Annotated in this window: 75 protein-coding genes, 2 tRNA genes and 4 pseudogenes; 27 read left to right on the plus strand and 54 right to left on the minus strand. The window is 61.1% G+C overall.

All coding sequences use genetic code 11. The features are described from left to right. A partial coding sequence (locus AWT75_RS08260) for an NAD(P)/FAD-dependent oxidoreductase (protein WP_204376905.1) occupies positions 1–298 on the minus strand: 298 nt, incomplete at its 3' end. Between the two features lie 420 nt (positions 299–718). Between AWT75_RS08260 and AWT75_RS08265 the strand changes: the two genes are divergently transcribed. The 3 genes and pseudogenes from AWT75_RS08265 (at position 719) to AWT75_RS08275 (ending at position 3,196) form a co-directional block, all read left to right on the plus strand. Beyond that, the gene (locus tag AWT75_RS08265; protein ID WP_239689514.1) at positions 719–1,477 is read left to right on the plus strand and encodes an amino acid ABC transporter substrate-binding protein; all 759 of its coding nucleotides are present in this window, start codon (positions 719–721) and stop codon (positions 1,475–1,477) included. Positions 1,478–1,756: 279 nt separating this feature from the next. Continuing rightward, positions 1,757–2,435 (plus strand): annotated as a pseudogene (locus AWT75_RS08270) (amino acid ABC transporter permease). After that, a complete protein-coding gene (locus AWT75_RS08275; RefSeq protein ID WP_045848233.1) occupies positions 2,432–3,196 on the plus strand; it encodes an amino acid ABC transporter ATP-binding protein in 765 nt (254 codons plus the stop codon). The pseudogene AWT75_RS08270 and the gene AWT75_RS08275 overlap by 4 nt, the downstream one beginning before the upstream one ends. A gap of 239 nt (positions 3,197–3,435) precedes the next feature. Here the strand turns inward: AWT75_RS08275 and AWT75_RS08280 are convergent, their stop codons facing one another. From AWT75_RS08280 to ssuD, 13 genes and pseudogenes are all read right to left on the minus strand, one after another. Further along, a complete protein-coding gene (locus AWT75_RS08280; protein WP_062788810.1) occupies positions 3,436–4,215 on the minus strand; it encodes a MetQ/NlpA family ABC transporter substrate-binding protein in 780 nt (259 codons plus the stop codon). After that, positions 4,212–5,273 (minus strand): isopenicillin N synthase family dioxygenase, encoded by a 1,062-nt coding sequence (locus tag AWT75_RS08285; protein ID WP_062788881.1) that lies wholly within the window; start codon positions 5,271–5,273, stop codon positions 4,212–4,214. The genes AWT75_RS08280 and AWT75_RS08285 overlap by 4 nt, the downstream gene beginning before the upstream one ends. Before the next feature lie 234 nt (positions 5,274–5,507). Then, a complete protein-coding gene (locus AWT75_RS08290; protein ID WP_045848236.1) occupies positions 5,508–6,263 on the minus strand; it encodes an ABC transporter ATP-binding protein in 756 nt (251 codons plus the stop codon). A gap of 83 nt (positions 6,264–6,346) precedes the next feature. Further along, positions 6,347–7,681, minus strand: a complete 1,335-nt coding sequence (locus AWT75_RS08295; RefSeq protein ID WP_045848237.1) for an ABC transporter substrate-binding protein — start codon at positions 7,679–7,681, stop codon at positions 6,347–6,349. Positions 7,682–7,743: 62 nt separating this feature from the next. Beyond that, the gene (locus tag AWT75_RS08300) at positions 7,744–8,811 is read right to left on the minus strand and encodes a branched-chain amino acid ABC transporter permease (RefSeq protein ID WP_045848238.1); all 1,068 of its coding nucleotides are present in this window, start codon (positions 8,809–8,811) and stop codon (positions 7,744–7,746) included. Positions 8,812–8,930: 119 nt separating this feature from the next. Beyond that, positions 8,931–9,800: a branched-chain amino acid ABC transporter permease gene (locus tag AWT75_RS08305; RefSeq protein ID WP_239689515.1), complete on the minus strand. Its 870-nt coding sequence runs from the start codon at positions 9,798–9,800 to the stop codon at positions 8,931–8,933. A gap of 108 nt (positions 9,801–9,908) precedes the next feature. Further along, on the minus strand, positions 9,909–10,691 hold the full coding sequence (locus tag AWT75_RS08310) for an ABC transporter ATP-binding protein (protein WP_045848240.1): 783 nt from the start codon (positions 10,689–10,691) through the stop codon (positions 9,909–9,911). 22 nt (positions 10,692–10,713) lie between these two features. Next, positions 10,714–11,889 carry an AMP-binding protein gene (locus AWT75_RS08315; protein WP_062788814.1) on the minus strand — a complete coding sequence of 392 codons (1,176 nt, stop codon included), beginning with the start codon at positions 11,887–11,889 and terminating at the stop codon, positions 10,714–10,716. Positions 11,890–11,903: 14 nt separating this feature from the next. Then, positions 11,904–13,007 carry a dimethylsulfone monooxygenase SfnG gene (gene sfnG / locus AWT75_RS08320; RefSeq protein WP_062788816.1) on the minus strand — a complete coding sequence of 368 codons (1,104 nt, stop codon included), beginning with the start codon at positions 13,005–13,007 and terminating at the stop codon, positions 11,904–11,906. Positions 13,008–13,061: 54 nt separating this feature from the next. After that, on the minus strand, positions 13,062–13,652 hold the full coding sequence (gene msuE / locus AWT75_RS08325; RefSeq protein ID WP_062788818.1) for an FMN reductase: 591 nt from the start codon (positions 13,650–13,652) through the stop codon (positions 13,062–13,064). Positions 13,653–13,954: 302 nt separating this feature from the next. Continuing rightward, positions 13,955–14,917, minus strand: coding sequence for a sulfonate ABC transporter substrate-binding protein (locus tag AWT75_RS08330; RefSeq protein WP_062788821.1), 963 nt, complete (start codon positions 14,915–14,917; stop codon positions 13,955–13,957). 49 nt (positions 14,918–14,966) lie between these two features. Next, positions 14,967–15,788 (minus strand): amidohydrolase family protein, encoded by an 822-nt coding sequence (locus AWT75_RS08335; protein ID WP_204376906.1) that lies wholly within the window; start codon positions 15,786–15,788, stop codon positions 14,967–14,969. 16 nt (positions 15,789–15,804) lie between these two features. Then, positions 15,805–16,982: pseudogene (gene ssuD / locus AWT75_RS08340) on the minus strand (FMNH2-dependent alkanesulfonate monooxygenase). A 185-nt stretch (positions 16,983–17,167) separates the two neighbouring features. Here ssuD and AWT75_RS08345 point away from each other — a divergent pair. From AWT75_RS08345 to AWT75_RS08355, 3 genes are all read left to right on the plus strand, one after another. Next, positions 17,168–17,896, plus strand: a complete 729-nt coding sequence (locus tag AWT75_RS08345; RefSeq protein WP_062788823.1) for a GntR family transcriptional regulator — start codon at positions 17,168–17,170, stop codon at positions 17,894–17,896. 172 nt (positions 17,897–18,068) lie between these two features. After that, on the plus strand, positions 18,069–19,325 hold the full coding sequence (locus tag AWT75_RS08350; protein ID WP_062788827.1) for an SfnB family sulfur acquisition oxidoreductase: 1,257 nt from the start codon (positions 18,069–18,071) through the stop codon (positions 19,323–19,325). Between the two features lie 59 nt (positions 19,326–19,384). Next, positions 19,385–20,617: an acyl-CoA dehydrogenase family protein gene (locus AWT75_RS08355; protein ID WP_062788830.1), complete on the plus strand. Its 1,233-nt coding sequence runs from the start codon at positions 19,385–19,387 to the stop codon at positions 20,615–20,617. Positions 20,618–20,729: 112 nt separating this feature from the next. Here the strand turns inward: AWT75_RS08355 and AWT75_RS08360 are convergent, their stop codons facing one another. From AWT75_RS08360 to AWT75_RS08370, 3 genes are all read right to left on the minus strand, one after another. Next, complete coding sequence (locus AWT75_RS08360; protein WP_045848249.1) at positions 20,730–22,142, minus strand: LLM class flavin-dependent oxidoreductase; 1,413 nt, start codon at positions 22,140–22,142, stop codon at positions 20,730–20,732. A gap of 339 nt (positions 22,143–22,481) precedes the next feature. Beyond that, positions 22,482–23,936, minus strand: a complete 1,455-nt coding sequence (locus AWT75_RS08365) for an APC family permease (protein WP_161937735.1) — start codon at positions 23,934–23,936, stop codon at positions 22,482–22,484. A 165-nt stretch (positions 23,937–24,101) separates the two neighbouring features. After that, positions 24,102–24,800, minus strand: coding sequence for an acyl-CoA dehydrogenase family protein (locus AWT75_RS08370; RefSeq protein ID WP_082696014.1), 699 nt, complete (start codon positions 24,798–24,800; stop codon positions 24,102–24,104). 538 nt (positions 24,801–25,338) lie between these two features. Between AWT75_RS08370 and AWT75_RS08375 the strand changes: the two genes are divergently transcribed. Next, positions 25,339–27,594 (plus strand): arginine/lysine/ornithine decarboxylase, encoded by a 2,256-nt coding sequence (locus tag AWT75_RS08375; protein ID WP_045846677.1) that lies wholly within the window; start codon positions 25,339–25,341, stop codon positions 27,592–27,594. A gap of 53 nt (positions 27,595–27,647) precedes the next feature. Here AWT75_RS08375 and AWT75_RS08380 read toward each other — a convergent pair whose 3' ends face one another. Then, a complete protein-coding gene (locus tag AWT75_RS08380) occupies positions 27,648–28,427 on the minus strand; it encodes a ferredoxin--NADP reductase (protein WP_062788833.1) in 780 nt (259 codons plus the stop codon). 101 nt (positions 28,428–28,528) lie between these two features. Further along, entirely contained in the window at positions 28,529–29,674 is a 1,146-nt protein-coding gene (locus AWT75_RS08385; protein WP_062788836.1) for a trans-sulfuration enzyme family protein, read from the minus strand. Positions 29,675–29,995: 321 nt separating this feature from the next. Between AWT75_RS08385 and AWT75_RS08390 the strand changes: the two genes are divergently transcribed. Further along, positions 29,996–31,651 (plus strand): AMP-dependent synthetase/ligase, encoded by a 1,656-nt coding sequence (locus tag AWT75_RS08390; protein WP_239689516.1) that lies wholly within the window; start codon positions 29,996–29,998, stop codon positions 31,649–31,651. Between the two features lie 62 nt (positions 31,652–31,713). Here AWT75_RS08390 and AWT75_RS08395 read toward each other — a convergent pair whose 3' ends face one another. From AWT75_RS08395 to AWT75_RS23455, 4 genes are all read right to left on the minus strand, one after another. Next, positions 31,714–32,373, minus strand: a complete 660-nt coding sequence (locus AWT75_RS08395; protein ID WP_062788883.1) for an amino acid ABC transporter permease — start codon at positions 32,371–32,373, stop codon at positions 31,714–31,716. A 113-nt stretch (positions 32,374–32,486) separates the two neighbouring features. Beyond that, on the minus strand, positions 32,487–33,269 hold the full coding sequence (locus AWT75_RS08400; protein WP_045846684.1) for a transporter substrate-binding domain-containing protein: 783 nt from the start codon (positions 33,267–33,269) through the stop codon (positions 32,487–32,489). Positions 33,270–33,370: 101 nt separating this feature from the next. After that, positions 33,371–33,721, minus strand: a complete 351-nt coding sequence (locus tag AWT75_RS23450) for a TSUP family transporter (protein WP_204376907.1) — start codon at positions 33,719–33,721, stop codon at positions 33,371–33,373. Then, positions 33,697–34,146 carry a TSUP family transporter gene (locus AWT75_RS23455; protein ID WP_204376908.1) on the minus strand — a complete coding sequence of 150 codons (450 nt, stop codon included), beginning with the start codon at positions 34,144–34,146 and terminating at the stop codon, positions 33,697–33,699. The genes AWT75_RS23450 and AWT75_RS23455 overlap by 25 nt, the downstream gene beginning before the upstream one ends. A 205-nt stretch (positions 34,147–34,351) precedes the next feature. On the opposite strand from AWT75_RS23455, the gene AWT75_RS08410 reads away from it, so the two are divergent. Further along, positions 34,352–36,010: a DUF945 family protein gene (locus tag AWT75_RS08410; RefSeq protein ID WP_161937736.1), complete on the plus strand. Its 1,659-nt coding sequence runs from the start codon at positions 34,352–34,354 to the stop codon at positions 36,008–36,010. A 71-nt stretch (positions 36,011–36,081) separates the two neighbouring features. Here AWT75_RS08410 and ychF read toward each other — a convergent pair whose 3' ends face one another. The 8 genes from ychF to AWT75_RS08450 form a co-directional block, all read right to left on the minus strand. Further along, a complete protein-coding gene (gene ychF, locus AWT75_RS08415) occupies positions 36,082–37,173 on the minus strand; it encodes a redox-regulated ATPase YchF (protein WP_062788843.1) in 1,092 nt (363 codons plus the stop codon). Positions 37,174–37,234: 61 nt separating this feature from the next. Continuing rightward, positions 37,235–37,819, minus strand: coding sequence for an aminoacyl-tRNA hydrolase (gene pth / locus AWT75_RS08420; RefSeq protein ID WP_197077171.1), 585 nt, complete (start codon positions 37,817–37,819; stop codon positions 37,235–37,237). Between the two features lie 74 nt (positions 37,820–37,893). After that, a complete protein-coding gene (locus AWT75_RS08425; RefSeq protein WP_062788845.1) occupies positions 37,894–38,454 on the minus strand; it encodes a 50S ribosomal protein L25/general stress protein Ctc in 561 nt (186 codons plus the stop codon). Positions 38,455–38,514: 60 nt separating this feature from the next. Further along, entirely contained in the window at positions 38,515–39,498 is a 984-nt protein-coding gene (locus tag AWT75_RS08430; protein ID WP_045846690.1) for a ribose-phosphate pyrophosphokinase, read from the minus strand. Between the two features lie 89 nt (positions 39,499–39,587). Then, a tRNA-Gln gene (locus AWT75_RS08435) sits at positions 39,588–39,662 on the minus strand. Positions 39,663–39,670: 8 nt separating this feature from the next. Continuing rightward, positions 39,671–40,522: a 4-(cytidine 5'-diphospho)-2-C-methyl-D-erythritol kinase gene (gene ispE / locus AWT75_RS08440; protein WP_062788847.1), complete on the minus strand. Its 852-nt coding sequence runs from the start codon at positions 40,520–40,522 to the stop codon at positions 39,671–39,673. Positions 40,523–40,564: 42 nt separating this feature from the next. Then, positions 40,565–41,116: a lipoprotein insertase outer membrane protein LolB gene (gene lolB / locus AWT75_RS08445; protein WP_062788850.1), complete on the minus strand. Its 552-nt coding sequence runs from the start codon at positions 41,114–41,116 to the stop codon at positions 40,565–40,567. Further along, positions 41,113–42,867 carry a tetratricopeptide repeat protein gene (locus tag AWT75_RS08450; RefSeq protein ID WP_239689517.1) on the minus strand — a complete coding sequence of 585 codons (1,755 nt, stop codon included), beginning with the start codon at positions 42,865–42,867 and terminating at the stop codon, positions 41,113–41,115. The genes lolB and AWT75_RS08450 overlap by 4 nt, the downstream gene beginning before the upstream one ends. 87 nt (positions 42,868–42,954) lie before the next feature. Between AWT75_RS08450 and mutM the strand changes: the two genes are divergently transcribed. Both mutM and AWT75_RS08460 read left to right on the plus strand, forming a co-directional pair. Next, positions 42,955–43,770, plus strand: coding sequence for a bifunctional DNA-formamidopyrimidine glycosylase/DNA-(apurinic or apyrimidinic site) lyase (mutM, locus tag AWT75_RS08455; RefSeq protein ID WP_062788855.1), 816 nt, complete (start codon positions 42,955–42,957; stop codon positions 43,768–43,770). A gap of 42 nt (positions 43,771–43,812) precedes the next feature. After that, a complete protein-coding gene (locus AWT75_RS08460; RefSeq protein ID WP_045846695.1) occupies positions 43,813–44,643 on the plus strand; it encodes a lysophospholipid acyltransferase family protein in 831 nt (276 codons plus the stop codon). Here the strand turns inward: AWT75_RS08460 and AWT75_RS08465 are convergent. Then, entirely contained in the window at positions 44,570–45,391 is an 822-nt protein-coding gene (locus AWT75_RS08465; RefSeq protein WP_045846696.1) for a symmetrical bis(5'-nucleosyl)-tetraphosphatase, read from the minus strand. The genes AWT75_RS08460 and AWT75_RS08465 overlap by 74 nt on opposite strands. Positions 45,392–45,541: 150 nt before the next feature. Between AWT75_RS08465 and AWT75_RS08470 the strand changes: the two are divergent. Further along, positions 45,542–47,556: pseudogene (locus AWT75_RS08470) on the plus strand (UvrD-helicase domain-containing protein). 71 nt (positions 47,557–47,627) lie between these two features. Here AWT75_RS08470 and AWT75_RS08475 read toward each other — a convergent pair. After that, the gene (locus AWT75_RS08475) at positions 47,628–48,368 is read right to left on the minus strand and encodes a c-type cytochrome (RefSeq protein WP_045846698.1); all 741 of its coding nucleotides are present in this window, start codon (positions 48,366–48,368) and stop codon (positions 47,628–47,630) included. Positions 48,369–48,508: 140 nt separating this feature from the next. On the opposite strand from AWT75_RS08475, the gene AWT75_RS08480 reads away from it, so the two are divergent. Continuing rightward, positions 48,509–48,585 (plus strand) — tRNA-Arg (locus AWT75_RS08480). A gap of 390 nt (positions 48,586–48,975) precedes the next feature. Here AWT75_RS08480 and bfr (AWT75_RS08485) read toward each other — a convergent pair. The 10 genes from bfr (AWT75_RS08485) to recC all read right to left on the minus strand — a co-directional run bounded on the left by bfr (AWT75_RS08485) (position 48,976) and on the right by recC (position 66,304). Continuing rightward, positions 48,976–49,449 (minus strand): bacterioferritin, encoded by a 474-nt coding sequence (bfr, locus tag AWT75_RS08485; protein WP_045846699.1) that lies wholly within the window; start codon positions 49,447–49,449, stop codon positions 48,976–48,978. An 8-nt stretch (positions 49,450–49,457) separates the two neighbouring features. Beyond that, a complete protein-coding gene (bfr, locus tag AWT75_RS08490; RefSeq protein ID WP_045846700.1) occupies positions 49,458–49,928 on the minus strand; it encodes a bacterioferritin in 471 nt (156 codons plus the stop codon). Between the two features lie 182 nt (positions 49,929–50,110). Beyond that, positions 50,111–53,797, minus strand: a complete 3,687-nt coding sequence (locus tag AWT75_RS08495; protein WP_082696016.1) for a transporter substrate-binding domain-containing protein — start codon at positions 53,795–53,797, stop codon at positions 50,111–50,113. A gap of 359 nt (positions 53,798–54,156) precedes the next feature. After that, a complete protein-coding gene (locus tag AWT75_RS08500) occupies positions 54,157–54,351 on the minus strand; it encodes a hypothetical protein (RefSeq protein ID WP_062788859.1) in 195 nt (64 codons plus the stop codon). 138 nt (positions 54,352–54,489) lie between these two features. Further along, positions 54,490–55,371 carry an NUDIX hydrolase gene (locus AWT75_RS08505; protein ID WP_062788861.1) on the minus strand — a complete coding sequence of 294 codons (882 nt, stop codon included), beginning with the start codon at positions 55,369–55,371 and terminating at the stop codon, positions 54,490–54,492. Between the two features lie 126 nt (positions 55,372–55,497). Then, complete coding sequence (recD, locus tag AWT75_RS08510) at positions 55,498–57,222, minus strand: exodeoxyribonuclease V subunit alpha (protein ID WP_062788863.1); 1,725 nt, start codon at positions 57,220–57,222, stop codon at positions 55,498–55,500. Next, the gene (locus tag AWT75_RS08515) at positions 57,219–57,947 is read right to left on the minus strand and encodes a substrate-binding periplasmic protein (RefSeq protein WP_045846705.1); all 729 of its coding nucleotides are present in this window, start codon (positions 57,945–57,947) and stop codon (positions 57,219–57,221) included. Before AWT75_RS08515 ends, recD begins: the two co-directional genes overlap by 4 nt. Beyond that, positions 57,940–59,424 (minus strand): polyphosphate:AMP phosphotransferase, encoded by a 1,485-nt coding sequence (gene pap, locus AWT75_RS08520; protein WP_045846706.1) that lies wholly within the window; start codon positions 59,422–59,424, stop codon positions 57,940–57,942. The genes AWT75_RS08515 and pap overlap by 8 nt, the downstream gene beginning before the upstream one ends. Before the next feature lie 122 nt (positions 59,425–59,546). After that, positions 59,547–63,113 (minus strand): exodeoxyribonuclease V subunit beta, encoded by a 3,567-nt coding sequence (gene recB / locus AWT75_RS08525; protein WP_062788865.1) that lies wholly within the window; start codon positions 63,111–63,113, stop codon positions 59,547–59,549. Further along, the gene (recC, locus tag AWT75_RS08530; protein WP_062788867.1) at positions 63,110–66,304 is read right to left on the minus strand and encodes an exodeoxyribonuclease V subunit gamma; all 3,195 of its coding nucleotides are present in this window, start codon (positions 66,302–66,304) and stop codon (positions 63,110–63,112) included. Before recC ends, recB begins: the two co-directional genes overlap by 4 nt. A 93-nt stretch (positions 66,305–66,397) precedes the next feature. On the opposite strand from recC, the gene AWT75_RS08535 reads away from it, so the two are divergent. The 4 genes from AWT75_RS08535 (at position 66,398) to ubiT (ending at position 69,346) form a co-directional block, all read left to right on the plus strand. Further along, complete coding sequence (locus AWT75_RS08535; protein ID WP_062788884.1) at positions 66,398–66,781, plus strand: SirB2 family protein; 384 nt, start codon at positions 66,398–66,400, stop codon at positions 66,779–66,781. 143 nt (positions 66,782–66,924) lie between these two features. After that, on the plus strand, positions 66,925–67,941 hold the full coding sequence (gene ubiU, locus AWT75_RS08540) for a ubiquinone anaerobic biosynthesis protein UbiU (protein ID WP_045846743.1): 1,017 nt from the start codon (positions 66,925–66,927) through the stop codon (positions 67,939–67,941). Between the two features lie 54 nt (positions 67,942–67,995). Continuing rightward, positions 67,996–68,925 (plus strand): U32 family peptidase, encoded by a 930-nt coding sequence (locus tag AWT75_RS08545; protein WP_045846709.1) that lies wholly within the window; start codon positions 67,996–67,998, stop codon positions 68,923–68,925. Then, entirely contained in the window at positions 68,912–69,346 is a 435-nt protein-coding gene (gene ubiT, locus AWT75_RS08550) for a ubiquinone anaerobic biosynthesis accessory factor UbiT (RefSeq protein ID WP_062788869.1), read from the plus strand. Before AWT75_RS08545 ends, ubiT begins: the two co-directional genes overlap by 14 nt. 276 nt (positions 69,347–69,622) lie before the next feature. Here the strand turns inward: ubiT and AWT75_RS08555 are convergent, their stop codons facing one another. Further along, positions 69,623–70,588: a LysR family transcriptional regulator gene (locus AWT75_RS08555; RefSeq protein ID WP_045846711.1), complete on the minus strand. Its 966-nt coding sequence runs from the start codon at positions 70,586–70,588 to the stop codon at positions 69,623–69,625. A 793-nt stretch (positions 70,589–71,381) separates the two neighbouring features. On the opposite strand from AWT75_RS08555, the gene AWT75_RS08560 reads away from it, so the two are divergent. The 6 genes and pseudogenes from AWT75_RS08560 (at position 71,382) to AWT75_RS08585 (ending at position 77,746) form a co-directional block, all read left to right on the plus strand. Continuing rightward, on the plus strand, positions 71,382–72,173 hold the full coding sequence (locus AWT75_RS08560) for a helix-turn-helix transcriptional regulator (protein WP_045846712.1): 792 nt from the start codon (positions 71,382–71,384) through the stop codon (positions 72,171–72,173). Positions 72,174–72,515: 342 nt separating this feature from the next. After that, positions 72,516–73,871: an aldehyde dehydrogenase family protein gene (locus AWT75_RS08565; protein WP_045846713.1), complete on the plus strand. Its 1,356-nt coding sequence runs from the start codon at positions 72,516–72,518 to the stop codon at positions 73,869–73,871. A 58-nt stretch (positions 73,872–73,929) separates the two neighbouring features. Further along, positions 73,930–74,148 carry a hypothetical protein gene (locus AWT75_RS08570; protein WP_153013274.1) on the plus strand — a complete coding sequence of 73 codons (219 nt, stop codon included), beginning with the start codon at positions 73,930–73,932 and terminating at the stop codon, positions 74,146–74,148. Then, entirely contained in the window at positions 74,145–75,668 is a 1,524-nt protein-coding gene (locus AWT75_RS08575; protein WP_082696017.1) for a sodium:solute symporter family transporter, read from the plus strand. Before AWT75_RS08570 ends, AWT75_RS08575 begins: the two co-directional genes overlap by 4 nt. A 36-nt stretch (positions 75,669–75,704) precedes the next feature. Beyond that, positions 75,705–76,328 carry a glutathione S-transferase family protein gene (locus AWT75_RS08580; protein ID WP_062788872.1) on the plus strand — a complete coding sequence of 208 codons (624 nt, stop codon included), beginning with the start codon at positions 75,705–75,707 and terminating at the stop codon, positions 76,326–76,328. Positions 76,329–76,343: 15 nt separating this feature from the next. Then, positions 76,344–77,746 (plus strand): annotated as a pseudogene (locus AWT75_RS08585) (FAD-binding oxidoreductase). A gap of 4 nt (positions 77,747–77,750) precedes the next feature. Here the strand turns inward: AWT75_RS08585 and AWT75_RS08590 are convergent. From AWT75_RS08590 to AWT75_RS22765, 6 genes are all read right to left on the minus strand, one after another. Beyond that, entirely contained in the window at positions 77,751–79,502 is a 1,752-nt protein-coding gene (locus AWT75_RS08590) for a tetratricopeptide repeat protein (RefSeq protein WP_062788873.1), read from the minus strand. Positions 79,503–79,566: 64 nt separating this feature from the next. Further along, positions 79,567–81,441 (minus strand): methyl-accepting chemotaxis protein, encoded by a 1,875-nt coding sequence (locus AWT75_RS08595; protein WP_062788874.1) that lies wholly within the window; start codon positions 81,439–81,441, stop codon positions 79,567–79,569. Positions 81,442–81,920: 479 nt separating this feature from the next. Further along, complete coding sequence (locus tag AWT75_RS08600; protein ID WP_062788875.1) at positions 81,921–83,543, minus strand: 3-(methylthio)propionyl-CoA ligase; 1,623 nt, start codon at positions 83,541–83,543, stop codon at positions 81,921–81,923. 317 nt (positions 83,544–83,860) lie between these two features. Then, the gene (locus AWT75_RS08605; RefSeq protein WP_062788876.1) at positions 83,861–84,388 is read right to left on the minus strand and encodes a response regulator transcription factor; all 528 of its coding nucleotides are present in this window, start codon (positions 84,386–84,388) and stop codon (positions 83,861–83,863) included. A 2-nt stretch (positions 84,389–84,390) separates the two neighbouring features. Next, the gene (locus AWT75_RS08610; protein WP_239689520.1) at positions 84,391–85,386 is read right to left on the minus strand and encodes a sensor histidine kinase; all 996 of its coding nucleotides are present in this window, start codon (positions 85,384–85,386) and stop codon (positions 84,391–84,393) included. Further along, positions 85,374–85,649, minus strand: coding sequence for a hypothetical protein (locus AWT75_RS22765; RefSeq protein WP_239689521.1), 276 nt, complete (start codon positions 85,647–85,649; stop codon positions 85,374–85,376). Before AWT75_RS22765 ends, AWT75_RS08610 begins: the two co-directional genes overlap by 13 nt. A 138-nt stretch (positions 85,650–85,787) precedes the next feature. Here AWT75_RS22765 and AWT75_RS08615 point away from each other — a divergent pair, with 138 nt between their 5' ends. Continuing rightward, entirely contained in the window at positions 85,788–86,177 is a 390-nt protein-coding gene (locus AWT75_RS08615; protein ID WP_153013275.1) for a hypothetical protein, read from the plus strand. Positions 86,178–86,333: 156 nt separating this feature from the next. Here AWT75_RS08615 and AWT75_RS08620 read toward each other — a convergent pair whose 3' ends face one another. Continuing rightward, a complete protein-coding gene (locus AWT75_RS08620; protein ID WP_062788878.1) occupies positions 86,334–87,695 on the minus strand; it encodes an ATP-binding protein in 1,362 nt (453 codons plus the stop codon). Beyond that, positions 87,692–88,354 (minus strand): response regulator, encoded by a 663-nt coding sequence (locus AWT75_RS08625; protein WP_045846724.1) that lies wholly within the window; start codon positions 88,352–88,354, stop codon positions 87,692–87,694. The genes AWT75_RS08620 and AWT75_RS08625 overlap by 4 nt, the downstream gene beginning before the upstream one ends. Positions 88,355–88,594: 240 nt before the next feature. On the opposite strand from AWT75_RS08625, the gene AWT75_RS08630 reads away from it, so the two are divergent. Then, the gene (locus AWT75_RS08630) at positions 88,595–89,530 is read left to right on the plus strand and encodes a UDP-2,3-diacylglucosamine diphosphatase (RefSeq protein ID WP_082696019.1); all 936 of its coding nucleotides are present in this window, start codon (positions 88,595–88,597) and stop codon (positions 89,528–89,530) included. Continuing rightward, complete coding sequence (locus tag AWT75_RS08635; RefSeq protein ID WP_062788879.1) at positions 89,518–90,555, plus strand: glycosyltransferase family 4 protein; 1,038 nt, start codon at positions 89,518–89,520, stop codon at positions 90,553–90,555. The genes AWT75_RS08630 and AWT75_RS08635 overlap by 13 nt, the downstream gene beginning before the upstream one ends. A gap of 666 nt (positions 90,556–91,221) precedes the next feature. Here the strand turns inward: AWT75_RS08635 and AWT75_RS08640 are convergent. Further along, on the minus strand, positions 91,222–92,232 hold the full coding sequence (locus AWT75_RS08640) for an isocitrate/isopropylmalate dehydrogenase family protein (protein ID WP_062788880.1): 1,011 nt from the start codon (positions 92,230–92,232) through the stop codon (positions 91,222–91,224). Between the two features lie 460 nt (positions 92,233–92,692). Between AWT75_RS08640 and AWT75_RS08645 the strand changes: the two genes are divergently transcribed. Continuing rightward, on the plus strand, positions 92,693–93,475 hold the full coding sequence (locus AWT75_RS08645; protein ID WP_045846727.1) for a ferredoxin--NADP reductase: 783 nt from the start codon (positions 92,693–92,695) through the stop codon (positions 93,473–93,475). Between the two features lie 155 nt (positions 93,476–93,630). On the opposite strand, the gene AWT75_RS21670 is transcribed toward AWT75_RS08645, so the two are convergent. Next, positions 93,631–93,857, minus strand: a 227-nt coding sequence (locus AWT75_RS21670) for a hypothetical protein (RefSeq protein WP_204376909.1), incomplete at its 5' end; no start/stop codon positions are given.

Consider the following 93,857-nt stretch of genomic DNA (forward strand, 5'->3'; position numbering starts at 1 on the left):
TCCACCCGGATGCCGCAGCGCGGCCATTGACCGCCCAGCGTTGCCAGCGCGCCAGCACGGCGGGGTCACGCGTCAGGCTGAGCAAGCCGGTGCGCCGGAAGCCCAGGTCGGTATCCAGCTGTTGCTGCCATGTGTCCCATAGCGACAGGCTGTGCACGATCAGGGGCAGCTCACGCCGGTCGCGCCCTTGCTGGCGCACCCAGCCCCAGTTGCGGCTGGATTGCTCGGCCGCCACCAGGCCCTTTTCCAGCAAGGCCACTTTCAGGCCACGCCGGACCAGATGCAGGGCTGCACTCACCCCCACCACACCGGCACGATGATGACTACATCGGCACTGGCGGGAAGCGGGTCGTTTTCTTCCACCCAGCTGAAAGGTTGGCGCAGGATGTCTGCAAAGGGTTGTGACTTCATGTTATCTGCCCCCTTGATTCGGTAATAAGGCGACCGGCCTGCATGTAGATGGCACGGTCGCATAATTGCTTTCATCATGCAGACCGCCATTTCAATCACCTTGCATCGCACACCCAGGCGTTCAGGCTGGTCCCGATAAAACACCTGAAACGGGCAGATATTACCCATGCAGTTCGCAAATCTTTATTCACTTTTCTGATAAACATTGAGGAAATTCTTGTTTATTGAGAATAAGCCCGGCTTGTTATAGTCCACCCATACCGCCGGATGGCGGGATGACAAACAAAACAACAGCCAGGAGTACATTGTGAAACGATTTGCCATTGCCGCCCTGCTCGCCTCCATTCTGCCGGGCCTTGCCGCCGCCGAAGACCTGGCTAAGATCAAATCCGCCGGTGTGATTCGTGTGGGTACCGAAGGCACTTACGCCCCGTTTACCTATCACGATGCCAGCGGCAAGCTGGTGGGTTTTGATGTGGAAATTGCCCAGGCCGTAGCCGCCAAGCTGGGCGTGAAAGCCGAATTCATCGAAGGCAAATGGGACGGCCTGATTGCCGGCCTGGATGCCAACCGTTACGACGCTGTGGCCAACGAAGTGTCGATTACCGAAGCCCGCAAGGCCAAGTACGACTTCTCCAACGCCTATATCGCCTCCAAGGCCGCGCTGATCGTGAATGGCAACAGCCCGATCAAGACCTTTGCCGACCTCAAGGGCAAGAAGTCCGCCAACACCCTGACCAGCAACTTCGGCAAGCTGGCACAATCCTTCGGTGCAGAAGTCGTGCCGGTACAAGGCTTTAACGATTCGCTGGAGCTGCTGGCTTCCGGCCGCGTGGATGCCACCATCAACGACAGCCTGTCCTTCCTGGATTACAAGAAGCACCAGCCCAACTCCAAACTGCGCATTGCCGCCACCGAAAAGGACGCTGACTTCTCCGGCATCATTTTCCGCAAGGGCAACCCGCAGCTGCAGGCCGCCATCAACAAGGCACTGGCTGACATCAAGGCCGATGGCAGCTATCAGAAAATTTCCTTCAAGTACTTTGGCGAAGACGTGTCGCACTAAGCGCATCCCGCCCCGGACTTGCCAGCTTGCCCCGTCCTGCGGGGCAGCAGGCTGCGGACAAAGTGATTAGGTACGGTTTCACTGGACCCGGCAAAGCCGGGCCTTTCGACCAAGTCATGACTTCCGCAGCTTTCCAGTCAATTCCCTATCCCCCGCCCTTTCCCTGAAAGGGAGCCTCGCCTTCCTTTCAGAAGGCGAGAGGGTTTTGTCAAAATCTGCCGCCCCGTTCTACGGGGCAATTTTGTTGGCACAACACGATAACAATAATGGAGTCGGCACATGCCTGAATGGTTGAAACTGATGGTGGAATCACTGCCGCCGCTGCTGTATGCAGGGCTGGTATTCACCGTACCGCTTACCCTGCTGTCCTTTGCCTTTGGCCTGTCACTGGGCTTTGTCACCGCGCTGGTGCGGCTGTATGGCCCCAGGCCACTGGCGGACGGCTTCCGCTTTTATGTGTGGCTGATCCGCGGCACGCCCTTGCTGGTGCAGCTGTTCCTGATTTTTTACGGCCTGCCCAAGGCCGCATCGTGTTCGACCCGCTGCCGGCAGCCGTCATCGGCTTTTCGCTGAATGTGGGGGCCTATACTTCGGAAGTCATCCGCGCGCCCTGCTGGCGGTACCGCGCGGCCAGTGGGAAGCCGCCTATTCCATCGGCCTGACCTGGGCCCAGGCCATGCGCCGCACCATTTTGCCGCAGGCCAGCCGCGTGGCCGTGCCGCCCCTGGCCAATACCTTTATTTCGCTGATCAAGGACACCTCGCTGGCTGCGGTGCTGACCGTGCCGGAAATCTTCCAGGCCGCGCAGCGCATTGCCTCGGTCACTTATGAACCGCTGATCCTGTATACCGAAACCGCGCTGATCTACCTGGTGTTCAGCTCCGTGCTATCCGCCGGCCAGCAAAAGCTGGAAGCCCGCTTTGGCCAGCACCTGCACCAGGCCCAGGAGACGAAATGATTCAACTGCACAATATCGACAAGCATTTTGGCAGCCAGCATGTGCTCAAGGATGTTTCGCTGCATGTGCCGCCCGGCCAGGTGACGGCGCTGATCGGCCCGTCCGGCAGCGGCAAGAGCACCCTGCTGCGCTGCATCAACCTGCTGGAAACCCCCAGCGCCGGGCAGATTACCCTGGGCGATGCCAGCCTGCAGTTTGGCCATGGCCATGCCCAGCCGGGCCGTCAGGACATTCATCGCCTGCGCCTGCAAACCGGCATGGTGTTCCAGAACTTCCAGCTGTTTCCGCACCGCACCGCGCTGGAAAACGTGATGGAAGGCCTGCTGGTGGTAAAGAAATGGCCGCGCGCCCAGGCCGAGGCCCGTGCCCGCGAACTGCTGCAACAAGTGGGCATGGCGCACAAGGCGGATGCCTGGCCCGGCACCCTGTCCGGCGGCCAGCAGCAACGGGTGGCCATCGCCCGCGCACTGGCCCAGTCCCCCGGCCTGCTGCTGTGTGACGAACCCACCTCGGCACTGGACCCGGAGCTGGCCAGCGAAGTGGTGGCCGTGCTGCGCGAACTGGCCGCCAACAAGATGACCATGCTGATTGCCACCCACGACCTGCGACTGGCAGCCACGCTGGCCGACACCGTGGTGTTTCTGGAAGATGGCCGCATCGTGGAGCAAGGCAGCAGCCGCCAGCTGTTTTTGCAACCGCAAAATCCGCGTACCGCCAGCTATGTGTCCACGCTGAAGGAAGGCCTGCCGGAAGACTGGTAAGACCTGGCACCGCAGGTAAACAAGACAAAGGCGTCCGCCATGAGGGGGGACGCCTTTCTTGCGGCTGACCAAGTGATTTGGTGCGCTTGCACTGGACCCGGCAAAGCCGGGCCTTTCGACTACGTTATTACTTCCGCAGCCTTCCCGTCTATTCCCTATCCCCCGCCCTTTCCCTGAAAGGGAGCCTCGCTTTCTGTCCAGAAAGCGAGAAGAGCCTGGCTGGCATCAGGACGCCGGGTTCAGAACACCGGCACCACCGCACCCTGATAACGCTGGTCGATGAACTGGCGCACATCGTCGGTGGACAGCGCCGCCACCAGTTTTTTCAGTGCCGGGCTGCTGCGGTTATCCTCGCGCGACACGATGATATTGGCGTAAGGCGACTGGCTGCCTTCGCTGAACAGCGCATCACGCTTGGGTTTCAGCCCGCCTTGCAGAGCGTAGTTGGTATTGATCAGCGCAATGTCCACCTGGTCCAGCACGCGTGGCAGGGTGGCGGCTTCCAGTTCCTTGATCTTGAAATGGTGCGGGTTGCTGCTGATGTCACGCGCCCCGGACAGGATATTGGCCGGGTCCTTCAGGCTGATCAGGCCCTGCTTGTGCAGCAGAAGCAAGGCGCGGCCGGTATTGGATGGGTCGTTGGGAATGGCGATGGTGGCACCGTCCGGCAGCTCGCTGGTCTTGTGGTACTTGTGCGAGTACGCGCCGAACGGCTCCACATGGATGGCCGCCACGCTGACCAGCCGGGTGCCCTTGGACTTGTTGAAGCTATCCAGGAAAGGCTGGTGCTGGAAGTAGTTGGCATCGATTTCCTTGCCAGCCACTGCCAGGTTTTCCTGCAGGCCATTGCTGAACACCTTGACCTTCAGATCAATGCCTTGCTTGGCCAGCGCCGGTTTTACATGCTCCAGGATCTCGGCGTGCGGTACGGCTTCGGCACCGATGGTCAGCACTTCAGCGTGTGCGGTGAGGCTGGTGGCCAGGCCGAACAGTGCCAGCCAGAGGGTTGCGCGTTTCATGCATATTCTCCTGCGGAGGTGGGAAGGGAAGCTGCCTGCAATGCTTGCGGGGAAAGCAGGTCGGCATGGTGCCGGACGGCTACCTTGGGATGGGAGCGCAGCCGTCCTTTGAGATAATTGTCACCAATACGGTAAAACAGCGGGTTGTCCGGGTCGGCTTCCGGGCCGCGTGCTTCGGCGGCCAGCGGTGCCGGCAATTGCAGCAGCGGAATGGTGGCATCCAGCCGCGGGCCGAGGAAAAAGGCCACCGACAAGCGGTCCTTGCCTTCTGGTGGGCTCAGCACGCGATGCACATTGGCCCGCAGATAGCCGTCGGACGCCATTTCCAGCGATTCACCGATATTGACGATGAAACTGCCCGGCAATGACGGCGCATCAATCCAGCCCTGCTCGGTTTCCACTTGCAGGCCGTCCTGGCTATCGTCTTGCAGCAACAGGGTGAGGAAGCCGCCGTCCTTGTGCGGCCCCACGCCCTGCCCGGCTGCGCCTTGCCGGCTGCCCGGATAACGGATGATTTTCAGATGCTCAACCGGAGCTTCGACAAAGGCATCGTCGAAAATGTCGACCGGCTGCTGCAGGGCTTCGGCAAAGGCACGCAACAGGCGGATGGAAAGGCGGGTGGTTTCCTGCTGCCAGTCCAGCAGCACCGGCTTGAGTTGCGGCAAGGCTATCGGCCATTGATTGGGGCCTTGCAGACGCCACCACGGGCCCTGTGCTGCGAGGTCGGACCGCGGGGGGCGCTCGGCGCCGATATCCAGTTGTTCGCGCCAGTCGGCAGCGCCGCGGGTGCGTTCTTCACCGGCACGGGTATAGCCACGGAAATGCGGCGAGTTTTCCATGTCGATGGCCAGCTTGTCGGCTTCCGGCAGGGTAAAGAATGCGCGAGCGGCCTGGCGCAGTGCCGTCACCTTGTCAGCGGCGATACCATGGCCGACCAGATAAAAGAAACCGTGGTCGCGTGCTGCGCCACGCAGTTGTTGCAGCAGTTGCTGGCGTTGTTCGGGACTGCCATCGAGCAGGCTGAAATCGATGACAGGCAAGGCAAGAGGGCTTGGCATGACAACTCCGTAAAGCGGCACGTCCGGGTGCCGGGAAGCTTCACGATATGTCATGCCAATGGTATTGCGAACCAAGAAAAACTGATTTGAATATCAAGCTGCCAGCGCAGCTGACAAGGGTGTTACCTGCCTGAAAAACGGCGTGCCGGTGCCGCCCGGACAAGCAGGAAAATGGTGGCGCAAGGCCGCAATGCGGTGTTGTCTGCGCCAAACCGTGACCGTGACAGCCTGCCCTCAGGCTGCCTCGACACTGCCGCCCAGATAGAACTGGTGTACGTCTTCACGCGCAGCCAGCTCGGCCGAACTACCCGACAATGCCACATGGCCGTTTTCCAGCAGATAGGCCTGATGGCTGTAGTGCAGGGCCAGGTTGGCGTTCTGTTCGGCCAGCAGGAAGCTCACCCCTTCCTGCCGGTTCAGCGCCTGCAGTATCTCGAAGATCTCCTCGACGATTTTCGGTGCCAGCCCCATGGAGGGCTCATCCAGCAACACCAGCCGTGGTGCGGCCATCAGTGCGCGGCCAATGGCCACCATCTGTTGCTCGCCACCCGAGGTATAGCCCGCTTGTGAGCGGCGGCGCTCTTTCAGCCGCGGGAAATACTGGTAAATGCGTTCCAGGTCCTGCTGCAAGGCAGCACGGCTGGGCTTGCGCACGAAGGCACCGGTCAGCAGGTTTTCTTCCACGCTCAGGTGGGCAAAGCAATGCCGCCCTTCCAGCACCTGCACCAGCCCGCGCTGCACCAGCTCATGCGGCGCAGTATGGCTGACATCCTGCCCGGCATAGACAATGCGCCCTTGCTGCAGGCAGCCGCGCTCGGCCGCTACCAGGCCGGCAATGGCCTTGAGGGTGCTGCTCTTGCCTGCCCCATTGGCACCCAGCAAGGCCACGATCTGCCCCTCGTCCACCTGCAAGGAAACACTGCCCACGGCCAGAATGGCCTGGTTGTACACCACCTGAATGCCTTCCACCTGTAGTAAGGGCTGGCTCATGATTCAACTCCGCAATCCGTCAAAAACCGGGTGACAAAAACCCGGTGCAGCAAGCCGCACCGGGCGTGGACGGGCTCAGGCCATCACGATTCCTTGCTGCAATCGCGCGGGGTGATGCCCTTTTCCTTGGCGTACTTGTGCGAGGAGTCCTCGATGATGGGGCGCAGCAGCTTGCGGTCGGCCTGTACCCACGGCGAAATCACCTTCCACTGCTGGCCGTCCCACTGCTGGAAGCGCACCGCACCGCCGCCTTCGTGGTCGGCGCAACTCAGTTGCAAGGGTTGCAACAAGCCCAGCGCGCCCACTTCCTTCAGCCGCTTGTCGTCAAAGTGCAGGTGCTCGAAGCCCCAGCGCACCTGCTCGCCGGTCAGCGGTTTCTTGCCGAACTTGGCCTGCGCCAGGCGCACGGCTTCCACGTTCAGGATGCCGTTGACCACACCCAGGTTGTAGTACACCGTGCCAAAGCGCTTGGCGTCCGCCAGATTGCCCTTGCCGGCATCCAGCACGGTTTTCTTGATGCCTTGCAGCACCGGGAACTGGGTGCCGGACGGGTGGGTGGTGATGGAGATGAAGCCCTTGGCGGCGGCACCGGCCGGGGCGGCGTCTTCTTCCGAGTTGCTCCAGATATTCCCGATGATGTGGTCAGCCGGATAACCGGTTTTCTGGGCGGTTTTCAGTGCCACCGGGTTCATCACGCCCCAGCCGCGCAGAATCACCCAGTCCGGTTTTTGCTGGCGGATGGTCAGCCATTGCGATTGCTGCTCGTTACCCGGATGCGGCACTTCCAGCGACACCAGCTGGAAGCCGTATTTCTTCGACAGCAGCTCCAGGATGGGGTTGGTTTCCTTGCCATAGGGCGAGCCGTGGTAGAGCACGGCAATCTTCTTGCCCTTCAGCTTGGCAAGGCCGCCGGATTTCTGGCCGATGTAGTTGATGATGGCCGACACCTCGGAATACGGGTTCAGCTGCAACGGGAATACATAGGGAAACACGCTGCCGTCGGTGGAGTCGGTACGGCCGTGGTTGATGGTGATCAGCGGCAGCTTGTCGGCGGTGGAGCGCTCCAGCGTGGCATAGGCAATGCCCACCGACAGCGGGTTGGTAGCAGCAGCCGGTGCGCCGTTCAGGCCTTTTTTCAGGCGCTCGTAGCACTCCACCCCTTTTTCCACCACGTATTCGGTTTCGCACTCGCTCCAGGTGAGCTTGACGCCGTTGACGCCGCCTTCCTTGAGATTCACGTACTGCAGGTAATCAATAAAGCCGCCGAAAAAGCCGGTGCCGCCAGCCGCATACGGCCCCACGCGGTAGCTTTGCAGCGGGAAATACTGCTCGCCGCCTGCCTGTGCCGTGGCCGATGCTGCCGCCAGGCCCAATGCCAGTACGACCGCCCCTTTCAGTGTGTGCAGATGATTTTTCATTATGGGTAAACTCCCTGGTTCAGTAGACAAAACTGCTAACGGAAACAACAAGACAAAAACGCTCAGAAACGCAGTGGCCACAGCCGGGCGCGGGCGCGCCAGCCTTGCCACAGCCGTGCCAGGCCGTCCGGTTCCTTGATCAGGAACAGGATGATCAGCACGCCAAAGATGATTTTTTGCAGGTTCTCCAGCTGGCCGGCGGGCAGCACCCCGCTGAGCAAGGTGCCGGACAGGATGGACAGCACGATGGGCAGCAGCACGATGAAGGCCGCGCCAAGGAAATTGCCCAGAATGCTGCCCATGCCGCCCAGGATGATGATGAACAGCACCTGAAACGAGCGGCTGAGATCAAAGCCATGCGGCTCCACCGTGCCCAGATAGGTAAATGCCCACAGGGAACCAGCCACCCCCAGGATGAAAGAGCTGATGGCAAAGGCCAGCAGTTTGGTGCGCAGGATGGGGATGCCGATGACAGCAGCAGCGGTATCCATGTCGCGCACTGCCATCCAGTTGCGGCCCAGGCTGCTGCGTACCAGATTGGCCGCCAGCACAAACAGCGGCAGCACCACGCTCAGGGTGAGCAGGTAACGCCCGGCCGGGCTGCCAAAATCGTGACCGGCCACCAGCAGCGGCGGCGCGGTGATGACGCCGGACTCGTTACCGTTGGAGAACCAGGCAAACTTGGTGAGCAGCCACTCGACAAAAAACTGTGCCGCCAGCGTGGACACCAGCAGATAAAAGCCCTTGATGCGCAGGCTGGGCAGGCCGAACACCACCCCCACTGCCGCGGCCACCACGCCACCGGCGACAAAGCTGAGCAAGAGCGGCAGGCCCGGCAGCAGGAATTGCAGCTTGTAACTGGCAAACGCCCCCACTGCCATGAAGGCGGCCGAACCCAGCGACAGCTGGCCGGCATAGCCGGTAAGCAGGTTCAGCCCCAGCCCGGCCAGCGACAACACCAGAAACGGAATCAGAATGGCGCTGAACCAGTAGTCATTGCCAATAAAGGGCAACAGGCCGAAGGCCAGCAGCAGCAAGGCCCACAGCGCGGCACGCTGCTGCCATAGCCGCAGTGCGCGGCCATCCTGCCGGTAGCGGGTGCTGAATTGCCCGGATTCCTGATAAAACATGCCTACTCTCCTTTTTAGAACTGCTAACAAAACCTCGTAGAGAACCCGAGCCAATGCGCGCCGACGCAGACAGTTCAAGCAGTACGGCAACACAGGCACGGGGGTTTTGTTCGCGGGTCTTACACCCGTTCGATGGCGCGTTCGCCAAACAAGCCCGCCGGACGCAGCAGCAGGAACAGCAGCGCCAGCACATAGGGAAACCAGTTTTCAATGCCGCCACTGAGCAGTGGCCCCAGATACACTTCCGCCAGTTTTTCGCTGGCGCCCACAATCAGCCCGCCGACAATGGCACCGCCTATCGAGGTGAAGCCGCCGATAATCAATACCGGCAAGGCCTTGAGCACGATCAGCGACAGGGAAAACTGCACGCCCAGCCGCGCGCCCCACAACAGTCCGGCCACCAGCCCCACCAGCCCGGCCACCGCCCATACCAGCACCCACATGCGTTGCAGGCGGATGCCCACTGCCAGCGCGGCCAGCTGGTCGTCAGCCACGGCGCGCAGCGACAGGCCGATGCGGGTCTTGTTGAACAGCAAGGACAGCAGCAGCACCAAGAGTCCGGCGCTGCCGGCGGCAAACAGGTCGAAGCGCGACAGCATCAGGCCGCCCAGCTCCAGCGGCGTGTCCTCGATGCCCAGGTCCAGCCCGTGCACCTGTGCGCCCCACAGCGCCTGGGCCACGCCTTCCACCACATAGCTCAGGCCCAGCGTGGCCATGAACAGGGTGATGGGCGGCCGGTTCACCAGATGGCGCAGCACCAGCCGCTCCAGCAACAGCGCCAGCAGCAGCATGGACAATAGGCTGATGACAAAAGACAGCCAGAACGGCAGGCCACGCTCCAGCAGGCTGACAAAGGTGAGCGCGGCAAACAGCACCATCGAACCCTGGGCAAAATTGAACACCCCGCTGGCCTTGTAGATCAGCACGAAGCCGATGGCCACCAGCGAGTACATCACCCCGGCCAGCAAGCCGCCGAGCAGTACTTCCATGAAAAACGACATCAGACAGCCCCCTTGCCGGAACGCCGGCGCAACAGGTCCCCGCCCCGCGCGGGAATACCGGCGGGAACAAGGTGGATACGGATCAGAAAACAGGTATCAGTGGCGCTGCTGGCCCAGATAAGCGGCAATCACCTCCGGCAGCGCACGCACGGCTTCGGGCTCGCCATCGCCGATCTTGCGGCCGTAGTCCAGCACTACCACGTGGTCGGACAGTTCCATCACCACGCCGATGTCGTGCTCGATCAGCACGATGGTGGTGCCGAACACCTGGTTGACCTCGCGGATGAACTGGCTCATCTCGCGCTTTTCCTCGCGGTTCATCCCGGCCATGGGTTCATCCAGCAACAGCAGGCGTGGCCGGGCCGCGAGCGCCCGCCCCAGCTCCACCCGCTTTTGCAGGCCATAAGGCAGCTGGCCCACCGGGGTGTGCCGCCAGGCTTGCAGACGCAGGAAGGCAATCACCTCCTCGGCCACTGCGCGCTGGGCTTCTTCATCGGCCACCGCACGGCCTACACGGAAGGCCTGCTCCAGCCAGCTGCTGCGGCTGGCCAGGTTGCGGCCGGTGAGGATGTTGTCCAGCACGCTCATGCCCTTGAACAAGGCAATGTTCTGGAAGGTGCGGGCAATGCCTGCCACCGCAGCCTCGTGCGGTTGCATGGCGCGGCGGGCGCGACCGGCAAAACGGATTTCCCCTTGCTGCGGCTGGTACACCCCGTTGATGACATTGAGCAAGGAGCTCTTGCCCGCGCCATTGGGGCCGATCAGCGCGCAGATTTCCCCTTCGGCCACGTCAAAGCCGATGTCGGTCACCGCCTTGACACCCTTGAAGCTCAGGGAGATGTGCGACAGGCTCAGCAAGGGCGCTACGGTCTCGGACATAGTATTGTTTCCATTTCTTGATTCAGGCTTGCAGCGGAGGCGTAGCGGAAGGCCGCCATTGCTGCGTGCTGCCTTCCGGCTCTGGCTGCAGCGCTCTTTGCTGCCATTCACCGCTATCCGGCCAGTTGCGCACCTCCACCCCCAGCACGGCAAAGAAGTGGCGGGTGTTTTCCGCCAGCGGCGCACCCAGCAGCAACGGCACCCGCGTGCGGCTGAAGCCCAGCACATCGCGCAGCGGACGAATCACGCTGTAATGCCCTGCCCAGCGCCAGAAGCGCCCGGCATCCGGTTGCAGCACCCGGTCCACCAGCGCGCGTTGCCAGCTGCCAGTAGGTGGCAGGCGGCTGCGCGCCAGTTGTTCCAGCCGGCTATAGGTTTCGCGCGTACCGGCCACCAGGGTGGGGCCCAGTTCGCGGCGGTCGTTGTCGCGGGTGGCCAGGTTTTCCGGAAAATTCAGCCGGAAACCGGCTTGCAGCCACGGCGCCAGCAGGTAGCGCACCTGGGCGGAACTGGCAAAGGCACGCGAGGCGAGTGCGTCCTCATTGGCAGTCAGGCCTTCGGCCTGTAACAGCTGGCTGCCCGCCTGCAGCAAATGGCCATGCTGCAAGGGCTGCTGTTGCAGCTCGCCCCGGCCATCCACGCGCCAGAAGCGAAAAGCCACCGCCTTGTTGCTGGCAAGCAGCGCGGGCGCAGGCAAGGCCACGCCGGCTTGCTGCAACTGCGCAACCGACAGCCAGCCGGGCCCTACCCGCTGCTGCAAGCCACGCCCTTCGGCGTAGAGCAATAGCGCGGGGGCAGGCAGGTCACGCGGCAGGCTGTGCAGGGCCTCGGCATCCTCCACCAGCAACCAGCGCGGCTGTAAATGCAGCAAGATGGCCTGCAAGTCGCGCGCCGGCTGTTGCGGGTCCAGCGCCACCGCCTCCCCGCCCAGCCACTGCGCCGCCAGGCTGAGCAACAGCACTTCGGGGCGCGGGTGACTGAGCAACACCAGGCTGTGCCCGGCCGCAAAGCCTTGCGCAGCCAGACCGGCAGCCAAAGCGGCCACTTGCTGCTGCAGCTCGGCCCAGCGCCATTGCTGCCAGATGCCCAGCCGCTTGTGGCGCAAGGCAATGGCCTGCGGCTGTTGGTCGGCCTGCCATGCCAGCCAGGCTGGCAGGCTGGCGCTGCCGGGCAGCGGTGCTTCCTGATGTCGCTTCATCACCCTTGCTCCTGTCAGGCGGCCACGGCTTCGTGCTGTTTGGCGCGTGCTTCCAGCTCACGCACCAGCGGCAGCACTTTTTCGCCAAAGTAGGCCACTTCTTCCTGGAAGTGCAGGAAGCCGCCCAGCACCAGGTCCACACCCACAGCCTTCAGGGCGACGATGCGCTCGGCAATCTGCTGCGGAGTGCCGATCAGATTGGTCTTGAAGCCGTCGTTGTATTGCACCAGGTCTTCAAAAGTGGACTTGGCCCAGTTGCCCTCTCCCTCCGGGCTGGCCTGACCGGCCTGCTTCACCGCATCGCCAAAGGCGTTGACGGCTTCCGGGTCGGCCTTCTCGATGATTTCAGCCAGCACGGCGCGGGCTTCTTCTTCGGTATCGCGGGCGATGATGAAGGCGTTGACGCCAATCTTGACCTGATGGCCGTTGACTGCCGCCTTGGCGCGGATGTCATCCACCTGCGCCTTGATGCCTTCCACGGTATTGCCGTTGGTGAAGTACCAGTCGGACACACGCGAAGCCATGTCACGCGCGGCACGGGAGCTGCCACCCTGGAAGATTTCCGGGTGCGGCTGCTGCAGCGGTTTCGGCTTCAGGGTGTAGTCGCTGAAGCGGTAGAAGTCGCCCTTGAAGCTGAAGTTGTCCTGGGTCCAGATGCCCTTGAGCACGCGGATGAATTCTTCCGAACGGCGATAGCGTTCGTCATGCTCCAGCCACGGTTCGCCAATGGCGGTGAATTCGCCCTGGAACCAGCCGGACACGATATTGACTGCCACGCGGCCGCCGGTGAGGTGGTCGATGGTGGCAATCTGCTTGGCCAGCACCGCCGGGGTCCACGGGCCGGGCAGAATGGCGGCAATCACGCGCAGTTTTTCGGTGGCGGCCAACAGCGCATGGCTGAAGGAAACCGACTCGTGCTGGTATTCCGCGCCATAACCGGCGGTAAAGCGGATTTGCGACAGCGCGTATTCAAAGCCGGCCTTCTCGGCGATTTGCGCCAGCTTGCGGTTGTAGTCGATGTCCCAGCTGGTGCGCTGTTCGATCTTGCTGACCACCAGGCCACCGCTGACATTGGGTACCCAGTAGGCAAACTTGATGGCGTTTTGTGCTTGGCTCATGTGATTTCTCCGTGTAGATGCAGGTAATGGTCAAGAGGGCAATGCAGTGTTGATTCAGGCCAGGGAAGATGTCGTGCTGGCGGACTGCGCGCTGGCAATCACCGGCTGGCGGTGGCTGATCAGCGGCAAGGCGCGCTCTACCGCCAGGCGGATGCGTGCCTGCAAGGCGCTATCGCTGACCTGGTAGTCGCTGAAGTCGGCTTCGGCGGCGTATACCCCAAGCGGCAGGGTTTGCGCCTGGAAGAAGCTGAACAAGGGGCGCAACTGATGTTCGATCACCAGCGCATGGCGCTCGCTGCCACCGGTTGCAGCCAGCAGTACCGGCAGGTCGAACAGGGCTTCGTGATGTACGAAGTCAAAGAAGTGCTTGAACAGGCCGGTGTAGCTGGCGCGGTAAACCGGGCTGGCGACAATCAGTAAATCGGCCTGCTCCACCGCCTGAATGGCTTCGCGCACGGATTCCGGCAAATCCGCCGGACGGGTGACGCCGCCGTAGTGCGGGGCCAGATCGCCCAGTTCGATCACACGGGCTTCAACCGGCAGGTGGCCGGACAATTCGGCCAGCAAGGCCTGCACCAGCGCCAGGGTACGCGAGGGGCGCTGCAGACTGCCGGATACGGCAACAACATTAAAAGAGTGGCTCATGCTTGCTCCATCATCAGGGTTCACCTGATACATAGCAGCAAGCGTGCCAGCTTTATATTCCTTATATTTCAATGACTTGCACTAAAATAGACTTATCTAGAAACTGCTGCTGCCGCACCAGCATGCTGACCGGCTGCTGCCTGGGCAGCAGCGGCCAAACCATGCAAAACAAAGCCGGATTACTGATATGCAACAAGCATCAATCCCAGGACAAAACAGCCCGCTTCCAATACAAAAAAAGCACACCCCAAAGGGTGTGCTTTTCATGAACAGGACGGTTGCCGGACCGGTCTGGCTTCAGCTTATTTGCCGTCCCACACGATATCCTTCACCACCAGCGGCTTGGGAATCAGCTTCAGCTTGAAGAAGGTGTCGGCAATACGCTGCTGCTCGGCCACCACCTTGCCATCCAGCAGTTTCACGCCATAGCCAGAGCGTTTGGCAGCCACCTGCACGATGTCCTTGTCCAGGCCGATCTGCCCGGACAGCTCGGCGGCTACTTCCGGGATATTGTTCTTGCCCCAGGCATCCAGCCGTTGCAGTTCTTCCAGCACCACCTTGATGACTTTGGGATTGCTGGCCACATAAGGCTTGCGTGCCAGGTAGAACTGGGTGTTGTTGACGATGCTCTTGCCGTCCGCCAGCTGGCGGGCATTCAGTTGCTTCTCGGCAGCCGCCAGGAAAGGGTCCCAGATCACCCAGGCATCCACACTGCCCTGCTGGAAGGCGGCGCGGCCATCGGCCGGGTTGAGGAATACCGGGGTGATGTCCTCGTATTTCAGCCCGGCTTTTTCCAGTGCGCGCACCAGCAGGTAATGCACGTTGGAGCCCTTGTTCAGCGCCACCCGCTTGCCCTTGAGGTCTTTCACACTGCGGATGGGCGAATCCTTGCCCACCACAATGGCCTCGCCTTCCGGTGCGGCCGGTTCATTGGCCAGATACAACAGGTCGGCACCCGCAGCCTGGGCAAAGATGGGCGGGGTTTCACCGGTGGTGCCCAAGTCCACACTGCCCACGTTCAGCGCTTCCAGGAGTTGCGGGCCGCCGGGGAATTCCGCCCATTTCACCTTGACGCCCAGCGGGGCCAGGCGTTTTTCCAGCGTGCCCTGCGCCTTGAGCAGCACCAGCGTGCCGTATTTCTGATAACCGATATTCAGTGTGTCGCTGCCTGCAGCCAGCGCGGTGGCCGACAGCGAAGACAGCGCAAGGCCGGCAGCAGCCAGCAGACCCAGTACACGACGACGGGTGGGGTTGAAATGTTGCATCACGATTCCTTGTTGTTTGCAGTATGAGCTTCAGTTTTTGTCAGCCGATCTACAGGCCGAACAGGCGGGCGGCATTGCCGTACAGCACCTTGTCCAGCACATGGGGCCGCAGGCCCAGGCCGTGCAGGTCGTCTATCGACTGGCCGATGGGGCGGAAGGGATAGGACGAACCAAACAGCAGCTGGTCGGCCATGAAGCCGTTGGCCGCCTCGATATACAGCTGGCTGCCGGGCAGGAACTGGTACATGTCCGGCACCACCAGCACGTTTTCGTGACGGAAGGCGATGCCGACAATCTCGGCCACCCGCGGCCAGTAGCCGTGGTAGCAGACAATGGGCAAGTGCGGGAAATCCGCCGCCACCCGCGCCACGCCAGCCGGGTCGTTAAAGCGCGGGTCCGGTGTGGTGGGGCCGGACATCAAAAACACCGGCACGCCCAGTGCAGCGCAGGTTTCATAGATGGGGTAGTACACCGCATCGTCCGGCTGGCGCGCCGGCACGCCAAAGCCCGGTTCGATATCAATACCGGCCAGGCCCAGATCCTTGATGGCACGCTCGGCCTCGGCCACCGCCGCCTGCTCGCCCTGCAAGGCCGGGTCCACCCCGGCAATGCCCAGCAGGCTGTCGTGGCCATGCACGATCTGATGAATGGTGTCGTTGGGCAGGTGCTGGCCCGGCGTATGCCGCCCCACCACCACTGCGTGGCTGAGGCCGGCGTTTTCCACTTCATCCAGAAAACCCTGCTGGGTAAGCGAGGAGACAAAGTGCTGGTCGTCACGCGAGCCCACGCGGCGGTTGAGCCAGCGCGCGGCTTCGTAAGCCTGGGTGCCGGGCGAGGCACAAAAAAATCGTGCAGGAAGGCAGGCCTGCAACGCATGTCGATCACCTTCATGCTGCCTCCGTTTCAGCCACGGTTTTCTGCACCACGGTGCTGGCATCAAACGGGCCGCCGGTCTGCACGCGGTCGTCGCCATACACCCAGCGCTTGCCCGGCAACAGCGGGAACACCAGTTCGGCAAAGCGGTAGGCTTCTTCCAAATGCGGGTAGCCGGAGAGGACAAAGCTGTCCACGCCCAGGTCGGCATATTCCTTCAGCCGCGCGGCCACGGTTTGCGCATCGCCCACCAGCGCGGTACCGGCACCGCCACGCACCAGACCGACACCGGCCCACAGATTGGGGCTGACTTCCAGCTGGTCACGCTTGCCACCGTGCAGCGCAGCCATGCGGCGCTGGCCTTCGGAATCCATGGCAGCAAAACGCTGCTGCACCTTGGCAATCACTTCGTCATCCAGATGGCTGATCAGCGCATTGGCCGCCGCCCAGGCTTGCTCGGTGGTTTCGCGCACAATCACATGCAGGCGCACGCCAAAACGCACGGTGCGGCCCAGTCTGGAGGCGCGGGCGCGTACATCGGCAATTTTTTCGGCCACGGCTGCCGGGGGCTCGCCCCAGGTGAGGTAGGCTTCCACATGCTCGGCCGCCAGGTCTGCGCGGCATTGGACGAGCCACCAAAATACAAGGGCGGTGCCGGTTTCTGTACCGGCTCGAAGAAGTTCTGCGCGTTTTCCACCTTGTGGTATTTACCGGCGTAGCTGACGGTTTCGCCGGCCAGCAGGCGCTTCCAGATATGCAGGAATTCGCTGGCTTCTTCGTAACGCTGGTCGTGATCGAGGAAAATGCCGTCAGCAGCCAGTTCGGCCGAATCGCCCCCGGCCACCACATTGAGCAGCAGACGGCCATTGCTGGCCTGGTCCAGCGTGGCGGCCATGCGCGCGGCGGCGGTGGGCTTGGTCAGTGCGGTGCGCAGTGCCACCAGCAGTTTCAGGCGGCTGGTGACCGGCACCAGGCTGGAGGCCGTTACCCACGGGTCCAGGCAACCGCTGCCAGTGGGAATGAGAATGCCGTCGTAACCCAGGTTGTCCGCCGCCACGGCAATCTGCCGCAGGTATTCGTTGCTGACGGCGCGGCCTGAGCCGGACTGGCCCAGATAACGGGTATCGCCGGAGGTCGGCAGAAACCAGAAGATGTCGAGACTCATGCTGCTTCCTTTGCTGGCAGATTGCATGACGCCGCAGCGCACCGGACTGGCGGCTGTGGCATGAAGGTGATGGGCCGATTCTAGTCAGCGCCCTGCACTGCACGAACCAAGGAAAACAGCAAAGCAAATCAATTTAAGTCATAACCTGTCATGACAGCTTGCCCGGCGTTTGGGCTTATACTCGGCGCAATCCAATCAAGCCCTGCCCGCCCATGACCACATTAGCCACGCCCCAGGCCCTGCATGCCCGCATCCGCGAAAGCCTGCGCAGCCAGATTCTCAGCGGCCATTACGGCCAGCACGACAAACTGCCATCGGAAAAACAGCTGATGGAAAGCTTTGGCGTCAGCCGCATTACCGTGCGCCACGCCCTGGGCGCACTGGAACAGGAAGGCATGATCTTCCGCATTGCCGGCAAGGGCTGCTATGTAGCCAAGAGCAAACCCGCCCAGACCCTTACCCGGCTGCAAGGCTTTGCCGAGGCCATGCACAGCCAGGGCTACGCCGCCTGCAACCGGGTGCTGAACCTGCAAACCCTGCCCGCCAGCGAAACCGTGGCCCTGGCCTTTGGCGTGGCCGTAGGTACACCCATGGTGGAACTGCGCCGCCTGCGCTATCTGGACAATCTGCCGGTGTCGCTGGACATCAGTTACTTCACCCAGGAACTGGGGCTGCGGCTGGCGCGCGAAGACCTGGCCAGCCGTGATGTGTTTCACATTCTGGAAAACGACTACGGCCTGCCGCTGGGCCATGCCGACCTCAGCATAGAAGCCACGCTGGCCAGCGCAGAAGAGGCAGCACTGCTGGACGTCAGCACCGGCGCGCCCTTGCTGGCGCTGCAACGCATGACCCGTGGTGCCGATGGCGCCGGGCTGGAGCTGGACTTCATCCGCTACCGTGCCGACCGCTTCCGCTACCAGTTGCGCGTGGAGCGCAATTAAGCCCGCGGCCATCAGCGCCCCCTGCTGCGCTGGCAGCAGCCAGCCAGCACACTTGTGCTGATTTACAGCAAAAAGCCGTGTTTTACAGCGCAAAACCACGCATTTTGTCAGGCACGCTTATTGCCATTCCTGTGACATCCCCGGGTATCCGGACTTACACAAGGAATGTGCGATGACTACCTCCCTGGCCGGCCACGAGGCCGTACGTGTCAACTCTCCCGAGCCTTTCGCCGCCCGCCCGCGCCCCGCTACCCCGGCGCACATCATTCGCGATGATGCCGAAGCCATCGCCGTAGCGCGTCAGCTGGCCATCCGTTTTGCCCACGATGCCGCCCTGCGCGACCGCGAAGGCCTGCTGCCGCTGGCCGAGGTGGACGCCTACTCGCAAAGCGGGCTGTGGGGCATCAACGTACCCAAGGCCTATGGCGGCGCTGGCGTGTCCTACGCCACGCTGGCCGAGGTGATCAAGATCATCGCCGAAGCCGACTCCAGCATCGCCCAGATCACCCAGAACCATCTGGCCATCAACCTGCATATCGCACTGGATGGCAGCGAGACGCAAAAGCAGGAACTGTTTGGCCTGGTATTGCAGGGCTACCGCTTTGGCAATGCCTTCTCCGAACTCAACAGCAAGACGGTGGCCGCGTTTGAAACCCGCTATTCCATCGACGGTGATACCGCCGTGGTGAATGGCGAGAAGTTCTACACCACCGGCGCACTGCTGGCCCACATCGTGCCCATCGTGGCGGTGGGTGAAGACGGCCTGGGCGCACTGGTATTTGCCGACCGCGACACCCCGGGGCTGAGCGTGATCAACAACTGGTCCAGCTTTGGCCAGCGCACCACCGCCTCCGGCGGCGTGAAGATCGAACAGGTACGCGTACCGGCCAGCCGCGTGCTGCCGATTGCCGCCTTCGACACCCCCACCGTAGCCGGGCCGGTCTCGCAGATCATCCAGGCTGCCATTGACGGCGGCATTGCCCGCGCCGCGCTGGCCGACACCATCGAGTTCATCCGCTCGCAAAGCCGCCCATGGCTGGACAGCGGCAAGGACAAAGCCGCCGACGACCCGTTTACCGTTTCCGCCATCGGCCTCTTGGAAATCCGCCTGCATGCTGCCGAAGCCCTGCTGGAAAAGGCAGGTCGCCTGATCGACGCCGCCCTGGCCCAGCCGGATGAAAGCAGCGTGGCACTGGCCACCGTGGCCACTGCCGAGGCCAAGGTGCTGACCACCGAAATTGCCATCGAGGCCAGCAACAAGCTGTTCGAACTTGCCGGCACCCGCGCCACCCTGATTGCCCACAACCTGGACCGCCACTGGCGCAATGCCCGCGTGCACACCCTGCACGACCCGGTGCGCTGGAAATACTTCCACATCGGCAACTACTACCTGAACCACATTGCGCCGCCGCGCCATCCGTGGAATTGACCTCTACCCGGCAGTGCAGCACTGCCGGTATTCGCCAAATCGCCAAACAGGAAACAACCATGAGCCAACACACCCTGCCGGACGACCTGTCCACCGGCACCGACTACGAAACCCTGGCCCAGCGCTTTCGCCCCATCTTTGCCGAAATCGCCCAGACCGCCCTGCAACGTGAACGCGAGCGCAAGCTGCCGTATGAGCCGATCAACTGGCTGAAACAGGCCGGTTTTGGCGCGGTGCGCGTGCCCAAGCAATATGGCGGGGCCGGTGCCTCGTTGCCACAGCTGTTCCAGCTGCTGGTGGAACTGGCCACCGCCGACTCCAACCTGCCGCAAGCGCTGCGTGGCCATTTTGCTTTTGTCGAAGACCGCCTGAATGCCCCGGCAAGCCCGGAACGCGAAGTCTGGTTCAAGCGCTTTGTTGCCGGCGAAATTGTCGGCAATGCCTGGACCGAAATCGGCGAGGTCGCCGTAGGCGACGTAATTACCCGCGTCAGCCGCCAGGGCGACAAACTGCTGCTCAATGGCCGCAAGTTCTACAGCACCGGCAGCATTTTTGCCGACTGGATCGACGTCTACGCCCAAGTGGATGGCACCAACCAGGACGTGATTGCCGCCATCCGCACCAGCGACCCCGGCGTGACGCAAAGCGACGACTGGGACGGCTTTGGCCAGCGCACCACCGGCAGTGGCACTTCCGTATTTGAAAACGTGACGGTGGAACCGGAAAACCTGATCGACTTTGCCAGCCGCTTCAAATACCAGACCGCCTTCTACCAGCTGGTATTGCTGGCGGTGCTGGCCGGCATCGGCAAGGCGGTGGAACGCGATGTGGCGCAGCACGTGCGCGACAGAAAGCGCGTGTTCAGCACCGGCAATGCCAGTAGCGTGAGTCAGGATGCGCAGATCCAGCAGGTGGTGGGTGAAATCTCCGCCCTGGCCTATGCCGCCGAAGCCACCGCCATCCGCGCCGCCCACCCGGCCCAGCGCGCTTATGAAGCCCGCTTTGGCAACGATGCCGCGCGCGAACGCCAGGCCAATATCGACGCCGAGCTGGAATCGGGCAAGGCGCAGATCGTGGTATCCGAACTGGTATTGCGTGCATCCACCCAGCTGTTCAATGCGCTGGGCGCATCGTCGGCCCGCGCCGAACTGCTGCTGGACCGCCACTGGCGCAATGCCCGCACCGTGGCATCGCACAATCCGCTGATCTACAAGGCGCGCATTGCCGGTGACTGGGCCATCAACGGCACCGAACCGCCTTATGTCTGGCAGATTGGCCGCGGCAAAGCCTGAGCACAGCAGTCCTGACAAACTCAAAAGGCCCGCAACTGCGGGCCTTTTGTATGGGTGCCAGTAATAGAAAACCGCGCCATGCGGCGCGGCTTTGACTGGCAGCTTCCGGAACTCAGGCCGGTTGCAAATCTGCCGCGGCAGCCTGCGCGTGCTTTTGCTTCCAGGCTTCGATGTCGCGGTACTGCGCGGCCGGGTGGTTGGCTGGCAATAGCGGGCCGGCACCAAACAGTTTTTCGCGCAGGGTGCCAGGACGGTATTCCGTCTGGTACACGCCACGGCGCTGCAATTCCGGCACCAGGTACTCCACCACGTCCTCGAAGGTTTCATGGGCAACGGCATAGGCCAGATTGAAACCGTCGGTATCGGTGGCTTCCACCCAGTCCTGCAGGATGTCGGCCACGGTGGCGGCCGAGCCGACAAACACCGGCCCCAGCCCGCCAATGCCGCCAAAGCGGGCCAGTTCGTCGATGGTCCACGCCTTGCTACCGTTGGACAGATGCTCCACCGCCGAGATGATGGCGTTGGTGTCGACATGGCGCACCAGCTCGGTGGGTGCGTACTGGCCGAAGTCGATGCCTGTCCAGCCGGACATGAACACCAGCGAGCCATCGTAGGAGGCATAGCGCTGGTATTCGGCAAACTTGGCCTGGGCCTTGGCATCGGTTTCGTCCACGATCACCGTGACCAGGTTGAATATCTTGATCTGCTGCGGGTCGCGCCCGGCAGCGGCAGCCTGGCTGCGTACATCGTCCACATAGCGGCGCAGGATGTCCTTGGTGGGCGCAGCCACGAACACGCACTCGGCATGCTGGGCGGCAAAGGCCTTGCCGCGGCCGGATGCGCCAGCCTGGAACAGCACCGGCGTGCGCTGTGGCGAGGGTTCGCTCAGGTGATAACCCGGCACCTCGAAGTATTTGCCCTTGTGACCGATTTCATGCACTTTTTCCGGGTGGGCGAAAATGCCGCGCTCGCGGTCGCGCACCACGGCACCCTCTTCCCAGCTGCCTTCCAGCAGCTTGTAGATGACTTCGATATATTCGTCCGCCACGTCGTAACGGTTATCGTGCTGGCGCAAGCCACCCTGGCTGATGTTCTTGGCACCGCTTTCCAGATAGGAAGTGACAATATTCCAGCCCACCCGGCCCTTGGTGTGGTGGTCCAGCGTGCTCAGACGCCGGGCAAAGGGGTATGGGTGTTCGAAAGAGGTGGATGCGGTAACGCCAATGCCCAGATGCTTGGTGGCCAGCGCAATCGGTGCGGCAAGTTGTAGCGGGTCGTTGACCGGCAACTGGGCCCCTTCGCGGATGGCGTGATAGTTGCTGCCCTGATACACGTCGTAGTAGCCAATCACATCGGCAATGAACACGGCATCAAAAAAGCCACGCTCCAGAATGCGCCCCAGGTCGGTCCAGTATTCCAGGTCCTTGTATTGCCAGGAGCGGTCACGCGGGTGGGTCCACAGGCCGGGCGACTGGTGGGCCACGCAGTTCATTTCAAAAGCGTTGAAGCGGATGGTCTTGCTCATTGCAGTTCCTGTCATGGTTGAATGATTACCGGGATGACAGTGCAATTTCCATACCCGCAAGCAGCACTATTCATCAGCATTTCCGCTAAGCAATCCACTTTTCATCATGATTTCATTTTTATATTTATCTCTTTATTTTCAATGGACTAATCATTCAAATTAAAGTGACTTGCCATTCTTTATTCAGGTTTTACTTTAACTGCCATGCAAGTGCCAACAAGCAGCTGCTGCCCTGCCAGCACGCTGGCAGCAGCGCATGCGGCAATGGCAGCAGGCAGCAAAAAACGCCCGCAAGCGAGCCGTTTTATCAATTTTGAAAAAGCACACCCCCAGCACACATCACTCCTGCTGCAGCTCCTCCTCGATGCCACGCAGGCGTGCCGGAGCCAGCAGCTTGAGCGCCACAAACCAGGCGAGACCCAGCCCGACCAGTACCAGGAACACATAAGGCAGCCAGGCATACACGCCGGTCGGCAGCGGATAGACACTGCCCACCAGCGGAATGGCCAGCAACAGCACCGATACCAGGCTGATCAGCACATGCTGTGGCTTGAGCTTGCCCTGACGGCGCAGATACAAGGGCGCGCCCACCGCCACCAGCACGTAGGCCAGCAGATAGCCATAAGTGGCCACCGAGCTGAGATAGCCGTAGGAATCCAGCAAGGCCGTGCCATTGGCGGTAAAGATCAGCCCCACGATCAACGCCAGCACCACCAGCAAGGTCACGGCGATATGCGGCGTGGCATTGCTGGCATGCGCCTTGCCGGTGGCCTCGTGCAGCAGGCCCTGACGGGCAAAGGTGTAGACAATGCGGGCGGCGGCATTGATGGAGGAGAAAAACGCGGCGAAGAAGCTGAGCGCTACCCCGGCATCAATGATCAGGCCAAAGCCACCCAAGCCCAGGCGATGCGCCAGGATGGACAGCGGGCCGTCTGCCTGATCCAGCCCGGGATGCTGGCCATGGAAGGCTGCCACCAGCGCATAGGACGCCAGAATGAACAGCAAGGCCGGGCCGACAATGCTGATGATGACTGCACGCGGAATGGCCTTCAGCGGCGATTGTGCCTCGGCACCCAGCACGGTGGCACTTTCAAAACCGGTAAAGCTGAAGAAGGCCAGTACCATGCCCAGGCGCAATTGCTCGGGTTTTACCCCTTCCAGCGCAATCTGTGACTGGTCGACATGGCTGCTGCCATTGAGCAGATAGGCAATCAGCACCACCGCAATCAGCAGGATGGTGAGCAGCTCCACCAGCAGGGTAAAACGGGTGGACAGCCGGATGTCACGGTAGGCAATGGCCCAGGCAGCCAGCGCCACCACCACGGTCAGCAACAGGCTGACGGCCAGTGGCGGATGGGCGGCAACCAGGCCCAGCTCGCGCGCCAGCACCAGGAAGGTATTCACCGTACCTTGCAGGATGCCGGCGGCCCCGACCGCATAGGCAATCAGCAAGGACCAGCCGCAGATCACCCCCCAGATGGGGCCAATGCCCTGCGAGGCATAGGCATACAGCGCACCGGGGGATGCCGCGCTGCGGGCAAACAGGGTAATGCTCCAGGCGGAGAATAGCAGCGCCACGGTGGCAAAGGCATAGGCCAGCCAGGTGCCGTTACCGGCGGTGGCAAATACGGCCGGCACCAGAATGCCTACCCCGCCGGACACACCGACCAGTCCGATGGACTGCGCCACCAGTTCAGGCAGGCGCAGGTAATTGCGCCGCAGCGTGCCGCTCTGGCTTTCTGTCTGGGCGGCCGGGCTGTCCAGCACCGCCTCGCCTTGGGTGGAGTGAATCATGAAACACCTCTTGATGGTTGTTGTTGGCTGACAAGTCACCGGCACCGTCCCCCTGCCCCGGCGCCAAAGCGCCATGCAGCAAGGGGGCCGCACGGTCAACAGCCGGTATGTCGGATGGGCATGGCAGCTCCAGCGCCCGCAGCAGGCGGGCCGCATGCGTGGTGATCAGTTCCAGGAATGCCGCGCCGGCTTGATGCCGTTCAGCGTGTAATTGCCGATGGCGTGGTACTTCCAGCGCACCGGGTCGTGCAGGGTGTGCACGCGGGCATTACGCCAGTGGCGGTCATAATTGAAGCGGCCCTGGGTGGCCTTGCTTCCACCCAGTTCAAACAGCTTGCTGGCGGCCAGCAGCGAAATTTCCGTGGTGGCAATCTTGGCCAGCCCCACCGCAATGGCTGCCTCTGCCACGGTGTCTTCGGTCGGCTCGGCCTTGGCAATATCGATAAAGCGGCCAGCCCGCTCCAGCAGCGCTTCTGCCGCCACCAGCCGGTATTGCAAATCGCCGATGGCCACGATGGTCAGCGGGTCGTCCGCTGCACGTTCCACCCCGCTGTCTATCCACGGGCGTGCCTGCTGGCGCACAAAATCCACGGTATCGGCCAGCGCGGCGCGGGCAATGCCCAGGTCGATGGCGGCGGTGGTGATCTGGGCGAACGGCCCGGCAAAAGTGGGCCGGTCGTAGGAGCGGTGGGTATAGAAAATCTGGAAAGGCTTCAGGCGTACCTGCTCGGCAATCACCGTGCCACTGGCCGTGGTGCGCTGGCCAAAGCCGCTCCAGTCATCCACCACGGTCAGGCCCGGCGTGCCTTGCTCGACAAAGGCCAGCAAGGCCTTGCCTTCTTCATCCACCGCCAGCACCGGCACCCAGTGCGCATATAGTGCGCCGGTGGCGTAGAACCTGCGGGCTAAACCGTCTTAAAACAATCCTTTAAGCCTGCTGCGTCCTGCTGAAAGCCTTGCCAGACAAGGATTTCAGCAGGATATTTGATCAAACCTGCAGAATATTTTCACTCTCTGATATTGCCTTGCAACACAAGCACGGTAAAAGGACTACAATGCGCGCTTTCTTGGGATGTTCTCCAAGCCGGCCGACGTGAAGGACGCACGCTCATCGTGCTCCCTAAGGAAGCCGGGGATCTGCGGCCACTCCACGTCAGCCTGCAGGATGCACCCCGGTTTTCGTGCGCACCGCGGCGCAAAGCGCCCCGTTTTTACGCGCCTCAAGGCCAGCCTCGCCAACCCGGCGACTGCGCCCCAACGCGCACCGAGTGACACTGCAGCAAGCTGCGGGCCGACAGGCGTTACAGGTGCACGGTAGTGTCCTTGCCCATGGCAAGGGCTGCCTTCCTGAATGGCCATCCCCGGCTGTGGTGTCCGAGTTTTGACCGACAAGGACTCAGGTATGCGTTTTCACTTCCCCATCGTCATCATCGACGAGGACTTCCGCTCGGAAAACACCAGCGGCTCCGGCATCCGCGAACTGGCAGCAGCCATGGAGGCCGAAGGCATGAGTGTGATTGGTTACACCAGCTATGGTGACCTCACCTCTTTTGCCCAGCAGCAAAGCCGGGCAGCCGGTTTCATCCTGTCCATCGACGACGAAGAGTTCCAGACCGACGACGCATCGGAAAACGCCCTGGGCCAGCTGTACAGCTTTGTGGCGGAAATCCGCCGCCGTAACCCGGACATCCCGGTCTACCTGTATGGGGAAACCCGTACCGCGCGCCATATTCCCAACGACATCCTGCGCGAGCTGCATGGTTTCATCCACATGCACGAAGACACGCCGGAATTCGTGGCACGCCATATCATCCGCGAATCCAAGAGCTACCTGGACAGCCTGGCCCCGCCGTTCTTCCGCGCACTGGTGGACTACGCCCACGATGGCTCCTACTCCTGGCACTGCCCGGGTCACTCCGGTGGCGTGGCCTTCCTGAAAAGCCCGGTCGGCCAGATGTTCCACCAGTTTTTTGGCGAAAACATGCTGCGCGCCGACGTGTGCAATGCGGTGGACGAACTGGGCCAGTTGCTGGACCACACCGGCCCGATTGCTGCCTCGGAACGCAATGCAGCGCGCATTTTCAATGCCGACCACCTGTTCTTCGTCACCAATGGCACCTCGACTTCCAACAAGATCGTATGGCACAGCTGCGTGGCAGCGGGTGACATCGTGCTGGTTGACCGCAACTGCCACAAGTCCAATCTGCACGCCATCATGATGACCGGTGCCATTCCGGTATTCCTGATGCCCACGCGCAATCACTACGGCATCATCGGCCCGATTCCCAAGTCGGAATTCCAGCTGGAAAGCATCAAGAAGAAGATTCTGGCCAACCCCTTTGCCCGCGAAGCACTGGAAAAGAACCCCAAGCTCAAGCCGCGCATCCTCACCATCACCCAGTCCACCTACGATGGCATCCTGTACAACGTGGAAGAGATCAAGGGCCTGCTGGATGGCGAAGTGGACACGCTGCACTTTGACGAAGCCTGGCTGCCGCACGCCAGCTTCCACGACTTCTATGGCGACTTCCACGCCATTGGCGAAGGCCGTCCGCGTTGCAAGGACAGTCTGATTTTCTCCACCCAGTCCACCCACAAGCTGCTGGCCGGTATCAGCCAGGCCTCGCAGATTCTGGTGCAGGACCCGCAAAACCGTCAGCTGGATACCGCCTGGTTCAACGAGGCCTATCTGATGCACACCTCCACCAGCCCGCAATATTCCATTATTGCCAGCTGCGACGTGGCAGCCGCCATGATGGAACAGCCGGGCGGCCAGGCACTGGTGGAAGAATCGCTGGTGGAAGCACTGGACTTCCGTCGCGCCATGCGCAAGGTGGACGAGGAATACGGCAACGACTGGTGGTTCAGCGTATGGGGCCCGGACGAGCTGTCCGACGACGGCATCTGCGACCCGGTGGACTGGGAACTGAAACCCGGCGCGCACTGGCACGGTTTTGCCGGTATCGAAGAAGGCTTCAACCTGCTGGACCCGATCAAGGCCACCGTACTGACCCCGGGTCTGGACGTGGACGGCAGCTTCGAAGAAATGGGCATTCCAGCCGCCATCGTCACCAAGTACCTCACCGAACACGGTGTGGTGGTGGAAAAAACCGGCCTGTACAGCTTCTTCATCATGTTCACCATCGGCATTACCAAGGGCCGCTGGAACACGCTGATTTCGCTGCTGCAGCAGTTCAAGGACGACTTCGACAAGAACCAGCCGCTGTGGCGCGCCATGCCGGACTTTGTCTCGCGCTACCCGCAGTACGAACGCGTGGGCCTGCGCGACCTGTGCCAGCGCATTCATGCGCTGTACACCAAGCACGACATCGCCCGCCTGACCACCGAGATCTATCTGTCCGAGATGGAGCCGGCCATGCGTCCGGCCGACGCCTTTGCCAAGATGGCGCACCGCGAGATCGAACGCGTGCCGGTAGACCAGCTGGAAGGCCGCGTCACCGCCGTGCTGCTGACCCCGTACCCGCCGGGCATCCCGCTGCTGATTCCGGGCGAGCGCTTCAACAAGACCATTGTTGACTACCTGCGCTTTGCCCAGGCCTTCAACCGCGAACTGCCGGGCTTCGAGACCGACGTGCACGGCCTGGTGGCCACCGATGTGGAAGGCCGCAAGGTGTACTGCGTGGATTGCGTCAAGTAAACGCGAGCCATCAAGTCAAAAGCCCCACTGCAGTGGGGCTTTTTTGTTTTGGCTTACCAGCCGTTCTCCAGCACCAGATGGCCAGGAGCGCTCAGCCGGCTCAGACGGAAGCCCATTTTCATCAGCTGGCGGTGGGTGTCCTCCACCATGGCCGGATTGCCACAGATCATGAAGCGCGAACGCTCCACTGTCAGCGGCAGGCCAGTAGCCTCGGCCAGCTCACCGCTGGCCAGCAAGGCGGGAATGCGCTGTTGCAACATGCCCGGTTCGGCCTGACGTGTTACCACCGGCACATAGTGCAGCCGGTCGCCCCACTCCGCCCACAAGGGGTGCTGGCGCAGCGCGTCAATCTCGCTGCGGTAAGCCAGTTCGCTGACCTCACGCACACAGTGCACCAGCACGATATGGGCAAAACGCTGCCACACCTCGGGTTGCTGCAGGATGGACAGATAGGGTGCCAGACCAGTACCGGTGGCCAGCAGCCACAGGTCATCACCATCGGGCAGACGGTCCACGGTGAAGAAACCGTTGGCCTTGTTGTCCAGCAATACCGTGTCACCCACCTGCAAACGCGCCAGGCGCGAGGTGAACAGCCCGTCCGGCACCACGATGGAGAAAAACTCCAGATGCTCGTCCCAACTGGCGGAAGTCATGGAATAAGCCCGCCACACCATGCCGCCGTTTTCCAGCGGCAGGCCCAGCCGGGCAAACTGGCCGGGGACAAAACGCCAGGATTCAGGGCGGCTCAGGCGAAAGCTGAACAGCTTTTCACTCCAGTGCTGCAAGGAAAGAATGGTTTGGGTGGTGTATTTTTCTGCTGCGGGGGCGCTCATGAGCAATACCTTAGTAATTTACTCAGGTAATTTACCGCATCAGGGCCGCCACAACAAGCCAGACCCGGCTTGCCGCGCAGCCCGTTTCGCCTCATGACGGCTTAATCGGCCAGTGCCTGTGCCAGATCCGCCAGAATGTCTTCGATATCTTCCACGCCGATGGACAGGCGCAGGCCGCCTTCACGGATGCCCAGTGCAGCTTTCTGCTCCGGTGGCATACCGCCGTGCGACATGGTGTAGCTGTGGTTGACCAGCGATTCCACCCCGCCCAGCGATTCGGCCAGTGCAAACAGCTGCAGCTTGCTGGCCACCCGGCTGGCTTCGGCACGGGTGTTCTCCTTCAGCCAGATGGTGACGATGCCGCCAAAGCGACGCATCTGCTGTTTGGCGATGTCATGACCGGGGTGGTCGGCAAAGCCGGGGAAGAATACTTTTTCCACCTTGGGATGGCCCTGCAGGAAGGCCGCTACTTGTTCGGCATTGTCGCAGTGGCGGTCCATGCGCAGGTGCAGGGTCTTGATGCCGCGCAGGGTGAGGAAGCAATCCTGCGGCCCCGGCACGCCACCGGCGGAGTTCTGGATGAACTTGATGTCGGCAAACAGTTTGTCGTCGCTGACCGCCACCAGTCCCAGCAATACGTCGGAATGGCCGCCCAGGTATTTGGTGGCGGAATGCACCACGATGTCGGCGCCCAGGTCGATGGGGTTCTGCAGATACGGCGTGGCAAAGGTGCTGTCCACCGCCACCACCGCGCCATGCTGGTGAGCAATGGCAGACAAGGCGGTGATGTCCACCAGGTTGAGCAGCGGATTGGTGGGCGACTCCAGCCACAGCAGCTTGGTGCGTTCACTGATGGCTTGCTGCAAATTGGCCGGGTCGGTCAGGTCGACAAAGGTCACCGTGATGCCGGCCGGTGCCATCACCTTGGTAAGCAGGCGATAAGCGCCACCGTAGAGGTCGGCCACGGCAATCACTTCTTCACCCGGTTTCAGCGTGGCGCGCAACACGGCATCAATGGCAGCCATGCCGCTGGCAAAAGCCAGGCCGTGCCTGGCGTTTTCCAGACTGGCCAGGCAGCTTTCCAGTGCAGCGCGAGTAGGCGTACCGGTGCGGGCATAGGCAAATGGCAGTTGCTCGCCGACTTCGGCAAATTCAAAGGCCGAGGTTTGATAAATGGGAGGCATGACCGACTTGCAGTGCTGGCTGCTGTCATAGCCGGAATGGATGGTCTTGGTGGCAAATTTCATTATTGTTCCTGGTGGTCCTGTGCCAGTGACACCCTGATCAGGACGACAGTTAGCGCCCGACGACCAAGTGATACCAATGGCATGAATAACTGCACGATCATGACTGAAACCGGCACTTTACCGGCAATTTATTGATTATTCCCAAAAACCGACCGCAATTTTCTTTACACCGCAAGGGAATAGGGCTAATTTGCGCCGTCCTTGAATCAAACATTTGTACGAATGAAGCTAGAACGCGCTTTTGACATCCTCTTTCATCAATTGGAAAGCCTGCCGCGGCCAGATTGCCTGAGTGGCAAAGTCGACGGAAAGTGGCAGTCCATGAGCAGCAGCACCGTGATGGAGGCTGTCAATGCACTCAGCCTGGGTTTGTTGCAGCAAGGCATTCAGCGTGGCGATACCGTGGCCATTGCTGCCGACAACTGCCCCGAATGGGTAATTGTCGACTTTGCCCTGCAGCAGATCGGTGCCATCAGCGTACCGCTCTACCCTACCTGCACGCTGGAAGATGCACGCTATATCCTGGAGCATGCCGCGGTCAAGCTGGCGTTTGTCGGCAGCAGCGCATTGCAGCGCAAGCTGGAACAGGCGCTCTGTGGCCGCCCCTGCCCTTGCTATGGGCTCAAACCGCTAGACGGCCTGCCATGCTGGACGGCGCTGCGCGATGCCGGACGCCTGGGCAAGCTGCAGCAACTGGCGCTGCTGCGTAACAGCATCCAGCCGGATGATGTGTTCACCATCATTTATACCTCCGGCACCACCGGCCGCGCCAAGGGCGTGATGCTGTCCCACCGCAATGTGGTCAGCACCGTCACCGCCACGGCAGATCATACCCGTCTGCCCGCCGGCCAGTGCCGGGCGCTGAGCTTTTTACCGCTGTCGCACATTTTCGAGCGCGCCGGCGTGCTGTATTACCTGCTGACCGGCAGCGGCGTGTATTTTTCCAGCGTCGAGGCGCTGTCCGGCAGCCTGGCCGAAGTCCGCCCGCACACCTTCAGCGCGGTTCCCCGCGTGCTGGAGAAGGTGCATGAAAAGCTGCACGCCAGGGCTGCCACGCTCAAGGGCTGGCAACGCCGCTTTTATCTGTGGGCACTGGCACGGGCCGAAGCCTACGAACCGAACCAGCCGCCACGCGGTCTGGCCGCCATCCGGCATGCCATTGCCGACCGTCTGGTATACCGCAAATGGCGCGCAGCCATGGGTGGCGAGTTACGCTGGGTGAATGTGGGCTCTGCTGCCTTGCAACCGCGTCTGGCACGGCTGCTATGGGCCAGCGGCATTGCTGTGGCCGAAGGCTATGGCATGACGGAAGCCGCGCCGGTGATCACTGCCAATCCCTTTTCGCCAGACAAGGTACGCATTGGCAGCGTCGGCATCGCCCTGCAAGGGGTGGAACTGAAACTGGCCGAAGATGGCGAAATCCTGGTGCGCGGCCCCAATGTGATGGTGGGCTATTACCGCGAGCCGGAACTCACCGCCGAAACCCTGCAACAGGGCTGGCTGCACACCGGGGACATCGGCGTGCTGGAACAGGGCTATCTGCGCATTACCGACCGCAAGAAGGAAATGTTCAAGACCAGCAATGGCAAGTACATCGCGCCGCAGTTACTGGAAAACAAGCTGAAGGAATCGGCCTATATCGACCAGATCATGGTGGTGGGCGATGGCCAGAAATTCGCTGCCGCGCTGATTGTGCCGCTGTATGAAAAGCTGCAGGAATGGTGCCAGGAACAGGGCATCACCTATACCAGCCATAGTGAAATGCGGCTGCATCCGCGCATCGTGGAACTGATAGAACGCGAGATCAAGCGCTTCAACCGTCACTTTGGCAGCTGGGAGCACATCAAGAAGTTTGCCCTGCTGGACAAGCCCTGGTGTGTGGACGCCGGCGAACTGGCTCCCACACTGAAGCTGCGCCGCAAGGTGATCAGCCAGCGCTGTCAGGCCTTGATAGAAAGCATGTACCGCCACGCCTGAGTAACAGGCCAGTCATGAAAATCCCCGCCTTGTGCGGGGATTTTTATTGGCCAGCAGCGGATTCAGCGCTGATGTGCCATGTCCAGCTTGCGCTCCACCCGCTTTTGCAGGCGCTCGAAGCTGGCACTCATCACCCAGTACAGTGCCGCAGCACCCAGATAGAGCGGCAGCGGCTGAAAGGTCTGGGCAATCACTTCCTTGGTGGCCAGCATCAGCTCGGTGACGGTAATGACCGACACCAGCGAGGTATCCTTGATCAGGCTGATCAGCGAATTGGACAGGCTAGGCACGGACAGGCGCAAAGCCTGCGGTGCCACGATGTAGCGCATGGTCTGCCACCAGCTGAAACCCAGCGACAGCCCGGCATCCCATTGGCCACGCTCCACCCCGGCAATGCCGCCACGCAGGCTTTCCGACAGATAAGCCGCCACATTCAAGGTCAGGGCGATGATGCCTGCCGGTACCGGGTCCAGTTCGATACCGATGCCAGGCAAGCCGTAATAGATCACAAAAATCTGCACCAGCAGGGGGGTGCCGCGCATGGCGCTGACGTAAAAAGCCACCAGCTGCGATAGCACCGGCACCTTGCCCACCCGCAGCAAGGCCACCACGAAGCCCAGCAGCAAGCCCAGCACCATGGCCACCACGGCAAACATCAGCGTGTACAGCGCCCCTTTCAGCATCACCGGCAGGGCCGCCGCAATCAGATCTGCCCACTCCATGTTTTTATCCCCATTCAGAAACACCTGCGCCCCTGACCGGCAGGGGCGCAGCAATCAGCACATTCTAATGGTACTGAAGGCAAAACACGATGGCCGCACGGGGCCAGTCCTGCTTACTTGGCGGCAGTCGGTGCCTTGGACACATCGATACCGAACCACTTCACCGAAATCTTCTTGAAGCTGCCATCGGCCTTCATGTCATTCAGTGCCTTGTCCACCGCCTGCTTGAACTTGGGATTGTTCTTGGCAAACGGAATGCCCATGGTGGTGACATCACCTACCGGATGACCAGCCTTCAAGGGCAGCTTGGCTTGCTTGATGGCAAACGGAATCAGCAGGCTGTCGTTGAGTGCCGCGTCAATCCGGCCAGAAGCCAGGTCTTGCAGGTTTTCCGGCGCAGACGGGTATACCTTCACCTCGATACCGTTCACTGCCTTGACCATGTCAGCGTAGTTGCTGCCCTGGCCCACGCCCACTTTCTTGCCTTTCAGGTCGTCCAGCGACTTGAATACGCGCGTCTCGTTCTTGCGGACGATCAACTGGGCACTGGAGAAGGTGTAGGGCTGGGAAAAGTCGAAGGTTTCCTTGCGCTTGTCGGTAATGCCCACCTGGTTGACCACCACGTCAAACTTGCCTGCCTGCAGGCCAGCCAGCAGACCGCTCCATTCGCCGGTGGTGAATTCCGGCTTCACTTTCAGTCGCTTGGCCACTTCGGTGGCCACTTCCACATCAAAACCGGTCAGGTTCTGCTGGGCATCCTTGAAGGTGAAGGGCGGGTAAGTGCCTTCCACGGCAATTTTCAGGGTGCCGCGCTGCTTGACGGTATCCAGCAGATCAGCAGCCATGGCATGGCTGGCAAAAGCGGCAAACAGGGACGCACACAGGATTTTTTTCATTACAGATCATCCATCAGATTATGAAAACAGAAACCTTCCGCCAACCAGGTGACAGGCCGTAACAGGCCGGCGGGGACAGAAGTCGCCAGCATACTCCAGCCTCAGCGGATAAACAGCCATATTGTCAGTGCGGTTCCCACCACCACCACAAAGGCGCGCAACTGGCGCTCCGGCAAACGGTGCATCAGCCAGCCGCCCACCACGCCACCGGCAATGCCGCCAGCCCCCAAGGCCAGCACCGCAGCCCAGTTGATTTGTGGCGACATGGCGAAAATGGCCACTGCCGATGCATTCATGGTCATGGCCAGTGCATTTTTGGTAGCCGTGGCCATGCGCACCTGCTGGCCGGCAATGGTGAGTGCCGCCAGCATCAGAAAACCGATACCGCCACCAAAATAACCGCCATACACCGCAATTGCGCCCTGAATCAGCAGCAACAGCGGGGTGGGCAAGTGCCGTGGCGCGCGTCAGGGTCCACCACCGGTTTGCGACGGAAACTGCCCCAGGCGAACACGCTGGTGGCAAACAGCACCAACCACGGCACCAGCCGGGTAAAGATGCTGACCGGGGTGGAGAGCAGCAGCAAGGCACCCAGTACGCCGCCAATCAGGCTGACAACAAACAGATGACGAAACGGCACCGGCCCCACGCCACCCACCAGCTTGCGCCCGGCCAGCGCCGAGGTTATCTGGCTGGGAAACAGCGCAATGGTGCTGCTCATATTGGCCGCCAGCGGGTTGAGCCCGGCCAGCAGCAAGGCGGGAAAGGTAATGAAGGAGCCGCCTCCCGCCAGCGCATTCTGGATGCCGGCATACAGGCCGGCTGCGGCAATCAGTGCCAGCAGGGGTAGCGGTAAAGGCTGCGAAAAATGAAACATGAACGGCTCCAAGATGGATCGGCCGGGGATTGTCCGGCAACAAACGCTCCATTTTGCCCGGAATGCCAGGGCATGGACACCCGGATGTTCCCCGGCATGTGCTGCCGGCAATGCAAAAGCGGGCTGGTGCGGTCTTCCTTCCCCTGATAGTCTGGCAAACATGTCAGCGATAGGCGTATGTCATTCAGCGCCACAGGGAGATGCAATGAAGGCAATCAAGATAAGCGCAGCGCTAGTAGGCCTCGCGGTGGCGGGATGGTGTGCCATTGCCCCCGGCATTGTCGGCATGCGCTATGAAGAAAAAATGCGCAATGACTTTGCCACGATGGCCGACAAGGCGGGTGGTTCCATGCTCAGCCTGCAACAGTTCGACCGTGGCTGGTTCACCTCCACCGCCAGGGTGCAACTGAAGCTGCCCATCGGCAGCCAGGTACAGGTGATTCAGCTGGACTACAAGATCAAGCAGTTGCCGCTGCCTTTCATCCGCTGGTCCCGCACCGACATCAGCTTCACGCCAGTGGATGAACAAGGCAAACCAGGCCTGCCCCTGCCGCTGACACTCGAAAGCATCCGCAAGACCGATGGCAGCAATGAAAGCCATCTTGCCGGCCATGACGTCATCGTCAACACGGCGGCCGGTACCTTCACCTTCAGCATCGAAGGCAAGGCCCACACCAAAGAAGGCGAGCCGGTCAGCTACGACTTCACACTGCCCACCTTCAGCTTCCTCGCCGCCAACAGTGGCAATAATGGCCTGGTCCTGCGCATGAATGATCTCAAGCTCAATGGCCAGGTGAGCGCTTTCAATCAGCCCGATGCCGCATGGGCCTCACAAATGAAGCAGCAACTGGGCGGTGCCAGTCTGCTGGCTGGTGCCACGCCGCTGGCCCAGGTGGGCCCAAGCCGGATGGAGATCAAACTGGATGACAAGGGTGGCAATTTCGACATCAGCTACCTGACTCATCTGGACAGCCTCAAGCTATCCCCTCCCGGCCTGCCCGCGCAGGAGCAGGACAATATCGACCTCGACTTCAGCTACAACAACCTCAACAAGCAGGCCTTGCTTGCCTGGCAAGCCGACACCATGGCACTGGCCAGCCGTGCCGACCTGCGCAACAATCCCGCCGCCATGCATCAGGCATCCATGGCGCTGGTCTACAAACACATGGGTGCCTTCCTGGCACAATCACCGTCCTTCAATCTGCAACGCCTGTCACTGCACATGCCCAAGGGCACGATCCAGGGCAGTTTCTCCATCGGCTTTGATGGCAGCGGCGTCAAGGCCGCCGACATCACCCTGCCCTGGCTTGCTGCACAAGGCCAGCAGCGCAGCACGCTGAAAGCCAGCCTGGCGGTCGAGCGCAGCCTGCTCGACGCCCTGGCCCCTTCCAGCCAGGCCAAGGCACAAGCCGAGATGATGCTGACCCAATGGCAAACGCAGGGACTGATCAAGAACGATGGCAAGGTCATCAGCAGCAGCCTGCTGATTGATCGCAACGGGGTAAAAGCCAATGGCCAGCCGCTGAACCTGCCGGGCCTCATGTCGGGGATGAACAACAGGCCCGCACCAGTTGCACCAGCGCCGGAAGCTGCGCCGGCCATGCCGACAGCGGCCGAGCAGCAGGCCAGCACAGCACCTGTACCGGCCAGCAAGGCAACAAACCCGGCCGCAAGCATGCCTCCGGCCAGCACAGCACCAGCCCCTGCTGCAGCCCCTGCTGCCACGGCGGCACCGGCATCGTCACCGGAAGCCAAAGCAGGCCAAGGCCACATGCGCCTGCCCGGCCCCCGGCTTGACCTGCGCTACTGCCTGCGCCAGCACGGCGACCTTGCCATCATCCGCTGCGCCAACCGGGGCCGTTAGACGCCAGCCAAACAAAACGCCCCCGGACTTGGCATCCGGGGGCGTTTTTCATTGGGCGTGGGTGAGGCTGATCAGACGTTGAACAGGAAGTTCATCACGTCACCATCCTGAACCACGTATTCCTTGCCTTCGGAACGCATCTTGCCGGCTTCCTTGGCTTTGGCTTCGCCACCCAGGGTGATGAAGTCGTTGTAGGCAATGGTTTGCGCACGGATGAAGCCGCGTTCGAAGTCGGTGTGGATCACACCGGCAGCCTGCGGAGCGGTGTCGCCCACGTGGATGGTCCAGGCGCGTACTTCCTTCACACCGGCGGTGAAGTAGGTTTGCAGGCCCAGCAGCTTGTAGCCGGCACGGATCAGGCGGTCCAGACCCGGCTCTTCCAGGCCCATTTCGGCCAGGAATTCTGCCTTGTCGGCATCGTCCAGGTCGGCAATTTCGCTTTCGATGGCTGCACACAGGGCAACCACCGGCGCGCCTTCACGCTCGCCCAGTGCCTGCAGCTTGTCCAGGTAGGGGTTGTTGCTGAAGCCGTCTTCCGACACGTTGGCCACGTACATGGCCGGCTTGATGGTGAGCAGGCACAGCGGCTTGAGGATGGCCTTTTCTTCGTCGGACAGGTCCAGCGAGCGCACCGGCTGGCCCTGGTCCAGATGCGGCACCAGCTTTTCGAGTACGGCGATCAGTGCGCGGGCGTCCTTGTCACCGGACTTGGCTTTCTTGCCTTCGCGCTGCATGGCTTTTTCTACCGAGGAGAGGTCGGCCAGCGCCAGTTCGGTGCCGATGGTTTCGATGTCGGCAATCGGGTCTACCTTGCCGGCCACGTGCACGATGTTGTCGTCGTCAAAGCAGCGCACCACGTTGACGATGGCGTCGGTTTCGCGAATGTTGGCCAGGAACTGGTTACCCAGGCCTTCACCCTTGGAAGCACCGGCTACCAGACCGGCGATGTCAACAAACTCGACGATGGCCGGCTGGATTTTTTGCGGGTTGATGATCTTGGCCAGCTCGGCCAGACGCGGGTCCGGCACTTCCACGATGCCCACATTGGGCTCGATGGTGCAGAAAGGATAGTTGGCGGCCTCGATACCGGCCTTGGTCAGCGCATTGAACAGGGTGGACTTGCCAACATTGGGCAGGCCAACAATACCGCACTTCAGACTCATGTCAGCATTCCTTGATTAGGTTCACTAAGATGCAGGCCGGCATGTGGTCCGGCCCGTGAAATCACTTGGCTGCAGTATGCAGCTCTTTCATCGCCATCGCCATGTTGCCGGCAATGGCCAGCGGCAGGTAGGTCTGTGCCTTGAGCACGGCATCGTCGATGGCGCTCTGTTCTTCGGCACGCGGCTTTTTCAGCACAAAATTCGCCACTTCGTTGCGGTCGCCCGGATGGCCGATGCCTAGACGCAAACGCCAGAAAGCGGGAGAACCCAGACGGGCCGCGATGTCTTTCAGGCCGTTATGACCGCCATGGCCACCGCCCTGCTTCAGGCGGGCCGTACCCGGCGGCAGGTCCAGCTCGTCATGCACCACCAGGATTTCATCAGGCAGAATCTTGTAGAAATGCGCCAGCGCCAGTACCGCCTGCCCGGACAGGTTCATGAAGGTCATCGGCTTGAGCAGCCAGATATCCTGACCTTCTATCGCAACACGGGCAATATCACCGTGAAACTTGCCTTCTGTCCGCCAGTTGCCCTTGTATTTCCAGCACAGCTCGTCCAGCAGCCAGAAACCGGCGTTATGACGGGTTCTTTCATATTCCGGCCCGGGGTTGCCCAGACCGACAATCATGCGAATGGAGGACATGATCGGATTTTCCAGTAAAAAGGCCCGCTGCAGGCCTAAGCCTCACAACGAGCCCTTGTTCAGACAAACACTAGTGCTTAGGCGTTGGCCAGAGCGATAGCGGCGTCTTCACCACGTACCAGAGCGGTGATTTCAACACCAGCCGGCAGTTTCAGGTCGGACAGGTGAACAGCTTCGCCAGCCTTGATGGCGGACAGGTCAACTTCGATGAACTTCGGCAGGTCGCCCGGCAGTGCGCGAACCTCCACTTCATTGATGATGTGGCTGATCTTGGCGCCTTGCAGCTTCACGGCTTCGGAAACGTCAGCGTTAACGAAGTGCAGTTGAATCTTTACGTGTACTTTCTGGCTCAGGTCAACACGTTGGAAATCAATGTGCAGAACTTGCTGTTTGTACGGGTGGTTCTGGAAGTCACGCAGGATGACAGCTTGCTTCTGGCCGTCGATAACCAGATCCAGGATCGCAGAGTGGAAAGCTTCTTCCTTCAGTGCGTAAAAAATGGTGTTGTGGTCCAGAACGATGGACTCAGCAGCGCCATTGCCGTATACCACGGCCGGCAGTTTGCCAGCGTGACGCAGGCGGCGGCTCGCACCAGTACCCATCTCTTCGCGCTTGGCGGCGATCAGTTCGTAAGACATGTAATACTCCAGTATTTCAAGTTAAAGGCACCAGCCCCGCCGCGACCAGCGGGCCTGATGTTACGGCAGGCAAGCGCCCGACGAAACCAGTTCCTCATTGAAGAGGTAGGACACCGATTCCTCGTTGTTGATGCGGCGCAGCGTCTCGGCCAGCAGGCCGGCGATGCTGGCAACCCGGATGTTCGGGCAGGCCAGGGCCTGTGCAGTCAACGGAATGGTGTCGGTGACAACGACCATGTCGATGTCGGAATTCTTGATGCGATCCACGGCCTGGCCGGAGAAAATCGCATGGGTGGCATAAGCCAGTACACGCTGGGCACCGCGCTCTTTCAGCGCAGAAGCGGCCTTGCACAGGGTATTGGCGGTGTCGATCATGTCATCCACGATCAGACAGGTGCGACCGGATACATCACCGATGATGTTCATCACCTCGGCCACATTGGCCTTGGGACGACGCTTGTCGATGATGGCGAGGTCAGTGTTCAGCGCCTTGGCCATGGCACGGGCACGTACCACACCGCCCACGTCCGGGCTGACCACGATCAGGTCGTCGATACGCTGGGAACGGATGTCCTTGAGCAGTACCGGGGTGGCGTAAACGTTGTCTACCGGGATGTCGAAGAAGCCCTGGATCTGGTCAGCATGCAGGTCGACGGTCAGCACGCGGTCGATACCGGCGCTGGTCAGCATGTTGGCCACCAGCTTGGCGGAAATCGGCACACGGGCGGAACGCGGACGACGGTCCTGACGGGCGTAGCCAAAGTACGGAATGGCTGCGGTGATCCGGCCGGCAGAAGCACGCTTGAGCGCGTCGGCCATGGTCAGGATTTCCATCAGGTTGTCATTGGTGGGAGCACAGGTGGACTGCAGGATGAACACGTCGCGTCCGCGGACATTCTCCAGCAGTTCGACAGCAACTTCGCCATCGCTGAACTTGCCGACATCGGCACGGCCCAGGGAGATATCCAGATGCTTGACTACGTTTTGAGCGAGTTCCGGGTTAGCGGTCCCGGTAAATACCATCAAACTGTCGTATGACGCCATGATTCCATTTGCCTTAGCAGGATAAAGAAAAAGCGTGTAAGGGATTCTTACACGCTTTTTTCATGCTCTCTCTTATTGAGAGAAAGTCTTGGCTGGGGAGGTAGGGATCGAACCTACGAATGCCGGAATCAAAATCCGGTGCCTTACCACTTGGCGACTCCCCAATAAACTTTTAAACAATGTCCAACAAGGGGTGGCTACTCAGCCCTTCTGCAACGAATCCCTTATATTTTCCTGACATTGCCTGATAAACTTTATCGGCTTCTTCCTTCGACTGGCACTCAAGGAACACACATGCTCCGGAACCAGTCATCAGCGGCGAACCATATTTTTTCAACTCGCTCAGTACTTCATTCACCGCCGGGTACAACCCTGAAACAACTTGCTGCAGCTCGTTTCGTCGTTGCTGCGTTGTTTCGAGGATTCGCATTATGCTGATGCTGCCTTCCTCTGTCAACACCCTTCCTGCAAATTTCTTAAATATTTCTGCAGTTGGTACATGTACCCCGGGATGAATTACAACATACCATGCCGGTTTGAGATTGATTTCATTCAGTTTTTCGCCAATTCCGGTAGCCAGCGCATTCTTGCCGAAAATAAACACCGGAACGTCTGCTCCCAGCTGCAAACCCAGTTCCATCAATTTTTCACGCGACAGATTTGTCTGCCACAAATGATTCAGCGCCAGCAAAACAGTGGCGGCATCCGAACTTCCGCCCCCCAATCCACCGCCCATCGGGATGCGTTTGGTCAGACGAATGCTGGCTCCCTGGGTAGCGCCACTGGCTTGTTGCAGCAAACGCGCCGCACGCACGGTAAGGTCCTGCTCGGGTTCAACACCGTCAATCGGGTTGAGCAGCACGATCTGCCCATCGTCGCGTACGGACAGTTCCACCGTGTCGCTGAAGTCGATGAAGCGGAATACCGTCTCCAGCAGGTGATAACCGTCAGCGCGCTTGCCGACGATATGCAGCAGCAGGTTGAGCTTGGCCGGAGCAGGATAGGAATGGAATGTTTGGTTCATACGAAAGCAGATTCGGTGAATACGTGAAATCGGGGCGCGGCTTCAATGCCAGTTTTGCGGCAACAGGCGGACGGTGAGGCGGTCGCGCTGCATGTCCACCCGCTTCGGGTAAAGGGAAGGTACGTCGGCATCGCTGACAAAGCGGATGGTCCAGCCCTGCTGCGCCAGGCTGCCATCGGCGGCGAACTGGTACGGAGCGTCCGGGGCCGGCAGGCCGCGTATCCACCACACCAGGTTGCCCAGCGGCAGTGTCCAGCCCAGTACATCCTGGGTGAGCGATTCAACGTCAGTGGCTTGCCAGGTTTTGCCATCGGCCTGCAGGCTGACACCAGCCGGGTTGCGCTGCAGCCTGGCCACGGTGGTACCCAGCGGGCTATTCACGGACAGTTGGTCTGCATCCGGCTGATGCGCCCAGTCAAACTGCCCGACCGAGCCCTTGCCATCCATATTGACCGAAATACGGCCACTGACATTGAAGGCCTGATCGCGCACGGTGCTGCTCGTGCCGGCTGCAGGGCGGAAAACGGTTTCAGTGGCGCAGCCGGTCAGCAACAGGCTGCCGGCCAGCCACATCAGGGCAAGGCGCTGCTTCATGGCTGATGAAAGCGCTTGAGCGCATCTTGCAGGGCTTCATTATCCGGGTCCTTGCCCAGCGCTTGCTGCCACAGGCTGACGGCCTCTTGCTTGCGACCCAGCTTCCACATGACTTCCCCCAGATGGGCCGCCACTTCGCTATCCGGCAGCGCAGCGTAGGAGCGTTGCAGGTACTTGAGCGCGGCTTCGGTGCGGCCCAGCTTGTACAGTACCCAGCCCATGCTGTCCTGGATCATCGGATTTTCCGGATCGGCCTTGAGCGCCCTCTCGATATAACCCAGCGCTTCCTGATGACGGTTGCTGCGGTTGGTGAGGGTGTAACCCAGGGCATTGAGTGCCTGGGTGTCGTCCGGCTTTTCCTTGAGCAAGGCTTTCAGGTCGCGCTCGGCATCGCCCAGATTGCCCAGCTGGTCGGAAACCAGAGCACGGTCATACAGCAATTCCGGGGAACGCGGCCAGCTTTCCAGCGCCTGGCTGAGAATGCGATAGGACAGGTCATAGCGCTTGGCATGCCGTGCCAGATCGGCCTGCTGCATGGCCACTTGCACTTTTTCCTGCTCGCCCTGCCCCAGCGGTGCCAGTCTTTGCAGGGCCTGATCCAGCTTGCCGGCCTCGGCATCCAGTGCAGCCAGCCGCGCCTGGGCTGGCAGGTATTGCTGGCCACTGGCCACGGTTTCATACCATTGCCGCGCGGCTGCCTTGTCCTGCCGCTCTTCGGCAATCTGTCCCAGGCTGAAGCGGATGAAGTCGGCCTCCGGATGCTTTTGCTGCAGGGCGGCACTCAGGCGCTGGTCGGCAACGTCCAGGTCGCGCAGCTGATAGGCCAGCAGGCCGGTGGCATAGAGCAGGTCGGGATTGTCCGGGTTTTGCTTGAGCAAGGCCTCAAACGCGACGCGGGCCTCGGGGAAGCGCTTGGCCCCCACCAGCAGGCGCGGATAGGCCATGCGTAATTCCAGCCCGGCATCCGGGCGTCTTGCCAGTTCCTGCTGCAAGAAGTCGATGGCCTGCCCCAGCCGGATGCGGCGCAGGCGGTCGGTTTGCCAGGCCACCGGCAAGTCCCACTTGGGGGCGATTTTCGCCAGCCGGTCGAATTCCTGCTGAATGGTGGCGTCATCATTCACTTCGGCAGCGACGGCAATCACGGCAAAGCGTGCCTCGGGCAAATCGGGATACTGGCTGGCCAGCCGCTTCACCAGGGTATAAGCCGCTTGCTTGTCGTCCTGGCGGGCGGTGAGTCTGGCCAGCTGGACAAATACATCGCGTGCACGCTGCGGTTCACGTTTGAGCAGGTCCTCCACCAGCGGCTGGCTTTCGGCCAGCTTGCCTGCGCGCAACATGGTAATGAACAGCTGCTCGCGCGGAATCTGTGATGTCGGGTCCAGCGTCATCCACAGTTCCAGCGCATTGGCCGCTTCTTTCAACTGGCCGGTAAACAGGGCGAATTCCGCTGCACGCTGGGCCAGACGGGGGTCGCGCGTTTGCCTGGCCAGATCGAGGTAGGTCACCGCTGACGAGGCGGCAGCACCGCGCTGGGCAGCAATTTCACTGGCCAGCACACCGTAGACGATTTGCGGGGTCAGCTCTACCCGCGGCAAATTGGAATTGTCCTCGGCCACTGCGGTAGTGTCTTCATCCGCGCTTTGCTCGGCAGCAGTTGCAGCCGTTTTGACCTGGGTTGGCGTCTTCAGGCTGGTGCAGGCTGACAACAGCAGCACCAGCAGCAGGGAAAGGGGTCGATTCAGCGGTTTCATTCGCATGGAGTCTGTGCCGGTTGAGCGCGTAGAATAGCACGCTCGGTTATTTGATCTAGTCAATCTTGTCCTGAAAGCGAAAGCAGCATGCCCGAACTGCCGGAAGTCGAAACCACCCGCCGCGGCGTAGCGCCGTATCTGGATGGCGCCACCCTGCACGGTGCCATCGTGCGCGAGGCCCGCTTGCGCTGGCCGGTGCCACCACAGCTGGATAGTCTCCTTGCCGGTTTGACAGTACGCGCAGTCACGCGTCGTGCCAAGTACCTGCTCATACATTTCGACAGCGGCACCTTGCTGATCCACCTGGGCATGTCCGGCAGCTTGCGTTATGTCCCGGCCGATACGCCGCCGCAAAAACATGATCACATCGACCTGAAGCTGGGCAGTCACGTACTGCGCTACCGCGACCCACGCCGTTTTGGTGCCATGCTATGGCATGTCGGCCCGCCGGAACATCATCCGCTGCTGCAAAAGCTGGGCCCGGAGCCCTTGTCCGAGGCGTTTGACGGCGCGGTGCTGCATGCGGCCATCCGCAAGCGCAACAGCGCCATCAAGCTGGCCATCATGGACAACCACGTGGTGGTGGGCGTGGGCAATATCTACGCCAACGAATCCCTGTTCCACTCCGGCATTCATCCGGCACGCGAAGCCAGCGCGCTGAGCCTGGCCGATTGCCAGCGGCTGGCAACACAAATCAAGCGGGTACTGGCACTGGCCATTGAGGCCGGCGGCAGCACGCTGCGCGATTTTGTGAATACCGAAGGCAAGTCGGGTTACTTCCAGCAGGATTACTATGTCTACGACCGGCAAGAGCAGCCCTGTCGCGCTTGTGGCAGTCCGATTCATCAGATACGGCAGGGCCAACGGAGTTCCTACTATTGCCCGCTGTGTCAGCCATGCTAGAGTGGCAAATCATTCAAACCCGCACATGAAGCGCCGCGTATCTTGAAGTCAACTGCCTCTACGTCTTATTTCACCCGCGCCAGCCGTTTGCTGCGCCTGGTTTGCCACATTGCCCTGGGCATTTTCATTGTTGCCACCCGCTATCCGCGCCTGGCACAGGCCGAGCGTGCGGTGGTGACCCGGCGCTGGTCTGGCCATTTGCTGAAGATTCTCGGCATCACGGTCAAGGTGGAAGGGGTGAACCCCGGCTTTTATCCGCCCAATACCCTGCTGGTGGCCAATCATGTGTCCTGGCTGGACATTTTCGTGCTCAGCAGCTGCACGGTCTCGCGCTTTGTCGCCAAGCGTGAAATCCGCTCCTGGCCGCTGATTGGCTGGGTGGTGAATGCGGGCGGCACGCTGTTCATCGACCGCAGCAACCGCCGCGATGCCAGCCGGGTGAATCAGCTCTTGGCCGACGCACTGGGCAAGGGCAGCTGCATGGCAGTGTTCCCCGAGGCCACCACTTCGGATGGCCGTGGCATCCTGCCGTTCAAGGCCTCACTGTTTGAAGCCGCCCTGCCTTCGCGCAGCACGGTGCAGCCGGTGTCCATGCGTTATCAACTGCCGGATGGCAGCCTGACCACCGCTCCGGCTTATGCCGGTGACACCACCTTCTGGCAAAGCATCAAGTTGATTCTGGCGCAGCCGGCGATGGAGGTTGCCCTCACCTACGGTCAGCCGATGAAGGCGGGCGAAGGCGAGTTGACCACGCGCTTCGCCCTGTCGGAACGTGCATTCCGCGAAGTCTGCCTCGGGCTCAGGCTGCCACTTCCCGATACGCCGGGCACGGCAGCGAAAACGTCTGCCTGTCCTCCAGCCGAAGTGCAGTAAGGCTGCCGCCCCACAGGCAGCCGCTGTCGATGGCGAGAACATCCTCGGTCAGGTGCAAGCCCAGCGCCGACCAGTGACCGCAGATGATGGGGGTATGGCTGCTGCGCCGCCCCTTGGCCTCGAACCAGGGAATCAGGTTGGCCGGTGCGCCGTCACGCTCACCCTTGTAGGCAAGGTCGATTTCACCATCACGGGTAATGAAGCGCATGCGGGTCATGGCATTGACGATGACGCGCAGGCGCTCGGCCCCCTTGAGTTCATCCGACCAGCGAACCGGCTTGTTGCCATACAGCCGGGACAGGAATTCGCGGTAGTAAGGGCCGGACAGGCCATCTTCCACCTCTTCGGCCAGACGCAGTGCCCGGTCGATGCTCCACTCGGGCAACAGGCCGGCATGCACCATGGCATAGCCCTGCTCGGCAATCATCAAGGGCTGACAGCGCAGCCAGTCCAGCAATACCTTGCCATCCGCCGCATTGAGAATGTCTTCCACCGTATCGCTGCGGTGCAGCTTGCCAAAGCCTTCTGACACGGCCAGCAAGTGCAGGTCGTGATTGCCCAATACAATCTGCACCCGGTCCTGCTGCTGGAATACCCAGCGCAGCACCTGCAAGGATTCCGGCCCACGATTGACCAGGTCGCCGGTCAACCACAATGTGTCCTTGCCGGGATTGAAGTCAATCTGCCGCAGCAGTTGCTGAAATGGGCCGAAACAGCCCTGAATGTCGCCAATTGCGTATGTTGCCATCTTCACCTCGGACAGTGCGACAGGCCAAGCCGGGGCCAGCCGCCGGGAGCCACATGATACCGCATGCTACAATGCAGCACCTTGGTTACCACCATGCAACGCTGCTGAGCGTTTCTGCCAGCATCTGCCTTCATTGCCGGAATTCCACCCATGGCCGCACCACAGCTTAATCCGCCGCAACGCGAAGCAATCCATCACCTCGACGGTCCCTTGCTGGTACTGGCCGGTGCGGGCTCCGGCAAAACGCGGGTGATTACCTACAAGATCACCCACCTGATCCGCCACGGCAATATCCCGGCACGGCATATCGCCGCCATTACCTTTACCAACAAGGCGGCGCGCGAAATGCTGGAACGGGTGGGCAAGCTGCTCACCGCCCAGGAAATCCGCGGCATTACCGTGTCCACCTTCCACTCGCTGGGCATGCAGATACTGCGCCAGGAAGCCACTCACCTCGGCTACAAGCCACAGTTTTCCATTCTGGATGCCTTCGATGCCGGCAAGATCATCGCTGACATCCTGAAAAGCACGCACAAGGACGAAGTGCGCAAGGTGCAAAGCCAGATATCGCTATGGAAAAACGACCTGAAAGGCCCGGACCAGATGCTGGTTGAGGCAGAGGGCGAATGGGAAAGCATCTGCGCGCGCACCTATCTGGCCTATCAGGACACGCTGACGGCGTATCAGGCGGTGGATTTTGACGATCTCATCCGCCTGCCGGTACAGCTGTTCAAGACCCACCCGGAAGTGCTGCTCAAGTGGCAGGGCAAGCTGCATTACCTGCTGATCGACGAATATCAGGATACCAACACCTGCCAGTACCAGATGGTGAAGCTGCTGGCCGGGGTGCGCGGCCAGTTCACCGCCGTGGGCGATGACGACCAGTCCATCTACGCCTGGCGCGGTGCCAATATGGAAAACCTGCGTCTGCTGCAACAGGACTACCCGCAGCTGCGCATCATCAAGCTGGAGCAGAACTACCGCTCCACCGCGCGTATCCTGCGCGCGGCCAACTCGGTGATTTCCAATAACCCCAAGCTGTTTGAAAAGCAGCTGTGGAGCGAACTGGGCCTAGGCGAGCCCATCCACGTGGTGCAATGCAAGGACGAAGAACACGAGGCCGAACTGGTGGTGCAACGCTTGCTGGCACACAAGTTTGAATACCGTACCGAGTTCAAGGACTACGCCATCCTGTACCGTGGCAACTATCAGGCGCGCATTTTCGAACAGGCGTTGCGCAACCAGCGTATTCCCTACCAGATGGCCGGCGGACAAAGCTTCTTCGACAAGCCGGAAATCAAGGACGTGCTGGCCTATCTGCGCCTGCTGACCAACCCGGATGACGACCCGGCCTTCATCCGCGCCGTCACCACGCCCAAACGCGGCGTAGGAGCCGGGACACTGGAAAAACTGGGCGGCTGGGCCGGTCAGTGCGGCAAAGCCTGTTTGCCAGTGCCTTCGAACCGGGTTTCCGGGTGCAGGTGCAAAACACCCAGCTGGAACCGCTCAGCCAGTTCTGCGACTTCATCAACCGCCTGCAATACCGGGTTATCCGTGAACCGGCTGGCGAACTGGCCATGGAACTGGTCAAGGCCATCGGCTATGAAGCCTGGCTGTATGACAGCGAGGACAGCCCGCGCATTGCCGAAACCAAATGGAAAAACGTGCTGGAGCTGGTGGCATGGCTGGCCAAGAAGGGCGAGGCCGATGGCAAGAACCTGATCGAGCTGTCACAGACCATCGCCCTGATCACCATGCTGGAAGGCCGCGACGAAGGCGAAGTGGATGCAGTAAAAATGTCCACCCTGCACGCATCCAAGGGGCTGGAGTATCCCTATGTCTTCCTGGTGGGAACTGAAGAAGGCATTCTGCCGCACAGCGAATCGGTGGATAACGGCATGGTGGAAGAAGAACGGCGGCTGATGTACGTGGGCATCACCCGCGCCCAGCGCATGCTCACCCTCTCCTACTGCGTGAAACGCCGCCGTGCGGGCGAATGGCAGTTTGTCGAACCATCACGCTTCATTGCCGAAATCGACGGCAGCGACCTGCGCCACTTTGGCCGCCCCGGTGCCGAACCCATTGTCAGCAAGAGCGAAGGCAAATCGCGGCTGGCCAGCCTTTCGGCCATGCTGGCGGAAAAGACCAAGCCGGCAGATAACTGACCCTCTCTTGTCATCCAGACATAAAAAAACGCGCTGCAAGCAGCGCGTTTTTCATTGGTAGAGTGTTCTGCTTATTTGGCGTTATTCACCATGTATTCGACGGCAGCACGGAATTCCGTATCGCTACCACCGAAACCACCCTTGGGCGGCATGGCGTTCAGGCCCTTGGTGGCAATCTTCACCACTTCGTCCAGACCAACCTTGGTACGCTCAGCCCAGGCAGCCTTGTCGCCAAACTTCGGCGCACCAGCAGCACCACTACCGTGGCAGGCCACGCAAACGCTTTCGTAAATCTTCTTGCCAACCACAGCCGGATCAGCCGGAGCACCCGCAGCAGCGCCACCAACCGGCGGTTCGGTAAACTTGGCACCACCTGCATTACCCATGTAGGCAACAGCACGTTTTACTTCATCGTCGGTCAGGTCAGCAGCGCCACCCTTGGCCGGCATGGCGTTGAAGCCTTGCAGCGCATGCTGGGTCAGCACATCCCAACCCTTGGCAATACGCGGGCCCCAGGCACCGGCATCACCAAACTTGGGCGAACCAGCCAGGCCCTGGCCGTGACAGGAAATACAAATGGCCTTGAATACCTGCTCGCCGGTACGCATGCCCGGAGGTGCATCGCTGACCTTGGCTTCGCCTACCGGTTTCAGACGAGCGGCAACAGCCTCCTTGGTCATGACCTCGGCATCAACGTTGTAACCACCGGTAGCCAGCTTGGCCAGCAACCAGATTGCCACTACCAGACCAACAACGACGCCAACCAGGACCTTGATAACCTGACCGGGAGCCATTCCGTTCTCATTACTCATTCGAGCCTCGCCTGAAAAAAATGACAATTAAGATGGAGTGGGATTATACGGTAAGCCGCGAAGCAAGGCAAAAACCATACACTGGACTCGGACATGCCCTTTGCGCTATGATCCGCCCTGCTTTGCAGCAACATCACAGCGCACCCGTAGCTCAGTTGGATAGAGTGTCAGTTTCCGAAGCTGAAGGTCACAGGTTCGATCCCTGTCGGGTGCGCCAATCAAATCAAGCATTTAGACAACACTCCCCGTCAATGCTGCAGACAAAACGCCCGTGAGGCACTTCCCCGATTTAGCTTCTGGTTTCCTGATTCATCCTGCATCGTTCATTTACCAAACGGATATGTACAGAATTTTCGCTCTTGCCATGGGTAAATTCTGCCAAATATCGTTTTAGTCATGTGTTGCTGTGATAACAACCAAGCAGCACATCTGTACCAGCCCCTGCCCTGTTGCCGCTCCCATTTTCAGAAGTACCATGGCAAATTCCATCATGCTGCCCATGTGTCAAACTGCGATCAGGCAGTAAAACAGCCAGCGTGCGTTTGCAGGCTGGCTGGGGTTGCGCTGCAGCGAGTCAAGGCAGCGTAGACGTCTGTAAAGATATGCGTCAGGACTGGATCTGGCTTTGCAGGTAGTTGGCCAGGCTGACATCCCGGATCAGGCTGAGCTGGGTTTCCAGCCAGTCTATGGTTTCTTCGCAGTGTTCCAGCAGTTCTTGCAGCAGTTCGCGGCTGACGTAGTCCTGCTTCTGTTCGCAATGGGCGATGCCCTCTACCAGCAAGGGGCGCTGTACTTCAAGTTCATAGCGCAAGTCGCTGCGCAGGCACTCTTCCACGTTTTCGCCGATATGCAATTTGCCCAGGTCTTGCAGATTGGGCAGGCCTTCCAGAAACAGGATGCGCTCGATCAGTTCATCCGCTTCCTTCATCACGCGGATGGATTGCTTGTACTGGTAGTCGTTCAGCCTCTCCAGGCCCCAGTTACGGAACATGCGGGCGTGCAGGAAATACTGGTTGATGGCGGTCAGTTCGTTGCGCAAGACGTGGTTGAGCAGCTTGATGACGGATTTGTCTGCTTTCATGGGTGTCCTTACGCCATCTGGCTTTGCAGGTAGTTGGGCAGGCCGGTCAGGTCAATCAGTCGCAGCTGTTTTTCCAGGAAATAGGCGTGGTCCATTTCGGTGTCATCCAGTTGCAGCACCAGCATTTCACGGCTGACAAAGTCTTCTGCCTGTTCACACTGGGCAATGCCTTGCTTCAAGGCAGCAGTGACCTTGTACTCCAGCGCGAGGTCTGCCTTGAGCATGTCGGGAACAGTCTTGCCGATGTGCAGTGCTTCGCGCTTGCTCAGGTCGGGCTTGCCTTCCAGAAACAGGATGCGCTGGATGATGGCCTGCGCGTGTTCGCGTTCGTGGGCGGATTCGTGCAATGCCTTTTCCGCCAGTTTGCCAAGGCCCATGTCGGCATACATTTCACCATGCAGCAAATACTGGTCGACCGCGGTGAGCTCTCCAGCCAGCAGCGTGTTGAGCAAATCAATAATGGCTTGTTTGCCTTGCATAAAGGAATTCCTTCCGTCTGTGATATACAGCTGTGCCCAGGCCACGGCCTTAAGCACATGAACAGCCTGGATTGTAACGGGTATATCCGCTTGCCGGATGGTATCCGTGCAAGGTTCTGAAGTCATCAGTCTAGTACCATGCCGCGGTCAATGCACGACAGGTGCAACAGTCCTGTTCTGGCTCAGGATGAAGAACCCTGATTGGCCTGTGCCGAACTGAGCGCTTGCAGTTGCTTGTCCAGTACCGCCTGCAAATCATCCACCGCGGCATACAGGGCTTGCACCTGTGGCAGGGCTTCGCTGATGTCTTCATGCTCGTGGCAATAGGCTTCCAGCGCCTGACAGCTGTTGATCACCTGGCTGGCACTGATGATGCGGGCGGCGCCCTTGATCTGGTGCGCCTGCCGTGCTACCCCCGGGCTGTTGCCCAGCAGTACGAGGGATCTGAGCGCCTCGGTGTCATCCTGCAAGCCTTGTCGCAGGTGTGACAGCAACTGATGGAGCTGCTCGTCTTCCATGAACTCCAGTTCGTTCAGGCTGTAACTGACAGCGGGAATGCTTTCTTCCAGTTCCAGCCGGTCTTTCATGTGATGCTGCAGGCAGACGCGCAGGCCGGAGAGGCTGACGGGTTTGAACAGGCAGTCGTCCATGCCGGCAGCCAGACAGCGTGCCTTTTCGTCCGGCAGGGCGTTGGCGGTGAAGCCCAGCAACAACACCGGCGGGCGTTGCTCCTGCTCTTCTTGCTGCCGGATCGCCTGTGCCAGCTGATAGCCATTCATTTCCGGCATGTTGCAGTCGGTAAACACCACGTGGAACTGCCCCTGCTGCCACAGCATCAGGCCTTCGCGGCCGTGGGTGGCCGTGCTGGTCTGGTGTCCCAGATAGCGCAGTTGCTGGGCCAACAGCAGCCGGTTTGCCGCATTGTCGTCCACTACCAGGATGCGCAAGGCCAGTTCATCGGCCAGCCCGTTGCTGCCCGGGGTCTGGCTGGCCGGCGCAGGTGGGACATAGGCCTGTTCCGACAGCGGCAACCTGAGTTCGATATCCAGCCGGGTGCCGTCATACAGGCGACTGCTGAGGTTGAGCGAGCCTTGCATCATTTCACACAGGGTGCGGCTGATCACCAGCCCCAGGCCCGTCCCGCTGTGTACATTGCGTGCCGTGCCACGTGCCTGGCCAAACGGCATGAACAGGCGCTGCTGGTCTTCTTCGGAAATGCCGATACCGGTATCGGTGACGCGGATGTGCACCAGCAACTGCTGATCGGGCAGCAGGCTTTGGCGGACCCGGACATTGACGCTGCCCTGGGTGGTGAACTTGATGGCATTGCTGAGCAGATTGGACAGGATCTGCTTGAAGCGCAGCGGGTCGAGCATGACCTGCCACTGTGCCGGGTCTGGCGGTTCCACATCCAGAAACAGTCCCAGCTGCTTTTGCCGCGCCAGTCCGTCAAAAACGCGCACCACGGACTGGGACAGCTCCAGCAGGTTGCAAGGCTCCGGGTTCAGGCTGAGATGACCGGATTCGATGCGCACGATATCCAGAATGTCGCCAATCAGCCCCAACAGCCCCTGTGCCGAGTCATACGCCACCTGCAAGGACGGCCGGTCGACCATGCCGTGTTCGGCCTGACGCAAGGCCAGCTCCAGCATGCCGATGACGGCGCTCATCGGCGTGCGGATTTCATGGCTCATGGTGGCCAGGAAGGTGGTCTTGGCCTGGCTGGCCTTGTCAGCCTGATCCTTGGCGGCTTGCAGTTCTTCAATCAGCCGGCGCCGTTCGCTGATGTCAATCCAGCCGCATATCACGCCGCGAATCACCCCTTCGGTATCGCGGAACGGCTGGATCCAGTGAAAGGCAGAGACATGCTGCTTGTTCAGCATGACCTCCCGGTCACGCTGGATGGGCACACCGTATTCGATGGCCAGCTGGTAATCCTGGGCCAGCGTGGTGCGGGTCTTGTCATCAATGTCGATGAGGCCGCCAATATTGTCGCGATGGCTCATGGCCTCTTCACGCGTCAGCGCCAGCGCCAGCGCCTGCAAATAATGCTCGTTGCAGCTGATGAGCAAGCCCTTTCGGTCCAGCACGTAAACCGGATAAGGCGTGACATCAATCAGCGTGGTCATGAAGTTGAGTTGGTCGTTAAGGGCCTTTTCTGCGGTTTGCCGCTTGACGATCTGCTTGCGCAAACGGCTGTTCCAAGCCAGGGACACCAGTAACAGGATGCTGGCCACCCCGATCACCAGATAGATCAGGCCCAGGCTGTAGTCATACCAGCTTTGGTTGCTGGCCCCCACATTGGTGCGCCAGCGTTCGTTGAACAGATTGTCCAGGCTTTCCGGCCCGATGCTGAACAGGGCCTTGTTGATGATGTCGCGCAGCATCGGCTCGTCTGCCTGCATGGCCAGCGACAGCGCATTGGTGGGAAGCCCGGTGATATTCACTTCACGCAGCTTGCCGTTGAACAGCAAGGGCAGGTAGTAGCGGCTGTTCATGGTGGCCACCAGCGCCATGTCCGCCTTGCCGTTTTCCACCAAGTCGAATGCCGATACCGGGTTATTCACCTCCTTGAAAATGGCACCGGGCAGTACCTTGCCCCAGCCCATGGCTTCCACCAGGCCGCGATTGACCGCAATCACCTTGTTGTGCAGATCGTCCACACTGCGCGGCGCATCGGCATTGTTGCGAATGACCAGATTGTAGGAAAGATAGGTCACCGGATCGGACAACAGCAGGCCCGGCTTGTTTTCACTCCCGATGCGCACCGGCGTGACCGCAAGGTCAACCTGCTTGTAGCGCATCATTTCCATGGTGTTTTCCAGCGAGTGCGACTTCTTCACTTCCAGTCGCACTCCGATACGTGGCGCAATCAGCTCCAGCAGCTCGGCAGTGGCACCGCGCCATTCGCCCTGGTCATCAAAAAAGGAAATCGGTGCCAGCGTATGGCTGGCCGCTATGCGCAGCACCGGATGCTGTTTGAGCCATTCCCGCTCCGCCGGCGTGAAGTTGATGGGGAAGGCGTAGGGCTGCAAGAACATGGCGCCACCACTCCAGCGCTGCATCAATTGCAATTGCTGGGCCTGGCCCAACTGTCCCAGTGCCTTGTTGACCGCCGTTTGCAAGGGACCGCTGCCAGCCGGCATGGCAAAGGACCAGTTACTGTCCCAGCGCGCACGGCGAATGATGCGCAGGTCATCCACCAGATTCTGATTGGCTTCGTAATTGATGGCGGTGGCATCGCCCATGAACAGGTCGATCTGGTGGGCTTGCAAGGCGGCCAAGCCTTTGGCTACCGAGTCGTAATAACTGATATCCGCCTCAGGGTAGACCTCCCTGGCCAGCGCAGGGGAATGGTAGAGATGACGCATGCCAATGCGCACCTTGTGCGGATTGGGTTCCTCAAACCCCACCAGCACAGGCATGTCGCGCAGATAGGGCTTGCTCAGCTGCAACTTGTTGAGTTGCAGTTCGAAGGGCGTGACCGCACTGAGCAAATCAATCTCACCGCGCATCACTGCTTCCATGGCCAGTTGACGGCTGGCATAGCTCACCACAACGGGCTTTACTTTCAGCGCCTGGCCCAGATAGCCAAGCACATCAGCGCTCACGCCCTGAAAGGTGCCGCTCATGTTGCTGATGTCAAAGGGCGGCAAATCGCGGGCAACACCAAGACGCAGCACTTGCTTGTCATGCAGCCACTTGCTTTCCTCCGGCGTCAGCTCCAGCAGCCCTGGCACATTGAGTGGCTGAGCCAGCAAGGTGAGTGGCTGCGGAGCAGTAGTCGGTGCAGCAAGCGACGTTGCCGCCATGCCGGGCAGGGCCTGCAAACAACAGCAGATGACGAAGCAGCGAAACAAGAAGTGCATGGCATTCCCACTGTTCAGTATTCGATGTGCCGGCCTCCGGTCACTCGTCCAGAAGCAAGGCGAGCCAGGCAGGGTGTGGCAGCTACCATCGAATGCATGAGCCAATACCACCCAGCCAGAGGGTACGTTGGCATTTGTCTTTTTCTAGCAAACTACTTCTGAACAGTATTGGGGAAATTTCTCAAAAATACTAAGTAATACTTAGGACTAGTAGACGGGGATAAGCAGGAAGACAGCCATTTAAAGAAAGGCTGAAAATTCAGTAAAGACAAGGCATTGACTGCGCATGCCAGGCGGGGGGTGTTGTCAGGCAAAAGCCTGGAGACGACGCTGTTGACCCGTCATTTTGCCAGCAGGGCTTATTGCAGGTCTTCGACTTTTTCCATTTTGCGGGTACGCAAGTCCACCACCCGGTGAATCTCGACGCGGATCTTGCCCTTGTACAACAGATACATCAGCTTGGCGGCCTTGCGTGCCTGCTCGTGCGTAGAATGCCACGGCCCGGTGTCATCCACGCCGAATTCACGCGAAATCAGGCGCAATCGGTACATCATGCACTCCAGTTCAGGGGGTTTCCAATGGAATTATTGCGACGATCGGCACATGATGCCAGACCTGCCCCCTGATCGTGAAGCGGACACAAAAAAGCCGGCCTCTTGGCCGGCATGTGCATGGACGGGCAAAGTCCGCTGTCAGTGCGCCGCGTGTTCGGCAAAACCAGGCTGGAAGCGTAAATCAGCCATGACATCTGCCACCTGCTGATTGTGCGGACCCCAATACTGCAAGCGCAGCAGGCAATCAATGGCCACCAGGGCGGCATCAATCATGAAGCGCTCTGCCACCAGCAAGTTCTCGACTTCGGCCAGTGGCACACAGACATGCTCGGCCACCTCGCCATCCTGATTGCAAGGCTCTTCCTTGCCAGACAGCCACAGGTCGTACACATGCAGCCACTCGCGATGCAGACCGCGCTGCACCGGGCGCTCGGCCAGCAGCACGCCGGTTTGCGGCAACAGTTCCAGCTTGTCAGCGGGAATGCCTGCCTCTTCCCAGCCTTCACGCTCCAGCGCCAGCTCGATGGACTCGCCGGCAGCAATACCGCCACCCATCATATTGTCCATGCGGTTGGGGTCTACCGCCTTGTCCGGGCTGCGGCGGCCCAGCCACATGCGCACTTCGCCATCAGGCAGTCGAGTGAGTCCGTTCAGGTGTACGGCGCGGCTGGTCAGGCCTAGCGGACGGAAGGCGGCGCGTTCCAGTTCGAACAGCGGCGTGGCATCCGGCAGGAAGGCGGTAAAGTTTTCATTGCGCCAGCCATTGAGCCAGCCGGCGGCTTGCCAGCGTTTTGCGGCCTGGTCCAGCTGATGGCTGATGGCGGCGTAATCGCCCTCTACCGTGCAGTGCAAACCATCCGCCTGCAAGCGGAACAAGGCGGCTTCGCTCTCCAGCAGCCGCGCCAGCCATACCTGGTTGACACAGCCCATGGGCTGACCTGCGATAAACAACGGGGTGAATGCGCTGCGATCGAAACGGGTGATCTTGGCCAGATACCCCAGGACTCCATCCACTTGCATGATGACTCCGAACAGACTGCCTATTGCGGGAAGGCGCCATCATAGGATGCAAAACCGGATTTGCCCAACTTTTTCAGCATCTTGCCGCTGAAATCCGATTATTCCATTTGGAAGTGTTGCAGAAAATCATCGTCCCCCGTCCAGCAACAGATCTGCCAGACCGGAATGCCGTACCGGGGCCAGCCTCACGCCCTGCAGCCAGGTTTCCTCGTCACCGCACACCGCAAACTGGCGACGGGCACGGGTAATGGCGGTGTATACCAGGGCGCGATCAAGCAGCGGCCCCGGTGTGGCTGGCAATTGCAGCCAGACGGTGTCGAATTCCGAGCCCTGGCTTTTGTGGACAGTCATGGCAAACACCGTTTCATGCTGCGGCAGGCGCCCCGGGGCAAATTCGCGCCAGCTGCCGTCGGCCGCCGGAAATGCAACCCGCAGGCCGCTGTCTCGAACAACGGTAAAACCGATGTCGCCATTGAACAGGCCGAGGCCGTAATCATTGGCGGTAATCATCACCGGCCGACCGGCATACCAGTCGCGCCCGGCCTGTTTGCGGCCTTGCTGCTCCAGCAGTTGTTCCATGCGCTGGTTGACCAGGGCAACCTGGCTGCGCTGGGCGGCCAGCAGCATGAACTGCGAAAACGCTGCCTGTATCTGGGCCAGCGGCTGGTCTGCCGCAATGGCAGCCAGATACGGTTGGCGTTGCTGCCATAGCGCGGCATCGTCCAGCTGGGCGAGCGCGGCAATGTCCGGGTATTGCCCGGCTTGCAGCAAGGCCCAGGCTGCCTGGGCATCCCCATGGTTGACCAGCGCGGCCAGCCTGCCAATGCCCGAGTCAGCGCGAAAGCGGTGGCTATGGGTGAGCAGTACCACGCTGTCAGCCAGCAGCCCTGCTTTACCTTCGTCCGGGGGCAGCTCCCCGGCACCGGCTTGTTGCAGCCAATCACGGGTAGCCGGCCGGTAGGCCACCTGCGTGCACAGGTCGCCCAGTACGGCACCGGCATCCACCGAGGCCAGCTGGTCGCGGTCGCCCAGCAAAATCAGCCTGGCCTGTGACGGCAGTGCATCCAGCAGGCGCGCCATCATGCCAAGGTCGATCATCGAAGCTTCATCCACCACCAGCACATCCAGCGGCAGTGGCTGGGCTGCATGAAAGCGCGGCTGGGCGCTGCCCGGTCGCAAACCAAGCAGTCGATGCAGGGTTTGTGCCTGTAACGGTAGCTGCTGGCGAATGGCGTCGGCCACCGGCAGCGTGTCACGGGCGTTACGCACCGACTCGCTCATGCGGGCAGCGGCCTTGCCGGTGGGCGCGGCCATGGCCATGACCAGTGGTCGTTCCGCCAGCATGGCCAACATGGCCAGCAAACGCACCACCGTGGTGGTTTTGCCGGTGCCGGGGCCGCCGGACACCACCAGCAGGCGCTGGCGTGCAGCCAGGGCTGCGGCCTGCTTTTGCCGGTCCGGTCCTGTGCTCTGGCCGGGGGAAAACAGCTGCTCCAGTACCTGGGCGACTGCATGGGCGTCCTGTGGTAGCGGCGTGGCAGCCAGGCGGGCCAGCTGCCGGGCCAGACACTGTTCGTCAAACCAGTGATGGGCAAAGTACAAGCGGCTGGCGGCATCCAGAATCAGGGGTGCATAACTGCCCGGTTCACCCAGCAGCGGCGAGGCTTGCAAGCGCTGTCGCTCCGGACGGTGGCCGATGGGCAGGCAGACGTGTCCGCTCTGGTTGGCGGCAGCCAGTTCACCCAGCAGGGCCAGTACGCTGTCATCCAGTGCCGGGTCCAGCCGCAGGAACAACTGGCGCAATTGGCTTGCCAGCTGCGGCTCGGTCGGGGTAGCTAAAACGGTGTTCATCCGCGTGGTTTCTGGAAAATGGCCTTGAGCCTGCCACTGGCCTGCAGTTGGGCGATGGCGCGATTGAGTGCCGGCAGCCACTGGCGATATTGCGGGTGTATGCGCAGCATCACCGGCTGCACGGCAATCACCCCGCCCGGCTCGCAGCGCAGCTCTTCGGGAATCATGTTCATGCGCTCAATCTGGCGCTTTTCCAGCACCAGCGCCTGCAAGCGCCCCAGGCGCAGCTTGCTCAGTGCCTCGTTCTCGCCCTGGGACATTTCATAGCGTATGCCGTAGCGCTGCAGATCGGCGGCAAAGCTGACCAGCGGCTGCCCTTGCAACAGGCCGATGCGCTGGCCACGCAGTTCTTCCAGATTGCGCAGCCGGCTGCCACCCGGCCGGCTGCATAGCTGGAATTCCAGGGTGCCGATGGGCTGGGTATAAAAACCGCCCACTGGTGACATGCTGCGCCAGGAGGGATTGACCCCGACTTCAACGTCCAGCCTGCCTACCTCGAACAACTGCTCGATGCGCAGCGCCGGATAATATTCGATGTCAAAACGCACGCCACTGTGCTTGCCGATATGTTCCAGCGCCTCGCGGTAGATACCGGCCATCGGACTGTCCGGCGTGAAGTTGTAGGGGCCGGCATTGTCTACCACCACCCCGGCCCGCAGATTGACTTCAGCCGCCTGCACCGGCATCAGCAGCAGGCAGCACAGCAGCAACAGGACACTACGCACCCAGTCTGGCCTCCAGCGCATTGCAAATGGTGCTGAGCACCTTGATGCGGGCATAGTATTTGTTATTGGCTTCCACCAGCGTCCACGGCACCTTGCTGGTGCTGGTGCGGTCCACCATATCGCTGACTGCCAGTTTGTAGGCATCCCATTTTTCACGGTTGCGCCAGTCTTCCTCGGTAATCTTGAAACGCTTGAAGCCGGTTTCTTCGCGCAGCTTGAAGCGGGCCATCTGCTCTTCATTGCTGATGGCCAGCCAGAACTTCAGCACGATGGCACCGTTTTCGCAGAGCTGGTGCTCGAAGTCGTTGATTTCGTAATAGGCCCGCATCCAGTCCGGCTCGCGGGCAAAGCCTTCCACCCGTTCCACCAGCACGCGGCCATACCAGGTACGGTCGAAAATGGTGATGCCGCCCTTGCCCGGCACCCGGCGCCAGAAGCGCCACAGCCAGGGTTTGGCCCGCTCTTCCTCGGTGGGGGCGGCCACCGGAATCACCCGGTAGCTGCGGGCATCCAGTGCCTGGGTAATGCGACGGATGGTACCGCCCTTGCCGGCGGCATCATTGCCTTCAAAGGCAAGTACCAGCGAATGATTGCGAAAGCGTTCGTCGCGGGTAAGGCTGTTGAGCCTGCCTTGCAGCTCGGCCAGCCGTTTCTTGTAGGTGGCCTTGTCCATGTCCTGATCCAGCTTGAGCGTGTCCAGGATTACCTTGTCGTCAATCGGAGCCAGCAGGGGCGGCGCTTCCGAGGCATCCACCACATGGCCGTTCTGGCTCATGCGGTTGCGGATGGCCTTGAGAATAGTCTGCCCTACGGTCAGGCTGCGGAAATTGGCGTCCTCGCCATCTACCACAATCCACGGCGCGTAGGCGGTATTGGTGAGGCGGATCATGTGCTCGCCATATTTGCGTATGGTGTCGTAGCGCTCCATATTGGCCTTGTCGTCCGCCGTCACGCGCCAACGGGTGGCCGGGTCTTTTTCCAGTTCTTTCAGGCGCTTGCGCTGCTTGTCCTTGGTCAGGTGGAACCAGAATTTCAGGATCAGCGCGCCATCCTGGCTGATCATGCGTTCCAGCCGCATGATGTCGAATATTTCGCGGTCGAAGGCGTCGTGGTCGATCTGCTCGTACACCCGGTCGAACAGGGCATCCGAGTAGTAAGAACCAAAAAACATGCCGATGCGCCCCTTGGCCGGCAGCTTCTGCCAGTAGCGCCACATCCACGGGCGGGCGCGTTCTTCGTCATTGGCCGTGGAGAAGGCAACGGTGTCGATCAGCCGCGGGTCCAGCCATTCGTTGATCAGGTTCATGGTTTCGCCACGGCCCGCGCCGTCAAAACCATGAATCAGGATCAACACCGGGAAATCGGCCTTTTCCTTCAGGTCGTACTGCACGTCCAGCAGCGCTTCGCGCAATACCGGCACCTGCTGGCGATAAGTGTCCTTGTCGATGGCGTGGCCGATTTCTGCCGATTCAAACATTCCTGTCTCCCCGGCCGCATCGCAGCCATTGTGCTTGCCCGCCTTGTGTGGCGGGGCTGATGTTTAGCAGTCTACTCCATGCCAATGGCAAGGCAATGCCCATTCCCTTCAACCCCTTCCCGTCAACGCAGCAAATCATCCAGCGCAGCCAGCAGGCTGGCGGAAGGCTGGTCGCACCACACCCCCATGCCGGGCTGCCCCATGCCGCGCAGATAGAGATAACGCACCCCGGCAAAGCGGCTGGCAAAATCCTGCTGGCGGGCGCTGAAATAGCGACGCAGCGCCACGCAGTAAATCAGGTACTGCAAATAATAATGTTCACGCGCCACCGACTGCACCAGTTGCGCCGGGGCATAGTCGTCCGGCTGATTGCCCAGGTGGTTGGACTTGTAATCCACCAGATAAAAGCGGCCGTCCACGGCAAACACCAGGTCGATGAAACCCTTGAGATAGCCGCGCACGGTGTGGAAATCCAGCTCCGCGGCGGCCTGGCGCAGCGGCTCGGCCAGGCCATGGGCAGGGTCGGCCAGCACCGCACGCAGGGCAGCCACGTCCAGTTGCCGCACCGGCAGGGTGAATTCCATTTCCACCAGCTTTTGTCCGGCAGGCACCGTCGACAGGCGCACACCGGGGTCGAGTTCGGCATCCAGCGTCTGGCGCAGCAACTGCATGGCGGCTGGCTGCCATTCCTCGGTAAAACCATGGCGTCGCAATTGCTCGGCCACCGGGGCCTGCAGTTCTTCATCAGCCACGCCGAAGTCGATGTTTTCGAACATGGCGTGCAGGCAAGTACCAGCACGCGCGCCACGCGGAAAGGCAAACGGGCTGTCCGGCGGCAACGCATCTTCCTGCTGCGCTGGCACAACTTGCTGCGGCGTGCTGTCGTGGTCGGGTCGCTCGCTGGACTTGCCACTCTGCCCGTGGGCAAGCGAGGTGAAGCTGGCCACTCGCCAAGGGCTGTAAACCGTCCGCTCGAACAGGCGCGCACTATAGTCCTGCCGGCTGTCTTGCGCCAGAGGCAAGGGGTTGAGCCCCTGCTCCAGCGCGCGCAATGTCATGGCCTGTGGCAGGGCTTGCTGCCACGTCACCAGCTGGCTGGCGAGCTGGGCGGCGGTGAGCTCCAGCTCGCGCAGCGCAGCCAGATCGGGGCAATCCTGCGCATGCAGCAACCAGGACAGCGCGGCAGTGTGCATGTCCTTCACCCAGCCCCAGGCCAGGTATTGCCGGTGCTGGGCACGGGTCAGCGCCACGTAGAGCAGGCGCAGTTTTTCCGCCAGCATTTCACTGGCGGCTTGCTGACGCACGGCGGCATCGGCCAGCACGTCCGGTGCCAGCATGGCGCGTTCAGCGGCACGGTAGCGCCAGAAACTGGTATTGCGTCGTTCCAGCGCGCCATCCCACAGATAAGGGCAGAACACCACCGGGTATTGCAGGCCTTTGGAGGTGTGGATGGTGACGATTTTCACCAGCGCGGCATCACTTTCCAGCCGCAGCATGGCTTCTTCACCGCCTGGCGGGTTGGCCACCCTGCCCTCCAGCCAGGCCAGCAAGGGTGCCATGCCATGGCGGCGGTCGGTTTCGCTTTGCAGCAGTTCGGCCAGATGGGACAGATTGGTCAGCCGCCGCTCGCCATCGGGCAAGGGCAGCAGGCGCACGGCCAGTTGCTCGCGCGCCATGAACTGCCGCCAGGCGCGCATGAAGCCATGTTCCAGCCAGCACTGATGATCGGCCGCATTGGCCAGCAAACGGGCCTCCCAGCGCGCTTCGTCTTCCACGTCGGCTAGCAATGAGGTGGCATCCAGCCCGTACAGCTCGGTCACCAGTGCCGCACGCAGGCGGCTTTCACTGGCCGGCTCGGCCCAGGCGCGCAGCAGGGCCAGCATCTCACCGGCCTCCCGGCTGGCAAACACACTTTCCTGGGTAAGCGCCACGCTGGGCACGCCGCGCTCGGCCAGCGCCTGGCGCATCTGGTCGCCCTGGCGGTGGGTGGACACCAGCACGGCAATATCACCGCCACGCAGCGGACGACGCTGGGCATTCTTGATGATGGCGGCCCGGTCTTGCCCGGCCAGCGTCAACAGGCGGGCAATTTCATGGGCGCAGCCCTGCGCACTGGCTCGGGCGGCACTGTCCTTGTTCAGCGGCTTGTCGGTTTCTGGCTCCTGCCACAGCACGGTAAATGCGGCATCATCGTCGTCCACCTCCAGTACCGCACCGGAGCTAGGCGCAGCATGCACTGGTTGGTAGGCAATTTCATCCAGCAGGAACGGACGCGTGCGGCTGAACAGCTGGTTGACGGTGTGTACCAGCGGCACGTCGGAACGGCGGTTGGTATCCAGCGAGTAGTGCTGGGCGCTGGGGGCGTCGCTGCGGGCGTCCAGATAGGCAAAGATATCCGCCCCGCGGAAGCTGTAAATGGCCTGCTTGGGGTCGCCCACCAGAAACAGTGGCCGCTGCTGCACGGCAAAACACTGCTGGAAAATGCTGTACTGGATGGGGTCGGTATCCTGGAATTCATCAATCAGCGCCACGCGGAAGCTGCGCGCCACCGCCGCAGCCAGCTGTGCGCCGCCAACCGGGTCGGCCAGCGCGTCGCCCAGCTCGGTGAGCAGGTCGTCAAAGCTGCGCACCCGCTCCTGACTGCGACGGCGCGCCAGCTCCTGGTTGACCCAGTCAATCAGCTCCAGCTTGAGGCCAGCCAGCGACAGTTGCAGCTGGGCCAGATAGCCGTCCCAGGCCTCCAGCCAGTCGCCAATGCGCTGGAACAATGCATGCTCAGGCGCGACAAAGCCTTTCTTCATGCCCTTGGCCAGCGCGGCCGGGGTCAACCGTGTCAGTTGCTTGAGCGCGTCCTTGCCGATAATGGGCAGGCTGTCCGGTTCGGCCAGCCACTGTTGCAGCTCGTCCATGCTGCGTTCCAGCTGGGCCGGGCTGTGGCTGGTGGCCTTGAAACCTGCCGTTGCCAGCAAGAGGTCAAACCCGGCCTGGATGGTGGCCGGGTCGGCGGCCAGCGCGTGCCAGTGCTGTTCCACCTGCTGCAAGGCCTGCTGCAAATCATGCGCGGCAGGCTGCACCAGCTGCAAATAGGGTTTGGCCAGCCAGGGGCGGATTTCTGCCAGCCAGCCATCGGGTGTTTCCCCGGCCTCGGCCAGCACCTGCGACAGCAAGGGGCTGGTCACCACGCGCTGACGCCAGAAGTCGTCCACCACTTCCACCAGCAGGCGGTCGTCATCGCTGACCAGTTCGGCAGCAAAGGTTTGCCCGCTTTCAAAAGCCGCGTCGGTCAGCACGCGCTGGCAGAAGCCGTGAATGGTGTAGATGGCGGCGGCATCAAAACCGCTGATGGCTGCTTGCAAGCGCTGCATGGCCAGTTCCCGCACACTGCCCGGCGCAAAACGGGCCGCCAGCGCTTGCAAGAAGGGGTTGCCGGTGGGCTTGTCCTGCAATACCTCGAGAAAATCACTCAGCTGCTGGCGCAGGCGTTCACGCAGCTCGGCAGTGGCGGCCTTGGTATAAGTGACCACCAGCAGGCTGTCGATACCCGGCGGCGCTTCGCCGTCCACATCTTCCAGCAGCAAACGCAGGTAAAGCGCGGCGATGGTCCAGGTTTTGCCCGTACCCGCCGAGGCTTCGATCAGGTTGACGCCTGCCAGCGGGCAGTTGAGGGCATCCAGTACTTGCAGACTCATGCCTGCCCCTCCAGTCTGGCCACCAGCGGCAGCAACAGGGTTTCTGCCAATTGGGCAAACAGCGGATCGGCCAGCGGGTCCTGGTGACGGAACACCAGCCGGTTGACCGGTTCTTCACATTGCGGGGCGGCAAAGTCACCGACAAAGCTGGGGTCCCACTTGTCCAGCGCCTTTTCCAGTGCCAGCTGCGGGGCATCGTTCTGCTTGAACAGCTGTTCGGCATAGGCCCAGCTGGTGCGGCCAAAGAAGGGCAATGGCTGTTGCTGGCCCTGCTGCCAGCGCACCACCCAGGCTTCCAGCAGCCGGGCGGCATCCGGCTCATCATCCAGTCGGTAATGGCCGCTGTCGTCGTACAGCATGGACTGGCAGGCAATGCCTGCCGGACGGGTGGCACACAGCAGCAGGTGGGTCAGCCACCACTCCAGCCGTTCGGCGGCATTCATCTTGCCAATCACCAGCCGGATCTGCCCTTCCGGGCGCAGCCCGCCCAGTTCCCCGGCCAGCGTGGTGCCATGCAGGGTGAGGCTGATGGGCAACGGCGGCAAGGTGGCTTCGGTCAGCACGGCAGGCAGGCGATGCGCCAGACGCGCTGCGCTGGCGGTTTCGCTGCCCAGCCAGGCCTGCCCCAGTTGTGCGGGTGGTAACAGGCCGGCCCCCACCAGACGCTGGCGCACCGGTGCCACCGGTTTGCCTTCCAGCATGCGCTGTACCAGCTGGGTGCGCATGGTACGGCTGGCATCGCGGTCCACACTGAAGGGTTCGCGTACCGGCAGTTCTTCTTCCTGACCTTGCAAGCGGATGGACAGCCGCTCGGCCAGCCAGGCGCGCGGCGGGTTCTTCCAGAAGCGGATGAAGTCATTGACGTGAACCACCGCAAGCGACTGCAAGGGTGGCAGCACGCAGGCAAAGGGCTGCGGCTGGGCTGGCGGTGCCGCCAGTGCGGCAGCATAGCTCGGGTCGAAACTGGCAAGCTGGGGATTGCTACCGTCGTAGCAGCGCGGCGAGAACGGTTGCAAGGGATGTCGCACCAGCAGTTGTGCCGCAGCGGCTTCGCCACACATGGCCTTGAAGCAGTCCAGCAATTCGGCAATCAGCGCCGAGGGTGGTAGTGGCTCGTTATTGCGGGCGGACAGGCCGACATAGGACAGATACAGCCGCTGGCGGGCCGACAGGATGGCTTCCAGAAACAGGTAGCGGTCGTCAAAGCGGCGTGAACGGTCGCCCCGGCGCGGATGACGCGCCACCAGGTCGAAGCTGACCGGGCGCTCGTCACGCGGATATGCCCCGTCATTCATGCCGATCAGGCACAGCACCTTGAAGGGGATGGAACGCATCGGCACCATGGCGCAGAAGGTGACGCCACCGGACAAAAAGCCCAGCGGCGAGGCCATGGTGAGCTTGCGTTGCAGCCAGTCGCGCAATACCGGCAGGCTGAAGGCCTGGGTGAAACCGGCCATGGCGGCATCGTCCACCAGTTCCTGCAGCGCATCGCGCACCACACCCAGCGCGGCTTCGCCTTCGTCATCCACGGCAAACAGCCGGTCAATGCCTTCCAGCAGACGCAGCGCCCAGTCGGCGGCATTGGCTGGCGTGGCCCAGCTGACCGCCAATTCATCCAGCACGGCATAACAGTTGGCAAAACGGGCCAGCACCTCGGCCAGCTGCCCGCCCGCGCCACCCTGCGGCAGCAGGTTGGCAAACAGGCCGCTGTCATCCCCGGCCATGGCCGGTGGCAGGATGCTGCCCAACAGCAGGCGGTCCAGCCCCCAGCGCCAGGTAAACAGCGGGTCGGCCGGCAGGCCCAGTGCCGCCTTGTGCGCGGCATCCCGGCCCCAGCGGATGCCACTCTGCCGCACCCAGTCCTGGATGAAGGGCAGGTCTTCGGCTTGCAGGCCGAAGCGTTGCAACAGCGCCGGGCTGTCCAGCAAGGCCAGTACCTGATCGGCAGCAAAGCGGGAATCCAGCAACTGCAACAGCGTGCCGATGGCGGCCAGCAAGGGCTCTTCCCGCTCCACCTGCCGGTCGGCAATGGCATAGGGCAGGCTGGGCGCATCGTCGCGCTTGCCAAACACCGCGTCGATATACGGTGCATAGCTGTTGATGTCCGGTGTCAGCACGGCAATGTCGGCGCTGCTGAGCGAGGGGTCTTCCGCCAGCATGGCCAGCAGCCGGTCTTTCAGTACTTCCAGTTCGCGCATCGGACCGTGGGTGGCATGCAGCTCCACCGAGCCGTCATCCGCCGCCAGCCACTGGCCATCCTCGCCCGGCATCTGCAATTGCAGGATGTCGCGCTGCAAGCGCGCCAGCAGGCTGTCACCGGCCGGTTCGGCAAACAGGGGCCGGGCGTCCAGCTCGGCATCGGCAGCAATCAGCTCGAAAAAGTCGCGCCCCTGCTTGCCCAGCGAGGCCAGCAGCGGGTGGCCTTCGGTGGCGAACAGATCGCCCTTTTCCCGCAGCTTGAGCTTGCGCCGGTTATCGACAATATCGCCCCAGTAGGCTTCGCAGGGGTTGAGGGTGAACAGGCAGACATCGGTCAGTTCGGCCAGCCGCTTGATCAGCGCCAGATACATCGGTGCCAGGCTGGCAATGCCGAACAGGGTGATGCGCTCCGGCAGGTGTTCCGGCCGCAAGGCGGCAAAGAATTCATCCAGCATGCGTACGCGGTGACGGCCCGGGTCCTGCGCGGCCAATTGCTGCCACAGCGCGGCCTGCCAGGCTTCGTCATCACCCAGATCCAGCCGTTCTCCGGCTTCCCAGGCGCGGATCCAGTCCGGGCGGAACACCAGGTACTGGTCGAAAATATCAGCCACCTTCCCGGCCAGCTCGAACGCGGCGGCCTCGCCACCGGCGGCATAGCGCTGCAAGGGGGCAAACACCTCGCCTTGCAAGGTAGGTAGCAGTTCCATCAGGCGCCAGCTCAGCACTTCCGGGCTGAACGATGACTTGTGCGGCAAGCCGGGAATGGCCTTTTGCATCAGCCGCCAGGCAAAGGCAGCGGGCAAGACAAAGTCGGTATTGGCGGCAATGCCGCATTGCTGCGCCAGGTCCAGCGTCATCCAGCGCCCCATTCCCCGGCTTTGCACGATCACCGTTTCGGCGGCAAACGGGTCGCTCAGCGGCTGTGCCTGCAACATGGCGGCATAAAGCTGGCCCAATTGCTCCAGACGATTGGACTGATAGAGAAAAAGCATGGTCGGGAACGCTGATGAAACGAAGGCTTCAGTGTACCATCAGCCTCTGGCCCTCATCACACCATGCAGAAGGCATAAATGGCAGACGCAGGCATGAACACTTACCAGATTCTCAAACACGCCCACATGGGCATGGCCTATCTCACCATCACTCTGTTCGCGCTGCGTGGCGGGCTGATGCTGGCCGACAAACAGCAAATCCTGGCCAGCAAGCTGCTGCGCATCCTGCCGCACGTGATTGATACCGCGCTGCTGGCACTGGGCATCACCCTGGTGGTGGTGGGCGGCTGGCCGCTGCTGCAAACGCCATGGCTGCTGGCCAAGATAGCCGGGCTGCTGGCTTATGTGGCACTGGGTACCATTGCGCTGAAACGCGGCCGCACCAAGCAGATACGCTGCATCGCCCTGCTCTGTGCGCTGCTGGTGGTGGCGTATATCGTGCTGGTGGCCAAGACCAAGCTGGTGCTGCCGTTCTGACCCGGACTCCCGGATGAGGGATGGCCTGTGCCATCCCGGCCACGCCCAGCCCCACACCATCCCGGCGACTTGACCCAGAACAAGTCCCGCGCTGCAACGCTCTGCTAATGTCTGGCGGTTTCAATTGCCGACATTTTGCCATCATGCCTGCCACACGCCCCCTGCCGGAGCTGGTTTGTCCGGCGGGCAGCCTGCCTGCCCTCAAGGCAGCCGTGGATAACGGTGCCGACACCGTCTACCTCGGCCTGAAAAACGATACCAATGCCCGTAACTTTGCCGGGCTGAATTTTGACGACCGCACCGCCCGCGAAGGCATCCACTACGCGCACCAGCATGGTCGCAAGGTGCTGCTGGCCATCAACACCTATGCCCAGGGCGGTGACATCAGCCGCTGGCATCGCGCTATCGATGAAGGCGCGGCACTGGGCGTGGACGCTATCATCCTGGCCGACATCGGCCTGATGAAATACGCGCGCGACCGTTACCCGGACCTGCGCCTGCACATGTCGGTGCAAAGCTCGGCCACCAATTACGAAGCCATCAAGCTGGCCCAGGACATGTTCGACATCCGCCGTGCTGTCCTGCCGCGCGTGCTGACGCTGGATCAGGTCAAGCAGGTGATCGACCACACCAATGTGGAAATCGAGGTATTCGGCTTTGGCAGCCTGTGCGTGATGGTGGAAGGCCGCTGCCTGCTGTCCAGCTATGCCACCGGCGAATCACCCAACAGCCATGGCGTGTGCTCGCCCGCCAAGTTCGTGCGCTGGGAACATGGCCAGCAAGCACTGGGAGCAAGGCTGAACGGCATCCTGATCGACGAATACCAGCAGGGCGAACCGGCGGGCTACCCCACCTTGTGCAAAGGGCGCTTTGAAGTGGAAGGCGATACCTACTACGCACTGGAAGAACCCACCAGCCTGAACGTGATGAGCATGCTGCCGCAGATCATCGACATCGGCGTGGCTGCCATCAAGGTGGAAGGCCGCCAGCGCAGCCCGGCCTACGTGGCCCAGGTCACCCGCACCCTGCGCGAGGCGCTGGATGCAGCAGGCCGGGACAAGCAGCGCTTTGCCGTCAAGCCCGCCTGGACCCAGGCCCTGTCCAAGCTGGCGGAAGGCCAGCAGCAGACGCTGGGTGCCTACAACCGGCCCTGGAAATGACATACCGTGTGCCGGCGGGCAAGCTGCCATGCCGGCCTCACAAGCAGGCCTGATATGAAAAAATTGCAACTGACACTGGGCCCGGTACTGTTTTACTGGTCCCGCGACGATATCCTGCGCTTTTACAGCGAGGCCGCCGACTGGCCGCTGGAAACCATTTATCTGGGCGAGGCGGTCTGCTCGCGCCGCCAGCAATTGCGTGGCCAGGACTGGATCAGCCTGGGACGCGAACTGGCCCAGAGCGGACGCCAGGTGGTGCTGTCCAGCCAGGCGCTGATCGAAAGCGAATCCGACCTGCGCCGCCTGCGCAAGCTGGTGGAAAACGGCGAACTGCAGCTGGAAGCCAATGATCTGGGCGCAGCCCGGCTGGCGCAGCAACAAGGCCAGCCCTTTGTTGCCGGTCATCACCTGAATATCTACAACGCCGACACCCTGGCGCTGATCCGCTCGCTGGGCGCGCGACGCTGGATTCCGCCGGTGGAAATGGACCGCGACACCCTGTCTGCCGTACTGGGCCAGGCGGCGTTCAATGGCGTACAGATCGAAACCGAGCTGTTTGCCTGGGGCAGGCTGCCACTGGCACTGTCCGCCCGCTGCTTCACCGCGCGGCATTACAACCTGTCCAAGGACGACTGCCAGTTCCGCTGCATGGAGCACCCGGACGGCCTGCGCCTGAACACGCGCGAACAACAGGCCTTCCTCACCATCAACGGCATCCAGACCATGTCCGACGGCTGCCAGTCCCTGCTGCCACACCTGGCCGACATCAGCGCCATGGGCATTACCGCCCTGCGCATCAGCCCGCAGTGGCAACACACGGCCCAGGTAGTACAGGGCTACCAGCAGGCTGTTGCTGCCATCGAATCACGCACTACCGGCGAAGTGGACCTCAGCCCGTATTCCGACAGCCTGCTGGTGGACGGTTACTGGCGCGGTAGCGCCGGCATTAGCGCCATAGGAGAAACCCGCCATGCACATTCCTGACCTGACCCTGCCGGCAAAGCTGGCCAGCATACTGGGCAAACTGCCCAGCACACCGCCCTGCTGGGCGCTGGTCACCACGCTCAATCAACTGAAAAAGCGCGACATCCTGCCGGTAGACATGAGCCTGCTGGCCGGGCACAGCTTTGAAGTCCATATTCTGGATGCCGACATGCGCCTGCGCTTCACCGCAGACGACGCGCGTTTCAGCGTGGACAGCACCCCATCAGAACCCGACCTGCGCCTGGCGGCCAACCTGGCCGACTTTGCCCGCATGATGCTGCGCGAAGAAGACCCGGACACCCTGTTCTTCAACCGCAAACTGGTGATTGAAGGCGATACCGAGCTGGGGCTGATCGTGAAGAACCTGCTGGACAGCGTGGACTGGAGCGCCACACCACTGCAACGCTTCATGGCCGTGTAAACGGGTCTGACAGACAAACAGCAAAAAGCCCGGCACATGCCGGGCTTTCAGGCTGCTGACAAAGTTATTTGGGGCGCTTGTACTGGACCCGGCAAAGCCGGGCCTTTCAACTAACTCTTGGTTTCCGCAGCCTTCCCATCAATTCCCTATCCCCCCGCCCTTGCCCTGCCAATTGAAGATGGGAGCCTCGCTTTCATTTCAGAAAGCGAGAGGGGGTGTCAACAAGCAAAAAGCCCGGCACATGCCGGGCTTTGTTTATTAGCAAACAGACTGGCATCAGCCCATGAGCTGCGCTGCCGCCTTGCGTTTGGCAGACAAATCCAGCCCCGGCAGATCCGCCATGATATCCGGATGATCCGCCAGCTTCTCCACCACAAAGTCCACAAAGACGCGGGTACGCGGCGCGATGTGGTCGCGATGCGGGAAGCAGATGTAAATGGAACGCTCCAGCGACACCACATCGGTCAGTACCGGCTCCAGCTCGCCACTGCGAATCAGGTGCACCACCTCGTGCCCCGGCAGCTGTGCCACACCCATGCCCAGACGCGCCAGCTCACACACGGCTTCCATCTCGTTCAGGGTATACGTGCCGGTCACTTCCAGCGGAATACGCTCGCCGCGGCGGTCGAATTCCCACTTGTACAGACGGCCGGAGGTAGGAAACTGGAAGTTGATGCAATCGTGGTTGCTCAATTCTTCGGTCGTTTCCGGGCGGCCGTTCTTGTCCCAGTATTCGGGCGAAGCCACCACATACTGCGGAATCTGCGCCAGGTTGCGCGCCACCATGCGGCTATCCGGCATCATGCCGATACGCACGCCGACGTCGTAACCATCTTCGATCAAATCGCTGAAGTGGTCATCCAGGCCAAAAAACACCCGCACCTTGGGATAGCGTTCGCAGAATTCGCCCATGATGGGAAGAATGAAACGACGGCCAAAAGAGTTGGGCATGCTCACGCGCAGATGGCCAGCCGGCTCGTCACGACTGGCCTTGAGCTGGTTGATGGCCGAATCCAGATTGTTCACCGGTCCGCGGCACTGGGCGTAGAAACGACGACCATCTTCGGTCAGCGTCAACTGCCTGGTGGTCCGGTTGAACAGACGCACCTCCAGCTCCTGCTCCAGTCGGGCAATGCTTTGACTGATAGCCGCCGGCGATACGCCGAGTTTTCTTGCAGCATCCGAGAAACTGCCGTTCTCGGCGGTGGTCATGAAGACCATCAAAGCTTTTAAAGTATCCATAGCAGAAACGTTCCCTGAGCGGCATTAAACCCATACGGCTGCTTTGATGAAGACCATCCCCGCCCCAGCCACATGATTTGCCAGCTTCATTATTAAGTAGTTCTTCTTTAAAAAGCGTACACCAGTTCCAGTGAATAATGAAGTTTGACTTTCCTTTCCGCGCTGAAATACCAGTAATCTGTTTCAAATTTCACAAACCGGTTCGGTCTGCCCATCCAGGCAGCGCAGAATCAGGCTTCACTTTCAAAAATAAACACCCAGTTTCACGTCAAATTTCCAAGCGTATCCATCAAGTGATAGCAGGGAAAACGGGCTTGGCAACAGCCTTTTGATCAAGATTGTGCAATCAGCTACCCACCCCGCTCTCTGCGCAGTCCTTGGTCATGTCATGACTGCGTACCGGCATCTTGCACTCGTCAGCCCTCCATTCACCATGCTTTTGATCAAGAGCGATGCGGGTAGCATTCATCCCCGTAACGCAGGCTGCACGGAAAGAGATGCAACAAGCCATCCAGGAATCGACTTGATTGCCGGAAATTCCGTTCAAAACAGCCAGAAATTTCCTCCAAATCCCAGCAAGTACAGAGAAATTACTTATTCAGCATGCCGATCGCTCTACTTGGCATTCTGCCCACTGGTTTCACTTGCCAAGTGCTTAATACACTCCAGATCAACCAGCAACCATCGCAATGGAGCCAGGCACGATGTCACGGAGCCACCTCTTGATGATTAACGCTGGAACGTTAGAAGCGGACCACCGTCCTGACCACCCGAATATGAAGGTCACGTCATCATGCACAACAAGCTTCCGTTCACACAGCCACTACCGGCCAACCTGACCCCATCCAGCCAGAAAACCCTGCTGGAGTGGATACACGATGCAGGGCAGATAGAAACCGAAAACGAATTCAAACTCTATCTGGACCACCTGCAGACCCAACTGCCCACCAAGCACATGGTGATTACCCTTGGGCGCATCAACCAGCACCAGCAGTTGCAGCGGGTGGAAAAGGTGGTCAATGTCAGTTTTCCCGAAGACTGGGTATCCCATTACATGGATCACAACTACATCAGTTGTGACCCCATCCTGCGCTCGGTCATGGGCCAGGGGCCCATCCACTGGGCGGACAAGTTTTCCCGTGCCAAGGGGCAGCAGGAAAAGCAGTTCATCCAGGAACTCAATTCAATCGGCATGGGCAACGGGGTAAGTTTCAGCGCACTGTCCGAGCGCCAGAACCTCGTTTGCGTACTGTCGGTTTCCGGCAGTGAAATCGGCAAGGACAGCCAGCTGACAGAAATGCTGAATGCCTTGTTGCTGCATTTGCGCCAGGCAGCAGGCCGGGTGGCCAATCTGGCCCCGGCAGCACCGGCCACCATGCCGCTGTCCCAGCGTGAGTTCGACATTTTCCACTGGATGAGCCATGGCAAGACCAACTGGGAAATTGCCACCATTCTGGGCATCAGCGAGCGTACGGTGAAATTCCACGTCGCCAATATCATCCGCAAGCTCAATGCCAACAACCGGACCCACGCCATCGTGATTGGCCTGCAACTTGGCCTGACTTCGGTTGCCGGTGTGACATGAGCATCTGGCAAGTCGGCAGATACCGTCTAAAAGCCAGTAAACATCGCAGCAACTGCTGAGTAGAATCGCCAGACCGATTGCAGTCATGCGCTTGTACAAACCGGGTGATTGCAGGAGGTGTTTCTATCTGCAAGTCTCTTTTGATTGACCCATGCACTCACCTGAAAGATTCGGCCCCGTCCCCACGGGGCCCTTTTTTTGTCTGGATGCATGCGGCGGCGTCCACTCCCCCGGCCCGCTTGCGCTGTCTGCACCGCAACGCGCAAACATGACAAAACCCTGTCACAAGCCAGGGCGATTTGTTACAGTCCCAGCTCTTGCTGATTCCTTTGCCTGCCGGCCATGAATGCCTTTACCAGCTGTAACCCCGCCACCGCAGAAGTGGTATTTACCCGTCCGGGCTGGAGCCGGGACCAACTCGACCATACCCTGGATCGCCTGAAAGCCGCCCAATCGCGCTGGGCATCGCTCTCGGTGGCGCAACGCGCCGAACACCTGCTGCAACTGGCCACCCAGCTGGAGGCACACCGCGAGCAACTGGCGGCGCTGGTTACACTGGAAGTCGGCAAGCGCACGGCAGAGTGCCTGGCGGAAATCGACAAATCGGCCCAGCTGATCCGCTATTACGCCGAGCTGGCACCCACCCTGCTGGCACCGCAAGCCATTCCCACCCAGGCCAGCCAGAGCGGGGTGGCATTTGAACCCTTGGGCTGTGTACTGGCCGTGATGCCGTGGAATTATCCGATCTGGCAACTACTGCGTTTTGCCGTGCCGGCCCTGATGGCGGGCAATACCTGCCTGGTCAAACCGGCCCCCTCGGTGCCGCAGTGCACACAGTTGCTGCTGGAGCTGGTCCGGGCAGCCGGGCTGGATTGTCTGGATATTGCCTGGATCGATCACGAACTGGTTGAAGAAGCCATCAGGCGCAGCGATGCCGTGGCCTTTACCGGCTCCACCCATACCGGACGCATCATTGCCAGTCTGGCCGGCAAGCATCTGAAAAAAACGGTGCTGGAACTGGGCGGCAGCAACCCTTTCATCGTGCTGGCCGATGCCGATGTGGCAGCCGCGGCGCAAGATGCCGTCAACTCGCGTTTTCGCGATGCCGGGCAAAGCTGCAACGCGGCCAAACGCATGATTGTGGTACCGGAAATTGCCGAAGCCTTTGTCTCTGCCTTTGTCGAGGCTGCCAGCCAGTTGCGCCCCGGCGACCCGCGCCATCCGGCCACCACGCTGTCCCCCCTCACCCGCGGCGACCTGCGCGAAGCCCTGCATGCGCAGGTGATGGATGCCTGTCATCAGGGTGCCAGCCTGTTGCTGGGAGGACAGCTGCCACCTCCGCCGGGCTTTTTCTACCCGGCCACGGTGCTGGACCATGTCAATGCGTCCTGCCGCGTGTATCACGAAGAAGTATTCGGCCCGGTGGCCAGCATCCTGCGTGCACGGGACGAGGCCGATGCCATCCGGCTGGCCAATGACACGCCGTTTGGTCTGGGCGCTTCCATCTACACCGCTGATACCGCCCATGGCTGGGAGCTGGCGCGCCAGCTGGAAGTGGGCAGTGTGTTCATCAACCGTCATACCAGCTCCGATTTGCGCCTGCCGTTTGGCGGCGTGAAGGCGTCTGGCTATGGCCGTGAATTGTCCGAATTCGGCCTGTACGAATTCGTTAATGTCAAAACCTACTGGCAAAAATAGTTTCGGCCAGCAGCAGCCAGCTGGCTCGCCGCTGCGTTCCGCCTGTGCGATACCGTTCATGATGAAGTCTTGCATTCTCCGCCCCGGCAGCCTGGCCGTACTGATACTGCTCTGCTGTCTGGGCTATTTTCTGCTCATCGCCTGCGCTCCCGCTCTGTTAGTGGGCAGTGTGGCGGGCTGGCCGCGCAGCATCTTGCTGGCCCTGCTGCTGTTTGCACTGTTTCTGGCCATTACCGTCTGGCAGGTTGGCGCCAGCGACCGGAAGCAATCCGAATGACGGCAGCCAGTATGTTTTTCCTGCTGTTTGTCGCCTCCAGCCTGTTGTTGACCCTGTTTGCGGCCAGACGCACCCACTCCTCCGGTGATTTTTATACCGCCGGCGGGCAGCTACCTGCCTGGCAAAACGGTTTGGCACTGGCAGGAGACTATCTGTCGGCCGCTGCCTTTCTGGGTGCCATCGGCATGTATGTGGGCCAGGGCTACGATTCCCTGGTTTATGCCGTGGGTACGCTGGCCGGCTGGCCCCTCTTGATGCTGTTGCTGGCCGACAAGCTGCGCGCACTGGGACGTTACAGCGTGGCAGAGGTGCTCAACAGTCGCTTTGACGACCCGCGCGTACGCCTGCTGGGCATCATCAGCTCGCTGACCGTGACGGTGTGCTATCTGATCGTGCAACTGGTTGGCGCGGGCAAATTGCTGCAATTGCTGTTTGGCCTGCCCTATCTGTTTGCGGTGGGGCTGGTCATCGTGCTGATGGTGCTGCAGGTGGCGCTGGGCGGCATGCTGGCCACCAGCTGGATCCAGATGGTCAAGGCCGTGCTGATGTTGCTGTGTGCACTGGTGCTGGCCGGAGGTGTATTGTCCCGCTTCGGTTTCAGTGCACCTGCCTTGTTTGCCCGCGTCGCACAAATCGACCACGGCCAGTTGTTGCTGCCGGGCAAATCACTGGCCAATCCGGTGGAGGCGCTATCACTGGGGCTGGGGCTCAGCCTCGGCCTGCTGGGGCTGCCGCATGTGCTGATGCGCTTTTTCACCGTGGCCGACAGCAGGACCGCACGTCGTTCGGCTGGCTGGGCTACCTGCCTGATCGGCCTGTTCTTCTGCCTCAACATCATCATTGGCTATGGTGCGCTGGTGCTGCTGGCTCCGGAAAGCCGCTTTCACGACGCGGCAGGCAAACTGCTGGGCGGCGGCAATATGGCGGCGTTGCATCTGGCCAGCCTGCTGGGTGGCAACTGGCTGCAGGCGCTGATTGCCGGAGTGGCCTTTGCCACCATTCTGGCAGTGGTGGCCGGCCTGGCCATCAGCGGTGCCAGTACCATCAGCCACGACCTGTACGCGCTGTGGCTATGCCATGGCAAGGCCGACCCCAAGCGAGAATGGCAGCTGTCGCGGCTGGCCAGTGTAGTGCTTGGCGTGGTGGCACTGCTGCTGTCCAGCAGCTTCCAGAACCTGAACATTGCCTTTCTGGTGGGGCTGGCCTTTGCCATCGCCGCGTCCAGCAATTTCCCGGTACTGTTGCTGGGCCTGTACTGGCCTGGGCTGCGCGTGGCCGGCGTGCTGGCTGGCGGCTATGGTGGCATGCTGGCCGCCCTGCTTTGCATCCTGACCGGACCCGCAGTCTGGGTGGGCATGCTGGGCCATGCCCACCCGCTGTTCCCTTATGCCAATCCGGCCTTGTTTTGCGTCCCCTTCGCCTTTGTTGCCGCCTGGCTGGCCTCCGCAGGCTGGCGGCGGCTGAAGCCCGTTGACGGCAATGCGGCAGGCGCAGACACTGCATCTGGCCACGGCAACTGAACAAGCATCATCAACATCACGACAAGACCTCACTACATGACCACTCTTACCCTGTACGGCAACTGTTTTTCCGGACACAGCTACAAAGTACGCCTGGCGCTGATGCTGGCCGATGTTTCCCATGACTACGTGCATGTTGACCTGGCCCTGCCACGTGCCGAGCGGCCGGAAGACTTCCGTGCCGCCAGCCGCTTCGGCGAAGTACCGGTACTGGTGGCCGATGGCACGCCGATGTGCCAGTCCAATGCCATCCTGCAATGGCTGGCCGACAGTTACGGCCGGCTGGATGGCGCACCGGGCGAGCGCCAGCTGGTACGTGAATGGCTGTGCTGGGAAAGCAATCGCATCGGCTTTTCCCTGCCCAACCTGCGCCTGGCACGTAAATTCTTCCCGCAGCCGGCCGAAGTCACCGCCTGGCTGGAACAAAGGGTGAAGGCGGACCTGAACGAACTGGAAAGCACGCTGAGCCGTCATGCCTACCTGATTGGCAGCACACTGACCATTGCCGACCTGTCGGCCAGCGCCTATCTGTGGTGGCTGGGCGATGCCGGGCTGGATATTGCCGGCTGGCCGCACGTGGCTGCCTGGCTGGAACGCATCAGCCAGTTGCCCGGCTGGCAGCATCCGGACGAGCTGATGGCCGCGGAAATTCCGGACTGAGACGCACAACACACCATGGCCCACTCCTTGTTTCTTGCTGATGTCAGCACCATTGTCGGTGAGGCCCATGTGCTGACCCGGCCGGAAGATACCGCACCCTATACGCTGGACTACCGGCGCCGCTATCAGGGCCAGCCCCTGGCCGTGGTGTTGCCGGGCAGTACCGCCGAAGTGGCGGCCCTGTTGCAGCTGTGCCAGCTCCAGCAGGTGGCCGTGGTGCCGCAAGGCGGCAACACCTCGACTTGCGGAGCGGCCACGCCGGATGGCTCCGGACAGCAACTGGTGGTGGCCATGCAGCGCCTCAACCGCCTGCGCGCCATCGACACCGCCAACAACAGCATCACGGTGGAAGCCGGCATGACGCTGGCCACACTGCAACAACTGGCCGCCGATGCCGACCGGCTGTTTCCGCTGTCGCTGGCCAGTGAAGGCAGCTGCCAGATTGGCGGCAACCTGTCGACCAATGCCGGCGGGCTGGCGGTGCTGCGCTACGGCACCATGCGCGAACTGACGCTGGGGCTGGAAGTGGTGCTGCCCGATGGCCGCGTGCTGCACCAGTTATCCGGCCTGCGCAAGGACACCAGCGGGCTGGACGTGAAGCAGCTGTTCATCGGCGCGGAAGGACAGCTGGGGCTGATTACCGCCGCCACGCTCAAGCTGTTTCCGCGGCCCACCGCCCACGCCACCGCCTGGCTGGGCGTGGATGGCAGCCAGGCCGCCATCGACCTGCTGTCCGCCTTGCGCCAGGCCTTTGGCGACCGGCTGACCACCTTTGAAATCATGTCGCAGCCCTGCCAGCAGCTGCTGGAAAAATACCATCCAGGCCAGTTGCCCTTCATCCAGCCCTGGGCGGTGCTGATGGAGTTGTCCGACAGTGGCGACAGTCATCCGCTGCAACAACAGCTGGTGGAATGGCTGAGCACGCAACAGCTGGCCGATGGCGTACTGGCGCACAGCGAAGCCGAGCGCCAGCAACTGTGGCAACTGCGCGAAGCCATGTCAGAAACCCAGAAGCGCGACGGTGCCAGCATCAAGCACGATATCGGCGTGCCCAGTTCCGCCATTCCGGCCTTCCTAGCCGAATGCGAAGCGGCACTGCGCGCAGCCTTTCCTGGCGTGCGCATCATCGCTTTCGGTCATGCCGGCGACGGCAACCTGCACTACAACATCAGCTACACCCGGCCCGATAACGCGGAACTGTTCGCCGACGAAGCCAGTGTCAACGCCATTGTTTACGATCTGGTCTACCGCCATCAGGGCACGCTGGCGGCAGAACACGGCGTGGGCCAGCTCAAGGGCCACTGGCTGCAACGCTATCAGGACCCGGTTGCTTGCAGCTGATGCAAGGGGTCAAACAGTTGCTGGACCCGCAGGGACTGATGAACCCGGGCAAGTGGCTGTCGCCCGCCCGTCGCTGAGACATCAGGCCGCGGGCTGCGCCAGCTCGGCAGCAAGACGGCTGATCAGCCCGGTCCAATCCCCTGCAGCCTGCTGACGGCGCAAGCGCATGGCGGGATACCAGACACTGGTTTCGCCCTGCCAGCCCCAGCGCCAGTCGGTGTGGCTGGCGGACAAGAGCAGCCAGGTAGGCAAGCCCAGACTGGCGGCCAGGTGCGCCATGGCGGTATCCACCGTCACCAGGCCATCCAGATCGCCCAGTACCGCCGCCGTGGCAGCCAGATCATCCAGTCCGTTTTCCCCTGCCTGCCAGTTGGCAAACCCCGCCAGCCATTGCTGCTCGGCGGCCTGCACCGGCAATTGCAGGCTGGTCCACTCGATACCGGGCAAGGTCAGCAAGGGTTCCAGCAGTCGCACATCGGGCAGTGAACGGTGATGGTCGAACGGATGACGGGCATGCCCGCGCCATACCAGACCCAGCTTGCGAGGCCGCGTAGCAGGCCGCCCACTGGCGGCTGACTGCATCACAAAACGGGCCGGTGCCACGGAGGCCGGGTCGGCAGCCAGCCAGCGCGGCAGGCTCATGGCAAATACATGGCAGTCATGCGCGGGCAAGTCCATGTCCAGCCGCTGCATGGCTAGCCAGTCCACCGGATAATCCAGTTGCAGGCTTTGCAGCAGGCTCAACAGTTCGGGACGGCATACCACGGTCAGCCGGGCGGGCTGCAGCAAGGGCAGATAGCGACAGAATTGCAGCGCATCACCCAGCCCCTGTTCGAACCACAACAGCAGGTGTTTCCCCGCCAGAGCCTCACCCTGCCAGCGCGGCGAGGCAATCTGCGGCACACCGGCGCTGCCCGGCGCACGCTGCAAGCGGGCTTCCAGCAGCAGCCAGCCTTCCTCCCAGCGTTGTTGCGACAACAGCAGATAGCCCAGGTTTTGCCGGAAGCGCGGCTGCTGCGGGGCCAGTTGCACTGCCGTGCGCAAGGCTTGCTCTGCGGCATCGGCCAGGCGTAGTTCGCTGCAGGCCATGCCCAAAGCGTCGTGCAAGGCCGCCGCTGCCGGATGGTGTGCAATGCCCTGCTGCAGCAGTGCATGTGCAGCTTCGGCCTTGCCTTGCAGCAATAGGCCATTGGCTTGATTCAGCCAGATTTCCGCAGGCGGGTCTGGCTGTTGCAAGGCGTGCTGCAGCAGGCTGTCGGCCTGCGCCCAACGCTGTTGCTGCTGGTGGAGTAGGGCCAGATTGTTGAGGGCAACAAGGTGATGCGGGTCTTGCTGCAGCAACTGCTCCCAGCAAGCCTCGGCAGCAGCAGGGTTGCCCCGCTGCTGATGACACTGCGCCAACCCGGCCAGAGCAGCGCCATCGTGTGGCTGCACGCGTAGCAATGCTTCCCAGCAAGCTTGCGCTGCGTCCGGCCTGCCGCCATCGGCCAGCAGACAGGCCAGATTGCCGAGGCTTGCCGGGTGGTCCGGCTGACGCTGCAATTCGGCCAAATAGTGCTGTTCGGCCCGTTCCGGCCGACCGGTTTCAGCGTACAGGCAGCCCAGGTTGTAATGGGCATCGGCCACGCTGGCATCCAGCTGCAAAGCCTGCTGCCAGCATTGTTCGGCCAGTTCGCCCTGCCCCAGCCGGGCCGCGCAGACGCCCAGCAGATTCCACACCGGCGCATTGTCCGGCTCGGCCTGCAAGCAAGCCTGCGCCGCCTGCAAGGCAGCGGGCAGATTGTGTTCCGCCAGCAAGGTGGCGGCCCGCAAGGCCAGTGGGGACAAGTTCATGGCGGCGCTCCTGATCGATGCTGCCATGCATCCGGCACATCAGCAGCCCCGCCATTGTAAAAGCCTACAAGTGGAATTTGGCAAACTGGCCATTCATTTGTCCGGCCTTGTCGGCCAGCCCCTGCAAGGTATGGCTGGCTTGTTGCAGCATGTCATCGTTTTCCAGCACCCGGCTGTTGATCTGCTCCGAGCTTTGCGCAATCAGCGTACTGGCATTGTGCTGCTCCTGGGTGGAATGGGAGATTTCCGACATCTTGCTCACCACGTCCTGCATGGAATGGCGGATGGACTGGATATTGGCCACCGCATCACGCGTCAGTTGCACACCGTCATTCACCACATGCACCGTGCGCTGGACGTCGTCCACCGCCTTGCCGGTTTCCGTGCGGATGGCGCTGACCATGCCGGCAATTTCCACCGTGGCCTGGGCCGTGCGTTCCGCCAGTTTGCGTACTTCGTCGGCCACCACGGCAAAGCCACGACCTTGTTCACCGGCACGGGCGGCCTCGATGGCAGCATTGAGCGCCAAAAGATTGGTTTGATCGGCAATATCGCGAATCACCTCGGTAATGCCGGAAATCTGCTGTGAGCGCTGCTCCAGCGCGGCCAGCATGCCTTCCAGCGCACACACCGACTGGCCGGTGCTTTCCATGCCGCTGGCCAGCTGATGCATGCCGTTGGCCCCGGCATCCAGGCCCTGGCCGGTACGGGTGGCCAGCACCGCGGCTTCACGCGCGTGGTCGGCAATCTGGGCGATGCTGACCGTAATCTGCTCCAGCGTGGCCGCACTGGCGGAGGACATATCGGAAATACCACGCGCCCGCTCGGCCACCTCGCCCACCTGCCCTGATACCTGGCTCACGCCCACCACCACCCCGCCGGCATCGTCGCGCAGCCCGCGGAACAGCCTGCTCAGCTGCTCGACAAACTGGTTGAAAGCCGTCGCCGTGGCGGCAATTTCATCCTGACCTGTTATTTTCAGCCGCAGGGTCAGGTCGCCTTCGCCGTGGGCAATATCCTGCATGGCCTGTTGCAATGCCACCAGCCCGCCCAGCATGCGTCCCAGCAGCACCCCGGCCAATGGAATCAGCAGCACGAAAATCAGCGCACTCAAGCCGGCCACGGTCAGCAGCAGGGTATTGAGCGGTGCCAGGATGTCAGCACGGTGCGTGGCGAGGCCAATCAGCCAGTCACTCCCCGGAATGCGCTGTATCGATAACAGCATGTCCTGACCATCCAGCTCCACCTGCTGCAGGCTTTGGCTACCCGCCAGCTCGGCCAGCCGGGCAGCATTCAGCGTTGGTGCCAGCGTGCTGATGGGCTTGAGCGTAAGCCCGGCCTGCGGATGCGCCAGGATGGTGCCCTTGCCGTCGGTGATGAAGGCATAGCCATTGCCCCTGACTTTCAAGGACAGTACCGACTGCACCAGACTGTCGACAAACACATCACCACCGGCCACACCGACTGGCTTGCCCCCTTGCAAGATAGGCGCCGCCACCGTGATGGTGAGCTTCTTGCTGGCTTCATCCACATAGGGTTCGGTCACCACCGGCTTGCCTGCGGCCAATGCCTGCTGATACCAGTCACGCGTGGTGACCTTGTAGTCGGCAGGTGCCTGCCAGTCATCGGAAAACACCGAGCGGCCATCGGCAAAACCCGCGTAATTGACATTGAAGCCAGCGCGCGCGCCCACTTTGAGAAAGCGCAGGGCATCGGCCTGTGTGGCCACCTCGGCCTGGGCGGCGATTTCCTGTTTCTTTTCATCCAGCCAGGTTTTCACCACGCTGCCCTGCCCTTTCAGCGCGGAGTCGAATTCATGGTTCAGGCCATTGAGAATTTCGCCGCGCATCTGGATGAATACAATCAGCACCAGCACCAGCCCGAACACCGCCATCAGCAAGGCATTGAATACAATAAGTTTACTGCGCAAGGATTTCATTTTTTCCCCCTGGCGAAAATGGTGATGTCCCAAGCATGAGCGCAAGCACTTTCTGGCAGCGGACACCTGGCTGCCAACAATCTTGACATTAAATTATGAAATACTTATTTACATTTTGATCCAGAACAGCAAAGCGGCTTTGCAGCAGGCGTGCAGGGTGCAAGAAAGAGGGGCAGGGAGAACGACAGGCAAAAAAAATCCCCTGAGGGTTCTCAGGGGCCAACACGAGGAAGAAACATCTGGCTGGGGTTGCCAGCTTGATGCTTCGAGGGGCTAACACCACAAAAGGTCTTGCGACCTTCAGTGCGATGCACAATTTAGCGCAAATGCTCTATTCTGTCCATTCAATTCAGCGGCTTAGACCCGCTAACAAAACCTCCGCGCCTGCGTTGCGCCTCCTTGCCGTACTTTCTGTACTGTCTGCGTCGGCGCGCCTTGGCCCGGGTTCTCTACCAGCGTTTGTCAGCAGCTGTCAGCACTCAAGCCCACTGATAATCCTTGAACATTTCACGCAGTTTCATCTTTTGCAATTTGCCGGTGGCGGTGTGCGGCAGCTCATCCAGGAACACCACATCGTCCGGCGTCCACCACTTGGCGATCTTGCCTTCATAAAAGCCGATCAACTCTTCGCGGGTCGCGCTGGCACCGGGCTTGAGCACCACCACCATCAGCGGGCGTTCATCCCACTTGGGATGCACCACACCGATGGCGGCGGCCTCGGCCACCGCCGGGTGTCCCACCAGGATGTTTTCCAGTTCGATGGAGCTGATCCATTCACCGCCGGACTTGATCACGTCCTTGGTGCGGTCGGTGATCTTCATGTAGCCGTCACGGTCGATGGTGACCACATCACCGGTATTGAACCAGCCGTCCTCGGTATGGGAATCGTCCAGCTCGCGTTTGAAGTAGCGGGACAGCACCCAGGAACCCTTCACCTGCAAATTGCCGAAGGCCACACCATCGTTGGGCAGCGGTTTGCCTTCGTCATCGACAATGCGGATGGCCACGCCGTAAATGGGACGGCCCTGCTTGGTTTGCAGTGCACGTAGTGTCGGTGTGTCGCAGCCGTTGTGCTTGAATTTGGGCGTACTGGTTGTGCCACAGGGCGACAACTCGGTCATGCCCCACAGCTGGCGCAGTTCGGCACCGTGTTCGGCCAGCTGGTCCACCATGCTTTCCGGGGCGGCCGAACCGCCGACAATCACCCGCTTGAGGCTGTGAATCTTCAGGTGGTTCTTCTGGCAGTGCTGCAACAGCATCATCCAGATGGTGGGCACGCCTGCCGCCATGGTGACGCCTTCGGTCTCGATCAGCTCGTACAGATTGACGCCGTCCATCTTGGGGCCGGGCAACACCAGCTTGGCCCCGTTCATGGTGCAGCTGTAAGGCAGGCCCCAGCCATTGACGTGGAACATCGGCACCACCGGCATGATGGCACCCTGGGCCGAGATATCCAGGCTGTCCGGCAGCGAACTGGCAAAGGCATGCAGCACGGTGGAGCGGTGCGAATACAGCACGCCCTTGGGGTTGCCGGTAGTACCCGAGGTGTAGCACAGGCTGGAAGCGGTGTTTTCGTCGAAGTCCGGCCACTGGTAGTGGTCGCTATGGCTGTTGACCAGGTCTTCGTAGCACAACAGGTTGTCCAGTGTGGACTCGCGCGGCATGTGGGCGCGGTCGGTCAGCAGGACAAAGTGCTGCACGGTGGTCAGTTCGGCGGCAATCTGCTCCACCACCGACAGGAAGCTCAGGTCGAACATCAGCACCTTGTCTTCGCCGTGATTGATGATGTAGCTGATCTGCTCGGCAAACAGGCGCGGATTGACCGTGTGACAAATGGCCCCGGAACCGGAGGTGGCAAAGTAGATTTCGTAGTGGCGGTAGCCGTTCCACGCCAGCGTACCCACCGTATCGCCATGCCCTACTCCCAGGCCGGCCAGCGCATTGGCCAGTTGCCGGCTGCGGCGTGCTGCCTCGCGGTAGGTGTAGCGGTGAATCGGGCCTTCCACGGTACGCGACACGATTTCACTGTCGCCATGATAGGTTTCGGCATGTTGCAGCAAGGCGGAGATCAGCAGCGGCTGCTCCATCATTTGTCCACGCATCTTGTTCCCCTCTATTGTCGTGGTTTGTGAGTCCATCAAAAGACCATATGCATTTCATGGCGAGGGCTCCAATCATATTTTCTGATGCAATCCGGAAAGAGCTGCTGATGAAAACAGATGTTTCCATTCATGACATTTGAAACATCCGAGCGCTTGCTTGGTTCATCAGTGGAGGAGATGCCGGACAGCAGCGGCATTGCGGCGAATGTGCAGCACAGGACGCGTGCTGCTTGCAGGACTGGCGCAAAGCCAGATGGAAAGCTTGTTTCCAGCTGGCAGATTTTCAGCTGTCATTTACATGCAACAGCTGATGCGTTTTAGCTTTTCACCGGCCGCTTGGCCAGCATGCGTTGCAAGGTGCGTCGGTGCATGCCCATGGAGCGGGCGGTGGCGGAAATATTGCCATCATGTTCGTTCAGCACCCGTTGCAGATGCTCCCAGGTCACACGACGCAGCGACATGGGCTGCGGGGATAATGGCAACTCCGGGTTGGCTGCCACTTGCTGGAAAGCCGCCAGGATATCCTCCACGCTGGCCGGCTTGGCCAGATACTGCACCGCGCCCAGCTTGGTGGCCTCCACCGCAGTGGCAATGCTGGCATAACCGGTAAGCACCACCACCGCAGCCTGCGGATAGCGCTGGCGCAAGTCCGGCAACAAGCGCAAGCCGCTTTCCCCTTCCAGATTCAGGTCCAGCACAATGCGCAGCGGCGGCTCATCGCGCAGCTGCAAGGCTTGCGCGCCGTCCGCCGCACATTCCACCCGGAAGCCACGCCGGCCCAGCGAACGCGCCAGCACGCTGCTGAAGGCCTCGTCATCATCCACCAGCAAAAAATCCAGAGCCATGCTCATTCCTCCAGCCGCAAGGGCAGGCGTACACAGGCGTGCACGCCCCCCTCCGGTCGGTTATCCAGGGTCAGCGTACCGTTCAGCCGCGCCAGCGTGGCATGGCTGAGCATGACGCCCAGCCCCATTCCCGCCGGTTTGTCGGATGTCAGCGGTGCCAGGCCGGCGCGTTGCAACTGCGCGGCAGACAGACAGCCCACCGGATTGATGATGTCCAGTTGCAGCCAGTTGCCGGATAGCGCGGCCGTCACTGTCAAGGCACCGCCGCCGGCTTCGGCTGCATTATTGATGAGGTTGAAAAACGCCGGCCAGAACGCGGCATCCAGCCGTACCTGCGGGTCCGGTCCGGCAGCAGCCTGCCATTGCAGCTGGACATCCGGCCGCAAGCTGCGCCAGCCGGACAGCTGCTGGGCCAGCGTGGCAAACAGCGGCTGGGCGGTATCGCTCTGGGCAATACCCTGCTTCAAGCGGCTGAGTGCCTGGGCACAACTGCCCAGCTGGGCGCGCATCAGGCGCAGATCCTCTTGCAGGTTCGCATCCGCCGCATATTGTTGCAGCATGTCATCCACCAGCAGGCTGAGGGTGTTGATGGGGGTGGACAGGGAATGCGCGGCACCGGCCGCCTGCATGCCCACTGCCAGCAGTTGTTCATCGCGCAACTGGGTTTCCCGTGCAGCGGCCAGCGCGGCCTCGCGTGCGGCCAGTTGACGGGCCAGCCAGGACACAAAGCTGGTGATCAGCAGCGCGGACAGGGCAAAGGTCAGCCACATCCCCACCAGATGCAGGGAAAAGGCATAGGCGGCATCACTGCCCTGCAAGGGCCAGGGCAAATGCCAGGCAAACAGCAAGGCATAGGCCAGCATGCTGAGCAGTGACAGTCCCCAGGCAAACAGCCCCGGCGACAACAAGGCGGCAAACAGCACCGGCGGCAAATACAGGGAGGCCAGCGGATTGGCCGCACCACCGCTGAAGGCCAGGCACTCGGTCAGCGCCAGCACGTCGCCAGCAGGCCCAGGCGCAGCATCAGCAAGGGCGAGCCATGACGCGTCACATTGCGGCCAAGGATGAAGTTGAACCCTGCCAGGGTGGCCAGCGCCTGCAACAGCAGCAGCCAGGGCAAACTCAGCCCGCTGGCCGCACACAGCAGCAGCAAGACAAGGCCGGCAGCCAGCATCAGCCAGCGCAAACGGGCAATCAGGCGCACCGCATCGGGCAGGTCCGCCACCAGGCGCGCGGAAGAAGATAATAATTGGGCCAGCATGGCCGACACTTTAGCATTCCACCGCCGGTTTGGTGGCTGCGACATAATGCCGCACCACCGTCTGCGCATGGCTCGTCGCCATCGCAACAGTCTGCTAGTCTTGCAACACTTTTTGTCGAACGCGTGCGGATGAAACATTTGAAACTTGCAGGCTGCGGCCTGACCCTGTTTATTGCGCTGGGGCCGCTGGTGGGCTTGCTGGCGACCGGCGTCATGCCCATGCTCGCCTACATGCTGGGTGCCTTGCCCGCGGCCTTGGCCGGAGTGTTGCTGGTGCTGTTGCGGCTGTCGCTGGAGGCCAGCATCAGCCAGTGGCAAACGCGCTGGCCGCGCTGGCGTCTGCTGTTGCTGGCTGCCTTGCCCGGCGCACTGATCGGCGGGGTCATCACCCTGTATTACAGCCGCTGGCTGCAACCTGCCTTGTACGACCCGGTGTTCAACTACTATGTGGGCGCAGTGGCCGGAGCGGTGTGCAATGCACTGTACTGGCACTTGCCTGCCACCAGCGCGGGTGGCAAGCCAGCCTGAGCAACTGGCTGCGACAAAAAGAAAGCCCGCCTGGTCGGGGCGGGCAATCACACCTTGGAGTGTGCCGTTACAGGGGGCAAAACCTGTCATCCGGCATTGCTTGCTACCTTAAAGCCCTTGACGGCCCATGACAATGCGACAGATTGTCGCAGCGACTCACCCCTGCTGCCGCAGCGTGACACGCAATCCGCCCTCATCCCGGTTGCTCAGTTGCATGCGCAGGCCGTGCAAGCTGGCAATGCGCTCGACAATCGACAAACCCAGCCCACTACCGGGCATTTCCTGCCCCGGCGGGCGGAAAAAACGCTCCTGCACCCGTGAAAGCCACTGGGCTTCAATGCCCGGTCCATTGTCCTGCACCACCACTGCGTCCGCCGACAGCAGTAGTTCGACCCGGCTGCCTGCCGGGCAGTAGCGCACCGCATTGTCCAGCAGATTGCGCAATAACAGCGTCAGCAAGGTGGCATCGCCGCTTAATGGCAATGCCGCTTCCGGGCTGGCTTGCCAGTGGGTTTCCAGCACCGTGTCTTTTGTGGCAGCGGCAGCAGTCACGTCGCTTAGCGCATCACGGCTGACTTGCTGCCAGTCCACCGGCTGACGGCTTGGCAATCCCTGCATGGGGTCCAGCCGGGAGAGTGCCAGCAGCTGCGCCAGCAGGCGGGTGGCGCGCTGTATGCCCAGCTGCAATTGCTGCAGGGCATGTTGTCGTCCGGCTTCGTCCGGCATCAGTGCCATCACCTCGGCCTGCACCTGCAGGGCGGCCAGCGGAGTGCGCAACTCATGGGCGGCATCGGCGGTAAAACGCCGTTCATGCTCCATGGCCTCGGCAATGCGGGCAAACAGGGCATTGAGTGCCTGCACCATGGGCAGCACTTCACCGGGCACGTTTTCCGACAATGGCGTGCTGTCCAGCGCACTGCGCCGGCCCAGTTCGCCAGCCACCTGCTGCAAGGGCCGCAAGCCTTTACGCACGGCCCACAAAATCAGCAACAACAGCACCGGCAGCCCAAGCAACCAGGGCAGCAGCTGCCCTTCTATTACCTTGATGACCACCTCATGGCGCAGCTTCTGTCGCTGACCGACGGCCACCAGTCGCGTGCCATCCGGCGCAGGCAGATAAAACAGACGCCATTCATCCTTGCCGTCCTCACCGCGCACGCTGTAAAAGCCACGCCGGCCGGCATCAAAGGTAAAGCGCCGCCCCTTGCCATCGCTCAGCAGCAGGTTGCCCTCGGCATTCCACACGGCAAGGCCGATGTCGTCGTCCTCGGCTTCACCGCGATCACCGCCACGGATCAGCTTTTTGGTTTTGGGCAGCAAGGGCAGGTCGTCACCATGCTCGCCCATGTTCACGATCAGCAACTGGCGGGCAAACAAGGTCAGTTGGGTATCGTACAGTTCGTCCACTTCGTGGTGCGCCACATAGGCCGCCACCCCGGTGGACACCAGCCAGATCAGGGGCACGGTCACCAGCAGCAGGATGGCCAGGCGCCGTTGCAAGGTAGGCTGGCGTGTCATGCCGGCTCACCCAGTGCATAGCCCACCCCGCGCTGGGTGCGGATGAATGCCGCGCCCAGTTTCTTGCGCAGGTGGTGCACATACACTTCCACCGCATTGCTTTCCAGCTCCTGCCCCCAGCCATACAGTTTTTCTTCGATCAGCTCGCGCGGCAGCACCCGGTCCTTGCTGGACAGCAGCAGCTCCAGCAAGGCCAGCTCACGGGCGGTCAGCTCCAATGGCACCTCGCCCAGCCAGGCCGTGCGCGCCACCGGGTCCATGCTCACCCGGCCATGACTCAGGCGATTGCTGGTCTGGCCGTGGCGGCGGCGAATCAAGGCACGCAGCCGGGCAGCCACTTCACTGAGGGCAAAGGGTTTGACCAGATAGTCATCGGCACCGGCATCCAGCCCCTTGAGCCGGTCATCCAGTGCATCACGCGCCGTCAATACCAGCACCGGCACATCCTGCCCGGCCTTGCGCCAGGCGGTCAGGATATCCATGCCGTCCATGCCCGGCAGGCCCAGGTCCAGCACCACGGCATCAAACGGGGCGGCAGTCAGTGCCGCCAGGCCTTCACGCCCCTGCCGAAACCAGTCCACTGCGAAGCCCAGCTGGCTCAGTCCCATTTTCAGGCCATCGCCAATCAGCGGGTCATCTTCCACCACCAGTATGCGCATGTTGATTTCCTTGTCTCTAACGCCATCACAGCCGACTGGCTGGCTTATTGCAACACGATCCCGCCCCCAAAAACCATGGCGCTGATCAAGCGAGCCCCAGCCTGGCTTGCACCAGTAAAGCACAACTGCCTTAAACCCGACTTAAACCGCCTGCGTCATGCAGCCGTCACCAAAGCCTCATCGCCCCGTCATCTGGCACATGCAGCATGGCGCTGTACACCACGGTAGAACGGACCCGATATGCAGCCCGCCACCGACACTGTCAGACCGCGCCACTACCGCGCCATCTGGATTTCCGACGTCCATCTGGGCACTGCCGGCTGTCGCGCCGACCATCTGCTGGACTTTCTCAAGCACAACGAATCCGACCACCTCTATCTGGTGGGCGATATCGTAGACGGCTGGCAGCTGAAGAAATCCTGGTATTGGAAGCAAAGCCACAACGACGTGGTGCAGAAAGTACTACGCAAGGCGCGCAAGGGCTGTCAGGTGGTGTACGTACCGGGTAATCATGACGAAGCCGCCCGTCATTACACCGGGCTGGATTTTGGCGGCATCGCCATCCGGCGCGAAGCCGAACATGTCACCGCCGACGGCAAGCGCCTGCTCATCATCCACGGCGATGAATTCGATGGCGTCATCCAGCACATCAAGTGGCTGGCCTATGTGGGCGACTCGCTCTACACCGTCATCCTGCAACTGAATCGCGGCTTCAACTGGCTACGCAAACAGCTGGACCTGCCTTACTGGTCGCTGTCGCAATACCTCAAGCACAAGGTGAAGAACGCGGTGAACTTCATCAGTGACTTTGAAAAAATCCTGGCCGGAGAAGCGCGCCGCCGCCATTACGACGGGGTGATCTGCGGCCACATCCACAAGGCGGAAATCCGCGACATCGACGGGGTACTGTACGGCAACAGTGGCGACTGGGTGGAAAGCCTGTCAGCCCTGGTTGAACATGCCGATGGCCGGCTGGAAGTGGTGTACTGGACCACGCTGCTGAGCCAGCCGGAAAAAACCAGCCGGAAAGTGCGCGCGTCCCAGGACAAACCGCAAGCAGGCATTGAACACAGCCCGCTGGGCCAACCCGGCATACCCGTCCCGCAGGCCCTGCAATACCACGACACCATCCCTTCGCAGTCCGACCCCAGCCAGGAGACCCCATGCGCATCCTGATCGTGACCGACGCCTGGCAGCCCCAGGTCAACGGCGTAGTCCGCACCCTGACCGAAACCTGCCGCGAACTGACTGCCTTCGGGCATCAGGTTGAAATGATCACCCCGCTGGAATTCCACACCCTGCCCTGCCCCACCTACCCGGACATCCGGCTGTCCATCCTGCCTTACCGCCAAGTGGCACAACGCATCGCGGCACTGGCGCCGCATGCCATCCACATTGCCACGGAAGGCCCGCTTGGTCTGGCCGCCCGCCGTTACTGCCTGCGCCACAAGCTACTGTTCACCACGGCTTATCACACCCGTTTTCCGGAATACATCGCCGCCCGCACCCGCCTGCCGCTATCCATCAGCTATGCCTGGATGCGTCGCTTCCACAATGCCGGTGCCGCCACCATGGTGCCCACCCAGTCCATTGCCGACGACCTGCGTGCCCGCGGCTTTGACAAGGTGGTGCTGTGGAGCCGCGGCGTGGACATCGGCATGTTCAGCCCAGGTGAACGTGACCGGCTGGAAGAAAGCCGTGCGCCGCGCTTTGTCTATATCGGGCGCGTTGCGGTGGAAAAAAACATCGAGGCTTTCCTGAAACTGGACCTGCCCGGCAGCAAATGGGTGGTGGGGGATGGCCCGCTGCTGTCCCGGCTGCAACGCGAATACCCGGAGGTCCACTTTGCCGGTGTGTTTCCCCAGCCCGAGCTGGCCCGCTTCTACCGCGCCGCGGATGTCTTTGTTTTCCCCAGCCTGACCGACACCTTTGGCTTGGTACTGCTGGAAGCCATGGCCTGCGGCACACCGGTAGCCGCTTATCCGGTAGCCGGACCGCGCGATGTGGTGGGCCACAGCGGCGCTGGCGTATTGCACGACGATCTGCGTCACGCTTGTCTGGAAGCGCTCAAACTGGACCGTGAGCATGTGCGGACCGTGGCCGAGCGATATTCCTGGGCTGCCGCCACCCGTCAGTTCGAGCGACACCTGCATCCCAATCAGCCAGCACAAGTGGCCAGGCTGGAAGCGCAGACCGGCTGAGTCGCCAGCCTGGCCTGCGTTGCAAAATCGCAGCGCTGGCCAAGCCTTCGCTGGCAAACAATCAGAACAATGGCATACAAAAACCTGCACCGGGACCGAAAAAAAACTTGAGTCCGCCAATGTCAGGCCTATACTGAAATCATTCAGTAACAGGGAGGGTTTGGGATGAGTCATTGGCCGGATTCCGACAACCTTGTTCACACCGGCGTTCAGAACCCATCGCCTTTTCAGGACTGATGGCGGGCAGTTCAAGCTTGCCCGGGAGCGCAGCAAGCGTCCATTGCGGATGCATCAGACGACAGGTAGTCGGTACGCCAGACACGAAACAACAGACTTTGCTAAAGCATGATGAGTAAACCGGGAAGAAATTCCCCTCTGCGTTGCCGTAACAGGTAGCGAGCATGATGTTACCGCCCAGACGAAACCGGGCAGCACTACCGTAACATCAGTTGTTTGAGGCTTATCTTGTGCTGTGCATACAGCCTGTTCTTTGGTAGACCTGCAAGGCTGCAGTCAAGAACATCGTTGGCAGACATGTTCGGGGCCAGGCAGGGTGAAGACTTGTATGTGATGTTTGCGTTATCCCGCAAATCCTTCTTTTCAAGCATGCAGTGACACACCACAGAGGGCGGCCGGTCAAGCCGCCCTCTTTCTATTCCTGCTTCTCTATCCCTGCGCCTGTTTCAACCTGTCGATCACCGCCCGCGCCAGATGCTGCGTACTCACCCCCGGCGAAATCACATCCGGCGTGGCAATGCCATCCTGCAGGGTCGCCAGAACCGCCTGTTCCACCCTCATGGCCAGATCAGCCCGCTGCCACCAGATGCGCAGCAACATGGCGGCACTGAGAATGGCCGCCAGCGGATTGGCAATACCCTGCCCGGCAATATCCGGGGCAGAACCATGCACCGGCTCGGCAATGGCGGCCGTCACGCCCAGATTCAGCGATGGTGCCAGCCCCAAACCACCGGCAAAAGCGGCGACCAGGTCTGACAGGATATCGCCGTACAGATTGGGCGCCAGCAGCATGTCAAAGCTTTCCGGAGACTGCGCCAGACGCATGGCCGCGGTATCCACCAGCATTTCATCCACGACAATTTCCGGATATTCCCGCGCCACCTCGCGGGCACAGTCGCGAAACAGGCCATCGGTGCGTGGCAGGATATTTGCCTTGTGGATGATGGTGATGCGCTGGCGGCCGGCATGTCTGGCCAGTTCAAACGCACTTCTGGCAACGCGGAGTGATGCAGTACGCGTGATGCGCTTGATGGCAACCGCCACTTCGCCATCGGACTGCTCGTCCCCAACGTAAAGGTCTTCGGTATTTTCCCGGACGATGATCAGGTCGATTCCCTGCCGGCACACTGTCAGCGGCAGGCTGAGCGTGGGACGGATATTGGCATGACAGCCGAGTTCACGCCGCAACTGGACAATGGGGGAGCGATACCCTTCAACCAGCTGCATGGGAGAACTCACCGCCCCGAAAAACACGGCACCACACTCGCGCGCAGCCTCCAGCGTCTTGTCCGGCAAGGCCTTGCCCTGGCGCCGGAAGGTTTCCCAGCCGGCATCGGCAAACACCAGTTGCAAACCTGGCAGCACCGCTTGCAGCACACCCACGGCAACGGGAACCACCTCGTGGCCGATCCCGTCTCCGGGAATCACACACAGCTTCATTGCTTGCTCCGCTTTCTGTCAGCAGGACAGCAGATTGTACGCGTCCGGCTTTGCACCATACAAAAAAAATGACATCAGAATGGCAAATCGGCATCTGGCTGTACACTGTCTGACAACAGCCGCCTGGCTACAGTTTTATGCACTAGCGCAGCGCGCAATACAATTCGCTGATCTAAATCAACGCATTGCTAAGAACAAACAGGAATAAACACAGCGGAAAGAAATCGTTAGGGCTGCCCCACTCTTTAAGGTAACATCCTGTTCCAGTTGACTTTCCCGCCGTATGCCCGCCATAGCATGCCAAAAGCTGTTGCAGGCTTTGCGTCGTGGCGATTTGATCATTATGTTTAATGACATAGTGAGAACAGCTAGCAATGTTTAGTCAAGCGTCCCTGAAAAGGGTAAAATCGCCGCAACCACTCATTCCTTGATTTCTATTGGATAGCGAGCAGCAATTTATATGTCCTCCCCCAATTTGACCGCTGAAAAGGTATTGTCGGTTCACCACTGGAACGACACCCTGTTCACCTTCACCTGCACCCGCGATGCCGGCCTGCGCTTCATCAATGGCCAATTCGTCATGATCGGCCTGGAAGTAAACGGCAAGCCGCTGATGCGTGCCTACTCCATTGTCAGCTCCAACTACGAAGAGCATCTGGAGTTTTACAGCATCAAGGTACAAGACGGCCCGCTGACCTCCAAACTGCAACACCTGCAAGTTGGCGACACCGTACTGATCAGCAAGAAGCCCACAGGCACCCTGGTACAAGACAACCTGCTGCCGGGCAAGAACCTGTATCTGTTGTCCACCGGTACCGGTCTGGCACCGTTCATGTCCATCATCAAGGACCCGGAAGTCTACGAGCGCTACGACAAAGTCATCCTGACCCACGGCGTACGCTGGGTGAATGAGCTGGGCTATCACGACTACATCACCAAAGAACTGCCGGAAAACGAGTTCTTTGGCGATATCGTGAAAGAAAAGCTGATTTACTACCCGACCGTTACCCGCGAACCGTTCCGCAATCAGGGCCGTCTGACCGACCTGATCACCAACGGCAAGATGTGCGCCGACATCGGCCTGCCGCAGCTGAACCCGGAAAACGACCGCGTGCTGATCTGCGGTAGCCCGTCCATGCTGCACGACCTGTGCGAAATCCTGAATGGCATGGGTTTCAAGGAATCGCCGCGTATGGGCGAACCGGGCGACTACGCCATCGAACGTGCTTTTGTGGAAAAGTGATTCCGCTTTTTCCTGGGAAATGACAAAACGCCATCCAGCCGGATGCGTTTTTCTTTGCCGGTACACCACGGCAGTGGCTCAGCGGAAATGGCAGATGCAAAAAAGGGAGGCCGAAGCCTCCCTTTTCTTATTGCGAGCCAGACGCTGACGTCTGATTAGTTTGCTGCGGAAGCCGGAGCGGCTTTCTTGGCAGCGTGCTTTTTAGCGTGATGTTTTTTGGCAGCGTGCTTCTTGGCCGGAGCGGAAGCGTCAGCAGCCTGGGCTTTTTGAGCGGAAGCTTCTACTTTCTTGGCAGTATGCTTTTTAGCGTGGTGCTTTTTGGCAGCCTTTTTAGCCGGTGCGGAAGCATCAGCAGCCTGGGCTTTCTGAGCGGAAGCGTCTA

Source organism: Aquitalea pelogenes (genome assembly GCF_001515305.1).
Classification (GTDB): domain Bacteria; phylum Pseudomonadota; class Gammaproteobacteria; order Burkholderiales; family Chromobacteriaceae; genus Aquitalea; species Aquitalea pelogenes.

Coding starts and splice junctions, on each gene's coding strand:
- recB (WP_062788865.1), bottom strand. CDS start 63,113: ATGAGTCTGCAAGTACTGGATGCCCTCAACTGCCCGCTGGCAGGCGTC.
- AWT75_RS08350 (WP_062788827.1), top strand. CDS start 18,069: ATGACTACCTCCCTGGCCGGCCACGAGGCCGTACGTGTCAACTCTCCC.
- AWT75_RS08500 (WP_062788859.1), bottom strand. CDS start 54,351: ATGATGTACCGATTGCGCCTGATTTCGCGTGAATTCGGCGTGGATGAC.
- AWT75_RS23455 (WP_204376908.1), bottom strand. CDS start 34,146: ATGTTTCATTTTTCGCAGCCTTTACCGCTACCCCTGCTGGCACTGATT.
- AWT75_RS08285 (WP_062788881.1), bottom strand. CDS start 5,273: ATGCCAAGCCCTCTTGCCTTGCCTGTCATCGATTTCAGCCTGCTCGAT.
- AWT75_RS08380 (WP_062788833.1), bottom strand. CDS start 28,427: ATGAGCGCCCCCGCAGCAGAAAAATACACCACCCAAACCATTCTTTCC.
- AWT75_RS08465 (WP_045846696.1), bottom strand. CDS start 45,391: ATGGCAACATACGCAATTGGCGACATTCAGGGCTGTTTCGGCCCATTT.
- ubiU (WP_045846743.1), top strand. CDS start 66,925: ATGCCTGCCACACGCCCCCTGCCGGAGCTGGTTTGTCCGGCGGGCAGC.
- AWT75_RS08295 (WP_045848237.1), bottom strand. CDS start 7,681: ATGAAAAATCATCTGCACACACTGAAAGGGGCGGTCGTACTGGCATTG.
- AWT75_RS08545 (WP_045846709.1), top strand. CDS start 67,996: ATGAAAAAATTGCAACTGACACTGGGCCCGGTACTGTTTTACTGGTCC.
- AWT75_RS08565 (WP_045846713.1), top strand. CDS start 72,516: ATGAATGCCTTTACCAGCTGTAACCCCGCCACCGCAGAAGTGGTATTT.
- AWT75_RS08410 (WP_161937736.1), top strand. CDS start 34,352: ATGAAGGCAATCAAGATAAGCGCAGCGCTAGTAGGCCTCGCGGTGGCG.
- AWT75_RS08400 (WP_045846684.1), bottom strand. CDS start 33,269: ATGAAAAAAATCCTGTGTGCGTCCCTGTTTGCCGCTTTTGCCAGCCAT.
- AWT75_RS08590 (WP_062788873.1), bottom strand. CDS start 79,502: ATGAACTTGTCCCCACTGGCCTTGCGGGCCGCCACCTTGCTGGCGGAA.
- AWT75_RS08635 (WP_062788879.1), top strand. CDS start 89,518: ATGCGCATCCTGATCGTGACCGACGCCTGGCAGCCCCAGGTCAACGGC.
- AWT75_RS08360 (WP_045848249.1), bottom strand. CDS start 22,142: ATGAGCAAGACCATCCGCTTCAACGCTTTTGAAATGAACTGCGTGGCC.
- AWT75_RS08430 (WP_045846690.1), bottom strand. CDS start 39,498: ATGGCGTCATACGACAGTTTGATGGTATTTACCGGGACCGCTAACCCG.
- AWT75_RS08645 (WP_045846727.1), top strand. CDS start 92,693: ATGTCCTCCCCCAATTTGACCGCTGAAAAGGTATTGTCGGTTCACCAC.
- AWT75_RS08560 (WP_045846712.1), top strand. CDS start 71,382: ATGCACAACAAGCTTCCGTTCACACAGCCACTACCGGCCAACCTGACC.
- AWT75_RS08580 (WP_062788872.1), top strand. CDS start 75,705: ATGACCACTCTTACCCTGTACGGCAACTGTTTTTCCGGACACAGCTAC.
- AWT75_RS08620 (WP_062788878.1), bottom strand. CDS start 87,695: ATGACACGCCAGCCTACCTTGCAACGGCGCCTGGCCATCCTGCTGCTG.
- AWT75_RS08355 (WP_062788830.1), top strand. CDS start 19,385: ATGAGCCAACACACCCTGCCGGACGACCTGTCCACCGGCACCGACTAC.
- AWT75_RS08605 (WP_062788876.1), bottom strand. CDS start 84,388: ATGGCTCTGGATTTTTTGCTGGTGGATGATGACGAGGCCTTCAGCAGC.
- AWT75_RS08330 (WP_062788821.1), bottom strand. CDS start 14,917: ATGCAACATTTCAACCCCACCCGTCGTCGTGTACTGGGTCTGCTGGCT.
- sfnG (WP_062788816.1), bottom strand. CDS start 13,007: ATGAGCCAAGCACAAAACGCCATCAAGTTTGCCTACTGGGTACCCAAT.
- AWT75_RS08535 (WP_062788884.1), top strand. CDS start 66,398: ATGAACACTTACCAGATTCTCAAACACGCCCACATGGGCATGGCCTAT.
- AWT75_RS08595 (WP_062788874.1), bottom strand. CDS start 81,441: ATGAAATCCTTGCGCAGTAAACTTATTGTATTCAATGCCTTGCTGATG.
- recC (WP_062788867.1), bottom strand. CDS start 66,304: ATGCTTTTTCTCTATCAGTCCAATCGTCTGGAGCAATTGGGCCAGCTT.
- pap (WP_045846706.1), bottom strand. CDS start 59,424: ATGTTTGAATCGGCAGAAATCGGCCACGCCATCGACAAGGACACTTAT.
- AWT75_RS08315 (WP_062788814.1), bottom strand. CDS start 11,889: ATGAAGCGACATCAGGAAGCACCGCTGCCCGGCAGCGCCAGCCTGCCA.
- AWT75_RS08365 (WP_161937735.1), bottom strand. CDS start 23,936: ATGATTCACTCCACCCAAGGCGAGGCGGTGCTGGACAGCCCGGCCGCC.
- AWT75_RS08345 (WP_062788823.1), top strand. CDS start 17,168: ATGACCACATTAGCCACGCCCCAGGCCCTGCATGCCCGCATCCGCGAA.
- AWT75_RS22765 (WP_239689521.1), bottom strand. CDS start 85,649: ATGCTGGCCCAATTATTATCTTCTTCCGCGCGCCTGGTGGCGGACCTG.
- AWT75_RS08505 (WP_062788861.1), bottom strand. CDS start 55,371: ATGCAAGTGGATGGAGTCCTGGGGTATCTGGCCAAGATCACCCGTTTC.
- AWT75_RS08570 (WP_153013274.1), top strand. CDS start 73,930: ATGATGAAGTCTTGCATTCTCCGCCCCGGCAGCCTGGCCGTACTGATA.
- AWT75_RS08475 (WP_045846698.1), bottom strand. CDS start 48,368: ATGAGTAATGAGAACGGAATGGCTCCCGGTCAGGTTATCAAGGTCCTG.
- AWT75_RS08555 (WP_045846711.1), bottom strand. CDS start 70,588: ATGGATACTTTAAAAGCTTTGATGGTCTTCATGACCACCGCCGAGAAC.
- AWT75_RS08275 (WP_045848233.1), top strand. CDS start 2,432: ATGATTCAACTGCACAATATCGACAAGCATTTTGGCAGCCAGCATGTG.
- AWT75_RS08450 (WP_239689517.1), bottom strand. CDS start 42,867: ATGAAACCGCTGAATCGACCCCTTTCCCTGCTGCTGGTGCTGCTGTTG.
- AWT75_RS08390 (WP_239689516.1), top strand. CDS start 29,996: ATGAGCAGCAGCACCGTGATGGAGGCTGTCAATGCACTCAGCCTGGGT.
- AWT75_RS08495 (WP_082696016.1), bottom strand. CDS start 53,797: ATGCACTTCTTGTTTCGCTGCTTCGTCATCTGCTGTTGTTTGCAGGCC.
- AWT75_RS08305 (WP_239689515.1), bottom strand. CDS start 9,800: ATGGAAGTACTGCTCGGCGGCTTGCTGGCCGGGGTGATGTACTCGCTG.
- AWT75_RS08375 (WP_045846677.1), top strand. CDS start 25,339: ATGCGTTTTCACTTCCCCATCGTCATCATCGACGAGGACTTCCGCTCG.
- ychF (WP_062788843.1), bottom strand. CDS start 37,173: ATGAGTCTGAAGTGCGGTATTGTTGGCCTGCCCAATGTTGGCAAGTCC.
- recD (WP_062788863.1), bottom strand. CDS start 57,222: ATGAACACCGTTTTAGCTACCCCGACCGAGCCGCAGCTGGCAAGCCAA.
- AWT75_RS08575 (WP_082696017.1), top strand. CDS start 74,145: ATGACGGCAGCCAGTATGTTTTTCCTGCTGTTTGTCGCCTCCAGCCTG.
- AWT75_RS08300 (WP_045848238.1), bottom strand. CDS start 8,811: ATGTTTTATCAGGAATCCGGGCAATTCAGCACCCGCTACCGGCAGGAT.
- AWT75_RS08425 (WP_062788845.1), bottom strand. CDS start 38,454: ATGTCTTACGAACTGATCGCCGCCAAGCGCGAAGAGATGGGTACTGGT.
- AWT75_RS08385 (WP_062788836.1), bottom strand. CDS start 29,674: ATGAAATTTGCCACCAAGACCATCCATTCCGGCTATGACAGCAGCCAG.
- AWT75_RS08630 (WP_082696019.1), top strand. CDS start 88,595: ATGCAGCCCGCCACCGACACTGTCAGACCGCGCCACTACCGCGCCATC.
- mutM (WP_062788855.1), top strand. CDS start 42,955: ATGCCCGAACTGCCGGAAGTCGAAACCACCCGCCGCGGCGTAGCGCCG.
- lolB (WP_062788850.1), bottom strand. CDS start 41,116: ATGAAGCAGCGCCTTGCCCTGATGTGGCTGGCCGGCAGCCTGTTGCTG.
- AWT75_RS08395 (WP_062788883.1), bottom strand. CDS start 32,373: ATGGAGTGGGCAGATCTGATTGCGGCGGCCCTGCCGGTGATGCTGAAA.
- bfr (WP_045846700.1), bottom strand. CDS start 49,928: ATGCAAGGCAAACAAGCCATTATTGATTTGCTCAACACGCTGCTGGCT.
- ispE (WP_062788847.1), bottom strand. CDS start 40,522: ATGAACCAAACATTCCATTCCTATCCTGCTCCGGCCAAGCTCAACCTG.
- AWT75_RS08290 (WP_045848236.1), bottom strand. CDS start 6,263: ATGAGCCAGCCCTTACTACAGGTGGAAGGCATTCAGGTGGTGTACAAC.
- bfr (WP_045846699.1), bottom strand. CDS start 49,449: ATGAAAGCAGACAAATCCGTCATCAAGCTGCTCAACCACGTCTTGCGC.
- ubiT (WP_062788869.1), top strand. CDS start 68,912: ATGCACATTCCTGACCTGACCCTGCCGGCAAAGCTGGCCAGCATACTG.
- AWT75_RS08640 (WP_062788880.1), bottom strand. CDS start 92,232: ATGAAGCTGTGTGTGATTCCCGGAGACGGGATCGGCCACGAGGTGGTT.
- AWT75_RS08280 (WP_062788810.1), bottom strand. CDS start 4,215: ATGAAACGCGCAACCCTCTGGCTGGCACTGTTCGGCCTGGCCACCAGC.
- AWT75_RS08310 (WP_045848240.1), bottom strand. CDS start 10,691: ATGTCCGAGACCGTAGCGCCCTTGCTGAGCCTGTCGCACATCTCCCTG.
- AWT75_RS08625 (WP_045846724.1), bottom strand. CDS start 88,354: ATGCGCATACTGGTGGTGGAAGATGACCCGCTGATTGGCGATGGCCTG.
- msuE (WP_062788818.1), bottom strand. CDS start 13,652: ATGAGCCACTCTTTTAATGTTGTTGCCGTATCCGGCAGTCTGCAGCGC.
- AWT75_RS08600 (WP_062788875.1), bottom strand. CDS start 83,543: ATGCGTGGACAAATGATGGAGCAGCCGCTGCTGATCTCCGCCTTGCTG.